Below are 115,343 nucleotides of genomic sequence, written 5' to 3'. Positions count from 1 at the left end.
CATCGCCTAAGAGACGATAAATCATCGAATTAATTGCTTTTACTTCCGCTTGAGCAGAGGGAGTAGCTTCAATCTTTCTACGATAACAAGTAAGCTCCGCAATACATTTAGTGGCTGAAGAGTTTTGGAAAAACTTAGTGTCCACAATAAAAATTTTATGCGATTGATCAGCTGCCTTTGGATCATGTGGTTTGCTATTCAAGTAGACTGCTCCATCTTTAGCTTCAATTCCAACTAAATCAGCAAATCTGTCGCGAACAGCACTATTATCGAATGACAATCCAATCTCACCATTCCGTGCAATATAAGCTCCCTGCTGCCTACTTGGATTTGCATGTCTTAGAATAATCTCCGAGCCCCTCAAGGAACAATAGGCTTTACATGCATCTGGCAGTTTTTTATATCTTGCAGCGGCAACGTCAACACTAGGAAAATGGATAGCCATCCCCTCAGCCTCATAACTATAAGAGCAAACTAATTTGCTTTTCGAATTGGAATCCTTTACCAGGCTATTAGGGAAAAATCCTACAGAACTCATGGTTGTAGTTGTAGTCGTTGTATTTGCCGTTCCTAGGTTTTGCAAGCTAGGTTCAATATAGTCTTTTTCGTTAACTTGAATAGTAAATGCCTGATTCCCAGTCATTTTATAGGCTAATTGATTCATGTTATTGATTAATCGCCCCATATTTAGACGATCCTCAAGTCCTTTTAATTTAGCCAAATCAGCAAAGCTAACGACATCATCATCTTGCATGTTAGCTAAAACCTGCATGGTATCCAAAGATTTGATATAGCGACAGGTCAAAACCTCACCATTCGCTAAGGCAACAGGCTCAGGTAATTTCTGGGTTATTTTTTCAATAAATTTTGCTAAGACCTTCTTAGCATAGGCATATTCTTTAGCAAGGGAGGTGTAATACATATCTCCTCCATCGGTGCCAAGCACAACTGGAACATCTAAAAGTAGCATTAGACCTAAAGGATATTCATGGCGCTTCGCAACAACTCCTGTTTCCTTATTACTGGATAAACAAGATTCAACAAAGAGTTGCTTTTGGGCACATTGGATCATGCTATCGATTCCCATATGCGTGCCATGCCCTATTCTTAAGGTTTTGCCCTGCAAAGCATCCGCATATTGGTCTATTAATCTGAGTAATAGTTCAACAGATTCTTTCCCGTCTATAGGTAACAAGGTTTCTCCCATATGAAAACGGATCGTTTCCATTCCCTTTTTAATCATCAACTCGATATATTTACTTAAATCGCTCTCATTAGTTCGAAATTCATGGCCACAGTAATCTGATGAGTGGTGATGGCTGTCATTATAAATATTCTTAGAGACAAGATTGCCTCCACGGTGATAACCCGAGGTTTCATTGACTACTACATCGCCGGACTGATTTTCTGTAGATTGAGGATGGTTATTAAAATACTGGACATCCCTTATGATCCCGTCATTAAGTAATCTCTTTTCTGGCTCTGCAGATTTCGAAGCATCAGTCAGCAGATTATAAATTTTGTCATAAGCTGGCAGCAGTAACAGAAATTCAGGATGCTCCTGTACGTAGATACTGTTTAGATGGAAATGAGGATCAAAGAATAAACCCGAGTGACTATCAAAAGGAGCTGGTTCTTGGACAGCACCTACCTTTCGTTTAATAAAATGACGGGTTAATGATTCTGCTCTTTCATAGACTAAAGATTCAAATTCAGCTTGAGGGGCATTTTTATCATCATTTCGACGCGAAAAGTCTAATTTATCAACTAATTGCTTATAAAAAGAGAGAAATAATCTCTCATAATAGGGATGGCTGTGACCGAGCTCTTCTTTTCCACTTTCTTTATCTAGGTATGCGGAATGAAATTCTTCTGGAGTAGCTTGTGATCTATTACCAATTTCTTTCTCTAACTCTTGCTTTAGTTGCATTCTTTATTTCCTGTAAATTATGAGAGGTACTTGATTAATTATTTCAAGCAGAAAGGATTTTAAACCATATGACTTATTTATGTACAACTGCATGTATTGATATGACTTATCTAAAATTTTGATAACAGAAATTGTTCTAAAAATTTTGTCCGACTCAAAGCTCTCTTTCATTGATTTGGTGCTGACGGTAATGTATCTTCTTAGGCTTAGTTGCGATGTCTTTGTTAGTTGTAGAAACAGCTTGGGTCGCCACGTCAAAGTGGTATTACAATTATTAGATGGTTGTTTAATGCGAAAACTGGCGTTTTACATATTAGTACAATTTTTCCTAAACTATGCTTTTGCTACCAATGTCGCTATTAAAACTATTAGCAAGGATGGTAAACCCTCTTACATTGTGAGTGTTGGATCTTTCCCCCATGAAAATAATGCCTTGCAACTGAAATTTAAGCTCTCCTCATCCCTTAGCCAGCCAATAACTATTGATCATCCAACAAACCAACAAGAGTACTTTGTCAATATTGGCCCTGTTAGCGATTATGCTGTTGCCCAGGATCTAAAAAAGAAACTTCAGGAAGATACAGAAAATAAATCTGCGCAACCTAGCAGTACAGTTAAACCTCAACCAGCAGCTCAACAGCAAGCTGCACCTGCCCCAGTCAATGAAATTAATGATAATGAGGACGAAGAGGATGAGGATACTAACCACGAGGAACCAGCGAAAACTAAATCAGATAAGAAATTATGGAATTTAAGGAGTGCTGATATCAGAGCAGTAATTGGAGAGGTTTCACGAGTAATAGGGAAAAACTTTCTAATTGACCCTCGTGTACAAGGAAAAATTTCTATTGTTTCCTCCAAGCCTATGTCCAATAAAGAGCTATACCAAGTCTTTCTTTCTATGCTCCAGGTTTCTGGCTATGCAGCAATTCCTAGTGGTGATGTGATTAAGGTTGTTCCGAATATTGACGCCAAAACAATTTCACCTGATCTGCTCAGCCAACTCAGAAACCCGCCGCGTGGTGATGAAATGATGGTTGCAGTAATTCCGGTTCAGTATGTACCCTCAGAACAGCTAGTCCCTGTATTGCGCCCTTTAATGCCACAATGGAGCTCGATTGCAGCCTATCCTCCCTCAAATATGCTTATTCTTTCTGGGCGTGCTTCAAATATTAGACAACTATCAAACATCATCAAACAGGTTGATACCTCGTCCGCGAATGGTATTGATATGGTTCGCTTAAAACATGCGCTAGCCATGGATGTTGCCAGTACCCTGAAAGATTTAGTTAAAACTCAGGGTAACGCAGGTACAGGACACAACCAAACGATGATTGCGGTTGATGATCGTTCTAATGCTATTTTGCTTAGTGGTACTAAAACTGAGCGAATCAAGCTGCGTTTATTAATTCAACGTCTCGATAACCAAGGTGGTGCTGGCTATGACGCTAATACCCAAGTTGTTTATCTTAACTATTTGCGTGCAGAAGACTTGGTTCCTATCTTAGCGGGCATTGCCCAAGCCAATTTCAGTGGCAATGTAGGTACAACGATTGGTACGATCACCAGACCTGAATTAGATAGCACCAACCCTGCTTCGAACCTTGCTCCTAACTCAAGTAGTAGTAATAGCAATAGCCAAGCGCCTGCCCAACCAAACACGCCAACACCCTCATCATCAGTTACTGCAAATACAACCGGAGCTACGACTCAAAATGAGGGTTCAACCAAACCAACCGTACAAATAATCGCTGAACCGAACACAAACTCCATTATTATCAATGCGCCAGTAAGCATTATCCGCATTCTAAAAGCAGTGATCAGACAATTAGATATTCGTCCAGCTCAATTACTCATTGAAGCGCTTGTTGCTGAGGTCAATGAGCGTGATGTTAAAAGTTTGGGTATAGAATGGGGTTCTAATGGGCAAACAGGAAAACCCTTAGATGGCTTTAGACCTGGCTTTGCAATTATTAACTCAAAGACCAACCTTAACGATTATCAGGCGGAAATTTTTGCCTTAGCAACGCAGCAAAAAGCCAATATTTTATCAACCCCCTCCGTGGTTGTACTTGATAACCGCCAAGCTAAAATTCTGGTCGGTAAACAAGTATCGGTTGCCTCAACCAACTATCCTAACAATGCGGGAGGCACAACAACAGCCAGTCCCTATCAAACCTTCGATCGCGTTAATGTGGCACTTCATCTCTATGTCAGACCACAAATTACCCGTGGTAAAGGTATTCAGCTACAAATTGATCAGGGCAATGATACTATCGACCCAGCCAGCGCCGCTAACTCGACAAACCCAATCTTTGATATCAGCGCAATTGTGACCTCCGTTCATATCGAAAGTGGTGATATCGTTGTCCTTGGCGGCCTAATTCAAAATAGCCTGGGTGATGACAATAAAAAAATACCTATTGTCGGCGATATTCCTGGTATTGGTCGTTTATTCCAACACAATATTAATAATCATGAAAAACGAGTATTAATGGTCTTTATTCGACCTGTTATTTTAAGAAATGAGCGCGATGCAGTCGAAATTTCTGGTGGAAAATACAATGACATTCGTGACTATGAGCTCGATTGGCTGCGTCAAGAAGAATATAACAAAGAAAATGAATCGATGATTTTACCGTCATTAAGCCGAGCCAAGTTGCCTAAACCCTTTAGTGCACCACCACCAAACCTAAGGCCAAGGCCTCCTATTACCATGACAAAGTAAGGCTATGGAAAATAACGATAAATCGAAACGCCTACCTTATAGTTTTGCTAAAAGCCAAGGCATCATTGCTGTTCCTGAGGGTGAAAATCTCAAAGTCTATCATTTAGCTAGCCCTTCTTTGTCTGTACTTTCGGAGGTAAAACGTTTATTACAAGGCGAGTTAAAATTTCAAGAAGTCAATGAAGCTGAGTTTCAACAACATTTAGCACAGCTATACCAATCTCAATCGTCAATTCTTGATGCTGCTGAGGGCATGGAAGAAGATATGGATCTCTCTCTCTTAGCTGGGCAGTTACCAACCAGTGAAGACTTACTTGATAACCAGGATGATGCGCCGATTATTCGTCTGCTCAATGCTCTATTTACCCAGGCAATCAAACAGCAAGCCTCTGATATTCACATTGAAACCTATGAAAACCGCGTATTAGTCCGTAACCGCATAGATGGTGTTTTGCATGAGGTTTTGGAAATTCAGCGCGCTATTGCCCCACTAGTTATTTCTCGTGTCAAAGTTATGGCTAAGCTGGATATAGCGGAAAAGCGTATTCCTCAGGATGGGCGTATAGCCCTGCGCATTGGCGGCCACAATATTGATGTACGTGTATCAACCCTTCCCTCAAACCACGGTGAACGGATTGTATTAAGGATTCTTGATAAACAAGCAGCCCAACTTGATTTAAGTCTTCTTGGGATGCCCCAAAGCACCATGGATGCCATGCGCCTGATGATTGCCGAGCCCCATGGCATTATTTTGGTTACCGGACCAACCGGTTCCGGTAAAACTACTTCTCTTTATGCCATGCTCACTGAACTTAATCAGGTCACACGCAATATCCTGACTATTGAGGATCCTATTGAATATGATTTACCAGGAATAGGACAAACTCAGGTCAATACCAAAGTACAAATGACCTTTGCTAAGGGCTTACGCGCTATCCTGCGTCAGGATCCCGATGTGGTGATGATTGGAGAAATCCGTGATCTGGAAACTGCAGATATCGCTGTACAGGCTAGCCTCACAGGTCACTTGGTTTTATCAACCTTACATACAAACTCTGCCTTAGGTGCCCTAAACCGACTACATGACATGGGCGTTGAATCCTTTCTATTATCCTCAAGTATTGTTGGACTAATCGCCCAACGCTTAGTGAGAAAGCTCTGTCCTCATTGTAAAACGCCCCATAACCTGCGTGATGATGAGCGCGAACTCATGGGTATTGATGCCAGTACAGATGTATCCTTAGTTAGAGAACCCAAAGGTTGTGAACATTGTAATCATCATGGTTATCGAGGTAGAACCGGTATTTACGAATTAATTCCGATGGATGAAGCCCTCCGCGGCATGATTCATCGCAATGAAAGCTTACAAGTTATTGATAACCATCTACGCCCCGCAGTACCTACAATTCGCCAAGACGGCTTCAAACGCGTTTTAGCTGGGGATACTTCTCTTGCGGAGATTCTTCGGGTAACTAGTGAGCATTAAAGTTCCGTTCGTCCTGAGCAACTCAGCCCCTTTTGGGCAAATATCGATAAAGGCCCCGTCATCCCGAACATAGTGAGGGATCTCAGTGCTACGCTCAGGAGATGTCTCTCTGTGTTCGACATGACGTACGTGTTTGTGAGCGCAGTGAAGGAGCTCCGGGATTGGCACTGTGCTACATTCAGGGAATCCTTCGCGGCGATCTGGGGGACAAGCTAAATTAAAGTGACGAGGCTGGAGATTTTTAACTACCCCATTTTTAACTGATTATCCCCATCATCCTCCCTGTTTTTAAATTCAGGGCTGTTATAGAACTGAATGAAAAGAGATTTTTCCAATTCAGCTTTGGCAATAGGGTCATTTAGTAATTTTTCAATAGTATGACCTTTGGGGCTTAGTTTCTTATCAAGAAAGGCAATTAACTTTTCAACCTGCTCAAAGGGGTCAAGACTGTCATCGAGCCATGATTTGCCATGATGATGAATAGCCTTAGCAATTTGTTTTTTTTCAAACTTGAAACCAAGCCGGCTTGAAATCAGGCGGATAAAATTCTTTGTAGAAATCATTGCCAAATTCAATAAGAAGTCTGGATTTCTATGCAAATGAACACCCAACTTGACCCGTAACTCCTTCTGCCCTTGCTCAGTCAATAGGATTTGCACCTGTCTTTCACCATCAAGCTTCGTAAAGTTTTGCCCTACTCTTTGTGAAAGCCAAGAAACAAAATCATTGTCTCCCTCGGAGACCAGGCTTGCATAATCAATTGCAGGGGCATTGCTAGGCCTGCTTTGTGTATACCAACTAATGGACTCCCCTTTATTACCAGCCAAAACGTCCATTTTCTGTTTGACTTCATAGGTATCAACATAGTTTTCAATCACAGGATAAGCATTGCTTAAAGCATCTATCAAATCGGACAAATCTCCTGTGTCCTCCCTATAGTTATCAAGGGCCTTATGCAATTCATCAATCAAGGGATTTATATATTTCCCCTGACTTTGTGTTTTCTGCAGCTCAAACATGTAGGCTAAAGAATCTTCTAATTCACCTAATGGGTCCACTGGCTGACTCCTTTCTGGCTCATTTGGTTCATTAAATTAAACTTAGTTCAAATTTTGATATTTAACAAATTTAAACATGCATATTTTATGCTCAATTGTAGGCTTTCGCTTAATTTCAATAAGTTAGATATACGCAGATGTAGGTTGAATTTAGAGAAGAGCTACATTTTAGGTCTGCAACATTTAAGCTGTCTTTAAGCGCAGATTTTGTCAAAATGAAGAACCGAAGCCTGGTGTAGCCAAGCCTCGCGCTGATTAAGCAAGAACAACGATGATCCTGGAGTCTATTTAAATTTCGAAAGAATTTTGCTCCCAATGACCGTTAACTTCCCCACCTGCTTTTCTACGCGATTGAAAAAAAGCGGGATAATTTGTAGCACAATCTTCTAACAACAATTTTGCTTCAGGAAAGATGGCTGTAGCTGCCCAACTCACTCTTAGCCCCCGAATGATTTCCGGATTGTGCTCAAAACATTCTAGTAATGGCAATACAAGATTCTGCTGAATTTCTTCAATCGATAATTTCTTAATATTGTCGCTGCAAACAAGTCTGAAAGTTGTTAAGCCCTCTTGATATAAACAGCAAACCTTGGCTAACTAGTATAAACGGATAAAACTGTGGTGCAGCTAATAACACTCCAATCATATCGCAAGCCAACTTAGCATTTGAATCAGAAAATAAATTGTCTAACTCATCCTCGTCTATTTTTTCTAACTTCGCAGCCCAATTATATGAATCATCGTTTACTATATAAGACATCACTGGTTTAACATCCATTTGTCTGCTCCCCATCTCACCAAAAAGAGCGGCTAACAAGTAGTTTTCTCGAAAAAATACCCTATCTAAGGCAGCAAAGCTCTTCAAGGCATTAATTAATGACTCTGAATCGCTTTTTCTTAACGGTACTAAGATTTTACAGCATAAAAGATCAAGGATTAGCTCAGACTCTAATCTCTCTGCGATTTTCAGTAATGAATCGCCAATAGATCCATCGACATCAGCAGCAACAATCCAGCCAATCAAGGATTCCGATAAATTACTATCAGCTAATCCTGCTGGATCGAAATCAAAACTATCTCTCTCATTCATTATTAAGTAGAGACAATTTGGATCAATATCTGGATGATTTAATAATAAGCTGGCTGTCTCTTTTTTCCGGAAAAGACAGGCTAAATACAAGGCATATTTGTCGGGTTCAATCCGTTGATATTGCTGCAATAAATCAAAACATTGGACTAATGAATTGAATTCTTGGCCCTTTCTTTAGCAGCTAGATAAGCTAAAAATAGTTCTTTATAAGGTCTTAGCTCGTGATGCTCTGGCACTAAATTCTCACAATGCTCTAGTATGTATGCAACTAACTCATAACTTCCCACAGCGCAGGCTTTTTCAAAATAAAGATGCATGACCGCAATGTAGCACTCAGATTGATTTAAGCTATCGGCCAACTTCTTTAGTATTTCTATTGAATAAACTGACAAATTATAGTTATAAAGAAATCCTTCGAGCAGATCTGGCTGAATACGAGCTTCCCTTGTATATGCACTAAGAGCCTCATAATTATTAGATAATAAATCTATAAATTGTCCTATCGTAGTAATTTGTCCTTCTGACTCAATTCTTGCTCTTTTATTATTCTGATTATTTGAGCTATCAATGATAGAGCTGTCTTCTCGTCGTTTCATGCTGTTACCTTTAAACAAAAGGAACAATAATAACAAAAAAGATTGATTTTAGGGCAAATCAATATTCAAAGATTTGATAACTGCTAGCAGAATAGTTGATATCAGCTAAGGGCTTTTAAATGAAACCTTGATGCAGCGCAGCGTAATCAAGGTTTTCCTTAGATAAGAGGTGGGGGGACGTGACCTATTACTTTGTATCCAAGCCACTTTCTACTCAATCCTTTTATTTCCGCCAGGTTGTGCCTGTGGGACCATCTTCTAATTCGATCCCTCGTTCCGCCAATGTTTTTCTAATCTCATCAGCTCTTGCCCAGTTCCGCTCCTCTCGAGCACGTAGTCGCTCTTCTATAAGGCGTTCTATTTCATCTTTTTCATTCTCTTTAAGACCTGATTGTAAAAAGGATTCTGGGTCAATTTGTAGCAAGCCTAAAATTCCAGCTAAATGCTTTAGGGTAAAGGCAAGTTGTATAGAATTCGTTTTATTTACTTCTCGACTCAGCTGAAATAAAACAGACAAAGCAACGGGGGTATTAAAATCATCATTCATTGCGAGATTAAATTGCTCTAACCAAGAATTATCAAGTCCAGCATCAACATGATCAACATCCTTTAAGGACTGATATAAGCGCTCCAAAGCTTTTTTGGCATTATGCAAATTTTCTTCAGAATAATTTAAAGGGCTACGATAATGGCTGCTTAGTAAGAAATAGCGCACCACTTCAGGATGATGATCTTTTAAAACATCTTCTATGGTGAAGAAATTGCCTACCGATTTAGCCATTTTTTCATTATTGACTTGTAACATGCCAACATGTAACCAGTAATTAGCAAAACATTTGTCAGTTGCAGCCTCACTCTGGGCAATTTCGTTTTCATGGTGAGGAAACTGTAAATCCAGACCGCCGCCATGAATGTCAAAATGCTCGCCTAACTCATGCATTGCCATTGCTGAGCACTCAATGTGCCAGCCCGGTCTTCCCTCTCCCCAAGGAGAAGGCCAACTAGGCTCTTCAGGCTTTGCCTTTTTCCATAGAACAAAATCCAAGGGTGAGCGTTTTTCTTTAACGACCTCAACCCGTGCTCCAGCAACTAAGCCCTCGAGATCCTTATGGGATAATTTGCCGTAGCCCTTAAAGTGTTCTACCTGAAAGCAAACATCGCCATTGTCGCTAACATAGGCGTAGTTTTTCTCTATTAAACGACTAATAAGCTCAATAATTGAAGCGATATGGTCTGTTGCGCGTGGCTCGATATCTGGCGGTAAAATATTCAAGGCACTGGTATCATCATGCATCGCTTTAATATATTGCGCGGTTAACTCATGAATTGTTAGACCACGTTCATTCGCGCGAACAATAATTTTATCGTCAATGTCTGTAATGTTACGTACAAATTTAACGTCATAACCTTGGGAACGCAGAAAACGGATTATGACATCAAAGCTAACCATTGAGCGCGCATGGCCCAGATGACAGCGATCATAAACAGTGATGCCACAAACATAAATTCCAATTTTGCCAGGATTGATAGGCTTAAATTCTTCTTTAGTTCTTGTTAATGAATTATAAAGATATAACATGCCTTCCCCTTAGCTTATTTTTTCCCAAGTATCTTTAAGACCAACTACCCGATGAAAGGCACTTACCTTCCCTTGCTCCAGCTGATTTACCGCGTAATAACCTAAGCGTTCAAACTGGAAAACCTCATGCAAGGGCTGTTCAACCAAAGAAGGCTCACAAAAGGCATCTTGGGTTGTCAATGAATTCTTATTAAGGAACTGGAGAAAATCATCTTCACGCGCAGGGTTCGCATCATTAAACAAACGATCGTATTGATAAATTTTAATTGGATGAGCATGTTGACAAGAAACCCAGTGAATAACCCCTTTAACCTTTCTATCTTCAGGGTTTTTACCTAGGGTATTCTCATCATAGGTGCAGCGTAATTCAATAACCTCACCCTTGGAATCCTTAATAACTTCTGTACAACGAATGACATAAGCATGGCGCAGGCGAACCTCAGTCCCTGGTGCAAGACGGAAGTATTTTTTAGGCGGATCTTCCATAAAATCACTACGCTCAATATAAATTTCCCTAGCAAAAGGCAGAGTTCTACTTCCTGCGGTCGGATCCTGTGGATGATATTGTGCAGTTAATTGCTCGACCTTATCATCGGGATAATTTTCAATCACCACTTTTAAGGGTTCGAGCACGCCCATAGCTCGCTTAGCGCTGTTGTTTAATTCAGCACGCACACATTCTTCCAGAATGGACATATCAATCACGGAATCGCTACGTGAAATACCAATTAACTCACAAAATTGTTTAATTGCCGCAGGCGGATAACCTCGCTTACGCATGCCGCGTAAAGTAGGTAGGCGCGGATCATCCCAGCCTTCAACAACCTTTTCTTCAACGAGCAATCGCAATTTGCGCTTGGAGGTTACGGTATGAGAGAGATTTAGTCTGGCAAACTCTGTTTGCTCAGGCTGCGCTGGTAGGGTTAAATTCTCAATACACCAATCATATAAAGGCCTGTGATCTTGGAATTCTAAGGTACAAAGCGAATGGCTAATCATTTCCAAGGCATCAGAGATAGGATGGGCATAATCGTACATGGGATAAATGCACCATTCATCACCTGTTCGTTGGTGATGGGCATGCCTTATGCGATACAAAACAGGATCGCGCATGTTGACATTGCCTGATTGCATATCAATTTTGGCACGCAGCACATGCGTGCCATCAGCAAATTCACCGGCCTTCATTCGGGCAAACAAATCAAGATTTTCTTCAACTGAACGATTGCGGTAAGGGCTTTCTTTGCCTGGCTCTTGTAAGGTCCCACGATAAGCACGGATTTCTTCCATCGATAAGCTATCAACATAGGCCTTGCCCTGTTTGATTAGATCAACAGCAAAATCATAGAGTTCATGGTAATAATCAGAGGAATGGGTCATATCACACCATTCAAAGCCCAACCAACGCACATCTTCAATGATAGCGTTGACATATTCCTCTTCTTCTTTGATAGGATTAGTATCATCAAAGCGCAAAAAGCAACGCCCTTTGAATTCCTCAGCCAAACCAAAATTCAAGCAAATAGACTTGGCATGTCCTACGTGTAAATAGCCATTGGGTTCTGGTGGGAACCGGGTAATCACTTCCTGGTGTTTGCCGCTTGCTAAATCTTCAGTCACTAATTGTCGAATAAAATGTGTTCTTTTTTCACTACTTTCAGTCATGATTTTTTCCGTCTTTATCCATCGCCAACCGCATTTCACCTATAAGAGAAGCACCGGCTGCAATAGGGTCACCAGAGGCACTATAGGCCTCAAAAACTTGATTAACTAAGGCTGCGCCAACGATTACCCCATCAGCAAAGTTGGCAACACTGGCAGCCATTGCTGCTGTTTTAATACCAAAGCCAACCATTAGGGGAAGCCTGGTTTGTGATTTTCTATAGAGATATGACTCCTCAACCTTAGCCAATTCAAAATCACTTGAACCAGTCACTCCTTTAAGTGATACATAGTACAAGTAACCATTACCATAGTTATCAATCATCGCCATACGTTCATCAGTGGTCGTCGGTGAACATAGATAGATAGAGTGCAAGTTTTGTGCTTTCCAGATTGGGGCTACAGATTCGCTTTCCTCTGGGGGTAGATCAACCAAAATAGTTCCATCTACACCGACCTCATTAGCGCGCTTGGCAAATTCTTCATAGCCATATTGCTCAATGGGATTAACATAGCCCATCAATATAACTGGAGTATCCTTATCCTTCTCGCGAAAGGTTTTGATCATTGTTAATACATCGTCACAGCTGACATCATATTTCAACGCCCGCTCCATAGCGGCTTGGATTACCGGCCCTTCTGCCATGGGATCGGAAAAGGGAATACCGATTTCCAAAATATTAGCACCTGCAGCAACTAGTCCATGCATTAAGGCAACCGTCAACTCAGGCTTGGGATCCCCTGCCGTAATATAAGGACTTAACATTTTTTTATTACTAGCCTTCAACTGGGCTAAAGTTTTATCAATTCGATTCATAGCCAACCTCTTTCGCCCTTAGATTGAGATGTTGTCAATACTAGCCACCGTATGCATATCTTTATCGCCTCGCCCGGATAAATTGACAATTATCTGCTGCGAGGATTGCATAGTTTTGGCAAGCTTCATGGCATAAGCCACTGCATGGCTCGACTCCAACGCAGGAATTATTCCTTCTACGCGAGTTAAAGTACGGAACGCAACTAAGGCTTCTATATCAGTAATTGGTACATAACTTACCCGACCAGTATCTTTAAGATAAGCATGTTCAGGACCAACCCCAGGATAATCTAAGCCTGCTGAAACTGAATGGGTATCCTTAATCTGCCCGTGTTCATCACAAAGCAGATAGGTGCGATTACCATGTAAAACACCGGGTTTTCCAGCAATTAATGAAGCAGCGTGTTCGCCTGTTTCAAGACCCTTGCCAGCCGCTTCAACACCATAAATTGCAACCGATTGATCCTTTAAAAAGGGGTAAAACAAACCAATCGCATTAGAGCCGCCACCAACACAGGCAACCAAGGCATCAGGTAATTTTCCGGACTTTTCTAAAATCTGTGCCCGTGCTTCACGGCCAATAATGGCTTGAAAATCCCTGACCATTTGCGGATAAGGATGTGGACCTGCAACAGTACCAATAATGTAGAAGGTATTGTCTATATTAGATACCCAATCGCGCATCGCCTCATTTAAGGCATCTTTTAGCGTTTTTGAGCCAGCTGTAACCGGCACCACTTCGGCACCAAGCAACTTCATACGAAAGACATTGGAGGCTTGTCGTTTGATGTCTTCTGAACCCATATAAACAACACATTCTAAACCTAATTTTGCAGCAACCGTCGCCGAGGCAACACCATGCTGTCCAGCCCCTGTTTCAGCAATTATTCGGGTTTTACCCATGCGTTTTGCTAATAAGGCCTGACCCACAGTATTGTTAATTTTATGGGCCCCAGTGTGGTTAAGGTCTTCGCGTTTTAAATAGATTTTTGCTCCGCCAATTCTTTGCGTGAGTTGCTCGGCATAATACAAAGGTGTTGCGCGGCCAACATAGTCACTTAACTCAGAGGTCAACTCGGTTAAAAACTCTGGATCAAAACGATAACGCTGGTAAGCCTCTTGTAACTCTTTTAAGGCATGCATCAAGGTGTCGGCTACAAAGACACCACCATAAGGGCCAAAATGGCCATGTTCGTCAGGAAGTTCTCTCTCACTCATACTTTTCTGCCCCATACTGCTTCAACAAACTGGTTCATTTTTTCGTGGTCTTTAACGCCATGCGACTCTTCAATACCGCTGGAAACATCGACAGCATAGGGAGAGCATCTTTGCACAGCAGCACTGACGTTGTCCGCATTCAAGCCCCCTGCAAGGATAAACGGCTTGTCTAAATTATTAGGAATCAATCCCCAATCAAAGGTTTGACCTGTACCACCGCGACTTGTCGCGGAAGGTGTATCCAACAAGATAGCAGAAGCTTGATGATAAGCTTCACAACATTTATAAATAGCCGCTGCTGTATCAACTTGCATTGCTTTAATAAAGGGCTTCTTAAATTGCTGGCAGAATTCAGGGGATTCATCACCATGGAATTGCAACCAGACAATTGGCAACTCGCTAATAATCTCATCAACCAACAAGGAAGACGGGTTATCTAAAACTGCAACAACATCGACAAAGAGCGGTAATTTCCGCAGCAATTTTTTCGCCTGGGTAATAGAAACAAACCGCGGGCTTTTGGGCGAGAAGATTAACCCTATCGCGTCAACCCCCAAGGTAGCAGCATGCGCAATATCCTCTTCGCGCATCATTCCACACATTTTGATCCGCACACGGTTTGTTGTTATCACTTAGCGCTCCCAAAGAAAAAGCGGTCCTGGATTTGCCTGTATCACGCCAAATTCTTTCGGATAAGTAACAGCAACAAGATACAAGCCATAGGGAGGTGCTGTCTCAGCACCTAATCGTCGATCTTTAGCCTCTAACACTTCACCAACCCAACTTACTGGCCTTTTTCCTGAGCCTACGGCTATAAGTACACCGGCAATATTTCTAACCATATGATGCAGAAAAGCATTGGCAGTAATATCAATCATCACCAAATCGCCACTGCGTGTAACCTGCAGTTGATGCACATTTCGCATAGGGGTGTTTGACTGACACTCCACAGAGCGGAAGGAGGTGTAATCATTCTCACCGATCAAAAACTGCCCCGCCTGTTGCATAGCTTTATGATCCAACTGCCGATACTGCCAGGTCACATTGCTACGCAAAAGTGCAGGCCGGATAGGTGCATTATAGATAACATAACGATATCGTCGAGATACTGCAGAATAACGAGCATGAAAATTGTCTGGCATCTCACGCCCCCATTTTACACAAACATCCTTAGGTAAATATGAATTGGCGCCATGTATCCAGGAACGAATAGTTCGCTCCTTTTCACAATCAAAATGAATAATCTGGTTTGTTGCGTGGACTCCAGTATCGGTTCTACCCGCACAGACAACACTAACATTATGATCAGCGACCCGGGTTAATGCCTGTTCCAATACTTGTTGAATAGTATGAAGACCTGTCTGCGCTTGCCAGCCATGATACTGACTCCCATCGTATTCAACCCCTAAGGCAATACGCATGAGTATTTCCTGCTGAAAATGGCCAATGTATAACAACCCGCATGGGTTTGTCTAGTGACCCTTACGCCCTTTGTGCACTATTCAACCAGCACATTGCAAACACAAAGCACTTTATATTTAACAATTTACATAAATTATGATTGCAACAATAGTCGGGCTATTTCATAATCCGCACAAACTTCCCTCTATTTCTATCATGACTGCATTACTTCTTGACGGCAAAAAAGCGGCAACCCAGCTAAAAAAAGAAATTAAAGAAACCGTAAGCACAATGATTGCTAATGGCCAGCGCAGACCAGGTTTGGCAGTAATTCTAGTTGGTGATGATCCGGCTTCTAATATCTATGTTGCCAATAAACGTAAGGCCTGTGATGAGGTTGGATTTAACTCCTATGCCTATGATTTGCCGGCAAGTACCTCAGAAGAAGAGCTTCTGCATTTAATCAGTAGGTTGAATAATTCGAATGATGTTGATGGTATCTTGGTGCAACTACCACTGCCAGCCTCTATTGATGCCAACAAAATCATTGAGTGTATCAATCCAGATAAAGATGTTGATGGCTTTCACCCTTACAATATCGGCCGTCTTGCCCAGAGAAATCCTCTACTTAGGCCCTGTACACCCTTTGGAATTATTAACTTATTAAATTTCCATAACATCCCGCTTGCGGGCGCTAATACCCTAGTTATTGGCGCATCGAACATTGTTGGTCGTCCAATGGCCTCTGAGTTTCTATTAGCCGCCGCCACTGTAGCAGTCTGCCATCGCTTTACTAAAGATTTGGAGCGCTATGTTCGTATCGCCGATATTATTGTTGTAGCGACTGGGGTTCAGGATGTACTTGATGTTGAATGGTTAAGCGAGAAACAAATTCTTATCGATGTTGGTATGCACCGTTTACCCAATGGTAAACTGCGTGGCGACATTGATTTTGAGCGCGCTCAGGAGAAGGTAGCCTGGATCACACCAGTACCTGGTGGTGTAGGCCCGATGACTATTGCTACCTTATTGCAAAATACTCTAATAGCAGCCAAACATCGACAACCGCTCCCCTGAGAAACAGTGTATTAACTGTTGTGAATATGCCGGCTAGCGATCAAATTCATCCCAGTCAAATTCACCATCTAGCTCATCGTCTAATTCTTCTTTCAGACGTTTGCGCTCAAGCCTTTCTTCAAGCATTTTCCGTACTTGACGTTTATGACTCATCTTCTCCGTATCTTCTTCCTCTTCATAGGAATAATCTGAAACTGAGTGAAAATCGTCATCATCATATTCTCTTCGCAAGCCCATAGTTGTCTCCCTCGTAGCTTACAGGTGTACTTGTGAAAAATTTTCAGCAAGTACAACCTAAGTATAGTGCAAATATAATTTTTGTTTGGGGTTTTTAAAATTTTTCAAATTGGCTTAAAAACAGACATTTAGCACTATTTAGACAAAAGAATAAGACTTTCGTATACTAAAAAATTCATAGCAACTATTGGAACTTCGATGCCAAAGCCAGTGATTAAACATAAAGTATTTTTGGGTGATAGCCTTTCAGATAGAGGAATACTTGCGTTAAATAACTTGCTTGCGCTCGCAGGCGGGTTAACCGGAAACTCACCCCGTGGCCGCTTTGCAAATGGTTTTGGTTGGGTCGATTTGCTTGCTTCATTTGGTATGGCTGATCTCACTATTGATGAGATGAGAGCGAAGAGAAAGGCACTTGTCGAGGAGCTAGACAATGAACTTGATGAGGAATTCATAAGGATAAAACGCATTCTTACAAGTATCGATGAAAATGACTTGCCTGCTCTTTTTAAGCAGTTCAGAGGCTCATTCAATCTTGATAATCCCAATGAAATCCTATTCAAAGGTGAACGTTATATTCGTTCTTACGCTATTGGTGGTGCAACTGCAGCTGATTGGGATTTTAGCTGGGCTGAAATAGTCGAAGAACCTACAGATGATTTTGCCAGACTCGTATTATCTAACCTCGACAAGCAAAGAGAAGAGCTTTTCAAGGATGACTTAAAATATGGAGTTACAGCAGAAGAGAAAGCAACAACTTTAGTAACTGATTGGGCTGGTGCCAATGATTTAATCACTGTACATGATAATCCTACTAATGACATTGCAGATACAGCGGTAGACGCTCGGATCGCTAATATTGAAAAACTGATTGCAGCAGGTTACAGAAATTTTGTGCTTATAAACCTTCCTGACCTCTCTCTGACACCTAGATTTCAAAACTCTGGCAATCAGAGCGACATTGATAATGCTCATAATGTAACACTTCATTTTAATGAGCGATTAGCTGCAAAAATGCTAGAGCTTAAAGAGCGATACCCAGAATGCTTTTTTGATGTATTTGATACTAACGCAATTTTCACTGATGCCTACCACAATCCCGAAAACTATGGCTTTAGTCAGGAGCTTTTAACTGATTACTTCACTGAGTCAGAAAAATTTGAAGCAGATAAAAAGAATGTAGACTATCAAAATAAAAAAATTACTCCTGATAACAGAGGTAAGGAACATTATATGTTCTGGAATAATGTACATCCTTCAGCCTATGTTCAAGCTGTACTTGGAGCCAAATATGCTGATAAATATGATGAAATATTTGATTATCAAGCACCCAAGAAGCCAATCTATAAAATGGATGATGAAGTACAGGAGCAATTTTTAGATTATAAGGAAAGATTAAATCGGTTCAGCGATCATAAAGTGTCTGATAAACAAGCCTGGTCAATGTTTCAAGAGATGCAAAGACTTGAACAAGTCAAACAAAGCCAAGGTGAGGATGCGTTCAGAGAAAGATTCAAGAGAAATAGAACTATTCTTCCACTCCCTGCTCATGTGCGAGCCTCTATTGATGCAATACAGGAGCATGCAAATCAATTAGAAAGACAATTAGTTAATACAACAATTGCCAAGCAAAAAGCAGCCGTTTTGAATAAGCTATTGGCTGATATAAATCAGATCAGCACTAATTTATATTTCACCCCTAAAGAAAAGTTACAAGAGATTTTAAGGCTATTAAATGAGACTAGTAATAACGGAATTATTAATACCCATCAAAATCCAAAACTTGATACTTTTTTTAAGGAAAAAGAATATATAACAACTTCCTACGAATTATTAAATGGATTGATCGAGACCATCGAAAAGTCTATTCAACACGCTAGCTATAGAATAAGCATTCTAATTCAACAAGTTGAAGATCATGCTGAAGAACTGAGTAAAAGCAATAATAGTATAGCCAAAGACAAGGCAGTCGTGCTCAATAATTTAGCTATCGAACTCGGTGAAGCTGAAACTGACCTGCAAAAAATTCATTCTATCCTTGAAAAATATGAAGATGGGGAGAATTACCGCAAATTGGCAACTCATCAAAATCCAACCTGGGATAAGTTTTGTAAAAAGGAATCAACTCGCTCACAAGATTTATTAAAAGAGTTGCGTGATGCGGCCTATGATGCAAGGAATCTTCATATACAAGAAGAAGCTGATTCATCAATTCAGTTACACTGAGAAAATAGATAATAGGACACCCCCGTCACCCAAACATCGCCCGTCATCCCGAACATAGTGAGGGATCTCCGGGATTAGCACAGTGCCACACTCAGGAGATGTCTCTCTACGTTCGACATGACGTACGTATTTGTAATAGGGCCGGGCCTATTGCAAATATAGAGGCTAAATTTTAAAAAAGATCTTCTTACGATAAAGAATAGTTAGAACAAACAACCAGAAAAGCGTATAAGACAGGGCATACAATAAAGCCGCGTTTTCAGGCGAAGCCCAGCCAAATAAAGAATCGCAAATAAATACCTTTAAACTGAGGCTTGAGCCATCTGGTTCAGAAACACGAATGACTGCCTGTATTTTTAGGAATAGGACGTGGAGAATATAAGCCGCCATCGCATTTGAGCCAAAGATCTCAAAGGGCTTAAACCATTTGCTTATTTTCTTTATTTCAATTAGCCAATAGCAAAGCGCCAAAACCAATAGCGCCCACCCCCCAGTCCAGAGAACATAAGAGCTCGTCCAAAGCGTTTTGTTAATTGGAAACCATAAGCTCCATAGTCCCCCTGCTATCAAGGCCAAGAAACCCGAAGCGATTATTCCTTTCAACTTTTGTTTAGGACTAGAGCCTGTAAGAAGCCAGTAACCGGTTAAATTTCCAAGCAGCGCCGTTGCTATCGATGGTAAAGTACTTAGAAATCCTTCGGGGTCGTAAAATTTTCCATACAAATGGCCTGGCGCTAAAAACATACGATCAACATAGGCGGCTATATTCCCTTCTAGGGTTAAATTATTTGCCCCGTAGCCTGGAACAGTAACCCAGGTCATTAATAGCCAATAACCAAAGAGCAACCCCAACAGTATCAAAATTTGTGTACGAATACCTGTTGTTAAAAATAAAATTGAGCTGAAAAAATAACAAATAGCAATGCGTTGCAGAACCCCTAAGATACGCAGTGATGTCAAATCAAAATGGTTGGGAAGCACATTGAGCAAGAGACCCAGTAGAAAAATAATGAGGCTACGCTTGAAAATTTTGTTGGCTAATTGCTGCATAGTCAAATGACCTAGCTCTCGAGCTTTGGCAAGACTAAAGACAGACGACAAGCCAACAATAAAAACAAAAAAGGGAAAAACCAGGTCAGCCAGCGTACAGCCATTCCACGGCGAATGCTCAAGCCAGGCATAGGGGGTTTGATTGCCGGGGCTATTCACCAAGATCATCAAGGCAATTGTCAGGCCGCGAAACACATCGAGGGATAGTAATCGAGAATATTTAACGGTAGCACTCATGGATTTGCCACATACCATTTATGCGTTTCTGAGCGCGGTAAGGCAGTCACACCATGGGCATCAATAAAGGCAACAATTGCCCAGCGCGCAAAGGGTTTCCCGATATAAGCCTCATCAAGTTGAATTACATCATGCCAACCAGGTGAAAACTCATCAGAGTTAATAACTTGTTTAAAATTCGAAGAAAACATAAAAATTGCATTCCCCTCAGAATGCTCAACCAAGGTTAAATCCTCAGGACAGGAGCCAATCCTTAAGCCAGGACAACTTTCCGTAACGGCTAGGGTAAAAGAGCCTGCATCAAAATGAGGTTTGGCCAAATACTTACCCGATTCTTGCCAATCATATTTTAAAAACCGCAGTAAAATATGCACGTTCTCTGTGGCAAAAACTTTCTTTGTCGTTCCAGCAAATTCTTTGTCAAGAACAGACAAAATGTTAAAAACAGTTTGCGAAACAAAATCCCAAATAGGTTTTGCTTTAAACATAAAGTCTGCAACGACAGGATTATTAGCAAGGAAGTCTTCATAGCGCTTTAATATAGCAGGATGAAAATGAAAAAAATCCTTGCTGTCATTATAGATATGATCACCAGCATCCCGATGTTTATAGCCTACATCCCCTCTTCTATGCTGAGGGGCAATACTAAAATCGATATGATCTTTAACTTCTGCAGGCTCTTCAAGAAACTTAAAAAAAGCATTAACAGCCTGTTCAAGAATTTCTGGCTCTATGGGAAAGGGAACTTGAATATAATTCTGCGATTTTAAAAGATTTAAGACCATTTCTTCAGTTAAAATCATCTTGACTCTTAGTAACAGATCTTGAATGAAGGATAGTTTACTGAATATGAAATAAAGGTGTAAAGCTTTGAATTTTACAAAACGAAAGCTTCTACGCCTGCGCACTAGTTGAAGTGAGGCGCAAAAAAGATACAAGCCAATGAAAAGTCTACCCTAAAACCTAGGTTTTATACTTAACTAACTCATCTGTCCCTTAATGCTTTTTAAACCCCGTACTGGTATATCAATATGATAAATATAATGTTGGATAATTTGTTTGGCTTGTTCACTAGTCAAAGGTTTAGTGAGAGCCCCTTCCATGGTGTAATCATCACAGTCATATTTGACAATATCAGCTTCATAGCTAGTAAGAGCAATAATAGGCACATGGTGTTCTGTCCCATTTTCCATCTGACGAATTTTTTTAGATACCACATAGCCAGAAGTATCTTCTAAACCAATATCCATAAATACCAAATCGTATTTACCTGGTTCAAATAATAAGATTGCTCTATCCCCTGATTCAGCGACATCAACATGACAATCAAGTTGCATTAATAAAGATTGTGCTGCTTTTTGAGCAACTGAGTTATCCTCAACCATCAATACTTTTGCAGGTCTTCTAAGCTCATCATCTTCTTTTTTTGACTCTATAACTGAAAGATGCCTTTTGGGCTGAGCGTTATAGGCTTGCAACTGCTCTTTAACCTTGGTGAGTTGCTCTTTCAGGTTTTTAGTTTCAGTAATATCTATATAGATCCCTAGCAAACCAACTACCTCTTTGCTTTTATCGAACAAAGGAATACGCGTAGACTTGTAATAGACAATTTCATTATTTACGTTAACGACAGGGGCCTCTTCAACCTCATAAGTAGGTTCGCCCGAAACAATGACGTTAATGTCATCGCGTTTGAACATTTCCACTCTTTCTTGAGACCAATGTGCCATGGAGCGTAGGAGTTTATAGGGTGGATTATCTAGAATATCGTCTCGTTTTTGGATATCGAAAAGATCACGAAAATTTTTGTTGCATCCTGTTAATGTGCAATTTTTATCGAGTAGATAAACAATATTGGGCATGCAGTCTATGATATTTATATAGTATTCTTGCATATCAACAGCAGCCTTTTGGCTGGCAGACTTCTTTGCGCGAACCATATCTAATCTCCCTTATATTTAGTTTGCACCTCAAGTATAGTACATCTAATCAATACACATGCGCTGTAGAGCCCTCCTTAGGCTAAATTATTTCCTACTTTAAAGTTATGCTGATTTTTTAAAATTGAGCCTATTCAAACTTAAATTCTAACTATTGATTATTATCATAGATACGATATACATTTTTGGCAAATTTAAGCGCTATACCCTTCTACAAATAAGATGCCATTTTATCTTCAACAATTACTGTGTTTTCCCTTTAACTCAGCCAACAAACACCTTTTTTTCTATTTCAATTATTAGCTTACTAACTTCACTTTTTACGATAACCCCTTCAATTCTGTTGAAAATGCTTAAACACCTCAGTATGATGGATGACGCTCTAAATGACGATTATTCCGTCTTAGGGGTAATTGTATTAATAACATGACAAAAGCTCTTATCGCTTTGTTAGTTACTTCAATACCGATAGTTGTTTTGAGTCGGGCGCAATATATCTAAGCATGGAATGCTTGTTTTGATGGATTTCCAGTGATTCAGGATAAGAATCAAGGACTAGTGCTTGATTGGGTAGGTTTTGCTTTTTTGCAAACCTAAAAATATACATACTGATCAAATATAGATCTTGCAAATCCCATTGACTTTGCGATAACATGAACAGAATGCTTGCAAAATAGTCATGTTATAGGGAAGTTATGGCTTGGGAAGTAGGTCGTAATTTATTGCTGAAATGGAGATGTATTTATGTCACATGAAGGAATCTCTGTATTATCGTCAGATGAAGCTAATGAGGCTTCGGTTGCAATTTCGAGCTGGCGTAAACAAGACACTGTATGGATGTTGAGCCTTTATGGCACAGCAATCGGCGCAGGCACCCTTTTTCTCCCTATAAATGCAGGATTGCACGGCATCTGGCCCCTGATTATCATGACAATCCTTGCGTTTCCGATGACTTATTATTCACATCAGGCTTTATGCCGCTTTGTGCTTTCCAGTTCATCAGCAAACAATGGTATTACTGAAGTTGTCGAAGAACATTTTGGCAAGTTTGCCGGCAAGTTGCTCACGCTGCTTTATTTTTTCGCCATCTATCCAATTTTGCTGATGTATAGCGTTGCCATTACCAATACTACAGAGAGTTTCCTTGTTAACCAGATAGGGGTTAGTGCTCCGCCACGCGCCCTATTAGCTATTATTTTAATTATGGCTTTAATGGCGATTGTCCGTTTTGGACAAGAGATCATTGTTAAATCAATGAGTGTACTGGTTTATCCCTTTGTTAGTATTTTGATTATTTTGTCGCTCTACCTTGTTCCACACTGGAATGATGCAATTTTCCAGACCAAGGCCTTAACTCAATCTGGAACTAGCAATGGCTTTTTAATGACCCTATGGCTAACCATTCCAGTTATGGTTTTTTCTTTTAACCATTCCCCAATTATTTCTTCCTTTGCTGTAAATCAAAAGCAGACCTATGGCAAAGATGCAGAACTAAGAAGCTCAGGGATCCTGAAATATAGCCATATTATGATGGTCGTAACTGTGATGCTTTTCGTATTTAGTTGCGTGCTTAGTTTATCACCGCAGGATTTGGCCTTAGCTAAAAAGCAAAATATTTCTATCCTGTCTTATTTGGCTAACCACTTTCATACACCAACTATCGCCTATATCGCTCCAATTATCGCCTTTATCGCCATAGCGAAATCATTTTTAGGCCATTATCTTGGTGCAAGTGAAGGCTTGCATGGATTGGTTGTTAAATCACTTCGTTCTCGCGGTAAAACAATTAGCAGTCGGAAACTTTACACAATCATTGAGATATTCATGGTTATTAGCTGCTGGGCAGTAGCAACCATTAATCCTAATATCTTAACTATGATTGAAACCTTAGGTGGTCCTGTAATCGCTTTAATTTTGTTCCTAATGCCAATGTATGCCATTTTAAAAGTACCTGCTATGAGAAAGTATCGCCAGCTCTGGGCAAATATTTTTATCACCTCAATTGGTATTGTTGCTATCTCTGCAATTCTCTACAGTCTGATATCTTAAGGCTTGGCACGGGATAAAAAATAGAAATTTTCTAATCCGTTCCGAATCCCCGCGGCTTGACCGTGGGGCCTATGTGGCTTTCGCCACTGCCAGATCCCGCGGTCAAGCCGCGGGAATTCGAGTTTTTCCTGGAATTACACATTTTTGTCCCATACACAGGGCTTGAGAGGAGATTACTCTCCTACTAATGTATCTGCTATATTGATAACTTAAAGATTTATAAAAGGGACGTTTATAAAATGAAGCAGAATTATATCCTCAGCGCCTCGAAAGAAGGCTATCACAAGGTTGCCTATACTGAATGGGGCGAAGCAAGCCCAACCGCATCTACCGTTATCTGTGTCCATGGTTTAACCCGTAATAGCCGTGATTTTGATGCCCTTGCTGGCCATTTAAGTTCAGTGGGCTATCATGTCTTTTGTCCTGATGTTGTCGGTCGCGGATTAAGTAGTTGGCTTAAAAATCCTCAGTTATATAATTTTGAACGCTATACCACAGATATGAATGTTCTCATTGGCAGAACAGGCGCAAGTCAGGTCGATTGGATTGGCACCTCTATGGGAGGAATTATAGGAATGATGCTCGCTTCCCTTCCTAATACCCCCATTCGCCGTCTTATTCTTAATGATGTTGGCCCGCAAATACCCGTGCAATCTTTATGGCACATGGCTAAATATGTTGGTAAAGATCCTCAGTTTGTCTCTAAGGAGGACGCTAAAAAACATTTCAAGGTCATTTATGCTGAATTTGGCAAACTAACAGAAGAGCAATGGGATTATTTTACGGAACATAGTATTACAGAGCGGTCCCCAGGTGTCTTTAGATCTTGCTATGACCCAGGCATTCACGAAGTAAGATTAAAATGGCAATCCCTCAAGGAGCTTTTTTACAGTCCACACAAAGCACTAGAAGGTATCATTTTCGATATTGACCTATGGCCTTTTTGGCGACAAATTAAGTGCCCTGTATTAGTGATCCGAGGACAACAATCAAAACTGTTGCTACCTGAACATCTAAGAAAGATGCAACGACTTCATTCTAAAACGGAGGTCTATGAGATCGCAGATGCTGGGCATGCCCCTGCTTTACTTGAACCAGCACAGCATGAAAAAATTACAGCCTGGTTAGATGCAAGCAATGCCGAGCATAAATAAATAATTTTTACAAAAACCGCTGTCTTTTTATTGAATGTTTTTAACCCATAGTGTATATTTATGGGCTTTTTTGAGATCATGTAGAGCATTGCAAAAGTGTTAACTTCTAAAGCCGTTTTTCCTTTTTTTTCCTCGTCTAAAAAATTGGCTAATAGTAAAGGGATAAATCTTGCTAAATGGAAATTTACGACCTTTACACGATACGGAATGGAAACCACCTTATCAGAATATAGGCTAGCAGCCTCTTCTAGTCTTAACGGAAATATTATAAGAATCATTTTCCCCAAAGCTTATGATCATCATGCCGCTCAGACACATATTAAAAGCATCATAAAACCTTTTAAAGATTGCTTGGTGATCGGCACAACCCCCAGCAAACGTCTTAAAAAGGATTATTTAATCAGCATAGAACCTGGCCATAATTTTTGTTTCGCAATTGACAAGGATGGTTTGATAAAAGATTTAATCAGCAAAAGACCTAACACAGATAAGAAGCCTCTAGCAACACGAGCTCGTGTCCCTGATCCACGATATGGGGATTATGCGGCCAGAATAAGGATCTTTGCGCCACGTTTTTCTCAATCAATCGACGAAGACATTAATAAAGCATCTCAGGCAAGCTCACCTCTGTTTTTACATATCATTCCCTTTCAGCATGAATTAGGGATCAATCAATCAACTTATAGCAGCAATGCAAAACTTATTATTGAGCAAAATTCCCCCTATTCCTTGATGAGTACTATCCATCCTGAGTATGGATATTATCTAAGATCCAGTAATTGCAATCATGCCGTTGAGGGTGCAGTTTTTGGTATGGAAAGTGTTAACGACTCAGAAAACGCCAACTATGATTTATCCTGCCAGGAAGTAGCCATTAAAATTGGGGCAAAATTTGCCCTGTCTAAAAATGAATATATGGAATTAATTGAATTCTTAGGACTTAGTTCAGGCATAGAACCTGGAAAAGCGAACCAAGAAGAATACTTACCACTTTTTACCTGCTAAAAGCACTTACTTGCTAATCCAAAAATTATGAACGAATATGAATATATAAAACGAGTATTCAAGGATTGAGTTGTGAAATTATTATTTCTAGGCGTTTCAGCGGCTTACTGTCTTAATGATGGATCCTTTCAATCCAATATGTTGCTTGAAAGCAGTTCTGGACAAAAATTACTTATCGATTGTGGCTCGGATGCCCGACGCTCACTTCATGCCCAAGGTTTTAATCATAGCGATATCCATGCAGTGTATATCAGCCACTTACACAGTGATCATACAGGGGGACTTGAATGGCTGGGTTTCTCTCGCCGTTTTATTGATGGTAAAAAATCAGCTCTCTTCATTAGTCCAGATCAGGTTGAGCAACTGTGGCAAAACGTACTTCGCGGCGGGATGTCTTCTGTAGAGGATGAGGAAGCAACTTTATCAAGTTTCTTTGATCTTATACCTATCGAGAATAACTCTTTTATTTGGGAAAACTACCAATTCAAATTAATTAAAACCAATCACATGATCTCTAACGGCAAAATAATGCCAAGCTATGGCTTATTAATTTCCTCCAAGACTGAGAATATATTTATCACTACAGATACCCGCTTTTCACCTGAGTTGAACACAGTTTATGAGCAGGCAACGCTTATTTTCCAGGATTGCGAAACCTCTTCCCGCTCAAGTAATCAACATGCACGTTATGATGATTTGAGAAACCTTAGCCCAGATCTAAAGAAAAAAATGTGGCTCTATGACTATAATGAGGGCGAATTACCCAATGCCCAGCAAGATGGTTTTCTTGGATTTGTTGTACGTGGACAGCACTTTGTTTTTTAGAAAAAATTCCTTATATTATAAATAGTTATAGCATGCCCTTATAAAAAATCATTGCTTTTTATGTCATATCGTGTAAAATTTGCCCAGTTATGAAAAGAAAATTACTATATACCCTTATATTCGTCCTGCTTAGTCTAGGAATTTTTGCCTGGTGGAATCGCCCTCAGCCTCAGCCCCAAATTCAGCCTGAAGTGAAGGTAGAACCGCAACCGACAATCTATCTAAAGCAGAGAACCTTTAATGAACTACCTGGTTGGGATAATGCCAAGGTCAAAAAATCCTTACTCGCTTTTCAGGTTTCCTGTAAAACCTTTATTCGTCAGGATCCCGAAGAATTCGTAGGCAGTGAGTATATCGATTTAAAGGCTAAAGACTGGCAACCGGCCTGTCATGAGGCTCTAGCAATTCATCCTATTAGCGAGAAATCGGCAAGAAAATTCTTTCAGCAATGGTTTACCCCCGTTGAATTTAACGACAAAGAACCTGTTAGAGGCTTATTTACTGGTTACTACATGGCCTTTTTACATGGCAGTAAAACCAAAACAAAAGAGTTTAATGTCCCTATCTATGGCTTACCATCGAATCTCATTTCCATAAATTTGGAGCTCTTTGACCCTAGCCTTAAAAATCGTCGCTTCATTGGGCGCGTCGCTGGTGGCCAAGTTGTGCCTTATTATACTCGCGCTGAAATCAATAAAGGTGCTATTGCTAAAAAGGCAGAGGTGCTGGTATGGGTTAACAGTCATGTTGATAGATTATTTTTGGAGATACAGGGCTCAGGCACTGTAGAGCTTGAAGACGGCTCACGAATCTATGTGGGTTATGCCGGCCAAAATGGTGCCCCCTATACTGCTATTGCCAAGGTACTCATTGATAAGGGAGTAATGACCAGGGACAATGCCTCCATGCAGCATATTAAAAGCTATCTTGAAGCTCATCCCGAGGAAATGGATAAGGTGTTAAACCAAAACAAATCCTTTGTGTTCTTCCGTGAGCTCAAAGAAGATGCTGCCTTAGGCGCTCAAGGTGTTGCCTTAACACCAGGCTATTCCTTAGCAGTGGATCGCAAATGGATTCCCCTAGGCGCACCATTATGGCTAAAGACGACTCGCCCTGGTATTAAAGATCCTGACGATGCACAAGAATTGCAACGTCTAATGATTGCGCAGGATACTGGCGGAGCAATTCGTGGGTTAGTCCGTGGTGATGTTTACTGGGGTTCTGGTGATAGAGCAACCTATATCGCTGGACATATGAAGAATAAGGGTCATTATTGGTTGTTATTACCACGCCATAGAGTCACCTGGTTAGAAAAGGAATTTGCTTAGGCTGGGCTGACAAAAGCCCTTCTTTCAGGCCACCTAGTAGGTTACACGTCCCAACCCCGTCATCCAGAGCGCAGCGAAGGCTCTCCGGGATTAGCACCGCGCTTCGTTGAGGAGATCCTTCGCTACGCTCCCAAAGACGTACGTCATGTCGAACGTAGAGAGACATCTCCTGAGTGTAGCACTGTGCTAATCCCGGAGATCCCTCACTATGTTCGGGATGACGAGGTCTTTATCGATGTTTGCCCCAAAGGGGCTGGGGCGCTCTGGATGACAGGCTGCGTTAGGAGGTACAGGACTTACCTATTAACGCACAGGCTGTTCATCAGTTTGATCAAACATCCAAGTTCCAGGTTTTTCATTGCTATCATTGATATCTTTAACAACATCAACCATAGGCGCAGATTGATTAAGCGCCTCTGCCAAGCTAATGAAACGATAGCCGTTCTTCTTATACATTTCGATAATATCTCGCATACAATAGCTATTTAGCAAATTGGCGTGGATTAACAGAATTTGCTTAGCAGGCTGGTTTCTATTTTGAGCTATCCGCTCAGCCCTAAGTGTTTGACTCCAGATATAAGCCAAATATTTAGGCTTGATCCGTTGTAGAAGCTGCATTCTTAGTCGAGATGAAACAGAATATAATTTCGAATTAAAGAGAAAATCCTTAGAATCAACCGTTACTGGTGCGATGATATAGTTATTAGCAGCCAGATAATCCTGTACCTGCTGTTTCTTTTCTCCACGCCCTTCAGCTAAAAAAGGATAACGAAAATATTTTGGTGATGACATCAAGGGAGCAAGGATTTGATCCGCCTGTTCAATATTTTTTATATATTTTTCAGCGCCCGTTGTGTTCAAATTGATATGCGAATAAGTATGGTTGCCTACAACAAAACCGGCTTGCTGAAACCGCTCCAACCATTCCCATTGCCCCTTCTCGATGATCCCTGCTATCACAAAGCCGGTTGCTGGCACATTGTTATCGATGAGGGCCTGCATAATACTCGAGAATCGCTCCTCTTCGCGCTTTAACAGGGCTGCATTGTTGTTAGCAAAACCGACAAAGGGTAAGTCATCGATAGTGATTGCGATTTCGCGTTCAAAGGCAAAGCTTGAACCGGATAATAGCCATCCTAAAAAGCTAAGGCTCAAGAGATATTTTTTTAACATTGAGCGCCCCTTATTAATCCATTCTATTGGATTAATAAAGGTGCAATATTTATACCAGATGTCTAAGCAAATTAGTCATCAAACTCAAGCCATTGCAAAGACCATAATTCAAATAAAAAGGACTGATCCTGCTGTTTGCTAAGAAAGGGAGCGAGCATTTCCCTAGTTAACATCCTTGAGTTAGCCAGCATTTGCACTAATTCCCTAGAAACCTGCTCCACGTCCCACTGACAGCCATTTATAAAAAGAGCCAGCGAATTATCATTCTGTATTTGATAGGCAAAACGACAGAGGTTATTACGAATCAGACCAGAACCCTTAGCAAGCTCCTTACTAAAAGATTGCTGATCAAGGCTGTCCTCCTCGGAAGGATGGGGTAATAGGACTTCAGCCTGCTGATCTAAACGGGTAACAAAGCAACCAAACCAAGCTTGTAATTGTTGTTCATCGTCTAAAATATCTGACAGCAATTTTTTTGCATTTAACCAGGCTTGCTTTGGTACTTCCGTACTGCCCTCTGTTGCAAACCAATTTGGATCTTTATACAAAAGTGTTGATTGCTTATTCTCTGCGAGATATTCGGCAAAACTGTCCAACAATTCTTGCCCCTGGTAACTGCGATAACCAAAGGAATAAGTCATGCAATCTTCAGAAAGTGAAATACCATAATGGCCAACATGAGGAGGAAGATAGAGCATATCGCCTTCTTCAAGGATATATTCTTCTTCGACGAGGAATTCTTTCATTATCCTGAGTTCAACCTCTTTCAGATAATTCGATTCATCACAGTTTTTAGTGGTCAAGGACCATTTGCGCCGGCCTTGTGCCTGATAGAGAAATACGTCGTAATTATCATAGTGAGGCCCAACACTGCCCTGCTCGACTGCATAGCTAATCATGACATCGTCAAAACGCCATTGCGGTATAAAATCAAAATGCTCACAAAGTGCCGCAACCTCAGGAACAAAGCGATCAACACCCTGAACCAACAAAGTCCAGTGTGTTTTAGCTAAGCGCGCAAAATCCCTTTCCACAAAAGGGCCTCGTTTTAACTGCCAGTATGGTGCTTTTTGTGGGGTTTCCATTACCAGACGACTTTCAATTTCTTCTTCCATAGCTAAACCAGCTAGCTCGTCTGCTGTCAGGGCAGGTCTAAAATTGGGAAGTGCATTGCGAATCACTATAGGCTTTTTCTGCCAATATTCGCTTAAAAACTCTTGTTTAGTTATCTCTTGAAAATGAACCATTTGTTAAATTACCTAGCAAAAATCCGCGATTATTTCATGAGGGCTTTGTTAGTTACAACTTATCTTTTTCGGAATAAACCCCTTTTCACCTTTGATATTTTGATCATAGCTAACCGTACATTGCTTAATTTCAGTTGGTAAAGCCTGAGCCAATTGAATTAAAGTCTGGCTATATTCACAAACTAGATAAGTCGGATGCTCCGGACTAAAAGTCCACTTTGCTTCCTTATTATTCATCAGGTCTGGTTTAAGATTCGCCATTTCTTTGGGATGCCCTGAGTAGAAAGCGACACTATTAAGAAAATGATGCGGCTCAGCAACGATTATTTCCCAATTTGCCTGAGGGCTAGTCAGCTTTTGTGAGGTTTGAATTTCATTCGGGCATGTTGGGAATATGGAAGCAGCGGCAAATATTGATGGGGCAATTATAAAATTGATACCTGTAAAAAAAAATTTTAAACCTTTTGTTATCATTTAAGCACTCCTAGAATAATTTGTAACTTCATAGGTTCCCCTTAGAGGCACCGCCATTAAATTAAGGGCATTTGTCATTCCCGCGAAGACGGGAAACTATTTCTAGCTAAGCACAGTGCCAATGTAGAGATGGTTTCCCGCCTTCGCGGGAATGACAGAGCCTTCCTTAACTTAATGGCAGTTCCCCTTAGATGGTATTGTTGTGTAGCCTAATTTTAGAAACCCTCATCCGCCCTTCGGGCACCTTCTAGCAACAACCAAACTGGATAATTTTCAACCAAAAACCTATAATTCTTAAAGACCTGGATAAAACAAGGACAGTATAATGAGTATTCAAGGTATTGATAAACTGATCCTAAAAATAATTGTTTGTCTTGCGGTATTGCTAGCCTCGCTAGCACAAGCTAATTCAATACCGCAGCATACTGGAGCGACTAGCAAGACAATTGATCTCGCCTACTTTCGAGTCTACCGGGTTCAACCAGGTTGGTGGTATGGGCCTTACCTCTTTCCAGGCCGAGTTTATAACCATTCTTGCTCCAAAAGCTGCGTTTATAATCGCTATGGAGCTGTTATTCGCTGTACCCGTACTTGTTACTATTAACGCCCGTTATTAAGCAAAATAATCAATCAATCCTGTAGAAATTTTTGTTCTTTCTTCTACAGGTGAAGGATTGTCACCCTCGCTTTCCTTTATTGACCTTGGAGTATATTCTTGCTGGGATGAGTGTCGCTGATTTGCATTGGATTCGATATTAACCTCTAAAAGATTTAATCCCTGTAGTGTCATCATTTCACGTAAGCGTGGTATTGCCTGCTCAATCAAGTTGCCAACCTCAGGGGTATCAGTTCTGATATTTAACTTGGTTTCATCTTTGACGAGATCGATCTTAACTTCTATGGGACCGAGATCCTCGGGGTTTAATTTGATAATTGCCGTTTTAATTTTTTGTTGCCCTAGCCAGATGATTTGCTGATTAAACTGCTCGCTCCAATCAGAGCTTGTAATATTAGTTTTTAATGCAATATTGTTTGTCTCAGTCTCTTTTACCACATGCTGCCGCTGATTGAGTTCAGCAAAAGGGAGATTCTTTATTGTCGAATCCAAGCTACTGCTTTCATCTAAAGCCTCTGCTCTCTCTATATTGACCAGTTCAGGTGCAAGCTCAGGTTCAAGATAAGAACTAATTTCCAGCGCCGCCTCATTCTCAACAACGTTGAGATCTTCCCTGGGGCTCAGGTCATGCCGAAGATTGTGAGACATCTCCTTAGTCTCAAGAGCTCCCTCAATACGTTCAGGATGACTGAGGTTTTTATCGATATTTGTCTCAAGAACACTGGCTCTCTCGGGAACCTCTTTAGTTTGAATAGAAGGCTTGGAATTCAACTGAGTTTCTTGCTGCTCTAGTGCAATAGAATATTCGCTTTGTGCCAAATCTTGCGAAATAGCAGGAATAAATTGTGCAAGGGGTTGAGGTATTGACTCTTCACTAAGCTCATTATCGACCAGCTCAGTATTATCAACTTCCTCTTGTTGTTCTTCCTGCCTTAGAGCTTCACTCCTTGGTTGCAGTGAGGCGAAGTCTTCCTCAGGTTCTATTTCTACTATTTCCCGCGATCTAGTGGGAGGGACAAAGGATTCTGAGTCGAACCAGACTAAAGGCGTCCTGTAATCGTGTTCGTTATTATCTATTGCATTTACAACGGTTTTTTGAACTTGTTGGCTAGCCATAGAGTCAAGAGGCTCAGGTACTGAATCATTCTCTGTTCGAGATTCAATTTCTGTTGTCTCAGCCAATTGTTGCGAGTTAATTTTGCTTAACTGTTTATCAACAACCGGATTATCTGCAACAGAAAGAGTTGGTTGTTCTTCAGAAAGGAGGTCGCTAATTAGATCGGTAAAACTAGCTATATCTTCTTGAGCCACAGCCCCTTCGATTGTCTGCACGTCATTAGTGCTATCAATAGCAGTTGCTGCCTGTTGGGGTGCTAATAATTGGATTAAATCCATCATCCGAAAACTCCCTGCTGCTTTAAAATTCGCTCAAAGAGTTTTAATGCAAAATATATGCCATTTTGATTTCGACCTTTCGAACCGATACCTCCAAAAAGCAGTACAATTTGGGGGGAATAAGGGAAATTAGCAGTCTATACGTTCTTAGAAACGCGCAGAGTTCCTTTGCTAGTTAGGTAAATTCCAAGTCTCATTGCAGCGTAGGCTTGGTTAGTATGTGTAGTTGTGCTGAATTTAGTTTCAACACCTAGTGCACAAGGCCAGCCTTGAGCATGTTCAATCGAAATACGAGTATTATGATTTTCGTTGACTTGTTTAGCGACGTAGCTTTCCCAAGAGTTTCTAGGATAGATTGTACCATTAATTTTCACATTAGCACCATTTTGGGCAACATCTACAACATCGGTTCCATCTGGATCAGCAAGTACGCTCCTAAGAGGAAAGTTACTAGAACTAACCTTTGGATCAGCGATTGCTCGAAGAAAGATATCTAGGTTAGGATACTGAGTATGACTACTTCCATCTTATTCTATGGGATTCGCCCTCAACGAGCTGCTTAGTAGGCTTATCAATTTTCTTGGAAATTTCCTGGTTATTGATTAAAACCCTCAGATTTTGATTAAACGAATCAGACTTTTCTTGGAGTTCCCCTCTGCTAGCCCCGTAATGGCTATCTAGGACGTTATGTAGCTTACTATCATAAAGCCTCTTTAAAACTGTTAAAACGCTGTCATGTGCTTTTTGATCTGCTGATTTTCCTTTAAAAAAGGAACGATTATCTGGCATAAATCCAGTTGGAGTTCTAATCGCATTGGCTCTTATTTTTATATATAAATCATTAAGTTGCCCCATGGCAATTAAAGGATTTTGATCTAGCTTTCCATTTAATTCATCTTGGAATGCTTGTAAGTGCTCTAAAATATCATTCGCATCAGCATGTTTAAGGAATCTCGTAGGCAAGGAAATATTAGTTTGAGCCCCAGCTTGCATTAGCTTTACGCCCAAATGGCAATACTGCCTAGATAGAGCTATATCAAGTATTGTCTTTCCAGTTCTATCTTTTGTATTTAAATCGACGCCTTCATCTAAAAGATAATTTGCTAATTGAACAAATTGATTTTCTTCTGCTCGTGATGGATAAGTACTGATCGCTCTATTATAAAGTCCTTGATGAAAGGGGTTTCTACCCTCAATGTTCAACTGACTAAGCATGCCACTATCTATTTCTATAATCTTTTCTAGCATGGGCATATCACACCAGGCATCCATTGCCCGATGTAAGAGATTATTTTCTTCATAGTTATTATAAGTCACTCGTGATCCCATCTCTAACAGCATTGACGCAACCCCGTAATCTTTGAGGGTAATTGCAACAAATATTGGAGGAGGCACATCCTTTGCAAAGCGGTTAACTAAGGTTCTATCTTTATCTAGCAACATTTTAGCCATGGCTACTCTATGTTTTGGAGCTGCATAAAGAACAGAGTGTAAGCATGTGGAACCATGTACATCAGTTAAGGTTGTGTCAGCCCCCTTTTTCAATAAATAACGTGCTAGACGCACATCTCCGCCATTAACAGCGACCATTAGAGCTGTTGCATTATCCTCGTTTAACGGAGTATCTATGTGCATTCCAGCCTGCAAAAACGCCCTAACAAGCCCTATAGACCCCAGCCTGACGGCAACTTCAAAGGCATCTCGGCTTGCAAGAATTTTCGGATTGCGCTCAACAATTTTCTTGAAGGAATCTATATCTTTGCGGTTAACTATTTCCATTAAAAGCTCATTAGAGATATCAACTTCAGGATTTAGTAAGGTATCAAAGGTAGTTAATTTGTTACTTTTATAGGCTATCGTTACCGCAGAACTACCTTGATTATCTAATTCATTGACCCGAACTAAATTTGTAATCGTTAAACTTGCCACCACCTCTGGACTACCAAATTCAGCGGCATAATGGAAGGCTGTCTTCCCCTGATTGTCTTTTATATTCAATATTTCAATAGCATCTTTATGACTCATTAGAGCACTTAATACCTTTCCCATTATTTTCATATTTCCATACTCAGCAGCATAGTGCAGTGCTGTTTTACCGTTGTAGTCTCGAATTGATAAGTCTGCACCTGCCTCAAGTAGCTGATCGATCATTGCACTATTGTGCATCATAATAGCTAAATGGATAGGCGTTCTACCAACATAAAGAGGAGGCGCGCCCTGCTCTATACGCTTATTAATTTGATCTGGATTTTTGGCTATCATCACAGCTATTAAGTCCTCTTCAGCAAGATAAACAGCCGCGCTGTGAAGAGGATATTTCTTACTTAGAGAAGAAATACTCTCTTGCAGGTTATCTTCAGCTGATCCAATAACTTGCTCTGGAAAACTAGTTCCTCGAATCTCACCATAGGCAGGACTATCCAACATTGCTGTGAATTGCGCTCTATCCTCGAAGGTCGAATGATAGCCGTATAAAGAAATCGCTTTTTCATGGCTTTCAATAATGGTCATCGTATTAAGCATTGCTTCTTTGATGACATCGACCAATTCCTCAGCACTATATAAGTCAAAAACATTGGGCTCATAAAAAGTGGCAGGTGGCAAACCATGTTGCATAAGAAGAATATTTAATAAATTATTTGCGAAGGTTCTACCATTAGCATCTTTAAAGGGGTGCAGTACTTCATATTGTCGAATATGTTTCGCAATCACCAGAAGCTTTTGATCGATTGTTTGAGCCTCTTTGATTTCACTGTTATAGGATTGCGTAATCGCTTCCAGATAGACCTCAACATTTTGTCTCACCGCGACAAAAAAATGACTTGCCTCACTGAAACCTTTTTCGCACATATCGTCATAGATCTGTTTAGCAAGTTCAGGAATCTGCTCGGGTTTTAAGTCTTTGAAATAATCATGCTCAAATTTGGGCGCAAAGATCCCTGCTGTTCCAGGTCCAAAACCTGCACCGCTTTCAATAAGGAAATGGAGACGCAAGAATTCTTCAATACCTTTTATTGAGGCACGACTAGCGGGAATTCCAAAGGATACGGGCTCGCTAGTCCTTGGTTCACCGGGGCTTTTATCCTCTAACTCTTCTACTTTCCGGCCACACTTTCTATGAATAGACTTTATGAAATCAACGCTTAATTCAAAGTCATCTTCAACCTCTAAAGCGCTTGAACATAAACTCTCCAAGGCCGCATTCAGCGAGCCAGGTTCTCTTGACTCATAACCATGCCAGCCATTTTCTTTTACCCAAAAACGACCATCAACAAAGAGTCTCCAAATTTCTTCTTGTGGATAAGCTTTAAGGAATGCAAGACCTGGTAATTTTGCCATGACATCACCATTCGCGGTGTAATTTTATTACAATTATAGCTCGTCATGGACAATATTTTATCATTATGTGTTTGTTTTGACTTATTCGGTTGCAGAGGGCCTCACATAGCCCCCCTTCCGCCCTGCGGCACTTTAGAAGAAACTCTGCTGGAAGATTAAAAAGCAAAGTCTAATATTTTGTTAAAAAATATTTCTTAGTTGTAAAAATAAGCATCAAGTCTTTTGTGCATTCATTGAACATGCTAGCCTCTGCAAAATTTTTACTTTGTGAGATTAAATTATGCCCCATTTTTTCAGAGCGATTCGACGCCCGCCTATAAAACAGATTTCTGAGGGTGATTTACTCATTCAAGAAGCAAGAAGAAAACTAGAAGGCCATGAGAATGCAGCGCATCTTCTCTACTTAATCAGTCAAAGACAACAAGCCTTTTATAATCAAATCGGTGCACTCAAAAAGGAAAGCGACAAGCAAACCTACATTTATGCCTATATCCACTTCGCCAGGAATTTAAAGGAATACATTGATAATCCTAGAGATGTTGATGAACGCATAAGCCAATATCATTGCTCTCCTATTTATTATAATGTTGGCGGCAAAAACAATGAGTTTTCCTATACCTTTGGCGATGAGATGGCCAGCCTCATTTTAACACTATCTATCTGTTTCTTGCTTGCCAGCCTGCTGACTCTACCCATCAATCTTGCTGGAGGATTGATTATTTTATCCGTTTGCGTGGCGCTTTTGGGACCAAGCCTCTATTACAACCTAGCAGTTACCCGACCCAATACTCTCTCAGTTCAAAAAGAGGAAACTGAGTTATTCCTCGCAACACAGGATTTATTAGATCCGCAGGTTAGAGTTGATGAAGAGGAACAAATAGATCCGGACTCCCTCGAGACAGCGACCATGAAATAATAGAAATCCTCGAATCCCCGCGGCTTGACCCATAGGTCTCAACACTACGTCATCCTGAGCGCAGCGAAGGATCTCCTGAATGTGGCACCGTGCTAATCCCGGAGATCCTTCGCTGCGCTCAGGAGGACGTGGCGTTGGGGGGACAGGGCGTTCAATTACAGACACTTGTGTAGATACCTATGGGCTTGACCGCGGGGTCTGTGTCGCTTAGATCCCGAGGTCAAGCCGCGGGAATTCGGATCTTTTTAGGGACTGCATATTTTGCCCAGTACAAAGAGATCTAAAAAAGGATTCGCTTGCCCCATGAAAAGCTGATTAATTTCAGCTATCATTACCATTTTTGAACTCAACGGAGTCGGAATATGAAAGTGGGCCAAGACAGTCTATCAACTGAAAGCCAATTAAAGGTAGAAGGTAAAACTTACCACTACTACAGTCTCAAGGAAGCAGAAAAGAATCATTTCAATGGCATCAATCGATTGCCCTACTCTCTTAAAGTCCTGTTTGAAAACCTATTACGCTTTGAAGATGGCAGCACAGTAACAACTGATGATATTAAGGCTTTAGCCAGCTGGTTAGACACCAAAACCTCGCAGCATGAGATTGCTTATCGCCCCTCCCGTGTATTAATGCAGGATTTTACTGGTGTGCCTGCTGTGGTTGATCTGGCTGCAATGCGTACAGCCCTTGAAAAATTGGGCGGCAATGCTGAAAAAATTTCTCCGCTATCACCTGTTGATTTGGTCATCGATCACTCTGTCATGGTTGATAAATTTGGCAGCAAAGATGCCCTTGAGCAAAATACTGAAATTGAGCTGGAACGCAATATTGAGCGTTATGAATTCTTACGCTGGGGACAAAAAGCTTTTGCGAATTTTCAAGTCGTTCCTCCAGGCACCGGGATCTGCCATCAAGTTAACCTGGAATATCTGGGGAAAACAGTCTGGTCAAGCGAAGACAAGGGTAAGCTCTACGCCTATCCAGATACCCTAGTCGGTACTGACTCTCATACCACTATGATCAATGGCTTAGGGGTCTTAGGTTGGGGCGTTGGTGGTATTGAGGCCGAGGCAGCCATGTTAGGCCAGCCTGTTTCAATGCTAATTCCCGAGGTTATTGGTTTTAAATTATCAGGAAAATTGCGTGAAGGAATTACCGCAACCGATTTGGTTTTGACTGTAACCCAGATGCTGCGTAAAAAAGGGGTGGTTGGTAAATTTGTAGAATTCTATGGTCCAGGCCTAAGCGCCCTACCTCTTGCTGACCGTGCAACTATTTCTAATATGGCTCCAGAATACGGCGCAACCTGTGGCTTTTTCCCTGTTGATAAAGAAACTCTGCGTTATTTAGAGTTAACAGGTCGCGATCCGCATACCGTTGCTCTGGTGGAAGCTTATTGTAAAGCTCAAGGCTTGTGGTATGACGAAAACACTGAAGACCCAATTTTTACCGATAGCCTGAGCCTTGATTTATCAACTGTTGAGCCTTCGCTTGCCGGTCCTAAACGCCCACAGGATAAGGTTAATCTAACAACCTTAGCCAAAGAATTTGATGCCTTTATGCAAGAAGTTGGCAAAAGCGATGAGAAAGACCAAGCCTTTGCTGTTAAAGGTGAATCCTTTGATATGCATCATGGTGATGTGGTAATTGCAGCAATCACCAGCTGTACCAACACTTCTAACCCCAGTGTATTAATGGCTGCAGGCCTGGTCGCCAAAAAAGCTGTTGAAAAAGGGTTAACCAGAAAGCCCTGGGTGAAATCATCACTTGCTCCTGGTTCTAAGGTTGTTACTGATTATTTGCATCATGCTGGCTTACACACCTATTTGGATAAACTTGGTTTTAACCTGGTTGGCTATGGTTGTACAACCTGTATCGGTAACTCAGGTCCCCTGCCTGATGCAATCGCGCAAACTGTCACCGACAATGATATGGTTGTTTGCTCAGTGCTCTCTGGTAACCGTAACTTTGAAGGACGAGTTCATCCCCAGGTTCGCGCTAACTGGCTAGCCTCACCGCCTCTTGTTGTCGCCTATGCACTAAGTGGCACCACCTGCACAGATTTAACTAAGGACCCACTAGGTAAAGATACTCAGGGCAAGGATGTCTTCCTGAAAGATATTTGGCCAAGCAATGAGGAAGTTGCTGCCGAAGTTGCTAAGGTAACCGGCGCAATGTTTCGTAAGGAGTATTCTGAGGTTTTCCGTGGTGATGCACACTGGCAAGGAATCAAAACGAGTTCTAGCTCAACCTACAGCTGGAATAAAGATTCTACCTATATCCAACATCCGCCTTTCTTTGACAATCTGCCCAAGAAACCAGAAGCTATCAAACCAGTCAATAAAGCCTATGTCTTAGCTTTACTGGGTGATTCGATCACAACTGACCATATTTCACCTGCAGGCTCGATTAAAGCCAATTCACCAGCAGGCTTGTATCTGAAATCCAAAGGGGTTTCCGAAGCAGATTTTAACTCCTATGGCTCAAGACGCGGTAACCACGAAGTCATGATGCGCGGAACCTTTGCCAATATTCGTATTCGCAATGAAATGACTCCAGGTATTGAAGGTGGTATAACCCGACACGTCCCCACCGACAAGGTCATGCCTATTTATGATGCCTCAATGCTTTATCAACAAGACCATCAACAATTAGTGATTATTGCTGGTAAGGAATATGGTACTGGTTCTTCACGCGACTGGGCAGCTAAGGGCACGAACCTCTTGGGCGTTAAGGCTGTAATTACGGAAAGTTTTGAGCGTATTCACCGTTCCAACTTGATTGGCATGGGCGTTTTACCTCTGCAATTCCAGGAAGGCACAACAAGAAAAACACTAAAACTGGATGGTTCAGAGCGCATCTCAATTGCTGCTGATGATTCTTTAAAACCAGGTGCTAAGGTCAATCTGACTATTAGTCGTCAAAATGGTAGTGATGAGATTATTCAAGTAGTTTGCCGTATTGATACTGCGAATGAATTGGAATACTACCGTAATGGCGGAATTTTGCAGTATGTTCTGCGTAATTTGACCTAGCAAATGAAACCTTGATTACGCTGCGCAGCGTAATCAAGGTTTTCCTTAGATAAAAGGTGTTGGGAACGTGGCCTATTACCTAGATAGTTACCTCTGTGCTAGCAGTAACCGGCTGTATGCAATCCTTGAGCTCTTGGATCAAGGTTTGAGTAGACGTGAGTACTCCTGGGCGATGACTTGAGAAAAAGATATTACGATGAACACCCATCAACATTTTATTATCTGTGACTAAAGCCTGAGTTTCCTCATCCGCATTGTTATCAACAAAAGGTGCGGTTTCCCAATCCTCAATGATTGTCAATAATTGTTGGTTAGAACAACCTTTTGCAGCCATTAACTGATCCCTTAGCTCAGTTAGTCGTTCTACCTTTGCAGGTACATCTCTAAAATACCAATGGGATTCTGAGAGTCGCTCAATTTGCTTATTTATCTTATCTGCAAAATAGAGTCTTGGGGCATAGGGCAGCAAGGCATTATGCAATAATTCAACCTTCTCGATGGGTACAAAAACACAGCGGTAGGGAACTCCCTCACCTAGAGTACGAAATTGAACACCTTCCTCTTCCTCTAAAGCTTCATGAACAGCAGTATAAACTGGGGAATGTAAAGAAAATCGAATTGCTACAGCTTTATTATTGAAACTATCCGCAGCCATTCTTACCAATAGTGAAGGATCATTCAGATCTGCTTTCAGTTCTTCCTCATATTCGAAAACTGAAAAACCATCAATTGCTTTATGCTCTAAATAAGAATCATCCAAACACATTATCATTCTATACTCAGGCCAAAGTTCTATCTCTTCTGCCGAACGTTCATCAACCACTACCTCGCCAGTAACAAAGTCCAAAACCTGAGTTTCTAATTGCTTGATAACGCCTGTTGCCGCATCACGATAAAAACCACCATCAGGATAGTCACTCCTTTGTAAATCGAGTGCCAGTCCATCAAGCTCATTACCAACCGGCGGAATAATACCTGTAGTGATATTCCTTTTTCGATTGTCAAGCGGCGCAATTCTTGAATTAGTATCCCCAACCAGCACAGAGATCTCGCTTTCCGTTTGAGTTAGAGTATCTCTAACCAGCTGCTCCATGTAATCTGGAAAGGGTCGAAAAAACCCCCAAATATTATGTACATCAACTGTCTTACCTGACTGCAGCATTTGAAAGGTCATTGAGCGAACTCTGGTATCTGGATGAGCCCTAGTCGCTTGCAGATTCATGCGATCTCTTTTATAGAGACTGATAAGGCGAGTATCCTCATCATAAATAACCTGCCAAAGATCTGGATCTAAAGCCCCTTCTAAGGAAGGTAACATCCGTGATGAAGCCTCTTGTAGAAGAATAACAGAGGCATCCTGTCTTATAGCTCCTGCAGCTAAACCAGCCGCAATACGATCATAACGCTCCTTGCTAACCTCCTCTGTTTCATCAAAGAACTTATCATGTACACCAGAATGTTTGTTACCCAAAATATTAAGAGAAATAATATTTAAGGGCTCAATCCCTTCCCCTAGTGATACAGAGGTCAAAATCGGTAAATGGTCTGAATAGGCTAATAAAGGATTTAGAGCTGTTTCATGATGTTGCGGAAAAAGGGGATGTTTTCTTGGCATTGCTAAGGTCCTTTAATGATTAAATCGACGTTAGTATACATTAAAATAGATACGTTGTGTCCAATTAATGCTCACCATTGAATTTCTATATGTAGGCCAGGAAACAACACCTCCTCACAAGGCATTATTGCATCGATAAACTGAGCAGCCGTCATTGCGAACTGATGTATCCCCACGAATTTGAGAATCAAAAGTGTAACTGAAAAAATGTTTATATATTACGTATGTTGGTCTGTTTTTGTGTCATTCCTGCGCAGCCAGAAATCCATCCCTCAAGCATGGTGACGGGCTTCGCTTGATAAATGGATTCCCGCCTTCGCGGGAACGACATAATAAAGAGCATGACAAGGCGATTCTTAGTACACTAAACTCACACCAGTAGTATTCGGCTGTAAGTGATCTTTAAGTTCTTGAATCAAGGTTTGAGTAGACGTAAGCACTGCTGGACTATGGCTTGAGAAAAAGATATTACGATGAACACCCATCAACCTTCTATTATCTGAGACTAAAGCATTGGTTTCCTCATCAGCATTGTTATCAACAAAGGGCGCGTTTTCCCAATCATCAATGATTGCTAATAATTGCGCATTAGAACTACCCTTTGCAGCTATTAGCTGATCCCTTAGTTCAGTTAGTCGTTCCACCTTCGCGGGCAGCTCTCTAAAATACCAATGCGATTCTGAGAGTCGTTCAATCTGCTGATTTATCCTATCTACAAAATAGAGTCTTGGAAAATAGGGCAACAAGGCATTATGCAATAATTGAGCCTTGTTGATGGGGGCAAAAACACAGCCATAGGACAAACCCCAGCGATCAGCTCTACGAAATTGAAACCATTCCTCTTCCCCTAAGGTTTCGCGAACAGCGTTATAGACCTGTGAATCTAAAGGGAATCGGATTGCTACCGCTTTATTATTGAAACTATCCGCAGCCATTCTTACCAACAGAGAGGGGTCATTCAGATCCGCTTTCAGTTCTTCTTCATATTCGAAAAGAGTAAAACCATCAATTACTTTAAGCTCGGAATAGGAGTCATCCAAGCACATGACCATCCTATACTCAGGCCAAAGATCTATCTCTGCGGCTGAGCGCTCATCAACGACTACCTCACCAGTGACAAAATCAAGTGCATAGGTTTCAAGCTGCTTGATAACGCCTGAGGCATCACGATAAAAGCCACCATCACGATAATCACTCCTTTGTAAGTTAGTTGGTAAGCCATCATAAACATTAAAAACCGGCTGAATAATAGCTGTTGTGATATTTCTTTTCCTATCGTCAAATGGTGCAATTCTTGTGTTGCTATCACCTACTATCACCGAGATATCACTCTTAGTATCAGTTAGCGTATCGCTGAACAATCGCTCCATGTAATTTGGATAGGGGTCATGACTACCCCAAATATTATGTACATCAACAGTCTTGTTAGACGAAGGCAGTTCGAAGGTCATTGAGCGGATTCTGGTTTGCTCATCTGCCTTAGTCTTTTGAAGAATCAAACGATCTCTTCTATAGAGACTGATAATACCAGCACGATCAACAAAGATTTTCCAATAGTTTTCATCTAGAGCCCTTTCTAAGAATGCTTGCATCCTGTATGAGGTTTCTTGCAAAAGAATAACGGAAGCATTCTGTGTTGCAGCTGCTGCGGCTAAACCGGCAGCAATACGCTCAAAGCGAGCATTAGACTCAGGCTCTGATTCACTAAAGTTTCTAGCATGAACACCAGAACTATTCAGACCAGAACTATTCAAACCAGCAATATTAAGAGAAATAATATTTAAGGGCTCAATCCCTTCCCCTAGTGGTACAGAAACTAAAATCGGCAAATGATCGGAATAGGCTAATGAAGAATCCAGAGCTGTTTCATAATGTTCCGGAAAAAGGGGATGCTTTCTTGGCATTGCTAACGTCCTTTTATGATTAAATGGGCGGCGCTACTGTACGTTAAAATAGATGCGAAATGTGCGACTAATAGTCACTATTGGGTTTCTATATGTAGACCAGCAAGGTGTGCTATGGAACAGAAATAAAAAGTCTCTTAGCTATTTCGAATTCCCGCGGTCAAGCCCATAGGTATCTACACAAGTGACGTAATGTTGAGACAAGGAGGGACATTTGTGTAGATACCTATGGGTCAAGCCGCGGGAATTCGTGTCCCTTTGGGATAGGCTATTTTTGTTTTATATAAAACCAAGAACATTCTAACTTAATTGATTTTATAAGGTTAAACTGCTAAATTTTGGCGTTTGTAAATTTGCTTAACGAATCAGCATAATTGATCACTAAGCTAGAGATTGTCTTAGATGCAATAGGCACCCTACATTCCGTCCTCCTGAGCATAGCGAAGGATAACGCGCCAAGGGGCATACCTATTAGGTTTTAGATTTCTTAGTCAGTGCGAGTAAGGGCTTAGCATGCATTCTTCTAAAAAGGTTTTGTCAGTCTTTTCACTGGTGATGATCAACGTCATTGCTGTAGATAGCCTGCGTACTCTTCCTATGAGCGCGAAATTAGGCTTACCGCTGGTTTCTTACTATTTAGTTGCTGCCATCGCTTTTTTCATTCCTGTTGCTCTTGTAGCTGCAGAGCTTGCCACAGCTTATCCGAATACCGGTGGACTTTACGTTTGGGTGCGCGAAGCCTTCGGTCGCCGGGCTGGTTTTATAACGATTTGGTTGCAATGGATTTATAATGTTGTCTGGTATCCAACCATTCTCGCCTTTATTGCCGCTACAGTGTCTTATCTCTTTGCCCCGCAACTTGCTAATAATAAATTTTATTTACTGACTACAGCTCTCTCATTGTTCTGGCTTTTTACCTTACTTAATTGTTTTGGTATGAAGATATCCAGCATTGTAAGCATTCTTGGCGCTAGTCTGGGTACTATCCTTCCCATGGTAGGTATAAGCATCTTGGGCGCAATCTGGCTTTTCCAAGGTAAGCCCATCTCAGTTGATATGCCATCAACCTGGCTTCCAGATTTTAGTTCTTTGGGTAATTTATCTCTATTTTCAGCCATTTTATTCGGTCTGATTGGGGTCGAAATGTCAGCTGTTCACGCTGAAGAAGTCAAGAATCCTCAGCGAGATTATCCACGCGCGATTCTCTATTCAACATTGATTATTCTGGCCACCCTAGTCTGTGGTTCACTGGCTATTGTTATTGTTGTTCCTAGCGCTCACCTGAGTGTTGTCTCAGGCCTCATCGATGCCTATGCCATTTTCTTCAATAATTACCACATGGCCTGGATGACAAAAGTTCTCGCCATCCTGATTGTTCTTGGCGGTGTTAGCGGAGTTTCTGCCTGGATTATTGGCCCAACTAAAGGGTTACTGGTTTCAGCAAGAGATGGCTCCTTGCCTGAAATATTTTCCAAAGTGAACAAACACGGGGCACCTGTTGCAATTCTGATTGCCCAAGGAGTGATATTCACCCTTCTAAGCTCAGTGTTTATCTTGTTCGATTCAATTAATGCAGCCTATTGGCTATTAAGCGACTTAAGCGCTCAAATGGCTCTCCTGGTTTATCTTTTTATGTTTTCTGCCGCTATTAAATTGCGTTATAGCCAGCCCAACAAACCAAGAGCTTATCGCGTTCCTGGTGGCAACCTGTTCATGTGGATTATTTCAGGCACTGGCATGCTCTGTTGTATTGCTGCAATGCTAATCGGCTTCGTCCCGCCAACGCAGATTCCAATTGGCAATCTCTTCTTTTTTGAAGCCTTTTTGATAGGCGGCCTGGTTCTGTTCGTCGTCTTACCTTGGATTTTCGCTAAAAGGCATGAGGAAATTTTCGACAAAGAACATGGTATTGATTCAAAAGAATTTGATCTTCACGGTAGCTCGGAAAGTTAGTTAGTAATAGGTCACATCCCCCACCTCTTATCTAAGGAAAACCTTGATTACGCTCTGCTCGCTCGGGATAAGTCAAGCCACAGGATTTCGGGAGAAGGTGCCCTTTCCATTCATTACCACCGAATCCCCGCGGCTTCGACCACGGGGTCCAGCTAACGGATGGAAAAGAGCAATTACTTAGAAGATAACATCCGACGCAAAATATTATCCTTCTCAATAAAGTGATGCTTTAGCGCAGCAGCTGTATGGAGCAGAATAATAGCAATCAGGGCATAGCCTAACCATTCATGAATTTTTTGAAAGAGTAGTCTTGATTCCTCATTCGGTGCTATCAGGTTGGGTAAGGTAAAGAGACCAAAGAAAGACGCAGGTAAACCCGCAGCAGAGGTGATAAGCCAGCCTGTGATTGGCAAAGCAAACATAAAACCATAAAAGATCCAATGTACCATTCTAGCAATCACTTCTTCCCAAGCAAGAATATCTAATTTTGGAGTGATGTTACTAAGTCGCCAGATCAGTCTGATTATTACCAGAGCCAACACTAGAAAACCATATTCTTTATGCCAACCATAGAACTTCAGTTTTTCAAGGCTAATTGGTAGAGCAACCATGTAAAGCCCCATAATCAGGAGCCCTATCATTAAGGCTGCGATTACCCAATGCAGGGTAATCGCAATAACACCAAACCTATCTTCCGTGTTTTTAATAAGCATACTAATCCTCACTAATTAACTTTTAAACGCCTCTGCTTCAATGTCGAGTTTCACATTATCACCAAGATCAGGTAGTAGAGCCTTTAAACCAAAATCAGAGCGTTTAATTTCTCCCGTAGCACTAAAACCGACAGCATCTTTATCAGTAATTGGATTTTTCCCCGCTTTATTAAAGGTTACATCGAGTACAACCGGTTTAGAAACTCCCCTTAAAGTCAGAGTACCATGTACCTTTGCCTTGGTTTTCGATAGCACCTCAACTTTGTCAGAAACAAAGGTTGCTGTTGGATATTTGGCAGAATCGAAGAAAAGTGGTCCTTGTAAATGCTTATCTAATTCAGGTATCCCAGTCACTACATTGACGATGTTGATCGTGGAGCTAACCTTAGAGTTCTCAGGTTTCTCCTGATCAAAAACCAATTCGCCACTTGCATACCATTTTCCAGCCTGAGTAGAAAAACCTAAATGCTCGATACGCCATAATAAATAACTGTGGCTTGGATCAAGAGTATATTTTACCGGTTCAGCATAGAGTGAGCCTGACAAAAGTAAAAATGAGGCGATTAACAACTTTGTTGCCTTTACAATCATGGAAATACTCCTTTATTAATTAAGACTTTTTATCAGTACCAGCAGTGAGGCTACCACCACTAATTTTTTCACAGACCCCTTTGGGAACAAACAAAAAAGCATCAGCTTGCTTATCTTTAGTTGAGGAACCAGCACAAGAAGCAGTCGCCGTAGCGCAGTCATTCATTCCAGCTTTGACAATACCGTAGCATTTTTCTGAATTTTGCGATGAAGAATCAGCCGATGCGGCTAGACTTGGGTGAGTAGCGGCCATAGCAAGAAATGCAGTGATCGCGGCTTTAATGACTTTATTCTTATTTTTCATAATAAAATTCCTTTTTATTTTCTCTTTAGACTAACAAAGAGCTTCAAATAATAGTACAGCTTCTTTAAATGAAGTAAATAGCCTTGTGAAGGTCTGTGTCTTATTTACCTGCCCACTCATAAACCTTTTGCTCATCGATCACATCAGAGGTTTCGTTGAATCCACTACGGACTTTAAGCGGTTCTATGGCGGAGGCTGCAATATTTATGCAATCTGGCTTCGCATATTTTTGCATATGTCCAGCAATATCGATAACTCGATCACTAACCTGCTCGAGGGGAGTCTCATCATCCAAATAAACAAAACCAGCGTTAATTCCACAACGAATGTGGAAGTCTCGTTTAATTTTTTTCTCTTCTGCATTAAATGTTTTTAACTTATCAAGAAGGCATTGAGCAGCAGTTACGGCATTATCAACTGTCCTAAAACAACTCATAATACCATCAGGTGTCATCGCAAATTTAACTACCCCATTTTCTCTGAGGCATTCATTAACAATTTCGTTATAGCGGTCAAAATCATAGGCAGCGAGATATTTATCTTCATCTTTTTTCATGCCTGTGGAATCAGCAACATCAATTGCCAGGAATGCCAACTGCTGTCCCATATTGTCAAGCTGAGTTTTTAGCATGGCGAATTCTCTAAGTATTCGTTTTCTGTCATTAGGTTTTATTTCATCAGTACTAAGCGCAGCAAACTTAGAATCCATTTCAGCGACCTTTTCTTTTGATAAAACCTGTGTTGCTTGAGTACGCCAATTCTCATAATCCTTTTTATTATGCAAAGAACGAATTGCTACCATTAACTTAGATTTGCAGCGATATAAAAGGCTGGATATAAACATAGAAACGATAATCAATATTATCGAACTTAAATCAATATTCTTGTATTTATAAGGCATCAAAAGTTTTAACAGATCAACAAAGGGCTGAATCAGCATTTGCGCGAATTTATTAATTTGAAGCAAGATAGGATATTTGCTGACGTCAGCTACAAACTGAGAGAGAAAAACGATTAGCATAAGTAGAATGAATAATTGAACTAATAACCTAATAAAATTAGTTAGATGCAACAATAACTTAAGGATTGCATACCTCATTTTCTTTGCCCTTGTGTTTGTTCAACCTTGTCATTTACAACAAAGAACAGCCCGCAACTAGCAATAGTATTAGTATAGCAACGATTAATTACTTTGATTTGGGAGAGGCTTTGAACTGGCAGCCTCTCATTCGCTCCACTGCCATTAAGTTAAGCCCTACACCATTGCCTACATCCCGCGGCTTGTTCGCGGGATCCAGTGGTTTAGCTAGATCTCTGGATCCCGCGGACAAGCCGCGGGACGTAGGGATTTTCTTAACTTAACGGCAGTTATTAATACCCCTCAGGCAAGGACATCAAACTGGCATTGCCTCCTGCAGCAGTCGTATCGACGGTATACGCCCGTTCATGGCATAAGCGCAGCAGGTAATGAGGCCCGCCAGCCTTAGGTCCGGTACCGGACAAGCCCTCTCCACCAAAGGGTTGTAATCCTACTACGGCACCAATCATGTTGCGGTTAACGTAGCAATTACCCGCGTGAATTCGATTTTTAATGTATTCAACCGTATTGTTTATCCGGCTATGAATACCCAGGGTAAGTCCGTAACCAGTGCTATTGATCTGCTCAATAACCTCATCCAGATTCTTCCGCTTATAACTGATAACATGCAGAATTGGGCCAAAGACCTCCTTCTCAAGGGCTGCCATACTATCAATAGCAATTGCAGTTGGCGGCATAAAATACCCTGATTCACATTCATCATTGAGCTTGCTTTGATAAATAATTTCATACTTCTGCTGCATTGCGGTAACATGCGCTTTTAATCCGCTTAAAGCCTCACTATCAATTACAGGCCCAACATCAGTACTAAGCCAACGTGGATCTCCAACCACTAACTCAGCCATAGCTCCTTTCAATAAATGAATCATGCGTGGGTAAACTTCTTCTTGCACAAACAGTACACGCAGGGCAGAACAACGTTGGCCAGCACTACCAAAGGCTGAAGTCAGGGCATCAATCGCCACTTGCTCAAGAAGTGCAGAGGAATCGACAATCATCGCATTTTGTCCGCCTGTCTCTGCGATTAGAGGGATAATTTCGCCACCTCGTGTTGCCAAGGTCTTATTAATAAGAGCAGCTGTCTGGGTTGAACCTGTGAAGATAACTGCTTTTATCCGTTGATCAGCAACCAAGGCAGCCCCAACTGATTCGCCCTGGCCAGGCAATAACTGTACAACCTCTGTCGGGATACCTGCCTTATGCATTAATTGCACAGCAAAGGTCGCTATAATTGAGGTTTGTTCAGCAGGCTTGGCAACAACACAATTACCAGTTACCAATGCTGCAATAACCTGCCCGGTGAAAATAGCAAGTGGGAAATTCCAAGGGCTAATACAAAGAACAACACCCCTTCCATGTAGGCTCAATTCATTTAATTCCCCAGTATAGCCATGAAAGCTTTGCGGTTTAGCCATTAATTTTTCTGCCATCATTGCATAGTAGCGGCAGAAATCGACAGCCTCACGAACCTCAGCAACGCCGTCACTCCAGGTCTTACCTGCTTCCAAACAGGCCATAGCTAACAACTCTGGCATATTTTCTTCTAAAAGATTGGCAAAGCGTTCGACACAGGCTGCCCGCTCATTGACAGGTTTACGACACCATTTAGGAAAGGCCTGCCCGGCTTGAGAGAGAGCCCAATCAATATCCTGTAGAGTTGCTTCACTAACCCTACCAATGGGGCGTTCGGGTTTCTGTGGGGAACTGACTGAACGATCAACCTCGCCACCCTGCTTGCCACCAGCTAAAAGCGGTTTAGCCTGCCAATGGCTGAGATCCATTGCCGCATAAAGTTGTTGCAATTTCGCAACAGCTTCTCGATCTGAAAAATCAAAGCCGCTGGAATTTTTTCTTTCTGGTAAAAATATTGAAGCAGGTAAGGGAATGTTCTGATTAATTTTTCCAAGTAAATGGTTCGCTTTGCTTACAGGATCTTCAACCAAGGTACTTATCGGTGCATTTTCATCCACAATCCGATTAACAAAAGAGGAGTTAGCACCGTTTTCTAATAAACGACGGACTAAGTAGGGTAAAAGATCTTCATGACTCCCAACTGGAGCATAGATACGGCAAGGGATGCCTAAGCGATTTGCCGGTACAATTTGCTCATAGAGCTCATTGCCCATACCATGCAAACATTGAAACTCAAAGTCACGATAGTCACCAACCAAGCTTATAATCATCGCTACTGAATAAGCATTGTGCGTGGCAAACTGTGGGTAAATCGCATCAGTCATCGTCAGTAATTTTTTCGCACAGGCTTGGAAAGACACATCAGTAAACACTTTTCGCGTAAATACAGGATACTCCGGTAAGCCCTGCATCTGAGTCTTTTTGATTTCACTATCCCAATAAGCTCCTTTAATCAGCCGAACCATCATCCGCCGCTGTTTAGAGCGGGCTAAGTCTGCTACCCAATCCAGAAGGTAAAAGGCCCTCTTCTGATAGGATTGCACAGCCATCCCAAATCCATGCCAACCATGTAAGCTATCATCACAGAAAACACGCTCAATGACATCAAGGGATAAATCAAGTCGCTCGGATTCTTCTGCATCGATGGTCAGGGCAATATCATAGTGCTTTGCTAACTGGGCAAGAGCCAGCAACTTTGGTGGCAATTCCTCCATAACACGGCTGCGCTGTGCCTCCTGGTAGCGCGGGTGCAGAGCTGATAACTTAATCGAGATACCGGGACGCTGATAAATATTAGCGTTTGGACTAACACTAGCGCCTATTGCTTCAATTGCATCTTTATAGGCATTAAAATAACGCTCTGCGTCTACTCCAGTTAGAGCAGCTTCGCCTAACATATCATAAGAATAGCGGTAGCCTCGCGCTTCTTTTTTCTTAGCTCGAGACAGAGCTTCATTAATGGTACGTCCAGTAACAAATTGCTTAGACATAATGCGCATCGCCTTATCAACCGCTTTACGCACTACTGACTCACCACTACGATTGAGCAACTTGAATAAGGCTTTGGAGAGAGTTGACTCAGCATTTTCTGGGGTTAGTACCTTACCTGTTAACATCAATGCCCAGGTTGTTGCATTCACAAAGAAGGAATCGCTTTGCCCGCGGTGGGACTTCCAATCAGCTGCTGTTAGTTTATCTTTAATCAGACTATCAATAGTTGCATTATCCGGTACCCGCAATAAGGCCTCAGCTAAACACATTAGGGCAATCCCCTCATCACTAGCCAAGGAGTATTCAGTAAGGAATGAATCAATTCCTGTGCTTTTTCTACGCTCAGAGCGAACTTGCTCAACGAGCTCTGTTGCCTTCGCACGAATAGCGCTAATTTGATTGCTCTCTACGGCCGCCTTTTCAATAAGCATGGTCATTAAAGTTAATTCATCAATTCGATATGCATTATTTATTTGTGCACGCACACCTTGCGGCAATTGTGCTGAGTATCGCTCAAGCATAGTAGTCTCCAGACCAATCAAAAGGATTAGAAAATATCAAGGGATAATAATTCAGAATAGTGCTAAATGATATCATTTCTCCCCTTAGCCTGACTGCAAAATAGGTCCTCAGAGACCAAGCAAATGATCAATAAATAGACAGTTCAGATCTATTTATGCTAATATTGGCTGCTTTTGGTACTGTTAAAAAGGCGGAAAACAAGCTAATTAGGATTAAATTCAAACATTTTGTGTTTTTTTATAACTGCTTAGATACGATTGCTCCTCTCTAACATTCTGAATTGAATAATATTTCACCCTGATGACCAATCATTCCTCTTGTAATTTTACATATGTCTTAGTTGTAAATATAATCACCATCCGTTTGTAAATCCTATTTCCGAGGTTTTAACAAGAAATAAAGGAGAGTTATGAGTACAATACTAAGCTTAATTTCGGCAGCGTTTTTTTCATCAGGACTGACAACTACTGCAGCTCCTACCGCTAAATCAGGCTTCGATATTAATCATCATGTGCAGCACTTAAGCCAGAAAGCACCGCAGTTAAACAAGAAAGTACTTAAATTAGCGTTAACTGCTTACAAAAAAGCCGCCGCCAAAGGCGCCGTTAAAAAACCTGTTCTTACAGTAATTGACTATTCACTACCATCAAACAAACAACGTATGTGGGTGTTTGATCTGGGTAAAGAAAAACTTTTATACAACACCTATGTTGCTCATGGCAGAAATTCTGGAGACGATAAGCCAACCCATTTTTCCAATGCCGTTTCCAGCAAGCAAACCAGCCTTGGTACCTTTGTGACCCGCGATACCTACATAGGTTCAAAAGGTTATTCATTAAACTTACAAGGTCTAGAGCGTGGATTTAACGATAACGCCTATAACCGACGTGTGGTAATTCATGGTGCCTGGTATGTTGAACCTGATTTCATTAAAAAGTCTGGTCGTGCCGGTCGTAGCTGGGGATGTCCATCAATTGCACAAACCTTAGCTAAGCCGGTGATTAACACCATCAAAGGCGGCTCTGTTCTCTTTGCTTATTATCCCGATCGGAATTACCTTTCTCACACTGGTTTTGCAACAGCTTAACTGAGTCTATTAGTTTTGTAGTCGCTAAGCGACAGCATTTAATCTCCCAAACCCTATCCTCTCCCCCACGCTGCGCGCGGGGGAGAGGGATAAAACGGGTACCTCCCACATAGGGAGAAATAATGAATCCCTTCTCCCCTATGGAAAGATGGCGCCCGTCGGATAAAGGGTTGCTGGCTCGAAGTTCTTCCCTAATATTTGCCCAAAGCTCTGGGTGCAATACAGAATCTTGGCGAAAGTTTGGATTTGAGCGCAGGTAACAAGAAATAAAGTCTATAAAAAATAAAAGCCAGGGTTTTATCCCCGGCTTTTTCGCAGTCTTCCGTCAGAACTTCCTGTTCTGACGTCGTCCATGACTATCATGTCCCTATGAGCGCGTGTCCATTCGCCTCAAGGTCTCAATTCCCTTGAAACCATGTGTAAAATTTAGCAAGAGAGCTGTTAGATTGCAAGACAGTTTGTCATAACTCAGACGATATGTGCTTTTTTGATCTTAGTGACTAAATTTATAATATTCAAAAGGTTAGCCTTAAAAAAAGAATAATTAAAGATGAATTTTCACCTATTTCTCACTGCAAATTGAGAGATTTCTTGGGTCAAAGCAAGATAAGGATTTAAATAAATTTGATGAAAAACACTTAAAAAATACCTAATAAAAGTACTCAAAATCGAATTAAAATTAAATTTTCATAACCAAATAAGAAAATCTCGCTTGATAAAGCTATTAATTATGGTAGTTTAGTCAAGATTTAATTGCTTCTGAGTACTAAAATGATCCAGCAAAATGAAAGTGCCAAAAAAGATAAATTACAAATAATTGATTGGTTAGTGGAACATTTTCCTAGCGCATTTTTTAAAAAAGGTAATCAGGTTAAACCTCTACAAATTGGAATTTTTGACGAAATTATCGATTTTTATGAGCGTTTAGACACGCCTCCATTTAGCAAAAAAGCATTAAGAGAAGCACTCAGTTATTACAGTTCTTCACCTGCTTATTTAATCTGTCAAAAACCGAATACAGCTCGAATAGACTTATTCGGCAATGAAGTTGATATTGTTACTGAAGAGCAAGCAAAATACGCTCACCAACGCTATCAACAACGCTATGCTGATAAAAAAAGTCAAACCACTAAATAGTTCACGCCTATTCACAGAGTAGCCTGTATTTGATGCCTGAATGGATACAAATAAATTATTTTGGTTTATAGCAAGCAAGCAGATAATTAACCTCAACTGACTCTACAAGTTTTGCAGTCCGACTTATGGGATTGTAGGACATACCCACCATTCCGCAGAATTCAAGCCCAGCATTCCGAACCATCGACGCCAGCTCGCTTGGCTTGATAAATTTTGCAAAATCATGGGTCTGTCTTGGCAATAAACCCAGAATATATTCCGCAGCAACAACAGCAGTAGCATAAGCTTTCAAGGTTCTGTTTATTGTTGATAGAAATAAATAGCCCTCTGGTTTTAACAGCCGCGCGCAATGCTCGATAACTAATTGCGGCTCTTGGACATGCTCTAGCATTTCCATACAAGTCACTATATCAAAGGCTTTAGCCTCATAGTCTTCAATCGGGGAGCAGACGTAGTTTATAGCTAAGCGACTTTTTTTCGCGTGCTCTTCTGCCACGGCTAAAGCATCACTTGCTACATCTAAGCCATTAACCTGAGCTCCGGCTGCCGCCATTGCCTCGGATAAAATACCGCCGCCGCATCCGACATCCAGCACTGTTTTTTTAGCAAGATCCTGATAACTTAAAATGTATTCAATACGTGCAGGATTTATATCGTGCAGGGTTTTTAGGGGGCCATTCTTATCCCACCAATGTGCTGCGTGTTGGGCAAATTTTGCAATTTCCTGAGAATCAACAGTTGATTTGTTAGTCATGGCAGTTAAGTAGGTCCAAAGGTTTAAAAAAGGCCAACACCTGAGAGTTGGTGATAAAGCTTAAATTGTAAGGATGCTCGGCAATTAAGCAAGAGAAAAGATTAATTTCAGGTACCTGCTCTGCAATTCGGCCAAATAAAATTAACTGTAGAGAGGGATTTTGCTCTGCTAATTGCAAAAGAATACTGTGCATAAACGGCTGCCATTGGCGCGCATGGAACCGTACCTTATCTTCACTAAAGACCAAAGAGGCATTAAGTAATAAAAAACCTTTATTAATGAGTGAGTTGAAAAATTGCTCTCCAGTTTGCCAATACTGTGTCTTATCGAGTGCGGCAATCGCCGGTTGCGAGCAATCACTCTGCAGATCACCGCGAGCAGTCAACAGCATTTTGATCCAGTTTCGCAAAGAAGTGGCGCGATTAACTTCCTTACTGAGTCCTGATATTGACCATAAATTATCTACGGCTTGATCCCAAAAAGCATAGCCATTAGCAGACTGTTGACGTGGATAAGGTGATTCGCCGAGTAAAATATATTTTGTTTCATTTAAAGGAATGCTGAATGCTGCAAGCAGATTAGAAATCCCTGGTAGCCAATCCTGACTATTTCTTAATTGCTGCAAATACTGCGGATCAACCAGTTGTAGCGCCTTAGTAAGTATTTTATGCCACTGAGGATGAGTTGATTCGATTAAGTCCTGCACAGCATCTCCTGAAAAGCTGTCATTATAACCACTTAACGTCAGTTAGGAATAAGAATCATTAAAATCGAGAGAATTGGATTTTTTGTAAGGGATCTGTTGGTAACTCAAATTACATGGCCCCACAGAAGTGAGCTTTGTACGGGACAAAAAATGTGTAATCTCAGGGAAAACTCGAATTCCTGCGGCTTGACCGCGGGATCTGCTGTGGCTAAAGCTACATAGCCCCCGCGGTCGAGCTCATAGGTATCTACACAAGTGACAGTAATAGACGCACGTCATCCAGAGCGTAGCGAAGGATCTCCGGAATTAGCACGGTGCCACATTCAAGAGGTCCTTCGCTACGCTCTGGATGACCTAATGTTGAGACAAGGAGGGACATTTGTGTAGATACCTATGGGTCAAGCCGCGGGGATTCAGAGCTAGTTAGGTTTTGTCCCGTACAAAGAGAAGTGAGAAATGGGTTTGCAGACATCATATTCCCTTAAGAATTGATCATTACAATAACCGCATTTAATTGCATTAAATAAAACTATGCATTTTTATCCTACTAAAGAAAAAGAGAAAGCAATGGAGCAAATCAATTCCCTATCTAACCTAGGTCACGATAAGTTTGAGTTACCCACATCACTTATGCAAAACCTAAAACTAGTATCACCTCCTCTTGCGCTAGCAATTAATGATTTTTATCAAGAAAAAAACCTAGTTGATTTATGTTGCATCGAACTCTATACCCAACTTGTTTCTACCATCGAGGACGGTTTTGCGACAATCTTTGATATAAAAAAAGCTGAGCTTCTTAAAGAACTGATCAGCATTGATGGGCGAAAAAATTTTATTAAAAATTTTCAGAATGAGAAAAATTATTCATTACTTGTTAGTGATGCTATTGCTCATTCGAAGCCAGAGTATGAAGAGGAAATAAAGCTTAAACTTCAGGAACTTGATCAACTAATTGCTTCTATGAAAAGAAAATAGAGTCATAGGCCCCCCTCATCACTGCCGTTAAGTTAAGTGCATTTGTCATTCCCGCGAAGGCGGGAAACCATCTTTACATTAGCACTGTTCTTAGCTAGAAATAGTTTCCCGCCTTCGCGGGAATGACAAAATCTTCCTTAACTTAACGGCAGTGATACCCCTCACTTCCCCTACATTTCGTCATCCTTCGCTGCACTCAGGGTGGCGGGGTAACCTATTAGAGATAAACAAAATTCCAAAATGGAGTTGCCTACGACAGCCTCTCATTACTAATTCATCCCACCATAATCTTGGTTTTATAAACTGTAAAAAGTTAAATAACTAGAGATTATATTATGAAACCATTTCTATCTAACCTAGCATCGAATATTGCTGATGGATTATCTGCTAAAAAACAATTATGGTAACTAGCTGATAAGTCAGCTGCTCTTGCTGCAGGTACAGGCACAGGTGCCCTGATTGGTGCCACAGTGGGGGCCTTTGGTGCTGCTGCTCTTGGCACTATGGATATTTCCCTTTTTCACATAGGACAAAAGAGACAACCGTCCCAAAGTTCTATCCCAAAACCTAAGACCAGTTCATTAAAAGAAGATTTATTGGAAGTAAATGGATTAAGAGCTATAGGGGATTATCTGGAGTGCTCAACCGAGTACGCAGCCTCAACGCGGAACAACGATTGGGGCGCGCAATTCTCTACACGATCCTTATATTGCGCATATAACTAATTTCCGCTAATGTCATTACTTTGTCTAAGAGTTAAAACAAATGGACGGCATGGCAAAAGAACTTCTTCATAGCTTAGGCACCCGCCAAGAGTTCATGGTAGAGCAGTTACACAATCTCTGTGAAATCAATTCAGGGACTGAAAACCTTTTAGGTCTATCTAAAATGTGTCAGGCTCTAAAAGCCGTTTTCACACCAATAGCAGATACCATTGAAGAAATTCAGCTCCCTGCTGTTAAAACTATCGATATGACCGGCGAAGCAGCAACGCAACTATGTGGTAATGCTCTTTTTATTCGCAAACGCCCGGATTTGCAGCGCCGAGTCCTGCTAAGCGGGCATATGGATACCGTTTATGGTGCCTGTCACTCCTTTCAAAACCTAACCTATATCAATGATAACCAGATTAATGGACCTGGTGTTGCTGATATGAAAGGCGGTTTAATAGTTATAGGGCAGGCCTTAGCTTGTTTTGAGAAAACAGCGATTGCAAGAGATCTTGGTTGGGACGTTTTAATCAATGCCGATGAAGAAATTGGCTCCCCTGCTTCAAGCGCCTTATTCGATAAGCTTGCCAAAGACTATCAAGCTGCCCTAGTTTATGAACCAGCAATGACAGCGTCCGGCACCTTTGCTAAAAATCGTAGGGGTAGTGGTAAATTGACTTTGATAGCAACGGGTAAATCAGCCCATGTTGGCCGAGCCTTTTATGAGGGACGCAACGCGATTTGTTATCTTGCTGAAGTAATCACCGAAATTAATGCACTAAATAAGCCAGAGAGCGGAATTACAATAAACGTAGGGAGAATTGCAGGTGGAGGGGCACTCAACGTTGTTCCTGACAGAGCTGTTGCCAAATTGGATGTGCGGATTTCTAGGCCTGAAGATGAGCACTGGGTTAGAGCTGAGTTAGATAAAATTAGCCGTAGAATGGAGCGAGATGGTTATTCATTAGCCATTCATGGCAGCTTTGGTAGACCAGTTAAGCGTGTTTGCCCTTCAACAGAGCGTTTGTTTGCTCGTATCCAAAAAGCAGGTCAAGAGCTTGGCCTGGCAATTGATTGGCAAGATAGTGGTGGTTGCTGTGACGGTAACAATTTAGCGCGCCATGGCTTGCCTGTCATCGATACCCTTGGTGTTCGTGGTGGTAATATTCACAGTTCCAATGAATTCATTATGCTCGACAGTCTTGTAGAAAGAACTGCCTTGAGCGCCCTCCTTCTCCATGACTTAGCAAGTGGGGGACTGGAGGAACTTAGAGAATGATGCTCTTTCGTAGCGCTCGCGCGACTGATCTGAATGCGATATACCACCTTGCTGAGCATTGCGGGATTGGGATGACAACCCTGCCAAAGGATAAAGCGCTGCTTAAAAAACGACTTTCCTGGTCTTGCGCTTCCTTCCAAAAAGCAGTTAGCTCTCCTGCACATGAATACTATTTATTTGTCCTCGAAGATCCTGCAACTTCGCAAGTCGTTGGTACTTCAGCAATTGAAGCAGCAATAGGTTATGAGCTGCCCTTTTATTCTTATAAATTATCTAAACGCACCAGAATCTGCCATTCCCTTAATATTCGAAGCGACTATGAGGTCTTGAGCCTGGTTAATGATTATCAGGGCCGTAGTGAAATCTGTACTCTCTTTTTAGAACCTTCATTCCGCCATAACTCAAATGGCTTATTACTTTCTCGGGCTCGTTTCTTGTTTATGGCGCATTACCCAAACCGCTTTGCTTCAACGGTTATCGCAGAAATGCGCGGGATTTCTGATGAATGGGGACATTCACCCTTTTGGGATAATGTTAGCCGGCATTTTTTCCATATGCCCTTTGCTGAGGCCGATCGTTTAACAATATCGACAAACAAGCAATTCATTGCTGATCTAATGCCCAGAAATCCGCTTTATGTCAAATTACTTGCACCTGCAGCACAGGCAGTGATTGGCAAACCGCATCAGTCTACGGTACCCGCTATGAATATTTTATTGAATGAAGGTTTTCGTTATAACGCCTATGTGGATATTTTTGACGGCGGCCCAACTATCGAAGCGCCGAAAAGTCAAATACGCACAATTGCAGCAAGCCGTATTATGACCGTAAAAAGTATCAGCGATGAAGTCAGTTCCAAACGCTTTCTCCTAGCGAATACCAAGCTTGACTTCCGCGCTACCATCAGCAAAGCGATTTTTAATCAACAACAAGGGTCTTGCATCATTGGCAAGAAAACTGCTGAACTTTTAGGTATCAAACTCGGTGACTGTCTGCGTATAGCGCCTTTGCAGATAGAAGAATCAACTATTTTCAGTGAGTAAAATCATGTTTCAATCTGATAATGCGGCTAATCATTATATCGATGGGCATTGGATTCATGGTCAAGGGGATCTTTTTGTTTCGAAAAATCCTGCCGACGGTTCTATTGTCTGGCAAGGGCATAGCGCAACAGCTGCCGAAGTCTCTGCAGCCTGTGCAGCTGCGCATTGCGCATTGCCCTACTGGTCTTCACTAGACATTACTTCACGGGCAAATTACCTGCTGCATTTTGCCAAAGAAGTGGAGTTGAAGGGACAGCAACTTGCTTATTTAATCGCCTTGGAAACGGGTAAGCCCTTATGGGAGGCCCAGACTGAAGTAAGTGCTGTAGTGGGAAAAATCAACTTATCGATTCAAGCTTACCAAGAGCGTAATGCCGAAAAGCGAACAACCATGGCTGAGGCAGATGCCTGTTTACGTTATAAGCCTCACGGTGTTGCAGCTGTTCTTGGCGCCTTTAACTTTCCCGCGCACCTAAGCAATGGCCATATCGTTCCTGCGCTTTTAGCAGGAAATACCGTGGTTTATAAACCCAGTGAATTTGCCCCAGCAGTTGCGCAATTTATCATTCAGTGCTGGCATGAAAGTGGCTTGCCGCCTGGAGTGATTAATTGTGTTCAAGGTGACGCCAGTTGCGGTAAAAATTTGCTGCGCGCTGACATTCAGGCGGTATATTTCACCGGTAGTTATTTGACCGGTAAATATATCCATCAACAGTTTAGTGATAAACCGGAGGTTATCCTTGCCTTGGAAATGGGTGGTTCTAACCCACTGATCATCGATGAGGTGCAAGATGTTTCTGCTGCCGTTTATCAAACTATTCTTTCCTCAATGATTACTGCAGGCCAACGCTGCACCTGTGCAAGACGTCTTTTTATTCCAGATAATCCTGCGGGCGATAGGTTCCTCAAGCAATTTATAAAGGGTTGCCAAAGCCTGCGAATAGGTAAATTTACTGACAGTCCTGAGCCCTTCATGGGACCTGTAATCAGTTATATTCACGCCCAGGCTCATTTAAAAGCGCAAAAAGCGCTTATTGAAACAGGTGGCGAGCCCCTGCTGACTATGACGCTTAAAACCGAAAATACAGGCTTACTAACCCCAGGGATCATCGACATGACCCAGGCATCTCAGGTGCCTGATGAGGAAATCTTTGCCCCCTTAGTTCAGGTTTTTCGCTATCAGGATTTTGAGGACGCCCTCGCACTGGCAAATAGGACACGTTATGGCCTGGTTGCTGGTTTGCTATCTGATAGTTTGGAGAATTACCAGCATTTCTATAAAACTATTCGAGCTGGACTTATCAATTGGAATAGACCCACAACTGGTGCAGTCAGCAGCCTACCTTTTGGTGGTGTTGGTTGTAGCGGCAACCATCGTCCAAGCGCTTATTTTGCTGCTGATTATTGTTCATATCCGATAGCCAGCTTAGAACAACCCCATTTGAGTAAACCTGCGCAACTGCTAACGGGTATCACTCTGGAATAATATTATGGAATTCTTTGAATTAAATCTTGATGGTTTAGTTGGGCCAACACACAATTATGCAGGTCTCGCCTCTGGCAACCTGGCTTCAACAACGAACGCACTTTCAACCTCAAACCCGCAGGCCGCAGCCCTTCAAGGCCTCGCTAAAATGCGCTTGCTCCATCAATTAGGTTTAAAACAGGCCGTGCTACCCCCGCATCAAAGACCTAATTTAGCTTTATTAGATCAATTAGGATTTAGCGGCTCTCCGGCTCAGCAAATCGAAAGAGCAAGCCTCGAAGCCCCTGAACTTTTATCTGCAAGTTATTCCGCCTCTTATATGTGGGCAGCTAATGCAGCGACAGTTTCCTCCAGTCTGGATACAGCTGATCATCGTGTTCATTTCACTGCCGCCAATCTCGTTTCTAATTTGCATCGCCATCAGGAGGCTAATTTTTCACGGCAGTTACTGGAAAAACTATTTGATAATGATAGGTTTTTTGCTCACCATCCCTTGCTTCCCAAAAGCCTCATAACCGGCGATGAAGGAGCAGCAAATCATAGCCGTCTTTGCTCGGCACATGGGAAACCCGCGATTAATCTCTTTGTCTATGGCAAGCAAGGTTTGAGAAATACTGCACAGCATCCTGTGAAGTTTCCTGCTCGGCAGACGCTGGAGGCCTCTCAGGCCATTGCGCGAGCACATGGCTTAGATCCGCAAAGGGTTATCTTTGCCTGCCAAAATCCTAAAGCGATCGACCAAGGCGTCTTTCATAATGATGTAATCGCTGTTGCCAATGAATCACTGTTACTTCTCCATGAAGAAGCCTTTGCTCAGCAAACAGAAATCCTAAAAACGCTACAAGACCGTGCAGACTTCCCTATTCAGATTATTGAAGTTAATAGCCAGCGGGTAAGTGTTGCTGAGGCTGTCAGTACCTATCTCTTTAACTCTCAGCTCATTAGCCTGCCTAATAACGCTGGCATGACTTTAATTGCGCCAACTGAATGCAGGGATAGTCCCGCTGTAAAACAATGTATTGATGAATTAGTTGCTGATAAAAACACCCCTATTGCTAGCGTCAATTACCTCGATCTTAAGCAAAGCATGTGTAATGGCGGCGGCCCAGCCTGTTTGCGTTTGCGTGTACCACTCAGCGAACAAGAATTGCGAGCTATGCACCAGGGTATTGTCGTTACCGACAGGTTATTAGACCAACTTGAAACTTGGGTGAAGCGTCATTACCGTGATCAGCTGCATGCAAACGATTTGGCTGATCCCTTATTGATTGATGAATGTTTAGTAACTTTGGATGAACTAAGCCAACTTTTACAGTTAGGTTCGATTTATCCTTTCCAACGTGAGCAAAAATGATTTGTAATAGCTCAGGTGGGATGTAAAAATCTTGGAGAAAGTTCAATTTTGAGTCCAGGTCGAAAGTGGACTTTCCTGAGTACGGAGTGATCTATTACGATGATTTGGAAAACGTTTGCCGGCCGTTGTATCTACCAATCTACTGAGGGTACACGTGTATTACAGAATCCCCTTTTCCGCTGGTTACAATTTAATAGTAAGGCCTTACAAACTGTATTATGCCGCTTTGCTCCACACAGACCGCAATTAAACTACCTTAGATACCTCATTCAATCTGTACAACAAAAACCGCAAAACTGCTGTATGCTAGGGCTTGGCGGCGGTGGAGCCGCTCATGCGCTTTCACCTATTATTGCCGATAGGTTAGTTATTGTTGAATATAGTGCTGAAGTCATTGATTTGGCTAAGCGCTTTTTCATGGTTGATAAGCTAAAGAATATTGATATTATTCATGATGAAGCCAGCAACTATCTGAATAACTGTAGGAGGAAATTTGACCATCTTTTAATTGATTTATATACCGCGCATAGCTTCCCAGAACAATGTGCGAATCCTGATTTTTTTGCACGATCTAAAGAGCTATTAGCACCAGATGGAATCCTTGCTGTAAATCTAGCAAACAGCCGAGAGCACTTAAGTATTTTTCAGCTTATACAAGAACAGTTCTTGCGTTCGACAGTTGTCCTGCCTGTTCCAGACTCTGCAAATATCATCGTCTTTGCGCGGAACTCGGAGACAATTAATCCTTTTTTGGATGTATTAAAGAAATCTAGAAAGCTCAAACAGTTAACCTGGTCAAGTCAGTGGGGATATGTTGCAAGGGTTAAGCGCTAGAACCAGAACCTGTGATCTTCTTATTAGGTCACCCCCATCCCGAATTCCTGCGGCTTGAACGTGGCGTCTATAGCAAAGCGTAATCAAGGTTTTCCTTAGATAAGAGGTGGAGGGGGACGTGACCTATTACACCTCACTCTGACTTATTAGAAATGCAGCCCTATAGCACTAGATAAGTTTTCTGAGTCATATTCACTTATTAAATCTGCTATTTTCTCACTTAAAACCTTAGCTTTTTTAGAACCCGCAGATGATGTTCATGTGCGGCAAAAGAATAAGGGTCTTGATTCATCTCTTCACAGACACATTTGTAGCTTAAAAAGATTTTTTTGCTTATTTCAGCAAGCTCCAACTCTCTGACTTTTTTAATAGCACGTGGTAAGGTTTGCAATAAATAACTTTCTCTCAGTGGCATTCCCTCTAAGTCATTTTTTTCAAATTTATAGCATGCACCGGAGCCCACTTCACTTCTGCAATATCGCTTCCTGCCTTGGTGCTAGGCGCCTCTTCTAAACTACCTAGATGAAAGAGGTAGTGTGTTACTTTGGTATGCAGTCGTTGTTGATTAGTAACACCAAAATCATCAGAGGTATACAACTCATGAGCTTTATAATTTTCTAACTTTAAGCCAGTCTCTTCCCATGTTTCACGTAAAGCAGTTTCCCAGACATTGTAGTCGTTGGCATAACTAATGCCGGATTCTTCCAAGAATTTTTTCATGACTAAAGGATTAATTTTTTCCCTAATTTTTCCTTAAAAATTTCAATTAACCGATAGCTGCATTATCATTTTTTATATCATTGCAAGGTAGAAAGAGCTTCACACAAAAAATAGAGATAAGAACTGATTTATCCTAATTTTAAAAAAAAGCCTACGTACTGCGCATAAAGCGCGGTACGTAGGCAGAATAATTTTGTGAGGATCTCTCAGAGTCAAGCCGTGGGAATTCGAAGAGACAGTTGAAATTTCTGTATTACAGATTAAATTTCCATTAAATCTTTTTCTTTTTCGACAAGTGAAGCATCGACTTCTGCGATGTATTTATCGGTGAGTTTTTGAATCACTTCGTTTGCACGCCTTTCATCATCTTCAGAGATTTCCTTCCCTTTCACTAAATCTTTCAGATGGCTATTAGCGTCACGACGAACATTACGTATGGCAACTCGACTCTGCTCGCCCTCGTTGCGAACAACCTTGATAAGCTCTTTACGACGCTCTTCAGTTAAAGGAGGCATTGGTACACGAATAGCTGAGCCTGCTGTTGCTGGGTTTAAACCTAAATCAGAAGTTAAAATTGCTTTCTCGACAGCAGCAACCATTGCTTTCTCCCAGGGAGTTACCATGATGGTTCGAGAATCACTGCTTGTGATATTTGCTATCTGGTTTATTGGGGTCATATTGCCATAATAGTCCACTTGAACATGGTCCAATAGGCCTACGTTAGCACGTCCAGTACGAACCTTTGTCAGGTCTATACGCAAAGATTCAACCGCTTTTTTCATACGCTTTTCAGCATCCTGCTTAATATCATTGATCATGGTTTGCTCCTACTATGGTTCCAACACGTTCACCGAGAACAATTTTCTTTAAAGCACCTGGCGCCTCCATGTCAAACACTTGTAAAGGCATACCATGGTCTTGGCACAGGCAAATAGCGGTTAAATCCATTACTTGTAATCCCTGTTGCAGCACTTGCTTATACGTAAGATAGTCATAACGTGTTGCATCAGGATTTTTAACTGGATCTGCTGAATAAATACCGTCTACTTTCGTTGCTTTCAAAACAACATCAGCACCTACTTCAATAGCACGCAGGCAGGCAGCAGTATCCGTAGTAAAAAAGGGATTTCCAGTACCCGCTGCAAAAATTACGACATGCTCATTGCGTAAATGAGTAATTGCTTTACGTCTATGGTAGGGATCAACTACACCAAGCATTGGGATTGCTGACATGATTCGTGCGGGCAAATCAATGCGCTCTAAAGCATCACGCATAGCCAAAGCATTCATCACGGTGGCCAGCATTCCCATATGATCACCCGTCACGCGGCCCAGCCCAACTTCTGACAGGGCTTTGCCACGAAACAAATTCCCACCACCAATAACAATACCAACCTCAACTCCCATCCTTATGAGCTCAGCAACGTCCTTGGCAATACGATCGAGAACTGAAGGGTCAATCCCAAATTGGGCTTTCCCCATAAGTGCTTCGCCGCTGCATTTTAATAAAATGCGCTTGTATTTTAACTGTGGGTGATTACCATTCATCATTGATCACGAACCTGCGCCATTACTTCTTCAACAAAATTATCTTCTTTCTTCTCAATACCTTCACCTACCTCGAAGCGAATGAATGAGAGTACTTCCGCATTTTTCTCTTTTAATAACTGGCTAACTTTCTTATTTGGATCCTTAACAAAGGGTTGTCCTAATAAGCTCACTTCGTCAATAAACTTGTTAATACGGCCTTCAATCATCTTATCAATGATTTCTTGTGGCTTACCGCTCTCGCGAGCTTGTGCTGTAAAGATATCTCGCTCGTTCTCAATAGCTTCAGCAGGTACCTGGTCGCGATTGACAACGATTGGGCGGCTAGCAGCAATATGCATTGCAATATCTTTTGCCAACGCTTCGTCACCATTCTTAAGAGCTACCATAACACCAATTCGGCTGCCATGTAGATAAGAACCAATCACACCATCGCAGCTCATTCTTACCAAACGTCTTAGCTTGATGTTTTCACCGATCTTGGCAACTAATTCTTGTCTTGCTTGTTCAATAGTCGTTGTTGCACCAATTAAGTTCTCGTTAGCTAATGCTTCAACATCGTTGGCCGCGCTTCTAAGAGCCGTTTCAGCCACTTTGCTAGCAAAGCCAGTAAAGTTTTCATCACGAGCAACGAAGTCAGTTTCGCTGTTAATTTCAAGCATAACAGCTGAACGACCATCAGCAGCACGTGCGATTACGATGACACCTTCGGCAGCAATTCTATCTGCCTTCTTATCAGCCTTAGCCTGTCCTGCCTTACGCATTTCAGAAATTGCCAGTTCAATATCGCCGTTTGTAGCTATCAGGAATTTTTTACATTCCATCATACCGGCACCTGTACGTTCACGTAGTTGCATTACCAATGCAGCACTAATTGACATCTTCAATCCTCCACATAGCAAAAAGGGGTTGGGGTTACCGCCTTCGTTAGCAATAAACCCAAACACCCTTTAAAAATTTACTCACCAGTTTTTTCTGATTCTTTATCAGCAGCAACTTCTACAAACTCAGCGTCAGAAGGAACACCACCAACAGTATTTCCACGCTTAGCATCCAGGATTGCATCTGCAACACAGCGAACATAAATATCAACCGCACGCATAGAGTCGTCATTACCAGGAATAATGTAATCAATGTTATCTGGGCTATTGTTTGTATCAACAACACCAATAACAGGTATCTTCAGGCGTCGTGCTTCTTCAACTGCGATGTGTTCAAAACCAACATCAACAACGAATAAAGCGTCAGGCAAACCACCCATGTCTTCGATACCGCCTAAGCCACGCTCTAACTTTTCGAGCTCTCTGGTTAGCATTAAGGCTTCTTTCTTAATCATTCCAGCAAAGGCGCCTTTATCACGTAATTCCTTCAATTCTTTCAAACGGAAAATTGACTGACGAACTGTTTTGTAGTTGGTCAACATACCACCTAACCAACGGTGATCAACATAGGGCATACCACAACGCTTAGCATGCTCACGGATACTTTCCTGAGCGGCTCGTTTTGTGCCAACAAATAGGATTTTTGCCTTGTTAGAAGCTAAACGACCAACGTAGTTAACTACATCGCTCAGCATTGGCATTGTTTTTTCCAGATTGATGATATGGATTTTGTTTCTTGAGCCGAAGATGTATTGAGCCATCTTGGGATTCCAAAAACGGGTTCTGTGCCCGAAATGAGCACCTGCTTCAAGCAGTTCACGCATACTTACATTCATTGTTATACTCCAGGGTTATGCCTCCACGCTTCCCATACAGCACCCTTATTGGGACCCTACCGTATGTGTCGAAGCGTGTGTGTCGTTAAAAGCGCGGTATTTATACCACAACCGACCTAAATCGGCAATTAAATTATATACCTAAGCGCCTGCAAAATGCGATTTTTAGTTTTTTCCTATTTTACTCAGGTTGTTTCTTAAAACCCGTATTTTGTAGGCGCATGCATATAAATTACATGAGGGTCTGATTTTTTCCCTATAATTCAGTTATGCTACTATAAAATTTTTTTTATGGACCCAAGAATGGCAGTAACTATCAAAACTCCTGACGAAATTGAGAAAATGCGCGTTGCTGGCAAGCTAGCAGCTGAAGTGCTAGAAATGATTGGCCCCCACGTGAATGAAGGCGTCACTACCGATGAATTAAACACTATTTGCCATGATTATATCGTCAATATTCAGGATGCGATTCCTGCACCGCTTAATTATAATGGCTTCCCCAAGTCAATATGTACATCGATTAACCATGTGGTCTGCCATGGAATTCCTGGCAAAAAAGCCTTAAAAAATGGCGATATCATTAATATCGATATTACCGTCATTAAAGATGGCTACCATGGCGATACTTCAAAAATGTTTTTTGTTGGTGAGCCTATAGTAAAGGCCAAACATGTAGTTAAAATCGCACATGAGTGCCTATTTATTGGGATAGAAATGGTAAAACCCGGTGTGCGTTTGGGTGATATTGGTCACGCGATTCAAAGCCATGCGGAAAAAAACCGCTGCTCAGTAGTCCGTGAATACTGTGGCCATGGTATTGGCCGTATCTTTCATGAAGATCCCCAAGTCTTACATTATGGCACGCCCGGAACAGGAGAAGTCTTACGTGCGGGGATGACCTTTACTATCGAACCTATGGTTAATGTCGGCAAACATCACACTCGCCTTTTACCTGATAATTGGACTGTTGTTACCAAAGACCACAGTTTATCTGCACAATGGGAGCATACGCTGCTGGTAACGGATGATGGCGTGGAAATTCTTACACTGCGAAATGAAGAACGATAATTTTACTTTAAAATCATCTATTAAACAGTTCAAGGACGAACTGTGTGAAGAGTTTTGCCAAAAAGGAAATATCACTTCCCTAACCCACAAGCTTGTTCTATTTATCGACGAGATTCTCTATAAGCTTTTTCATAAAAATAAATTGGATGAAAACAATTGCTTTTGCCTATTAGCTTTAGGCAGCTATGGCAGGCGTGAATTACAGCTCTATTCTGATGTCGATTTACTACTGCTCCGCACAGAAAAGATCTCAAAAACAGATTCTCAAAGAGCACAGGCCTTTATTCAGGATTGCTGGGACATTGGATTAGAGGTAAGTCACCAAATTACTACTGTAAGCGCCTGTGCAGAGCTTGCGGCCAAAGATTTGACCGTAATTTCCAGCATTTTGGATATGCATCTGCTCTGTGGCCGAGGCAACTTGATGGAAGAGTTAGCCTATCAAACGCATCCTCTGCATATGTGGCCTAGTCATGAATATTTTTTTGCCAAACAACAAGAGCAGAACCAGCGCTATGCTAAATACGGTGAAACAGCCTATAACCTGGAGCCTAATGTCAAAAATGGGCCTGGCGGTTTGCGTGATTTACAAATTTTGTTGTCTATTAGCAAGCGTCACTTCGGTGTTAAAAAACTGGCAGATGGGATTAATTGTGGCTTTATTACCGACAAAGAATATGAAGAACTAATAGCCTGCCAACATTATCTATGGAAGGTACGTTTTGCCTTGCATATCTTGGCTGAAAAACAAGAAGAGCGGCTGCTTTTTGATTATCAGATTAAATTGGCAACCCTCTTTGGCTTTAGTGATAACGAGCAATCTTTAGCTATTGAGCAATTTATGAAGGCCTATTTCAAAGTTATTAAACGTAGCAGGGAATTAAATGAAATGCTTTTGCAATGGTTTGCCGAAGCCATTGTCCATCACCAAAAACAACGCATCACTCCTTTAGACAATTTTTTTCAACTATCAAACGATTACATAGAAGTTAGAAACCCAAGAGTTTTTAGTCATAAACCACAGGCTTTACTTGAGTTATTTCTGTGGATTGCCAGAAGGCCTGATATTAGAGGCGTTCGTGCCAGTACAATTCGCTTAATACGTCAGCATCTTTACCTGATTGGCAACCGTTTTCGTCAAGCAAAATTTGCTCATCAGGCTTTTCTTGCCCTTTTTAAAACAGAGGATCCCTATGAAGCGTTGCATCATATGAATCGTTATGGTGTCCTGAGTCATTATCTAGATTGTTTTGCTGCAGTAACAGGCCAAATGCAATATGATTTATTTCATGTTTATACGGTTGATCAGCATACCCTCTTTGTAATTCGCAATCTTGCACGTTTTTTGAAGGCGGATTATGCCAAACAGTTTCCCCTGGCCGCTAAGTTAATGCCACAGATTGAAAACCGCGCTATTTTGTATTTATCAGCCCTTTTCCATGATATCGCCAAAGGACGTGGAGGCGATCACTCTGAATTAGGTGCAGAAGAAGCACGGCAATTTGCAAATCGTCATAAGCTTGAGGCAAAAGAAACTGATTTATTGGTTTGGTTAGTACTGAATCATCTGCTAATGTCGCAAACTGCGCAACGACAAGATATTTACGACCCTAAAACTGTCCAGCATTTCTGTAGCCTACTGCCACAGGCCGATTATCTTGAATATCTCTATCTGCTTACCGTTGCAGATATCTGTGCAACAAACCACAATTTATGGAATGCATGGAAGGATTCTTTACTCAAAGAACTCTATCGCGCTGCTAAGCAATTTATGCAGCAGGAACAAGCCTTATTAGACGAAACAACTTTAATAAATACCCGTAAGAAAGAAGCCCTGGCTATCCTTATTAAGGAAAATCTTTTAGCTGAAACCATATTAAATTTATGGGCAACTTTTAAGGATAAATACTTTCTCCACCAACCTTCTACAGTAATCGCTCGTCATAGCAAAGCAATCATTGAATGCAAGCAATATCCCTTAGTCCAAATTATGCCTCATCATAGTCAAGGTGGGACTGAAGTTTTTATCTACATGCCGCATCGAGATGAGCGTTTTACCATTAGCACTACTGTTTTATCTAACCATGATACAACCATTCAGGAAGCAGCAATTTTAACCTGTGATAATAACTTTGATTTGGATACTTATATTATTCTCGATGAGCAGCATCAAGCCTTTTTTGATGAGCAAAGAACTGTCGAAATTCAACAGGCACTTGTCAAGCAACTTTCAGATATGACTCATATTCCAACTATATCCAGACGCCGACTTTCACGTACACAGGCTCATTTCAGATTAGAACCGCAGATCAATTTTAGCGAAGAAATGGATAAGCTTCAGCTTAGCAGTTTTTTCCTAATTACGCCGGACCGCCCAGGCTTATTAGCGGCAATTAGCCGCGTTTTTTTAAGCCTCGGAATTCATCTTCATCACGCTAAAATTGCCACTGCCGGAGAGCGTGCGGAAGATATGTTTTTTATCTCCTCTAAAGAAGGACAAGCCCTAAATAAGGAAGAAAAAGATAGATTAAAACAAGCTTTAATCAAAGAATTAACAGAACTTAGTGCGTGAACTACTAATAACTAAAATATTAATAAATTTATTGCGAATTGATTTCATTGTTCGATATATTTTGCTACTATTTTTCTTCGATAAATCTATAAGAGGAACAAAAAATGGCCATTATTAATGGTAATAGCTCAACTAAAAAAGAAAAAATCAAAGCTGAAATCAATTCTGATGTTCTGAGACAAATTGAACAGTATTGCACTTGGGCAAACATCGATAACATTGGTTTTTTCTTGGAAGAAGCAGCTTATTTTATTTTTGCTAAAGATAAAGACTGGAAACAACATCAAAAATCTTTGAAAAAAGCAGCTAAAGAATCCGCGTAGTTTCTTACCTACCCTAGATAAGCTCTGAGATTCGTACAAACTTCAATGTAATAAGTCACATTTCCCATCTCCACATTCCGAGGATCTCCAGAATGAGCACTTTGTGCCTCATTCTGGAGATCCTTCGCTGCGTTCACGATTACGGGCTGCGTGTAATAGTCACTTGGGATGTAAAAATCTTGGAGGAAGTTCAATTTTGAGTCCAAGTCGAGAGAAAAACGTAATTAAAAAGCACAGAATAGCCATCTATTTGAGCATTTTTAATTACGTTTTTCTCTCGAGATGGGTCAAAAGTGGACTTTCCTGGGTACGGAGTGACCAATTACATTACATCTTTCTAAAAAAGCCAGACAATAACTGTGCACAATCTTGTTGCATTATGCCTTCGTCAATTTGCACTTGATGATTTAAGGGATAACCTTGTAAAAGATTGTAAACTGAGCCAGCTGCGCCTGATTTAAAATCTCTTGTAGCAAAGACTAATCTGGCTATGCGTGCATGTACCAAAGCTCCAGCACACATTGCACAGGGTTCTAAAGTTACGTAAAGAGTGGTGTCTAATAGACGATAGTTTCCAAGATTTTTTGCAGCCTTTCTGATAGCCATAAGCTCTGCGTGAGCACTGGGATCATGAGTTGCAATCACTTGATTCCAGCCTTGACCAAGTAAGCTATTATCGGCTCCAATCAGTACAGCGCCTACAGGAACTTCACCCTCTTCTTTTGCTTTTAGCGCGAGCTTATAAGCCTGCGCCATCCAAAAAGAATCGTTCATTCCCATTCAATAGTTGCAGGCGGTTTACCGGAAATATCGTAGGTTACACGCGAAACTCCACCAACCTCATTGATTATTCGATTTGAGACCTCCGCTAAGAAATCCCAGGGTAGTTGTGCCCAATGAGCCGTCATAAAATCAATAGTTTCAACGGCACGCAGGCAGATCACATAGTCATAACGTCGACCATCCCCCATCACACCAACAGTTTTTACAGGTAGGAAAACAGCGAATGCTTGGCTAACTTTATGATATAAATTGGCCGCCATTAACTCTTCGATAAAAATAGCGTCAGCAGCGCGCAGGATCTCCGCATACTCCTTCTTAACTTTCCCGAGAATACGCACGCCAAGTCCTGGTCCTGGAAAAGGATGACGATAAACCATGTCATAGGGTAAACCCAGCTCTAAACCAATTTTACGTACTTCATCCTTGAATAGTTCTCGAATTGGTTCAAGCAATTTTAAATTCAAAGTTTCTGGTAAACCACCAACGTTATGATGAGACTTAATGACCACAGCAGCACCATTTGTCTTAGTTGCGGCCGACTCAATCACATCAGGATAAATAGTTCCCTGTGCCAACCATTTCACATTTGGAAGATGCTGGGCTTGCTCATCAAAGACTTCAATAAAAGTTCGGCCAATGATTTTTCGCTTAGTCTCCGGGCAGTCTACGCCCTCTAAGGCCTGTAAAAATTTTTCTTCGGCATTGACAGCAATAATCCGAATCCCCATATGTTGGCCAAACATCGCCATAACTTGCTCTGCTTCATTAAGCCTTAACAAGCCAGTATCAACAAAGACGCAAACTAATTGGTCGCCAATGGCTCGATGCAATAAAGCTGCTACTACCGATGAATCAACGCCACCCGACAAACCCAGTAAAACCTGCTGATCACCGACCTGCTTGCGGATAGCAACAATTGATTGCTCGATAATATTCTCTGAGGTCCAGTTGGTTTTTGCCTTGCAAATATCGACTACAAAACGCTGAAGAATTCGTAACCCTTGAAAGGTATGCGTCACTTCCGGATGGAATTGCAGACCGTACCAATGACGAGCCTCATTTGCCATACCTGCGATAGGTGCATTACGCGTTTCACAAATCACTTTAAAATCGGGCGGAAGCTTGGTGACCTTATCACCATGGCTCATCCACACATCAAGCAAAGCCACACCATCATCTGTTGCTCGATCTTCAATGTTATCAAGAAGTAAGCTGTGTCCATGTAAACGTAACTCGGCATAACCAAATTCACGTATATTTGACGATTGCACCTCACCACCAAGCTGAGCCGCCATAGTTTGCATGCCATAGCAGATTCCCAAGATTGGTAAATTCGATGCAAATAACCACGCTGGTGCACTTGGATTACTATGCTCAGTCACTGTGGCAGGCCCGCCGGATAGGATAATCCCACATGGTGCTAAGGCTTTTAACTCAGGCTCTGCAATATTATGGTGATGAATTTCACAATAGACCCCCATCTCACGGACACGCCGGGCAATTAATTGCGAATATTGAGAACCAAAATCAAGAATAACAATGGGTTTTTGAGTAATATCTCTCATCTTAATTATCAACCTGATAATTGGGTGCTTGCTTGGTAATGCTGACATCATGAACATGTGATTCGCGCATGCCTGCATTTGTTACTTGTACAAATTCTGCATGCTCGTGAAGATTAGCAATCGTTTTACATCCAGTGTAGCCCATGCAGGATCGCAAACCGCCCATCATCTGATGGATAATGGTTTGTACTGGCCCCTTATAAGGGACTCGCCCTTCAATACCTTCCGGCACAAGTTTCTCAGCACCTTGGCTTGTATCCTGAAAATAACGATCGCTTGAGCCCTGTGCTTGTGACATAGCTCCAATTGACCCCATACCACGATAACCTTTGTAAGTACGTCCCTGATAGAGCTCAATTTCACCAGGAGACTCTTCAGTTCCAGCAAACATACCACCTAACATTACTGCGTTAGCGCCAGCAGCCAGAGCTTTACAAACATCACCGGAGAAACGAATCCCACCATCGGCAATAAGCGGTATTCTCCCCTTCAGCCCTTCAGCAACATTGGCAATAGCAGAAATTTGCGGAACACCAACACCGGTAACAATTCTTGTCGTACAGATAGAACCAGGTCCAATGCCTACTTTTACTGCATCAGCCCCTGCTTCTGCAAGATCCACAGCTGCCGCTGCGGTTGCAATATTACCGCCAATGACCTGGATATCAGGATAATGCTTTTTGATCCACTTCACGCGATTCAAAACACCCTGTGAGTGGCCATGGGCTGTATCAACAACTAGCACATCAACCCCTGCTTCAACCAGTGCAGCAACACGCTCATCTGTACTATCTCCTACACCCACAGCAGCACCAACACGTAATTGCTCAGAACTATCTTTACAGGCAAAGGGATTCTCTTTTGCTTTCTGAATATCTTTAACAGTTATAAGTCCGCGCAGATTAAACTCATTATTAACCACTAACAATTTTTCTATGCGATGTCGATGTAATAAAGAGCGAACCTCTTCTCGACTAGCTCCTTCTTTAACTGTGACCAGGCGCTCTTTCGGGGTCATAACTGCCGAAATAGGGAGAGAAAGATTTGTTTCAAAACGAATATCACGGCTCGTAACAATACCGACTAAAAAATCACCTTCCACTACAGGAACACCTGAGAAATTATGTTTGGCCATAACTTCAAGCAACTCTCTTACAGTAACGCTAGGTGTAACCGAAATTGGATCTTTAACCATTCCACTTTCAAATTTCTTTACCTTACGAACCTCATTAGCCTGAGCACTAATACTCATATTCTTATGAATAATTCCAATACCACCTTCCTGAGCCATTGCAATAGCTAAACGCGCCTCAGTAACTGTATCCATCGCTGCCGACATTAGAGGGATGTTTAATTCAATATTACGAGTTAGCTGGGTTTTTAACGAAACTTCTTTAGGTAGGACAGTTGAGTGGGCGGGAATTAACAACACATCATCGAAAGTCAGTGCAAGCTGCACAATAGAAAGTGACATACCACACTCCTGCAAATTAATTAACCGAACATTATACAACTATTATAGAAAATGAGGAAGCCTATTAGCCTTAATTGTTTTATAAATATCCTTGCTAGAGAGATAGGCTTTGTGATCATTTTGCTTGGATTTTAGTGAAAAGCAGGAAAAACATAGCAAGGCATTAAGAAAAATTGAATTAATTCCTCCTACCCTTAAGAAAATAACAAGCAACAAGACGAAAGGTTATATTTTTGTCAATTTGTTTATTTTTAGATAAGTGCATATAATTATTGATAATAACTAAAGCAAGGACGGCGTCATGAAAAAAATACTAATACTTGTCGTGATTGTTACTGCCACTAGCCTAGCGACTGGCTGCGCTAATTGTGGTTATTCTTCTTGTACTGTTTGCAGTGGTTCATATTCAACAACAAGTTGCTGTGGTTCAAATGGCTGGTATTAATTAATCATGGCCTTCTAAGGCCATGATTAAAATTAGGCTCAACCTTTGCTGATCTTAAAGCCATGATGAGCGCCATGAAAACGCGGGTTGTGCATAGGAATTAAAACGCCTAATTTCTGAAATGTAGTGAGCTGGGTACGTGCAATTAGTGCAGTGATTTTTGCATTGTTTTCATTTATTTGCTCAACCAGCTTACTAATATCGGACCATTGGGTTTGTGGTGTTGCTATTTTACCCTTTAACTGCATTTTTAGAGCTATTTTTTCCTTTATTAAAGGTGCCATTTGTTCACGCAAACCCTTCATAATTTCGCGCAATTCATTATTTTGTTGAGCAGTTAGTAATTTATTATATCCATGATTTTTATGGATCTTCTGTACTTGACTAAGGTTGCCCCCAGTATTTTCTGTTTGCTCTGCCATAACAACAGAAGCAGTTAATACAGAAGCCCCCAAAATGCTAGTAATCAATAATTTTTTAAACATGTGAATCTCCTCTTAGTTTGTCACATTACAAGCTTAACTAATCCATGTAATAGGCATATGACAATGGCGGAGGATAATGTAACAGCGGTGTTACATTAGCGCGTTTAAAAAAGTTGTCTGAATACGTGTAAAAATCTTAGTTAAGCTACTATCAAAATTAACGATTAAATTTCAAAAATTTAATCACCACCAAGTAGTAATTACGCTTGAATTAGGTAAACATAAACGTGTAAACTGAGCGAATTGTTTAATCTGTCGACTTAAAGGAAGGGCTCTACGTTGGCTAAAATTATTGTCATAACCTCCGGTAAAGGAGGAGTTGGAAAAACCACCACTTCTGCAGCTATCTCTTCTGGTCTCGCTTTACAAGGCTACAAAACTGTAGTGATTGATTTTGATATTGGCCTTCGAAACCTCGATATTATCATGGGCTGTGAACGCCGTGTTGTTTATGACTTTGTCAATGTAATTAATGAGGAAGCGAGTTTAAATCAAGCTTTAATCAAGGATAAGCGGATATCAAACCTTTTCATTTTGCCTGCATCACAAACTCGTGATAAGGATGCCTTGACACTTGCTGGTGTTGAGAAAGTGTTAAATGATTTAGCCAATGAATTTGATTACATTATTTGCGACTCCCCTGCTGGAATTGAAACAGGTGCACACATGGCTATGTATTTTGCGGATTACGCCATAGTCGTTACTAATCCCGAGGTTTCTTCAGTAAGAGACTCAGATAGAATTCTGGGAATTTTGGCCAGTAAAACTAAACGTGCCGTTGAAAATCTTGCCCCCATACAAGAACATCTTTTATTAACCCGCTATGACCCAGAGCGTGTAGAAAAAGGTGAAATGCTATCTGTTGAAGATGTTAAAGAAATACTCGCTATACCACTACTTGGTGTTATTCCCGAATCTAAGGCTGTTCTAAGAGCCTCTAACACAGGAACCCCTGTCATCCTTGATGAAACGAGCGATGCAGGACAAGCTTATCAAGATGCTATTGCCCGTTTCCTTGGTGAAACTAAACCTATGCGATTTATTAATAGCGAGAAAAAAGGGATACTTCGCCGATTATTCGGTAAAAACAAGGAGGACCAGCCAGCATGAGCTTATTTAGCTATTTAAGAAAGCGTAATAACACCGCTTCTGTTGCAAAGGAGCGTTTGCAGATTATTATTTCGCATGAGCGCTCGCAACGGAATACCCCAGATTATTTACCAAAGTTGCAAGAAGAGATTTTGGCGGTCATTGCCAAATATGTTCGCATTAATAGAGATCAGGTTAGTGTAAATCTTGAGCGTATGGGTGATAACGCGGTGCTAGAACTCAATGTTACGATGCCTGATGAGGCATTAGAAGAAGCTTAATTATTTCATTTATGTCTGCCCTGGACGCGGGTGGGAATGAGAGATTTCTCATACTGAGTTGATCTATTGCTGGTTCTTTGTAAAATGAAACCTTGATTAGATAAGTGGTGGGGAGACGTGACCTATTACGATTCTTTTAGATTCAAGGGATTAGTCCCCCTATAAATTTTCAACGAAAATTTATAGGGGGACTGACTTATTACAACTAATCCTCATGACAATTTTTGAATTGCTTAACTATTTTTTCTTCGTTTTTCTTTATTTTGTTTTGAAAATCAGTCTGTTGTTGAGGGCTAAGCACTGCTGATATTTGTATTCTGGCATTTACTTTTGCTTTGATTATTTCGCCGTTAAGTTTTGCTTGTTGATCAATCAGACTATTTACTGCTGCCTGATCGATATTCGTTGATTCTAACTTCTGTTTCTCTTGCTGAAACAAGGCTTCCATTTGATTACTGTCATTTTTTACTGTTGATGCTAACTGCTCTAAGACGGGCTTAATTTTAGCTTTTTGGCTGTCATCCAGTTTTAAAGATTCAACTATAGGCTTCAACCCTTCAGGACAATAACAGGAATTTGCCAAAATAACGGGACTAAATATCGTTGTAAATGCTAATGCAAAGGTTTGAAAGATTTTCTTATACACAATGCTTTTCCTTTTCTCTATTTATTAGTGCGCCTGGATTTCGCTGCTCAGCATCCAGGCTCCTTCTATCCGACCTTTTTTGATGTCCTCAAATAACCTACTTTATACATTTTCGTGAGGATTTATTTGAGTATTACCTGTTTTCAGGACAATTTCTGTTACTAACTCAGCTTCCTCTTTAACTTTCTTGTTTGTAGTTTTGTTGAAGAATTTTTCAGTGGGCTGTCTACGTAATTCCTCATCAAGGAAATCATCTACTGCAATGATTGCCTGTCTCGCTTGCTCTGCGTCTTTTAATTGTTGGGCCTGTTCAGCCTCCAAGATACCAGCCTGCTCAGCCTCATCAATTTGTTCCATTAAAGTCAGGGAGTGGATCGTCCCCTCTTTGACAGCACGGCTCACTTTTTTCTCAAGATCTTCAGCAGCGCAAAGCTTATGGAAGGCTTCTTCCAAACGACCTAAGGGGCAATTTGGCAGAGCTTCAGTAAATACGAAGCGAGTGAGGCGTGAGCGTGATTCGTTTGGCTCAGTAAGCATATGAGCTAATTTCTGACTCAAACGATCAGAGGGCTTAAGTCGCTGACTACCGAAGGGTTGTAAGCAAATTTTTAAGACTATACGCGCCCACCGATTAGGGAAGTTAGCAATAACACCACGAATTGCGAGCTCACATTCATGTAGCATCTGCTGGCAGCACCATTCGACAATGGGTAGGTCAGCCTGTGGTTCTCCATCATCATGGAAACGCTTGAGTACTGCAGAAATCAGATAGAGATTAGATAGCACATCCCCTAATCGTGCAGAGATCATTTCCTTCCGTTTTAACTCGCCCCCCATAACCATCATAGAAAAATCGGCGAGAAAGGCTAAGTTTGCACTGTAACGATTCACCAGTTGATAATAGCGTTTCGCGCTAGATTGTGGTGTCTTGGTAAGACGGCCATCTGTCAAAGCAAAGATTATCGATTTTGTGAAATTAGCTAACACAAAACCCGCATGCCCCCATATTGCCGTGTCAAAATTCTTAAGATTATTTTCTCTGACACTCTCAATTTCCGGGAAAACATAAGGATGGCAACGAATTGCTCCCTGCCCAAATATAATCAAATTACGTGTCAAAATGTTCGCGCCCTCGACAGTGATGCCAATGGGTGTATTTTGATAACCGCGCCCCAGATAATTGTTTGGTCCCAGACAGATCCCCTTTCCGCCATGAATATCCATAGCATCCATCACAACCTGCCTTGCTCGTTCAGTAGTGTTGTATTTCAAAATAGCACCAGCTACTGAGGGTTTGGCTCCATGATCAATTGCTGCGGCAGTCATCGTTAAGCCTGCATCAATCAGATAGGTATTGGCTGCAATTCGCGCAAGAGGCTCTTCAATCCCTTCAAACTTGGAAATAGGCTGATTAAATTGTTTACGAACCCTAGCGTAGGCTCCACTTGCTAGCGCTCCGGCTTGAGTACCGCCCGCTGAGCTTGAGGGCAAAGAAATTGCTCGTCCAGCACTTAAACACTCCATTAACATTCGCCAGCCAGCTCCGGCCATTGCAGCGCCGCCAATAATACAATCCATAGGAACAAAAACATCTTTTCCTTGGGTTGGGCCGTTCAGAAATCCAGTATTTAGTGGGAAATGGCGTCGGCCTTTGATAACGCCTGGTGTGTTAGCGGGGATTAAAGCGCAGGTTATTCCTACATCAGTTCCCTTCCCTAAGATATTTTCAGGATCAAACATACGGAATGCTAAGCCAATTACTGTAGCGACTGGGCAAAGGGTAATATAGCGCTTATTCCAAGTCAGGCTTACACCCAATACTTTTTGGCCATTAATTTCCTGATAGCAGACAATCCCCTTATCAGGAATGGATGCAGCATCGGAGCCCGCATTGGGGCCTGTTAATGCGAAGCAAGGAATTTCTCTTCCGTCAGCCAGGCGTGGCAAATAAAAGTCTTTTTGTGCCTTGGTTCCATATTTTAGTAATAGCTCAGCAGGCCCGAGTGAATTGGGCACAGAAACGGTGGAACCCACGGTTACGGAGCGCCCATAGATCCTTCCTAGAATTGTCATTTGTGCTGAGGCTGAAAAATCGTGCCCCCCATATTCTTTGGGGATGATCATGCCAAAAAAGCCATTTTCTTTGATGAATTGCCACATTTCAGGCGGCATATCGGTGCGAACATGGGTGATGTCCCAATCGTCAATCATTCGGCAGAGCTGATTAACCGGACCATCAAGAAAGGCTTGCTCCTCAGCGGTTAATTTAACAACAGGCGCATTTAATAAGAGATTAAAATCAGGGGCACCGCTGAATAAATCGCCCTCCCAACTTACTGTGCCAGCTTCCAACGCATCACGCTCTGTAGAAGACATTGCCGGCATTGCCTTACTCACAACTGCAAAAAGACGGCGGGATAATAAATTTCTACGCAGTGGCTTTATTGCTCCTAAAACTAAGCCTGCAAATATTGCCCAGAGAATAATCTCAGATCCCAAGCCAGGGGTTCCATAGCGCTCGACTAATAGGGCAAATATACCGTAACTAATAACCCATACTAATATCGAGGCTTGTTTAGTTACTAGTAGAAGTACTCCGGATATGACTGCCAGAACAACCAGACTGTGCAACACTATTATCTCCTTTGTCTTAATAAATCCTTTAAGGGCTAGTTAGATATAGCCTTCCAGCCCCATTAATATCATATAACCAATCATTTTAGTATAGCATCCAATGCGGTAAATATATGTTCCGCAACCTCTTTTGGATGCTCCATCGGCAGCATATGACTGCCTTTAATTTTATAGCCTTTAATATTGTGATGCTTTTTCATGTAACGAACATCTAACCTGTCCACAACGGCACTCTGGTCGCCATAGAGTAATGCAGCAGGAACTGTTAAACGGCCTTCATAGGTTTGCAATCCATGGGGAATTGTGCGGTAAATCATGTATTCTGTGTGGCGATCAAACCGGAGTTGGTAGCCATTAGCAGTTTTGTTCAAACCATAATCAATATAATCCTGAAGACACTCAGGCGTGAAGGTTTTGAATAAATCCCTGGTCTTAAGATAGTCAAGCAATTGCTCCCTGTTTTGCCAAAACTCTCTTCGACCGCGCGTGCGGTAAGCGGGAGTAATGCGGTCGATCACTCCAAGCGCCTTCGCTAAGCGAACAACGCTCGATTTAAATCGCCCTAACAGAGGTGAGTCAAGCATAATGACCGCCTTGAATAAGGCCGGTTCTTTTAGCGCAGCAAGCAAACTTAAGACACCACCAAGAGAATGGCCAATTGCGATAACTGGTTGCTCTGCCTGCTGCTTAACACTATTGATGACTTCATCGATTAGAAATGACCAATTTTCCGTTACAGGAAATTGCTGATCATGGCCAATTTTATCGATATAGCAACAATCGTAACGCGCTTCTAGATTATTCAATAATTGCCTATAGCATGGAGAAGGAAAACCATTGCCATGAGCAAAATGAATCAATTCCCTCATGCATGCACCACTTTTTGGCTTTCGCGTTTAAGTGAGATTACTGCATAGCAAAAGTAGAAAATAACGAAGATCGGCAAGATGAAACCATAAATGCTTGAAAAATAACCGAGTGCTAGCACCGACCAAAATACCACCATAAAGGGCGTCATACTAACAACTAACAGTCTGCAGGATTGGGCATAACGCAGTGAAACTTTGAAAAATAACTTAGCAATAAATTGCCCCATCAATGCAATGGTTAGTATAAGAACAAGAAAGGAACCAAAAGCAACGATAGCCATTGTTGGATAAAGCAAGATAGAAAAAAAATACTTTAGCTTCATAATCCCTGATTGCTTAACCCATTCCTTGCCATCAAAGGCAGAATTACTATTTCCAGTAAAGGGATAAACATAAATATTAGATGCTTGGTCTTTTTGAGCCGCGGGAGTAAAGAAAAAATGCGCTGTTGGGTACCTATAAAAAAACTTCTCTTTGGTGATTAAAATAGTCAAATCAGGATATTTATCATCCATAGCAGTTATTGTTCCGGTCGTATCAACGATGGCAACAACCTGATTCCTCTTGTTTTTCACAAAATAAGGCATCTCTACATTCGTGGAAATTTTGCCATCTTGTATATATAAGGTTGGAAGATCTTTGATTGGCTGAATGATTGCCTCATCGAAGAATGGCAGGAACTCGCTGATAAGACGAGTAGTAAAGGGCAAAGACATTATGAAGATCACGAAGAGTAAATAGCCAAGACACAGCCCCTTCCAACGTTTCCCTACATCAACATAAAGCTCATTATCATAAAATGAGTGATACAGCGCTTTCCAGTAGTTAAAAAAAGGTTTGTCTACATCACGTAATGTTTTGCCTTCTTCAATCATGCCATCCCCCCAAACGTAATCCAGTCTTTTGATGAAACAAGTTAGCTTTAGATACAAGCAACTTTAAAGCCAATTGATTATCTACTATTTCAATATCAGCAGGAACTCTTATTGTTAGCTTTGCATTAGCGGATAAACTACGAACCTGAATTAATTTATCAGCCCCCATATCTTCAATAAATTCAACTTTAACAGCAATATAGCCTTTCTGTTTTGTTGATGAAACCTGGAAGTGCTCGGGTCTAATCGCCAAAATAACCTCTTCATCGCGGCTTACAGAATCGGCCATTACAGGTAAGGGTAGCTCAATTCCAAACCCAGTGCCTACTACCTGACGCTCAAAATCAATTTTAGCTGCTAAAAAATTAATTGGATAATGACCAGTAAATCCCGCCACAAACAGTGAAGCAGGTTGTTGATATAAATTTTGTGGTGTCCCTATTTGCTCTACCTGTCCTTCATTTAATACCAAAACTCTTGAAGCCATGGTCATTGCTTCGGTCTGATCATGGGTAACATATAAGGAGGTGGTATTGAGTTGCTGATGCAATTTTTTAATTTCTTGCCGCATTTCACTACGCAATTTTGCATCCAGATTAGATAAGGGCTCATCAAACAAAAACACGGCTGGAGAACGCACAATAGCCCGTCCCATTGCAACCCGCTGCCGCTGTCCGCCTGAGAGCGCCAAGGGTTTACGTGCCAAATAATCGGTTAACTGCAGCAAGCTAGCGACCTCGTTAACCTTTTGCCGTATTAGATTAGTCTTCATGCCACGCATTTTTAAGCCATAGGCCATATTCTCAAAGACAGTCATATGTGGATAAAGCGCATAGCTTTGAAAAACCATCGCCATATCACGCTTAGCTGCTGGAATCTTATTAACACATTGATTGTTAATTAGAATAGAACCGTCGCTCACCGAGTCCAGCCCTGCAACCAAACGCAAAAGCGTTGACTTTCCACAACCCGAGGGACCAACTACAGCGACAAACTCACCTGGTTCAATAGTTAAATTGATATTATTAAGAATGAGATGTTGGCCATAGTATTTGTTAACCTCTATTAAATTTACAGTCGCCATTAATGAGTTAACCCCTTTTCAAACCAACGTTGCATAGTCATCACCACCAAACAAGGCGGCAGCAAGGCAATCAACGCTATAGTCATAATGTAATGCCATTGAGGAATCTGATCAGCAACGCCAGCTAAATAACGAATTCCCATTACAATGGTTGCCATCGAACTATCCGTTGTGATTACCAGCGGCCAGAGGTATTGATTCCAGCCATAGACAAACAGAATAATAAAAAGCGCCGCAATTTGTGTTTTAGATAAGGGTAGAAGAATATCAATAAAAAACCTTAGAGGTCCTGCCCCATCAAGCTTTGCAGCGTCAACAATCTCATGAGGCACAGTTTTAAAAAATTGTCTGAACAAAAAAGTCGCTGTTGCCGAAGCCATTAACGGCAAACTTAAGCCCGCATAACTATTTAGCCAGGCAAAGGAAGCTATGACCTGAAAGGTAGGAACTATCCTCACTTCAACTGGTAACATCATTGTCGAAAAAATGAGGGCGAATAACAGTTTTTTATAGGGAAATTCAAAATAAACCAGCGCAAAGGCCGAGAGCAATGCGAATATAATTTTACCTGCAGCGATTGAAACAGCCATAAACAAACTGTTCAACAACATTTGCCAAATTGGCTGCCCATCAGTAGCTGATAATCCTGTAAACAGTACTGTTTTAAGGTTATGTAGAAAAGCAGTTCCAGGCCAATGTGGCAAGGGAGCCTGCATCATAGCAGTCCCTTCATTAGAGGCAGCAACCAGAGCTAAGTAAAGCGGCACAAAGAGCAAGGTAATGAAACTAATCAAGGCAATATGGGCGAATAAACTGTTTAAAGCTTTCATTCGTAATGCACCTTTTTCTCAAGGTAACGAAACTGAATTAGAGTAAGACCGCTAACGATTAGCATCAGCATGACTGATTGTGCGGATGAGCTACCAGGGTCCATCCCTACAAAGCCATCTTTATAAACCTTATAAATTAAACTTGTCGTGCTATTCCCCGGACCACCGCTGGTCATCACATCAATAATGCCAAAGGTATCAAAAAAGGAATAAATCATATTCATTACTAATAGGAAAAAGGTCGTTGGTGATAGCAAAGGAAAAATGATTTGCCAAAAACGCTGCCAGGCAGATGCACCATCGAGTATTGCTGCATCAATAATTGTATGGGGAATTGCCTTTAGCGCTGCAAAAAAGAAAAGAAAATTATAACTAAACTGCTGCCAGCTGGCAGTCAGTATGATAACTAGTAAAGCCTGTTTAGGATGAACAAGATAATCAAACTCAATTCCCCAAGGTTGTAAGCCCTGCGCTAGCCAACCAATTGTCGGTTGACATAGAAAACGCCATAAGATTGCAGCAACAGCAGGGGCAACAGCATAAGGCCACAATAATAAGGACTTATAAACTTTCTGACTTTTATGCCGCCGTTGAACAAGTACAGCAAGCAATAAGCCTAAACTCATTGTAATCAAGGTCACAAAAAAAGCCAGGATGACCGTCACTAGCACAGCCCTGCCATAACCAGGATCTTTTAATAAATCAATAAAATTAGTCAGGCCAGCAAAGCGGTTGTATAAACCAAAAGAATCACTGAAAAAAAGTGACTGAATGAGAGCTGAAACAGCAGGCCAGATGAAAAACAGCAACGTAATCACTAATTGAGGGAAAATCAAAATTAACGCTAACTTTTTATTCTTGGTATATTTTGCCATCAAACTACCGGATTACTCATATAGGGCAAAAGTATATACCCAAGCCCCTTCAAAATGCGAGTTTTGCTTTATGCTTATTAGCTCAGTATGATAAATCGCTATCAGCAAGTGTCGACAAAGTGAGTATTTTTATGCGCTGTATATTGATAGACAACCCAGGCCCGCAAAGCCGCTTGCTTGTTCAGGAGCAGGAAACACCAGTTTGTGATAAAGATGAAATTCTTGTGCGAGTAAGAGCAACAGCCCTAAATCGTGCTGATTTGATGCAACGACAAGGTAAGTATCCGCCTCCTCCTGGTGAATCAATCATTCCAGGTCTGGAGGTTGCTGGTGAAGTTGTTGCGATTGGTTCGCGAGTTAACAAATTTAAGCCCGGCGATCGCGCGTATGGTTTAGTTGGCAGCGGCGCCTATGCTGATTACTGTTGCGTTAACCAACATTTAGCAGAACTTATTCCAGATAACTGGGACTTTGCCTATGCAGCAGCCATTCCTGAAGCCTTGATCACCGCACATGCGACCCTCTTTTCCCTTGGAAAATTAAAGAAAAATCAAAGGCTTTTAGTACATGCTGCCGGCAGCGGAGTTTCTTGCTTTGCCATTCAAATGGCAAGAATCACAGGGGCAGAGGTATTTACTACCGCCTCTAATCAAGAAAAAATCACTAAGGCAGAGAAACTTGGGGTAACTAAGGTAATTAACTATCGCTCCCAGGATTTTGAAACAATTATTGGCGACAAAGTCATTGATCTAATCCTTGATTATATTGGCGGCGGTTATTTCCCTAAACATTTGAAACTGTTAAAACCCAAGGGGCGACTAGTTCAAATAGCTTGCATGCAAGGCCATCGAGTAGAACTTGATCTCGCCGCCCTGATGCGAAAGCGCTTAGAAATTATCGGTTTTGTTCTACGCGCCCAGTCAATAAAAGAGAAAGCAGCGCTTTGGAAATCGGCTCAACAGCATTGGGCAACTTCTTTGCTGAATAAACAACTTGCTCCGGTGATTGACGCTGAATTTAAATTTTTAGATCTTGAGCTTGCGCATTCCCATATGCTTAGTGGTGCGCATTTTGGCAAGATTGTTATTCGGATTGATTAATTTCCCAAGGATTATAAAGTTCTGCTCCGGTGTCTTCAAAATTCTTGGTATTCCTTGTCACTACTACCAATCCATGAACTAAAGCTGTAGCTGCAATTAAGCCGTCTCTTTCAGAGCGCCGATCAGGGATAATGTCTATAATTAAAACAATTTTAACTTGCTTTATTTCAGTCTTCTGGATCCATGGTATAATTATGCAATTTTTCCTCATAGAGGCTATTAATGATCCTAAAAGATTTCCTTCTAATCACATCTCTGTCAGTCTTAGCCACTTGTTCCTCCTGGGCAACCGAAGTACCTATTGAAGACTTTTCACTGAAACCCTATAGCCAAAACGTCAATGATTATCTCTCAACTAAGGCGGATGACTATTCAACTTCATTAGTCACTGAAGCTTATCAAAAACAACAGCTAGCCAGATTCTATAACCACTATTATGCAAGTGACTCACAGGGTCTTTCTCCCTGGAGCCAAGAAATGGTTCGCGCAACCTTGCCCTTGGTGAAGAGAATTGAATTAGCGCAATTAGAGTCCTTTAGCAATCAAAATAAAGCGCCTTTGGACCGACACTATTCAGAAAATTTTAAAGAACAAAGTCAGTCTTGGTGGAATAAAATCAAGCAAAACATGAATTTGTCTTCACTTGATACTAATTATTATCAGGAAGCAAACCGAGCAATCGCTATAAGAAATACTCATGCACGAACCCTGCCTGATGAGGCACCAGATTTTTTCCATTTTAGCCTGCCAGGCCAAGGTTATCCCTTTGACAATTTGCAGGATTCCTCAGTTTGGGTAGGAACGCCACTCTATGTGATAACGACTTCGCAAGATCGAGCATGGTCCTTAGTTTTAACGCCTGATTCCTATTTTTCCTGGGTAAAAAGCAGTGATATTGCCTATGCTTCTGGCGATTTTGTTAATCAATGGCAACATGCTGCCCAACAGAAGCTTGTGGCAATTACCAAGACAGAAACAATAATTAGCAATACCCAAGAGAATTTTCAATTTAAGGCCTATATTGGTGCCGTCTTTCCTTTAGCTCAACGTAATGACGCACAGACCAAAATATTGATTCCAGTAAAAGACAGACACAATCAAGCAGCAATTAGAACAGCTTTAGTTAGTGTAAGCGATTCAGAGCTCATGCCTTTACAGGCTTCACCTAAAAATCTAGCCAGGATACTCAGGGAATTGCAGAATAGACCCTATGGTTGGGGCGGCCTATACTTTTTCAATGATTGCTCACAGGAAATGAAAAGCCTCTTTGCCCCTTTTGCGATCTGGTTACCAAGAAACTCAGGGGCTCAGGGTAATTTGAACAGCGCCCTAGATCTTACTAAGGAGGGACTGGATGAGCGATTGGCAACACTTAAAGAGAAAGGCCATCCTCTGATGACCCTTATCTACCTTGGCGGCCATGTCATGCTTTATCTTGGTAATAAAACTATTGATAACCAGCAGGAAGCAATAAGCTATCAGAATGTTTGGGGGCTTTCACCCCAAAATAGAGATAAGCGCTACGTGATTGGTCAATCAGCCTTCTTACCGATACTTAAATATTTCCCTGAGAATCCTGATATTAATTCACAAGGCAATGCTAGATATTTTAGGCTGATCTATCTTGATCAATTAGACAGTAGTACTGAGTCTGCGAAGACAATTGCTAAACAGTTTCTTGTTAGGACTAAGCAGACTCCTTAATGGCGAAATAGATCACGTCTCCTACCCCGTCATCCTGAGCGCCCCAACCCTTTGGGGCAAACATCGAGAAAGACCTCGTCATCCCGAACATAGTGAGGGATCTCCGGGATTAGCACAGTGCTACACTCAGGAGATGTCTCTCTACGTTCGGCATGACGTACGTCTTTGGGTGAGCGGCGAAAGGACTAAGGAGAATATCATCTCACCAATTGGCGTTCCTTTTTTAATGTTCTCCGTAATAACTGAGTATAAATCGGCTGATCAGCCGCGAGCTGCATTATAGTAGTTGATGTCAGACAACTGACCATCAATGGCAAAATTAGAGAATAGTTTTGTGTCATTTCCACGACCAAAATAATCCCTGTTATTGGTGCCCTCACAGCTGCAGAAAATAAGGCGCCCATGCCTGCAACAGCAAACATCCCCGGATGAACGGTCAAATCTTCGATAAGATAATTTAAAACGTAAAATGCTGCGGTGCCCAATAATGAGCCTAAGGCAAGCATCGGCGCAAAAAAACCACCGGGTGCACCAGTTGAATAGGATATCATCGTTGTAAAAAATCGAACGACAATAAGTGTTATTAGTACAGAAAAACCTGGCGTTAAAGTCACTGCCTGATGAATGATGCTATAACCCCCACCTACGACGTTGGGCTGGTAATAAGCAAAATAACCCGCTAGGGCACCAACAAGAAGTACATAGCCAACTCGCGTCCTCTTTTTAGTTATTTTATCCATCAAAGCCAAGGTCAGCATCATCCCCTTATTGAATAACAGACCAACAAAACCGACCATGATACCGAAGAGGAAAAATAGCCATAATGATTGCAGGTTAGGCTGTTCAAAAACGTCCATGGAGATAGCAGGGCCAGAGCCGATAATACAATGCATAGCAATTGTGGCCATCATGCAGGCAATGGCAACTAACTTGAAGTTTGTAAAGGTAAAATTGAATTCATAACGCAGCTCTTCCATCACAAATAACACACCAGCCAAGGGAGCATTAAAGGCCGAAGCAAGTCCAGCAGCAGCACCAGCCATAATCAAGATATCACGTCTTGCTTGGGTAAGCTTGAAAAACTCACCTAACATATCGCCTAAATTCCCACCCATTTGAATGGTAGGTCCTTCCCTTCCAAACACTAACTTAGAAGATATAGAAATAACGCCAGCAACAAACTTTACTGGTAGCAGGCGACGCCAAAATATCGGCCTAACATGGGCTAAGGCTCCCTCAATTTCAGGAATACCACTCCCTGCTGCCTCGGGAGCAATATCTCTTACCATAAGCCAGGCAATATAAACCATCACCATCGAAAGCAAGGTTGAAAATAGCCCTACTGGTCCGCCATGATCTTTGATATATGAAAAAGATTGCGACATGTAGGTATCCAAGTACTGAATTGCTAGTTGAAAACATGAACTAACAATCCCTGTGATTACACCCAACAAAACCGCAATTGCATAAACTTTTAACAACCTATTACTCATTCTTTTAAAGCATCCCCATCAAATTAGAAATAATTTTTATGCCTGCCTGATTAGGTAGGGAAAGGATCGTTTCAGGATGAAATTGCACAGCATAAACAGGCAGTGATTTATGAGCGATTGCCATCACAATACCATCCTGACTTAAGGCAGTAACCTCTAACTCGTCCGGAACTGCGGCTAGTCGAGCATAGAGCGAATGATAACGACCGGCTGTAATCTTGCTCCCCAAGTCTGCAAAGATACCAGCCTCTTTCTTTATTTGAATCTCGGAAGCCTTACCATGCATTGGATAGCTTAGTACATCAAGAACACCACCATAATATTCAACAATTCCCTGTAATCCCAAACAGACACCAAAGAGAGGTGTGTTCTGCTTAAGCACAGCATCGATTGTTTGTGACAGGTTAAAATCAGCGGGTTTACCTGGCCCTGGGGAAAGAAGAACCAAATCAAAGTGTTGCTGCTGTAAATAATCAAGGGCATATTCGCTGCGCACCGTCATCACCTCAGCGCCTGTTTGACGAACATAGTTTGCCAGGGTATGCACAAAGGAATCTTGATGGTCAACAAGCAGTACCTTTTTCCCCAAACCATTCTGAGGGATTGAGGACGCAAGACCAGGCTTATAATCAGGTCGTTGTAAAATATCTATAAATGCCGAGGCTTTCAGGCGAGTTTCTTGTTCCTCTGCCTCTGGCTCTGAATCATAAAGCAGGGTTGCACCTACCCGTATTTCGGCAATCCCCTCTTCAATCCTCATGGTTCTTAATACGAGTCCGGTATTTAAATTGCCATTAAAACCAAACCAGCCTACTGCACCGGCATACCATTTACGGGGTGATTTTTCATGTTTCTCTATAAAATTCATCGCCCATAATTTGGGAGCTCCAGTTACTGTAACTACCCACATATGTGTCAAAAAAGCATCAACAGCATCAAAGCCTTTGCGCAAAATGCCTTCGACGTGATCAACAGTATGAATCAGACGGGAATACATTTCGATTTGTCGACGACCTAAGACTCGTACCGAGCCGGCTTCACAGATCCGCGATTTATCGTTTCTATCAACATCAGTGCACATCGTTAATTCCGAAGCTTCTTTTTCTGAATCCAAAAGAATCTGGATATTGTGAGCATCTTCTATGGCATCCGCGCCACGCTTAATGGTCCCTGAAATAGGGCAGGTTTCAACGCGCCGATCATTCACGCGCGTATACATTTCCGGAGAAGCTCCAACCAAATATTCATTGGCACCTAAATTAATAAAGAAGCCATAGGGAGAGGGATTTACCCGACGCATGCGCCTGAAAACCGCTGAGGGTTGTTCGGGACAGTGCGCATAAAAAGTTTGACTGGGCACTACTTCAAAAAGATCACCACAAGCAAAACGCTCTTTGGCAAGCTCAACTAAGGCGGCATATTCCCCTGGTTGGTGATCACAATTTTTGCTTGGCTTATTCTTCGGCTCATAGGGCTTATACTCCCCTTCACGAGGCAAGGCTTGGGTTGATTTGCCATTGTATTGGAAATTATAGCGACGGATAAAAGCAATCTCTTTGCGATGGTTCACAACATAGATTTCATCAGGCAAATACAACACCATTTCGCGTTGATGTAAATCACGCTCCTTATGCTGTTGTAATTTTTCAAACTGAAAAATCAAATCATAGCCCAAAGCCCCATAAAAGCCTAAATAGTCCTCATCGGATTTAAAAAATCCAATCAATTCTCGCAGAATGCTAAAGACAGAAGGCTGCTGGCTACGCTCTTCTTCGCTAAAAATCTTTTCCGGGGGTCTTATTTTGATTTCAAGTTTTTGGGCGGACTGTTGTTGAATTATCAAGGCCTGACTAGCGCTTAATACTGGCAAAATAATCGCAAGCAGTATTTCCCCACGTTTATTTAAAGCCTCCATACGAATTTCTTTTGCCGTGCAGACAAGTGCTAAAGGCGGATTATAAAAACCAATATCCCAACAGGTGTAACGCCCAGGATATTCAAAGCTCGAAGCAAATAAGGCGCCTCGGTGAGTATCGAGTCGCTCAAGAAGCGGCTCAATTGCATTTTCATATACTAAATCGTGCTGTTCATACTCGATATGCACCCCACCCGCTGTTTTAATTTGCTGTAGCATCTGAGCCCTACTCTAAAAAACCGATTATTGCCATCCATTCTACTTTAAAACCCAGGCACTGCAAGATTGTGCTGATCGATTGAATTAGCCAGTCCCGACATCCTATTTTCAATCAATGTCAGGGCCCTCCTTGTCTCAACATTTCGTCATCCAGAGTGCAGCTAAGGATCTCCGGGATTAGCACTGTGCCACATTCAGGAGATCCTTCGCTACGCTCTGGATGACGTGCGTTAGGGGACACTTGTGTAAATACCTATGGATCATGTCGCGGGAACTCCTGTCTCCTTATAGAATTACGTTTTTTTGTCCCACCCAAGAATTTTTGATAATAAATATACATTTTGCCAATAGTTAATTAACAATGCCTTAATAATGGCCTGCTAAGATCTTTAACAATATAATCTGTGGAAGCTCTCATGACCATCGCAAATCTTAGTCGAAAAATATATAAGCACCTCGACCAACTAAAAAGCGAACATAATTTTTGGAACGTTGCTGAACTACAGGCTGAAGCCTTGATCCTCAATCATTGCTTAGAGCAACTTGAAACCTATCCTGATACCACTGAAAAAAGGAATCTTAGCAAACGCGTTAACGCCGGATTAGAACTAATTAAAAGAAGAGCACCAGAAAACCTTGGTGATTTTTCCCCTATTCTCTTATTACAAGCAATTGAAAATAGTGATACAGAATTACTAATAGCGCTGATAGCCCTTCGCCCAGAAGTTGTTAGCCAACCAATAGTTGACCAAGAAAGCGTATTGAAAACAAAAACCAACGCGCTGATTCTGGCCGCTACAAAGGGACGTATTGAAGTGGCGAAGTTATTGCTTAAAGTTAAGGGGCTGGATATTAACTTCGGTATGAGAAGGACTGCCCTTGATGAAGCTACAGCAGCAGGCAACCTCGAAATGGTGCAATTATTAGTTGAGGCTGGAGCAAAACCTACGCAAGCCTCTTTCCAAATTGCCTGTTCCAAAGGTTATTTACAAATTGCTCGGGAACTGGTTGAAGCCAATAAACAATCTGAAGCTCCCTTTGATTACAATCAAGCCTTAATGCTAACTATTACCCAAGGGAAAATGGAGACAATCCGCTATCTTGTTAATGAACTGGGGGCTGACGTTAACTTCGTTGAACCGCCTATTTTCAGTACAAATTCAGGCGATTTAACACCTCTCATTATAGCTATTCAGTATAAGCAATCTGAAGCAGCTTCTTTTCTTATTGGCGCGGGAGCAAATGTTGATGACGCAAAAGCTCATTTCGCTATGACTGCCTTGGGTTTTGCTGCCTTTATAGGTGATGCAATCAGCGTGGAAAACATTCTTGCGGAGAGCCTTGATGAGATTAATGCCCGAGATAAGGAAGGCTGCACCCCATTAATGCGGGCTGTACAAAATGATAATCCAGGCCTGGTCAAACAACTTCTTGATGCTGGCGCCAATGTTAATCTCAGACAGAAAAATGGTAATACAGCACTAATTGATGCAGTGCGTATGCGCTCTAGGGCTGTTGTTGATATCTTGCTAACTCAAGACAATCTTGAGTTAGAGGCTACAGATAAAGAAAAATACTATACAGCAAGAGAAATTGCATTTGCTAATAATGACAAAGCCATTGTCCAAGCCATCGATCAGTTCACTTCAAAACGTGAAGAACGCGAAATAAAACAACAGATGAAAAGCGAATTAGACGATATTATTGAGCAATACCTCGACCATAGAACGAATCAAGTCGATGATCAGGGCAAAACCAAAGAATATCTACGTTATTACATCTCTGGATTTTTCCAGAAAAGTTTTAGCCAGAAAAAGGACGCAGTTAATATTTTGCAGCAGGCGCTAAAAGGCGAAAAAGTTGATTTAGCAGCTCATCTTGCAACACTTAGAAATGGCAATTTAGGCAAACAACTTAGAGCATTTATCCGCTCAGGAAAGGCAGATTGTTTGGTAGGCTGTAAAGTAGAAACCGTTAGCTCTTTCGTTGCTATCTTGCACGCTAAGGTTAATATGGCGGGTGTGGCTAGACCTGTTGGCCCCTAAAAAGATTGTTTCTTGTTCCACTCAAGGTATACTTCTCTCTCGACTTTTAGTGGAACAAATCATGTCCTTAACAGAAAACGATTTGGATAAAATAGCCCAGCTAGCCTATCTTGATTGTAAATCAGAGAGCAATCCTCATCTTGCTGCTGAGGTGAATTCCATCATGGACTTTGTTGAAGAGCTACGCCAGGTAGACACTAGCGATATCGCCCCTTTATTCCATCCCCTTGATTTACATCAGCGACTTCGCAACGATGAGATCAGCGAACAAGATTGCAGTGATGCCTTGGCAAGAATCGCGCCTTCCTTTGAAGATGGCTACTATCAGGTTCCTAAAGTAATCGATTCAGGACAATAAATTTATGCATAAGCTTTCCTTACATGAGTTGACCCAAGGCTTACACCGAGGTGAGTTTTCCAGTCTGGAATTAACCTCGCATTACCTCAAGCGGATTGAGCAACATAAAAACCTTAATGCCTTTATTTCTATTGACGAAAATAGCGCCTTAAGTGCTGCAGCAGAAGCAGATAAACAGATTAAAGCCGGGCAGGCCAAGCTATTAACTGGCATCCCCATGGCGCATAAAGATATCTTTTGTACCTCCTCGATGCCCACTACCTGCGGCTCGAAAATGCTGGAAAATTTTCACGCACCCTATCAAGCTACTGTGGTTAATAAAATCGCTGAACAAGGGGCGATTTTGCTGGGGAAAACCAACATGGATGAATTTGCCATGGGGTCTGCGAATGAAAATAGTTATTTTGGCTCGGTTAAAAATCCCTGGAATATCAAGCACGTACCAGGAGGCTCATCCGGTGGCTCAGCTGCGGCTATTGCAGCAGGCCTGATACCCTTTGCTACAGGTACAGATACAGGTGGCTCTATCCGGCAACCTGCTGCCTTCTGCGGCATCTCTGGAATAAAACCCACCTATGGTTTGGTTTCACGCTTTGGCATGGTTGCCTTTGCTTCAAGTTTGGATCAGGCAGGTCCCATGGCCTCAAGTGCTGAAGATCTGGCTTTAATTCTTCAGGCCATGTCAGGTTTTGATGACAGGGATTCCACCTCCGCCAATCGCGCAATTCCTGACTATTCAGCAAGCTTAGCTCAGCCAATCAAAGGTCGGCGTATCGGTTTACCCTCTTGTTTTTTTCAAAAAGAAGTAGAACCTGATATTCAGCAGGCAATTCATGAAGCGGTAAAGATTTTCGAACAAGCTGGTGCTGAAATTATCCCGCTCGACTTAAAATTACAACCGCTATGGGTACCCTGCTATTACGTGATTGCCTGTGCTGAAGCCTCATCCAATTTGTCACGCTACGATGGGGTGCGTTTTGGTTATCGCTCTAATGAGGGAAATAGTTTACAAGAACAAATTATAAATACCCGTACAGAAGGTTTTGGTATCGAAGTGAAACGCCGTATTTTAACAGGTACCCATGTTTTATCATCCGGCTATTTTGATGCTTATTTTCTACAAGCGCTTAAAATCAGACGCATGATCCAAAATGAACTGCAAAGCTGCCTCCAACAGGTCGATCTGATTTTGGGTCCAACCACCCCAACTGTGGCCTTCAAACTTGGCGAAAAAATTGCTGATCCGGTGCAAAATTATTTAGCCGACGTTTTTACCGTAGCTGCTAATCTGGCAGGCATACCAGCCCTTTCAATTCCAGCAGGCTTTAGCGAAGGTTTACCAATCGGTATGCAATTAATTTCCAACCACTTTAATGAAACGCTGCTACTTAATTGCGCTCACTTTTTCCAACAATGTACTAACTGGCATCAAGCCAGAACAACCTATAAAGGGTGATTTATGGCATGGGATACAGTAATTGGACTTGAGGTTCACGCCCAGTTAAAAAGCAAATCAAAATTATTCTCAGGTTCAGCGACAAATTTTGGCGCCAAACCCAATTCACAAACCAGCTTTATCGATGCCGGACTTCCCGGAACCTTGCCAGTTTTGAATAAGGAAGCAGTCTCAATGGCGATCCAATTTGGCTTGGCAATTAATGCAGGTATCAATAATTACTCCTATTTTGAACGCAAAAATTATTTTTACCCTGACTTACCCAAGGGTTACCAAATTAGCCAATTTCAACGCCCTATCGTCGCAAACGGCTCGTTAAAAATAGAGCTAGCTGATGGTAGTGAAAAAGAAATTACTATTGTCAGAGCTCATCTGGAAGAGGACGCAGGAAAGTCCATACATGAGGCTCATGCGCAATACACTGGGATTGACCTTAATCGTGCTGGCACACCCCTATTGGAAATTGTCACTGCTCCCTGTCTTTTCTCTGCTGAGGAAGCTGTTAACTACCTGAAAGCCTTGCATACCTTGGTACGATTCCTCGGAATTTGCGATGGCAATATGCAAGAAGGTTCCTTTCGCTGTGACGTTAATATTTCATTAAAACCCAAAGGCTCAGAGCAGTTAGGCACACGCACAGAAATTAAGAATTTAAACTCTTTTCGCTTTATTGAAAAAGCCATCGCTTACGAACAAGCCAGACATCAGGATTTATTAGAATCAGGTCAGAAAATTGCGCAAGAAACCAGACTTTATAACCCTGATAGCAATACAACGCACCTCATGCGATCTAAAGAAAATGAAAATGACTATCGCTATTTTCCTGATCCTGATTTATTACCAATCCAAATTACCCCAGAAGACTTGCAAGAAATCAAACAGAAGCAGCCGATTCTACCTGAGGCGATTAAACAAAATCTTAGGCAAAATGCGAGCTTGAATAATGAAGACATCCAATTTCTACTTTCCAGCCCGGCAACCTATCACTATTTCAGTGAACTAAAAAAAGCCTGTCGCGCTGATGAAAAAACGATAGTTAATTGGCTTAAAGGCAGCTTCGCAGCAGCCTTGAATGAAGCGAATCTCAGCTTTGATAATTCACCAGTTTCCGTCGCTGATTTTGCTCCCCTATTAAACTATCTTAGCGAGCAAAAAATATCAGGGAATATTGCCAAACAAATCTTTGCTAAACTTTGGGCCGGACAAGGCAGTGTTGATGAAATTATCGAGCAAGAAGGCTACTCGCAAGTCAATGACCAGGCGATGCTTGATCAGCTAATCAAAACCATCGTCGAACGCCATCCCCAACAAGCAGCAGAGTTTCGCGCTGGAAAGGATAAATTATTAGGTTTTTTTGTCGGCCAAATTATGAAAGAAACTAAGGGCCAGGCGAACCCTGAGCAGGTTAATCTTTTATTAAAGAAATATCTTGCAATGAAAACATAGCATTTTGAAATAAAGAGGCTTTTGCATAGGTTTAATATGAGAGAAAAATACAGAAAAGGTTTTTTCCAAAAACAACCTATTGGGATATCTGAAATTTTTATTGGTTTTTTGTTGTTGATTTTCTCTTCATGGACAATAGCCTACCATATTGTTTTAGTAAGCAGAATTCCTGTATATTATTTAACATATATTTTTTTTTGCTCTTTCCTTTGTATTTTACTATTACTACATAGTCTAAGTAATGTTCAAATTAATAAAATAAATATCAAAGTGTTATTTTTCTTATTAATCACTGCACTTATAATCGCATCATATTCTATTTTATCATTAAGGCCAGATAACGATGATATCGAGTTTTACCATCGAGCATTTTTACAATCGATTCATATAGATTTACCTATTTATTTAAATGAAACGCTTTTAAATAAAGAAGATCTCCCTCCAATCTCCATCTTACACCTGGCAACATCCTATGAATATTTCACTGTCTTTATTGCCCATTTGTTAAAAACTAATTCTGTTGTCATTGCATATCAAAATTTAATGTCTTTTTTTGTGGCATTCCTCTTCCCCTTTATATATTTTTCCATATATAGATATTTAGGCTTCAGTAATAAAAAAGCATTTGTAGCGGTACTTCTTGTTATTTCTTTTTTGTTAATTGATGGGAATGTACATCGGTCTTTTGGAAATGTATCGTTTGCTCGATTGTGGCAGGGAAAGACCATTCTTTGGAACTTATTAGTTCCTATTTCTTTTATTATTCTACGTAATTTTTTGATATTTAGATCTAAATTTTTCTTTGTCTGTTTATTATTAATAGGAGTCTGTGCTGTTGGCTTAAGTAACTCAGGTGTCTATTTATTTCCGATTTTAATAGCCAGTGTAGCGATAGCAAAATTTATTTCAATGAACAAAAAAAAATTGGAAGAATATAGATTTCTAATTTATCTAGGTATCACGAGTATATACTGCGTTATATTTGGAGTCGGAATCTGTTCAAATTTACTTCCTATGCCTCACGACAAATCAGTGTGGGCTATCGGCTGGCCCTCTCTTTGGTACAAAAATATCATGCTTGTTTTTGATAATTTTGAGATCATAATAAGAGATTTTATTTTCTTATTTGCCCTTCCTTTAGTCACGTTGGAAAATAAGACGGGCAAATTTATTTGTTTATACTCAATTTCATTAATTCTCCTTTGCATTAATCCAATTACAGGACCTATTTGGCTTAGCATAATTGAACCAGCATCTTACTGGAGAATAGTTTATCTTTTCCCAATTCCTTTGTGTGCTGGATTACTAGCAAAGAGTGTATGCTTTTCAAAGCCCCTACATAAGAAAAATTTTGTGGCCGCCGCAGCAGTTATATCGTGTATTGTCGCATTTAAGCATGCGGCAATAAGCTTTAAAACATCAGCTTATAAAACACCTTTTGAATATAAATTTGATAAAAAAGCGTTAAAATCAAGTGAAGGGATGAATGCGTTTTTATTGAATAGAAATGTGTTAGCAGTTGATGAAATAATCAATATACTCCCTTTAATTAATCCAACGATTAAATTCGAAGCAGGCAGAGGATCATCAGTCATATATTACTTTAATGAATATGGCAATTCTGAAGAGGGTCATCGAAGAGCTAACGCTAAATATTATGTAGAAACAGGGGCTATATTTGCGCAAGAGGATTTTATAACGTCTATCCTAAATGGCGTAAACGCAGTTATTATGAGAAATAAACTGGCTATGAATATTGTTAACACAATTCAGTCTCTTAAATCTGAGGAAAACAGATGGAAAATTGTTTACGCTGATGAGGATTACTCATTAGTATTGAAAGAGTTACCCAATGAAAACCTAGCTTCTCAATAAATCAGGATAAGCCCCAATCTTTGCCAAACGCTCAAGGATTTTAATATTTCTTGCAGCAAGGTTGTATATTTCCGTAATGGTTTCATCTTTTTTCATATCAAATTTTTCCTGAATTAAGTTAATTTCATTCTCATCAGGAGTAATGTAATCAATCTCTTCAATAATTGATTTTATCTTATCAATTTCCATGTTTTGGTAATTAAAATAATGATTGCGCTCATAAAGTTCTTTATCAAATACCAAATTAGGAAATTCTCTAAAAAGCTCCAGATTATTAATACCGATAACCGTTGGATCCTGCACAAAACAAATATTATTAAGCAAGAAAAAATCGTTAGAAATACCAGATAAAGGTCGATTTATTATTGAGCAATTAATAATAGGAAAACCCAAGCCAATATAGTTTAAAAAAATCAGATTAAATACTCGATCAATATAATGTTCAAAATCCGATTCATGGTTGCTTTTAATACAATCTACAATATAACTAAAATCAAGTCCCTGACAGCTGCTTTTGTTTAGACCCTCACAATACCAAATCACAAAAAGATATTTGTTCATTGGATGAGCAAGATACTTTTCTGCAATTGAATCCTGAAAATTTCTTATATCCTCAACAAGTTTAGGCGTGATCAACGCCGGTGTTTTAGGCTTTAAACAAACAAACATTCCATTGTTTTCTTCCTCCCTGGTAATTAATAGTTCAAGATTTTGCATTTCCACATCCAAACCTAGATCAAATTTCAACTAATACAGTTCCCCAAGTGAAACCGGCACCAAAGCCAGTTAGCAGCAAGATATTGCCCTCACTAAGCCCTTCTCTCTTACAAAAATTATCAAGCGCTAAAGGGATTGAGGCAGCACTCGTATTACCGTGATTTGTCAGACAGATTTCACATAAATCAGTAGAAATTTTTAGATTATTACAAACTGAATTGATGATTCTAATATTCGCTTGATGAGTGATAATTTTCTTAAGATCACTTGGTTGAAGTTTATTCTTGTCTAAGGCCAGATTAATTTCATCAGAAAAATGATTAACAGCGGCTTTAAAAACTTCTTTGCCATTCATAGATATAGAGGGGGCGATCTGATTCAGTGCTTCAAAACCCTTGCCAATACCCCAGGGATTTAATAAAAGCTCACTACCATCACAGTCATTATCCCAATGCGTATAACAAATCCCTCTGGATGAGCAATTCGTTTTATTTTTAAGTACTACAGCACCAAAACCATCGCCAAATAAGACGCCTGTTGTTGAATCGCTCTGCTCAGTAATTTTAGAAAAGGCATCACAACCCATTACCAGACCATAACTTAGTTTATTTGCCCGCATAAATGATTCAGCAAGAATCAAGGCATGAATAAATCCTGTACATGCTGCCTGTATATCAAAGGCCATAGCTTTTTCTATACCCAAGCCTTTTTGAATCAAGGTGGCTGTACTAGGCATGATTTGATAAGGTGTCGTTGTCGCAGTAACGATTAATTGGATTGATTGCTCATTAATATCAGCATGCTTAATAGCATTGGTTGCAGCTTTAATGCTTGCGTCAAGAAAATCTTCTCCGTCAAGAACATGTCGCTGCAGAATTCCTGACCGTTGGAATATCCATCCTGGTTCAAGGTTAAGCTTTTGTTCTAATTCAAGGCTTGTTATGATTTTTTTGGGTAAATAACTTCCACAACCTATTATATTGATGCTCATTAAAATCGCCTTCAATGCTTCTACGCAGAATCCTTTTGCGATTTTGTGCCTAATCCGTAGATATCCAAGTTTTTAACTAAGTACTGAACAGTATAGAACAGCTTGTTCGCATTAGCACAAATTTTGTTCAATTTTTTGATATCTGTTTGATGACTGTTTCCCGCGGCATCGCCGCGGGAAAATTCAGATTAGTAAGGTTTGACAATAACAGTTGTACCAATATCGATAAAGTCCTGGTTCAACCATTTGGCGGCACTAGGTAATACCCTTACACAACCATGGCTAGCATTATAGTTAGGCACTTCATAGGCGGCGTGGATAGAATAGCCACCATTAAAGTGCATACAATAAGGCATACGTGCTCCACCATGTGTTTCTACTGGATAAAGGCTAGAGGTACACTCTTCACCTTTCTTAGAGTAAACGTGGAAAGTACCAGTAACTGTTCGACAACCTCTTCCGGTATCTTCACAATAATCCTTTCCTCCTGAAGCACTTCCCGTTTTAACCCGGTTTCCTTGAGCATCATAAGCTGCCCATGCGGTGGCTTTCGGGTCAAAAATAAAGACTTTCCGACCGGTAGCCTCGCGTTTTTCTGGGAAATAACCAGCCCCTTTGTGATCCGATTCCATACTCATTGTGTAATGCGTATAACCCGCATCATCCACAATGCCTACTCTATCGGATGAACATGAAGCTGCCAAAACAGATAACGAACATATAACTAGTTGCTTTTTCATTGGTGATCCCTCCCTCTTTTTTTATGTTATCGGGAGCGACTTGAATAAATTTAGTGTTTTTTAAACATTTTTTTATCTATTTGATTTATTTATGATCTTTTTGCTTATTTAGTATCACATGCTTTAGTGATTCTGGCAGCATCGCCAAGATAGCCAAATCCAGTTGTTCATCACTACACTCAAAACAACCACCCCGTGCTGGCATTGCATTAACCCCCTCCTCCGTATGCTGCAACAAAACCTTAATACCCTGCTTTACTCGAGGGCCCCACTCATTTTCATCATTAACTTTAGGTGCACCTAACTGAATCAGAGGCTTAACCCCATGACAGCTTATACAGAAATGATTCACGATCTGCATACCCTCATCCTTGCTTCCTTTTATAGATCGCAGAAACTCCTGCGGATGATGGCTTTCTGCCTGTAATGTGGCTAGATGAAAACAGAACAAAAATGCAAAAACGAACTTTAAAGAGCGGTGCATCTTACCCCCCTAGGATTTTCTGATATAAACCTCAGCTAAAACTGGCACATAACTTGCTTTGTCTCTGCGATTGAAGAAATGAGGTTATCTAATGTTAAGACAGACGATCCTAGGTATTTTACTTATTTTTGCAAGCTCTTTCTTGCAAGCCGAGCAAAAACAATCCCTCGATTTAATTAAACAAAAAATTGAAAGTTATGTAGTAAATGAATTGGCAAATCAACATAGTGACGATATCCAGGTTTCTGCTGAAAAAATAGATCCCCGTCTTAATTTAAAAGCTTGCGAAGATGCTGAGCTTGAAGTATTCAATCCCTACAAAACCCCCATGATATATACAAGCACAGTGGGTATTCGTTGTAAAGAACAAAACACACATTGGACTTTATATGTACCAATAAGAATTACTCTAAACAAAAAAGTGATTGTTGCGAAACGAGCATTACCTAAGGACACACCAATTACTGTCGCTGATATAGCTAAGGTTAAAATGGATGTTAGTCATCTAAAACAAGGTTATTTCATCCAAGAGCAGGATGTAATTGGGCGAGTGAGTAAACATAACATTCCTGAAGGTACTGCGCTTAACGCATTTAATTTACAATCCGCTGTAGTCATCCACAAAGGTGAGCAAGTTAGTATTCAAGCAATCAATGAAATGATTAATGTCAGCATGCACGGCATTGCCTTAAATGATGGTGCTCTAGGCGACCTGATTAAAGTACAAAACCAGTCTTCTAAACGAGTGATTGAAGCACAGGTCAGTGGCACAAAATTAGTTAGAGTTACGCTTTAAAATGATGAAAACTCCTTCTTCTTTTTAGCGAATTTTCGCGAGCTTGTTTGCAAAAATTGGAGCTGATAAAAAAAATTATTTTTAAAATTTATTTAAAATCATAGTGACTTTTAGTTTTAAATGTGATATTCGTTGCAGATTGGACGAAATTTCTAAAGATTTCAGGATAGGAGCCGATAACAATCATGAGTGTAATCGAGAGTAATGTTATGGTAAATCCACTAAATGATTCGAGCAATTTTAAGCGGATTGACGTTGATAACCGAACCCAGCGTCAGCAAACTGTTGCTCCAGGTCAAAGTACTGATGAATCTAATCAAGTCAGTCTGAGTGATACCTCAAAACAAATGAATGCCTTAAAGGAATTTATTCAGAATATCCCTGATGTTAATAAAGCCCGCATTGAGTTTCTTAAAGAAGAATTGGCAAGTGGACGTTATCGTATCCTTAGCGATCAGGTTGCCGCAAAGATGTTTGCTGACATTGAGATAGCTTAGCTCTCAGCTTATTTTCTAATATAGCTGGATAGTTTTATTCTATCCGGCATATTTGCTACTTTCTTAGAAATTACGTTTTAAGGACTAAAATGACGAATCCCAAAGCAGAACAATTAATTAATTTGCTACAAGGAGAAATACTCTTGATTAGCAAATTAATTGACCACTTATCTGAAGAAAAAATAGCCTTGATGGAGCGTCAATTCGAAGAGCTGGAAGCCTTAGCCCAGAAAAAAGAAGAGCTTTCCCAACAACTTGAGAATAGTGCGAAACAACGAGTTGAAATCCTTGAAATTTCAAACTATGACAATAACGCCAAACAAAGCTTACAGATCTTTTTAAAACAATGTGATAGCGAGCAAGCAACAAAAATTGAGCAGTTAAATAAGCAACTTGCGGAAAAATTAGCTACCTGCCGCGAACAAAATTCAGTGAATGGCCAAGTCATCGCCACTAATCTTAATACTCGCCAGGAAATCATTAGCATTCTAACCGGTCAAGTGAATAACGATGCTATCAATACTTATACCGCAACTGGAAGTGTCTCCTCGAGTAATGAGTCGAGCAGACATCAAGAAGCTTGAATATCTAGCAGAAGCTGATATTTATTTCACTTATTGCACAGCATGGTTTTTAATTATATAATTCGCGCCATTTTTACCAATACAGACTAAAATGGCGCAAAATAATCTATTTAATTTTATTGCTACTAATTTCGCCTCTCTAAAAGCCATTTTTCTAGCCCAAGACATTAATCTCAAAGAGGATGAAAATCTGCAAGGTAAATCATATTATCGCTTTGACTTACCTTTTCAGCATCTAACACTCAGTACCGAAGAACAAGCATATAGACTAAAAGGCCATCATATTAGTATTTATCAAACTGAGAATGGTGCTAATCCAGCCCTTAGCCAATATCATTACACTGCCTATTTTAATGATAAAGCAGGTAATTCATATCAGCTTCATGTCTATTTTAACGCTGAAGACAAATTAACCATGCAGCCACTACTATCGATAAGAGATAGCCAATCTGGCCGGTTTACTCCTATTAGCAGCGAAGATTTTGATGAACAATTTATCAGCCTAGCAGTCTCATCAATGAGGCCAACAATAGGACTATTACGAAAACAACTTAGTGATAAAGTGTCCTCTCTCAAGACCAGCTTCCAGCAATTTGAAGCAAATGCTAGGCAATTATCTGAAACCTTAGACAGCAACCCCAATCTATACATTAAAGCACTTACTAAGGTTGAGAATGCCCTGGCTCTCCTCATTCCACTGGTACCCCATAGCGACTATGAGTCAAGAAAAAGTTTTATTGGTCAAATGAGAGTTAATGTTCAACGACTTTATTGTGATGATACAAAAGTAGATGAACCCTCTAAGGGGAAAGAGAAGGAAAAAGTGAAGCTAAGGAAAGTTCAACCTCAAACTACTAAGCTTTCTCAAAATCATCACACTCTATTCAGAAGCAGCAGAAAAGCAGATACACTTTTTGTTCAAGAGCTTGATGCCTTGATCCTAAGTCTATCCCAATTGCCAGAGGTAGCTGACCAACCAGCTCATTTAAAACAAATTTTCCCTCGAGTTTATCAACTAGCGTTATTGCTAGAGCTTGAAGCAGAACAGCCATCTGCGGACTGTTTAAGGAAACTGAAAAAGTTGCACAGCGCCCTTCATTCCGAGGGAGAAAATTTACTGCTTAGCTTATTAAAAGAAAGGAAATTTGAGCAAGCAAGAGAACTTTCGCCCTTCTTCTATATCTTTGACATCAAAAACCTAAATTTGGCCTTGCAGAGCAGAAACCATGAGTTGTTAGACTTTTTGTTGGCAACAAACAATTTTATGATTAATACGCAACCAGTAATTATCAAAGGCGTCACTTATCCTTCTGCTGTACATTACTGCTTTAATCGCCACAGCCAAAATACACCCATGCAGGATTGCTTGGCTGTGTTAATTAAACATGGCGCTTCACTCCTGGTTAAAGGTGATAATGGTTTACCAATAGGCCACACTATCCTTACAACCCCAGAGCATCCATTAAAAAGGGCTTTGGAGTCTAATAAAGACAATCTTAGTTTTTATAAACAACTTATCGTTGAATTAAATCGCTATCTTAAGGAAACCGAGGTTGAAGAAGCCCAGCAACACGAGCTAAATCAATCAATACGGTACTATCAACATTGTGTTGAGCGACTGAATGCACTGAATCAGGTCACTAAGTCAAGAACTGAAAAGAATTTCCTCTTGGATAAATTTTCAAGTCTACGATCAAAATATAGTGAGGGGCCTGTTCATAATCTTATTAACAAGTTAGAAAATGATAAGGAATTCCTTGAGGTCTCTAATACGTTAACTAGGGAAACTTTGGCAGTTATAAAACGATTGCCGGCTTTTCAGCGCAAGCAGCAGATTGAGGCAATAAACAAATCTTATGATGAGTTTGATATTTACTTTTCAAACAACGATCAAACGGACCAAGATTTTGAGGAGCTTAAGAACTCTGTTCTACCACAAGCTAGAGCAGCCCTAGAGACCATAAGAAAATTTGATGAGTATCTTGATATCACTAAAGAACTCAAGAAACCAACCTACACTAAAGGCGCTGTAAATAAAGCTAATCATCTAATAGCAAAGCAAAAGCAATTACATAAAGAACTTATAGAAACTCATTTTCAATATTGCTTACCTGAGCTACCAGTATCTCTTAAGACACTCGAAAATAATTTGCACGATATAAGCGCTTCTATGCAGAGTTTCTCCGACTTACTTGGCTCTTTATTTCCAGAACAAATGGAAGTTACAGAAAACGAGGAGGATGAAAAATCATCTGAACAAGCCTCTCAAGTTGAGGATGAGAAGGCAGTTGAGACATTGAAGAACCTTATTCAGTCATTGGACTCTTTTAATATATTCTCAAAGCAGCAGCCCAAAAAGTCTGATGATGAGCCTAAACCTGGTTTTTATAAGAGTGCGCCACAGTAGCATGCACGCTCCTCTCTAACTCTCACTGCCTTTAAGTTAACGTCAGTTATGGATAAGAGGTTTTATAACCGCTCGCGCTGAGGTCTGTGCGCAAGCACTGATCTCAACGCGTCACAGAGTACAAGGCTTCGAGACCCGAGGTATCCCCACGAATTTGTAACTCAAAAAATAGTTATTTATTAAATCATTATGCTCTTTCTTATGTCGCTCCCACGTAGGCGGGAATCAATTTCTCAAGCAAAGTGAAGTTTCCGCAAGCCAGCAGAAACTTCACAAAAAAGCGGGGTGTAATTCAATTAATTAGTCGTTCTTTGAATTTCTCCGAGACATACTCGCATGACAAATCATTTCCCCTTCAGCGAGCACAGGCTCAGAATTGCTATTATCAAAAAATGTCGTGATAAATTGCTGTTTAGTGATAATAGCTACCTTAGTAAAACCTAGATTATTCATTTTCATTGTCAGTTCATCTTTTCCTATACCCCAAAGAAAGTTCTCTTTTTTCTTATTTAACCACCATTTAATGAGGGGGCTAGCAGATTTAAATTGAATATCATTATTTGCTCGTTTATCCAAAAAAGTAAAAATTACATCTAGATTATTTGAAAAGAGGTCGATTAAGTCACTGAAACATTTATTGACATCATCTTCATTTAAATACATCAATACGCCTTCAATTATAACCAGTGTTTTTTTATTAAGGTCAATGATGGTTTGATCTTTTAGTACTTGTCTAATACCAATTTTAGAAAGATCTGCCGATAAAAAATATAAATTAGAGGGAGCATAACTCTTTAATAAAGCAGCTTGTTTTTGCTTTTGGGTGTTAGGATGATCAACTTCCATACATCTAACCTCGCTGTACCTTGAAGCCATTATTGCACACAAAGTGTCATATCCTGCTCCAATATTAAGGAGCTGTGTACAGCCATTTTCTATAATGCCTATAGTGAGTTCTTCAATATATTTCTTTCTAGTTGCAACATGTAAAATAAAACCCTTATTTAATAGGCTCTCAATAAATAGGAGTAATCCTCGAGTCAATTTATTTTTGATCAGGAATGAAAAAATTTTTGGATATTTGAATATTTCATTCGCTATAGCTTGGCTTAATTGAGCAGATTCTGGCGATACTATTAATGGCCCTGCATCGCTTTTTGATTCAAATAAAACTACTTTTAAAATAAGTGCTGCTGTAGCACTTGGTTTTTCCTTATTCATTTCCACTTAGCTCATGACTAAACATTTTTTTATAATGACGATACCAAGTCGATTGAAAAACCTCATGATTATCGTATTTCAATTTGAGTTTCAAAAAGTTAACAAATTGGGGATATGCATTTAATAATTCACTCTTGCTAGCCCATCTGTGATAAGTCAAATAAAAACTCCCGCCCAGTGCCTCTGCTCTATCAATAATTAACCTAAAATCACGTTTAGACTTTTCTAGCCCTTGAGGAGAATGAACAACATGAAAATTAAATACAATACAGGCATAATTTTGTTTAGCCCATGCTAAATAACTTCCATCATCTTTATTTATCAATCGCACTGTTCCATAGATAACATTGATTTGATCCTTACGGAAATCTTCTCTTAATTGAGCAAATAAGAAGGCTAATTTATCGCGAGGAACATAAATTTCGCTAATTACCTCAGACGAGTCTTTATTGATTTTTTCGTGATAATTATTAACGTATACACCCAGTTGATTTGTATCTGAGCGATAAAGTTGTCCATTGGTTTTAAGATAAAACTGAGAATAGATATCAAAGGCTTTGGATTTGTTTGTATGTGCAAGCAGAAGTAACTCGGTCCAATTTTCTTCTGATAATTCAAGACGTTTTGCTGGTATTTCATTAAGTTTTTTATTGACTGGCTTATAAAAAGAGTAAATTCCTCTTCGCATAAATCCATCTGATTTAGGATCGATATCGAATTGAAAATCACCGTATAAATAGTGATTTCTGGTTTTTTGAGTTGCTAAGGGAATAAACTGGTCAATATTCATTATTTCTACTTCACGTTGCAAAACTGTGACGGGCATTAATCGTAATTTAACTGTCGCAATGACACCAAACAATCCATAACCACCAATTACCAATTTGAATAACTCAGGATTTTTTGTGCGGCTGCAAAAAATTAATTTGCCTTCTGCGTTAATTAAGGTAAATGATTCGACATCATCGATCATTGGCTTCATATTGAGACCGCGCCCATGAATATTCGACGAAAGTGCTCCGCCAATGCTTAAATTATCAGCCCCAGTTTGTTTTTGTCTTATTCCCCATAAGGTTTTATTGTTTTTCTGATTTTTTAATAACCAGTCCACTATTTTAGTCCACTCAATACCAGACTCTACTTCTAAGATCCCTTTCTTATCATCTAAGCCGATTACTTTATTGTAATCGGTCATACTCAGGTTAATGGTACCCGTGCCAAACTGTTGCCCACCCATGGAATGTTTTCCACCACTAATACTGATAGACAAACCATCCGTTTTAGCTTGTTTGATTATCTGAATTATTTCCTCAATAGTCTTTGGATGTTCTACTCTAAGATGTAGGGTTTTATTGAGTTTAGAGTGAATATCATTGAGTTCCGTCTTCGAGTTTTCTGCTAGAGAATAGTCGCATAGAGAAATTATGAGCAGAATTAACAGTAAGTATTTGAATTTGATTATCATTATTATTTAATCTCACTTGAATTTAACGACTGTATTAAGCCCTTATAAAGTATAGACAAAGCGAGGATTTGTACTAAGTGATAAGTTGCATTGTAATTAAAATAAACTAAATGTATCGAAATTGCTGCATGCTGAATATAAGCTGCCAATAGGCTGAGCAAAATACCCATTAATATCCATATGCAATAAGTTGATTTAGTTTTTAGAAAGCTAACAAGGTTTGCTATGAATAAAAAAACTATTGCAGGAACATAGTTATAAATTGCAAAAGCAAAGTTTTGAGAATAAAAAATAATAAAGATGGAATAAACCAGAGATATAAAAATTATAAATACAATCCATTTAGACAGAGCGCGGTTATTGAAAATATAGCAACCTCCTAAAATCCAGCAAGAAGAGGCAGTTATCCCAATGCTAAGCATAACGACAGTCCAAAATCCTTTACAGCTAACTGTCATATTTGCACAAAATTCATGGATAATCCCGCCAAATAAAGAAGAGAGCGAAATAGTTAAAAATAATATTAACCAAAGGGATTTAATAAATTTTTTATTAGTTTGAAATTGATAAATTTTAAATGAAAACCAAAGGGTTATAAGAGTAAGAAGGTAGTCCGTTATTGCAACAATAGGTTCTGTCATTTTGTTTGGCTAGTACTTAATGTCAGATTATCATATTTAATATCAATATATTATTCAATGAGTTATTCCTGACCTTTCTGCAAGATTGCAGAAAGGCTTGTCCGAAAATAGATACAACGTACACGGCCAAAAGAGTAGATTAAGCCAGAACTCGATAAAAATTAGCAAATTGTGCACGAACCAGGTGATTGCTGGTTATGGTTATTATCAGCAGTAGCTTGCTTTTGTGTTTCTGTCTGGAACTTATTGCCATTCTGGCCAATTTTGTTTGAACTAGTTCCAGATAGAGAATTAGAGTACTGAACAGTCTGATTGCTTGGAATAGTTGGTGAACGAGCTGCCAACAACCCTATTTTACCTATTGCTCGAGCAGCGCTAGCAGCGTTGGCGCTTAAGTTTTCTACTCCTGATAATTGTTCAGTCTGTATTTTAGCAGCTCCGTTCTCCCCATTATTATTAGAAGTTATTTGAGCAGAAGATGTAAGGCTATCAGTTAAATGAGGTGATTGATTTGGACAATCCCCCATAAGAGTATCCTGTTGAGTGGCTGATTCGAGAAGAGTTAGATTTGTTTCAGTAAACCATGCAGGGTTTTTAATTAAATTTAGAGCCTTAAAGAACTCTATCGATGGATGCTTATCCGCTAAAAATGAGAATAAAATCTGTGAAGACGAATCGTCTTTTCTCATTCTATGCAAAAGATTTTGGTACTCACTGAGAGGACGCAAAGAAGCAATAATTCGAAGATTTTCTTTCTTTAGCAAGGGTGAATGAGGATTTTCTTTGTTTACATCGCTTACAAACTGAATGCTTGTGATTTTTTTATACGTTTAAAAGCTCAGGATCTTGCAATGGTTCAATAGTTAATAATTTTTCATCGATTTCAATCAGCTGATTCATATAATATTTTTGTAAGGCTAACATGGCTTTGAAGCTTGGATGATATTTTTCTTTACAGACCTGTTTGGGGATAGTCGCAGAGAATACTTCATTGCATAGTGCACAGCGCAATTTCTCAATCCAATACTTATTTATTGAAGCTAGATTTTGGCCTTTGATATTAACAAGAATACCCGGGGGAATGCGATAGAGCTTGCCTCCACAAGCCGATGGGCAGGACTCGCCAGGGCATAGAGAAGACTCAAGGGGTATTGTGTGTTCATTAGCATGGGGATACACAGTGTGGGGCATTCGTCCATGTCCTTTGGACTTTTTATCCTCCTGAGGGGCTTGATTAGAGGCCTCTGGCTTTTCAGAGTCTGTAACAACCTCAGGTTTTTCTATCGCAGGCGATTGCTTTTGAGTGGTTTTAGCACCCTTGCCAAAAATAAGGCGTTTTAAATTTGATATCGTTACTTTGTGCTCGACCAACGCTTTGGGTATCCATGAGGCAAGGTTAATACAGCCAATCACAAAAGGCTTTATTTCTTCAGGAAGATTCGATGATTGAACTAAGCTAATGGTTTCTTCTATCTCTTCATTGAGACTTTTCAATCACTTTTGGTAAGTCTTTGCCTAGTATCATTGAGAAATAGGTTGTTCTAAAAAACGGCAAGAATAAATAACTAACAACATAATATCAATAGGTTAATTGTTCAACCCCCACCCCCAATCTTTGATGCTTTGCTGAGAATTCACGAAAGCTCTCATACTATTCTCATTTGGAATATATCAAGCCAATTTTTCATTGGAGGTTAATAACGATTTAATTATCGCATGATTAAATTACCTCATATGGAGTAGTTAAAATTAATCCATAAGAGTTATTCAATGAAATGAAGGAGAACATCATGATCGTGATTAAACTAAATAGGGATAGTGATAAGGCATTATTAAAAGAATTCTTTGAAGCTGAACCCCGAGATACCCTATTAGCGAACGATTACATGGTGAGCACATTAGATGGGGACCATCCTATAAAGGTAGGTAATGATTTTCATGTTGGAATAGCCTCTCTGATTGAATTGGCAGCTGCCTGGGGAAAACTGGAGCACTTCCAATTTCTCTTAAACCTTCGAGAGGGAAATTTAAGTCGAGCAGATGCCCACAAAGCATTTTGCTGCGCGGCAGTGTGTGGACAGCAAGCAGTGGTAGAATATCTACAAAAGAATTGGGCTACTATTGCAGGTGATAAATTCCCTCCGTTTAATCCTTTGCTTTGGGCTGTAAGAGGTGGTCACTTAAATATAGTAGAATTTCTTCTGGGAAAAGGTTGGCCTGCAAATGGAGACAGCAATGCAGCACTTAAGCTGGCGATAGAGTTGGGTCACACGGATATAATCATGCATCTTGCAACTCAAGAATCCGTTCAAAAAAGTGTAGATCCAAATATAATTTCGAGTTTGCAGATTAAAAACAAGTTCGCAGCCAATATACAGATTCCAAATGAGAAAGAAGTACCGAAGAAAAATCCAGCGAAATCTCTGACGTTGCAAATGTTGCATATCGAAGTGATGAACTTTGTAAAAAACCATCTTATTGAAAGCATTGCTGCTCTTGACCCGCAAGACAGAAAAGAAATTCATGAGGATTTTATGAGTAATCACTGTCTGGATAAACATGCTTTAATTATTTTGAGTATACCTTCCGAAATAAAAAGGGAATTTCTTTTTAGTTTAAGTGACAAATATGGTGATAATTTTACACCAGAGTTTATAAACTTTGCTTTGCAAGGGCTCGATTTAGAAAAATTAGAGCGTAATGGTGATTTGTACTTTGATTTAAATATAGGAGCTCTGTTGCCCCCTGAGTCCGAGAAGATTTCGGAAACCTCCTTAAGCCTAGTTCCTCTTCCAGCTCCAGTAGTTATAAAAATACAATGGCTAGATGAGCTACAGCATCGTATTGAAACAATGTCATTTGCTGAGGATAAATTTTTCCAAAGTACAGTCAATCTAAAGCTGGAAAATGGAGGATTCAAACGGGTACCGCACTATGTAGTACCAGTTTATCAAGAGTTAATTAATCCACATTCAGAACCTACTGATAAATCAAAAAAGATTGAACAATGGACCAGGAACGCTCTAAAAAATCATAATAGCAAAATTCAAACTTCAGCAGAAAAAGCTTTTTATAGCAAAATTTTACAAAGCATACCTCTTAGTGCAAATAACAACGAGCATACAGCCCGTACTATAGGACCAAAATAGTAAGATTATAAGGGGGAGCCCTGTGAGGAGATGGGAACCAAACATGACCTTCCTACAAGATTGCAGAAAGGTCACCTCTGTTTGGAAGATAGATTCCTGCCTGCGCAGGAATGACATAAAAATAGATCAACTTATGCAATTAAAATACATTTTTTTAGTCATACATCTGAATTTCAAATTCGTCGGGATACCTCAGGTCGCGACTGCCTAAAGTCCTCCTCAGCCCGAACGGTTTGAGGTAGCATCCTTAACGTACTGCGCTTTATGCGCGGTACGTAGGCGAAGGTATAGCTTAACGTCAGTGTCTCTAACTTTATCCGCAAAGGGATAGAGAATATTTCGTCTTCGAAAGACTATTTATTTTATGAAGTCCCAAAGTCCGTATGCAACATGCATTTTTTTTGTTTTTCTTACGATAAGTTGAATAAGAAATATCATCGAATTGATAACATTATAAAAATAGGATGATTCACGAATAACATCGATATAGATGTTATAGCGTATTTGATCTGAATTATTAAATGATTGATGAATATAAGTATCATCAAAAATAAATAATGGATTTTCATACCAAAAATGCTTTTTGTTATTTACTTCAATATATATTTCATCATTTTGCACAGGATTAATATTATAAAGAACACGCAAGGTCATGCGTAAAGGGCCAAAATGTCTTGATGTAGAAGTTTGTTTATTAAATGCAGATATGCCTATTGTTTTAATGAATTTAAAGGGTTTATGAAAAGCGTCTATTTGAATAGAGTTGTTAATGTTTTTTCCATACCATTTAAAGAGCATCATGTTTTTTCCGTCTATCTTCTCATCTAAACTTTTTACTAAAAAATCTTTATTAATGTTGTTTAAAACATATTTGATTTCATTTTGGCATTCCATTGACAGATCGTTAAGTTCATAAACAGATTTTCTACTAAATGTTAATAAATCTATAAACAAATTAATGGGTGATAAAAGCCAGGTTATGTAATTAGAGAAAAAATACTGCTTAATTAAATAGCTATTGAGTGGCCTGTTAGCAGAAACATCAATTAACCCGCAGATCAGCAACCAAATGATTACTTTAGGAAAAAAATACAAGGAGGCGCCTACAATGAGCAAGAAACTTAAGCGGCTTGACATTTAATTTCCCCCTTTTTAAAACCCAACCCCAAGAAATAATGCCCCAGGTTAAAAATCTCAAATAGACATAAGGCAAAAAAAACATTTTTTCCTTATCTTCGCAATGAAATCAACGCTAGCGAGCCTGCATTCTTAATGCACCATCCAGTCTAATTACCTCACCATTAATCATCGCATTTTCAATAACATGCTTGACCAAACTGGCAAACTCTTCCGGTTTACCCAATCGTTTTGGGAAGGTTACGGTAGCAGCCAAACTATCTTGAACCTCTTGCGGCATATTCAAAAGCATGGGGGTTGCAATAAGCCCTGGAGCAATTGTATTTACACGAATTGCATGCTGGGCTAATTCACGAGCAGCTGGTAAGGTCATCGCCACAACCCCGCCTTTAGAGGCACTATAAGCCATCTGACCAATTTGTCCCTCAAAAGCAGCGATTGAAGCCGTATTAATGATAACGCCTCTTTCCTGCGACAGTTTATCGAGCTCAAGGCTCGCCATCGCGTTTGCTACAACACGCATAACATTAAAAGTTCCCACTAGATTAATATCAATAACCTGCTTAAAGGCTTCTAAAGGCATTGGCCCTTCTTTACCTACCATTCGTTTGGCTGGAGCAATTCCAGCACAGTTGATACAAATCCGCGGGATGCCGATTTGAGCAATAGTCTGAGCCATCGCTCGTTCAACATCTTCGGCAGAGCTAACATCACAGGCAAGCGCTAAGGCAACTTGCTCTGGGCTGTTTTCAATCTGTTTATCCCATACAACGACTTTTACACCTTGTTCACCTAAGGTCTTTACACAAGCCCTACCCATACCTGAAGAGCCGCCTGTAATTACAGCAGTCTGATTATCCAAATTCATTGCAAACTCCTTCTTAGATCTCTATTGTAAATAAGCTTTACTTAGCGCCTTAAACTCAGGTGTACCAGCCTGACCAACCCACTCAAAAAAGACCATTTCCGAGGTTACTAAATGCACGCCCTCTTGCTTCATCCGCTTAAGTCCATATTTATAATCAAGCTCGGAACGACTAGCTACTGCATCGACAACTGCAAAGACTTCATAACCCGCTTGAACTAAATCCAGCGCTGTTTGCAAAACACAAACATGGGTTTCAATCCCAATTAATACCATCTGCTTTTTCTGTAAAGGTTG

At 40.7% G+C, this 115,343-nt stretch carries 99 protein-coding genes (2 of these 99 only partly in view); 39 read left to right on the top strand and 60 right to left on the bottom strand.

Annotated features, from left to right (window positions below; translation table 11 throughout):
* A protein-coding gene (locus tag BN1094_RS16755) for an amidohydrolase family protein (RefSeq protein WP_044012292.1) crosses the window boundary here: on the bottom strand, positions 1-1,930 show its 5' portion. 137 nt of this gene lie to the left of the window's left edge; only the first 1,930 of its 2,067 coding nucleotides appear in the window; the start codon lies at positions 1,928-1,930; its stop codon lies off the left edge, out of view.
* A 289-nt stretch (positions 1,931-2,219) separates the two neighbouring features.
* On the opposite strand from BN1094_RS16755, the gene lspD reads away from it, so the two are divergent.
* A complete protein-coding gene (lspD, locus tag BN1094_RS16750; RefSeq protein ID WP_044012593.1) occupies positions 2,220-4,658 on the top strand; it encodes a GspD family T2SS secretin variant LspD in 2,439 nt (812 codons plus the stop codon).
* A 4-nt stretch (positions 4,659-4,662) separates the two neighbouring features.
* Positions 4,663-6,144: a GspE family T2SS ATPase variant LspE gene (gene lspE / locus BN1094_RS16745; protein WP_044012291.1), complete on the top strand. Its 1,482-nt coding sequence runs from the start codon at positions 4,663-4,665 to the stop codon at positions 6,142-6,144.
* A 245-nt stretch (positions 6,145-6,389) separates the two neighbouring features.
* Here the strand turns inward: lspE and BN1094_RS16740 are convergent, their stop codons facing one another.
* From BN1094_RS16740 to truA, 9 genes are all read right to left on the bottom strand, one after another.
* Positions 6,390-7,202 (bottom strand): hypothetical protein, encoded by an 813-nt coding sequence (locus BN1094_RS16740; RefSeq protein ID WP_044012290.1) that lies wholly within the window; start codon positions 7,200-7,202, stop codon positions 6,390-6,392.
* Between the two features lie 526 nt (positions 7,203-7,728).
* Entirely contained in the window at positions 7,729-8,421 is a 693-nt protein-coding gene (locus BN1094_RS16735; protein ID WP_044012288.1) for a hypothetical protein, read from the bottom strand.
* A 17-nt stretch (positions 8,422-8,438) separates the two neighbouring features.
* Complete coding sequence (locus tag BN1094_RS16730) at positions 8,439-8,888, bottom strand: hypothetical protein (protein WP_044012287.1); 450 nt, start codon at positions 8,886-8,888, stop codon at positions 8,439-8,441.
* 223 nt (positions 8,889-9,111) lie between these two features.
* The gene (gene cysS / locus BN1094_RS16725) at positions 9,112-10,467 is read right to left on the bottom strand and encodes a cysteine--tRNA ligase (protein ID WP_044012286.1); all 1,356 of its coding nucleotides are present in this window, start codon (positions 10,465-10,467) and stop codon (positions 9,112-9,114) included.
* Between the two features lie 9 nt (positions 10,468-10,476).
* Entirely contained in the window at positions 10,477-12,132 is a 1,656-nt protein-coding gene (locus BN1094_RS16720; protein ID WP_044012285.1) for a glutamine--tRNA ligase/YqeY domain fusion protein, read from the bottom strand.
* On the bottom strand, positions 12,125-12,946 hold the full coding sequence (gene trpA / locus BN1094_RS16715; RefSeq protein ID WP_044012284.1) for a tryptophan synthase subunit alpha: 822 nt from the start codon (positions 12,944-12,946) through the stop codon (positions 12,125-12,127). Before trpA ends, BN1094_RS16720 begins: the two co-directional genes overlap by 8 nt.
* 18 nt (positions 12,947-12,964) lie before the next feature.
* The gene (gene trpB, locus BN1094_RS16710; RefSeq protein ID WP_044012283.1) at positions 12,965-14,164 is read right to left on the bottom strand and encodes a tryptophan synthase subunit beta; all 1,200 of its coding nucleotides are present in this window, start codon (positions 14,162-14,164) and stop codon (positions 12,965-12,967) included.
* On the bottom strand, positions 14,161-14,793 hold the full coding sequence (locus tag BN1094_RS16705; protein ID WP_044012592.1) for a phosphoribosylanthranilate isomerase: 633 nt from the start codon (positions 14,791-14,793) through the stop codon (positions 14,161-14,163). The genes trpB and BN1094_RS16705 overlap by 4 nt, the downstream gene beginning before the upstream one ends.
* A 3-nt stretch (positions 14,794-14,796) precedes the next feature.
* A complete protein-coding gene (gene truA, locus BN1094_RS16700) occupies positions 14,797-15,585 on the bottom strand; it encodes a tRNA pseudouridine(38-40) synthase TruA (protein WP_044012282.1) in 789 nt (262 codons plus the stop codon).
* Positions 15,586-15,781: 196 nt separating this feature from the next.
* Between truA and folD the strand changes: the two genes are divergently transcribed.
* Positions 15,782-16,642: a bifunctional methylenetetrahydrofolate dehydrogenase/methenyltetrahydrofolate cyclohydrolase FolD gene (gene folD / locus BN1094_RS16695; protein ID WP_044012591.1), complete on the top strand. Its 861-nt coding sequence runs from the start codon at positions 15,782-15,784 to the stop codon at positions 16,640-16,642.
* Positions 16,643-16,675: 33 nt separating this feature from the next.
* Here folD and BN1094_RS16690 read toward each other — a convergent pair whose 3' ends face one another.
* The gene (locus tag BN1094_RS16690; protein ID WP_044012281.1) at positions 16,676-16,879 is read right to left on the bottom strand and encodes a PA3496 family putative envelope integrity protein; all 204 of its coding nucleotides are present in this window, start codon (positions 16,877-16,879) and stop codon (positions 16,676-16,678) included.
* Between the two features lie 198 nt (positions 16,880-17,077).
* Here BN1094_RS16690 and BN1094_RS16685 point away from each other — a divergent pair, with 198 nt between their 5' ends.
* Entirely contained in the window at positions 17,078-19,105 is a 2,028-nt protein-coding gene (locus BN1094_RS16685) for an SGNH/GDSL hydrolase family protein (RefSeq protein WP_044012280.1), read from the top strand.
* Positions 19,106-19,270: 165 nt separating this feature from the next.
* Here BN1094_RS16685 and BN1094_RS16680 read toward each other — a convergent pair whose 3' ends face one another.
* The 3 genes from BN1094_RS16680 to BN1094_RS16670 form a co-directional block, all read right to left on the bottom strand.
* Positions 19,271-20,392 (bottom strand): acyltransferase family protein, encoded by a 1,122-nt coding sequence (locus BN1094_RS16680; protein ID WP_044012279.1) that lies wholly within the window; start codon positions 20,390-20,392, stop codon positions 19,271-19,273.
* Complete coding sequence (locus tag BN1094_RS16675) at positions 20,389-21,195, bottom strand: hypothetical protein (RefSeq protein WP_044012278.1); 807 nt, start codon at positions 21,193-21,195, stop codon at positions 20,389-20,391. Before BN1094_RS16675 ends, BN1094_RS16680 begins: the two co-directional genes overlap by 4 nt.
* Positions 21,196-21,372: 177 nt before the next feature.
* Entirely contained in the window at positions 21,373-22,332 is a 960-nt protein-coding gene (locus BN1094_RS16670) for a response regulator (protein ID WP_044012277.1), read from the bottom strand.
* Between the two features lie 744 nt (positions 22,333-23,076).
* Between BN1094_RS16670 and BN1094_RS16660 the strand changes: the two genes are divergently transcribed.
* The 5 genes from BN1094_RS16660 to mltA all read left to right on the top strand — a co-directional run bounded on the left by BN1094_RS16660 (position 23,077) and on the right by mltA (position 28,693).
* On the top strand, positions 23,077-24,381 hold the full coding sequence (locus BN1094_RS16660; protein ID WP_044012275.1) for a serine/threonine transporter: 1,305 nt from the start codon (positions 23,077-23,079) through the stop codon (positions 24,379-24,381).
* A 239-nt stretch (positions 24,382-24,620) separates the two neighbouring features.
* Positions 24,621-25,535, top strand: coding sequence for an alpha/beta fold hydrolase (locus tag BN1094_RS16655; protein ID WP_044012274.1), 915 nt, complete (start codon positions 24,621-24,623; stop codon positions 25,533-25,535).
* 96 nt (positions 25,536-25,631) lie between these two features.
* Positions 25,632-26,540, top strand: coding sequence for a hypothetical protein (locus BN1094_RS16650; protein WP_141650505.1), 909 nt, complete (start codon positions 25,632-25,634; stop codon positions 26,538-26,540).
* A gap of 72 nt (positions 26,541-26,612) precedes the next feature.
* A complete protein-coding gene (locus BN1094_RS16645; RefSeq protein ID WP_044012272.1) occupies positions 26,613-27,365 on the top strand; it encodes an MBL fold metallo-hydrolase in 753 nt (250 codons plus the stop codon).
* 89 nt (positions 27,366-27,454) lie between these two features.
* Positions 27,455-28,693: a murein transglycosylase A gene (mltA, locus tag BN1094_RS16640; RefSeq protein ID WP_044012271.1), complete on the top strand. Its 1,239-nt coding sequence runs from the start codon at positions 27,455-27,457 to the stop codon at positions 28,691-28,693.
* 303 nt (positions 28,694-28,996) lie between these two features.
* Here mltA and BN1094_RS16635 read toward each other — a convergent pair whose 3' ends face one another.
* The 3 genes from BN1094_RS16635 to BN1094_RS16625 all read right to left on the bottom strand — a co-directional run bounded on the left by BN1094_RS16635 (position 28,997) and on the right by BN1094_RS16625 (position 31,587).
* The gene (locus tag BN1094_RS16635) at positions 28,997-29,866 is read right to left on the bottom strand and encodes a polysaccharide deacetylase family protein (RefSeq protein ID WP_044012270.1); all 870 of its coding nucleotides are present in this window, start codon (positions 29,864-29,866) and stop codon (positions 28,997-28,999) included.
* A 71-nt stretch (positions 29,867-29,937) separates the two neighbouring features.
* Positions 29,938-31,113: a JmjC domain-containing protein gene (locus tag BN1094_RS16630; protein WP_044012268.1), complete on the bottom strand. Its 1,176-nt coding sequence runs from the start codon at positions 31,111-31,113 to the stop codon at positions 29,938-29,940.
* Between the two features lie 48 nt (positions 31,114-31,161).
* A complete protein-coding gene (locus BN1094_RS16625; RefSeq protein ID WP_044012267.1) occupies positions 31,162-31,587 on the bottom strand; it encodes an STY0301 family protein in 426 nt (141 codons plus the stop codon).
* Between the two features lie 325 nt (positions 31,588-31,912).
* Here BN1094_RS16625 and BN1094_RS16620 point away from each other — a divergent pair, with 325 nt between their 5' ends.
* Entirely contained in the window at positions 31,913-32,191 is a 279-nt protein-coding gene (locus tag BN1094_RS16620; RefSeq protein ID WP_044012266.1) for a hypothetical protein, read from the top strand.
* 9 nt (positions 32,192-32,200) lie between these two features.
* On the opposite strand, the gene BN1094_RS16615 is transcribed toward BN1094_RS16620, so the two are convergent.
* The 3 genes from BN1094_RS16615 to ankX form a co-directional block, all read right to left on the bottom strand.
* Entirely contained in the window at positions 32,201-33,601 is a 1,401-nt protein-coding gene (locus BN1094_RS16615; protein ID WP_044012265.1) for a flagellar hook-length control protein FliK, read from the bottom strand.
* Between the two features lie 134 nt (positions 33,602-33,735).
* Complete coding sequence (locus BN1094_RS16610) at positions 33,736-33,972, bottom strand: hypothetical protein (RefSeq protein WP_044012264.1); 237 nt, start codon at positions 33,970-33,972, stop codon at positions 33,736-33,738.
* A gap of 142 nt (positions 33,973-34,114) precedes the next feature.
* Complete coding sequence (gene ankX, locus BN1094_RS16605; RefSeq protein WP_044012263.1) at positions 34,115-36,937, bottom strand: Dot/Icm T4SS effector AnkN/AnkX/LegA8; 2,823 nt, start codon at positions 36,935-36,937, stop codon at positions 34,115-34,117.
* 280 nt (positions 36,938-37,217) lie between these two features.
* Between ankX and BN1094_RS16600 the strand changes: the two genes are divergently transcribed.
* On the top strand, positions 37,218-37,853 hold the full coding sequence (locus BN1094_RS16600; RefSeq protein WP_044012262.1) for a lpg1689 family Dot/Icm T4SS effector: 636 nt from the start codon (positions 37,218-37,220) through the stop codon (positions 37,851-37,853).
* A gap of 362 nt (positions 37,854-38,215) precedes the next feature.
* Positions 38,216-40,888: an aconitate hydratase AcnA gene (gene acnA, locus BN1094_RS16595; RefSeq protein WP_044012261.1), complete on the top strand. Its 2,673-nt coding sequence runs from the start codon at positions 38,216-38,218 to the stop codon at positions 40,886-40,888.
* A gap of 79 nt (positions 40,889-40,967) precedes the next feature.
* On the opposite strand, the gene BN1094_RS16590 is transcribed toward acnA, so the two are convergent.
* Both BN1094_RS16590 and BN1094_RS16585 read right to left on the bottom strand, forming a co-directional pair.
* Complete coding sequence (locus BN1094_RS16590; protein ID WP_044012260.1) at positions 40,968-42,503, bottom strand: hypothetical protein; 1,536 nt, start codon at positions 42,501-42,503, stop codon at positions 40,968-40,970.
* Between the two features lie 356 nt (positions 42,504-42,859).
* The gene (locus tag BN1094_RS16585) at positions 42,860-44,407 is read right to left on the bottom strand and encodes a hypothetical protein (protein WP_044012259.1); all 1,548 of its coding nucleotides are present in this window, start codon (positions 44,405-44,407) and stop codon (positions 42,860-42,862) included.
* 513 nt (positions 44,408-44,920) lie between these two features.
* On the opposite strand from BN1094_RS16585, the gene BN1094_RS16580 reads away from it, so the two are divergent.
* On the top strand, positions 44,921-46,360 hold the full coding sequence (locus BN1094_RS16580; RefSeq protein ID WP_081935193.1) for an APC family permease: 1,440 nt from the start codon (positions 44,921-44,923) through the stop codon (positions 46,358-46,360).
* A 173-nt stretch (positions 46,361-46,533) separates the two neighbouring features.
* Here the strand turns inward: BN1094_RS16580 and BN1094_RS16575 are convergent, their stop codons facing one another.
* The 5 genes from BN1094_RS16575 to putA form a co-directional block, all read right to left on the bottom strand.
* Positions 46,534-47,073, bottom strand: a complete 540-nt coding sequence (locus BN1094_RS16575) for a cytochrome b (RefSeq protein WP_044012258.1) — start codon at positions 47,071-47,073, stop codon at positions 46,534-46,536.
* 15 nt (positions 47,074-47,088) lie between these two features.
* Positions 47,089-47,661 (bottom strand): YceI family protein, encoded by a 573-nt coding sequence (locus tag BN1094_RS16570; RefSeq protein ID WP_425411924.1) that lies wholly within the window; start codon positions 47,659-47,661, stop codon positions 47,089-47,091.
* A gap of 22 nt (positions 47,662-47,683) precedes the next feature.
* The gene (locus BN1094_RS16565; protein WP_044012256.1) at positions 47,684-47,968 is read right to left on the bottom strand and encodes a BufA1 family periplasmic bufferin-type metallophore; all 285 of its coding nucleotides are present in this window, start codon (positions 47,966-47,968) and stop codon (positions 47,684-47,686) included.
* Positions 47,969-48,068: 100 nt separating this feature from the next.
* Positions 48,069-49,067, bottom strand: a complete 999-nt coding sequence (locus tag BN1094_RS16560; protein ID WP_044012255.1) for a nucleotidyl cyclase domain-containing protein — start codon at positions 49,065-49,067, stop codon at positions 48,069-48,071.
* Positions 49,068-49,339: 272 nt separating this feature from the next.
* Positions 49,340-52,492: a bifunctional proline dehydrogenase/L-glutamate gamma-semialdehyde dehydrogenase PutA gene (gene putA, locus BN1094_RS16555; RefSeq protein WP_044012254.1), complete on the bottom strand. Its 3,153-nt coding sequence runs from the start codon at positions 52,490-52,492 to the stop codon at positions 49,340-49,342.
* Positions 52,493-52,902: 410 nt separating this feature from the next.
* On the opposite strand from putA, the gene BN1094_RS16550 reads away from it, so the two are divergent.
* Positions 52,903-53,580 (top strand): murein L,D-transpeptidase catalytic domain family protein, encoded by a 678-nt coding sequence (locus tag BN1094_RS16550; protein ID WP_044012253.1) that lies wholly within the window; start codon positions 52,903-52,905, stop codon positions 53,578-53,580.
* A 771-nt stretch (positions 53,581-54,351) separates the two neighbouring features.
* The gene (locus BN1094_RS16545) at positions 54,352-54,717 is read left to right on the top strand and encodes a ProQ/FINO family protein (protein ID WP_044012252.1); all 366 of its coding nucleotides are present in this window, start codon (positions 54,352-54,354) and stop codon (positions 54,715-54,717) included.
* Between the two features lie 55 nt (positions 54,718-54,772).
* On the opposite strand, the gene ubiG is transcribed toward BN1094_RS16545, so the two are convergent.
* Positions 54,773-55,471, bottom strand: a complete 699-nt coding sequence (gene ubiG, locus BN1094_RS16540) for a bifunctional 2-polyprenyl-6-hydroxyphenol methylase/3-demethylubiquinol 3-O-methyltransferase UbiG (protein ID WP_044012251.1) — start codon at positions 55,469-55,471, stop codon at positions 54,773-54,775.
* Positions 55,464-56,177 carry a uracil-DNA glycosylase family protein gene (locus BN1094_RS16535; protein ID WP_099909038.1) on the bottom strand — a complete coding sequence of 238 codons (714 nt, stop codon included), beginning with the start codon at positions 56,175-56,177 and terminating at the stop codon, positions 55,464-55,466. The genes ubiG and BN1094_RS16535 overlap by 8 nt, the downstream gene beginning before the upstream one ends.
* Before the next feature lie 567 nt (positions 56,178-56,744).
* Between BN1094_RS16535 and BN1094_RS16530 the strand changes: the two genes are divergently transcribed.
* The 6 genes from BN1094_RS16530 to BN1094_RS16505 all read left to right on the top strand — a co-directional run bounded on the left by BN1094_RS16530 (position 56,745) and on the right by BN1094_RS16505 (position 63,858).
* Positions 56,745-57,152, top strand: coding sequence for a hypothetical protein (locus BN1094_RS16530; RefSeq protein WP_044012249.1), 408 nt, complete (start codon positions 56,745-56,747; stop codon positions 57,150-57,152).
* A 765-nt stretch (positions 57,153-57,917) separates the two neighbouring features.
* Positions 57,918-59,141, top strand: coding sequence for a hydrolase (locus BN1094_RS16525; RefSeq protein ID WP_081935192.1), 1,224 nt, complete (start codon positions 57,918-57,920; stop codon positions 59,139-59,141).
* Positions 59,138-60,184: an arginine N-succinyltransferase gene (locus BN1094_RS16520; protein WP_044012248.1), complete on the top strand. Its 1,047-nt coding sequence runs from the start codon at positions 59,138-59,140 to the stop codon at positions 60,182-60,184. Before BN1094_RS16525 ends, BN1094_RS16520 begins: the two co-directional genes overlap by 4 nt.
* On the top strand, positions 60,177-61,670 hold the full coding sequence (gene astD, locus BN1094_RS16515; protein ID WP_425411921.1) for a succinylglutamate-semialdehyde dehydrogenase: 1,494 nt from the start codon (positions 60,177-60,179) through the stop codon (positions 61,668-61,670). The genes BN1094_RS16520 and astD overlap by 8 nt, the downstream gene beginning before the upstream one ends.
* A 4-nt stretch (positions 61,671-61,674) precedes the next feature.
* Positions 61,675-63,024, top strand: coding sequence for an N-succinylarginine dihydrolase (astB, locus tag BN1094_RS16510; protein ID WP_044012246.1), 1,350 nt, complete (start codon positions 61,675-61,677; stop codon positions 63,022-63,024).
* Positions 63,025-63,123: 99 nt separating this feature from the next.
* Entirely contained in the window at positions 63,124-63,858 is a 735-nt protein-coding gene (locus tag BN1094_RS16505; RefSeq protein WP_081935191.1) for a spermidine synthase, read from the top strand.
* 220 nt (positions 63,859-64,078) lie between these two features.
* Here the strand turns inward: BN1094_RS16505 and BN1094_RS16500 are convergent, their stop codons facing one another.
* From BN1094_RS16500 to rpsB, 6 genes are all read right to left on the bottom strand, one after another.
* The gene (locus tag BN1094_RS16500; RefSeq protein ID WP_044012245.1) at positions 64,079-64,273 is read right to left on the bottom strand and encodes a hypothetical protein; all 195 of its coding nucleotides are present in this window, start codon (positions 64,271-64,273) and stop codon (positions 64,079-64,081) included.
* Positions 64,274-64,278: 5 nt separating this feature from the next.
* Positions 64,279-64,578, bottom strand: coding sequence for an NUDIX hydrolase (locus tag BN1094_RS16495; protein WP_044012244.1), 300 nt, complete (start codon positions 64,576-64,578; stop codon positions 64,279-64,281).
* 260 nt (positions 64,579-64,838) lie between these two features.
* Positions 64,839-65,396 (bottom strand): ribosome recycling factor, encoded by a 558-nt coding sequence (gene frr, locus BN1094_RS16490; RefSeq protein WP_044012243.1) that lies wholly within the window; start codon positions 65,394-65,396, stop codon positions 64,839-64,841.
* Positions 65,386-66,129: a UMP kinase gene (gene pyrH, locus BN1094_RS16485; protein ID WP_044012242.1), complete on the bottom strand. Its 744-nt coding sequence runs from the start codon at positions 66,127-66,129 to the stop codon at positions 65,386-65,388. Before pyrH ends, frr begins: the two co-directional genes overlap by 11 nt.
* Entirely contained in the window at positions 66,126-67,007 is an 882-nt protein-coding gene (gene tsf / locus BN1094_RS16480) for a translation elongation factor Ts (protein ID WP_044012241.1), read from the bottom strand. The genes pyrH and tsf overlap by 4 nt, the downstream gene beginning before the upstream one ends.
* A gap of 77 nt (positions 67,008-67,084) precedes the next feature.
* Complete coding sequence (rpsB, locus tag BN1094_RS16475) at positions 67,085-67,843, bottom strand: 30S ribosomal protein S2 (RefSeq protein WP_044012239.1); 759 nt, start codon at positions 67,841-67,843, stop codon at positions 67,085-67,087.
* A gap of 303 nt (positions 67,844-68,146) precedes the next feature.
* Here rpsB and map point away from each other — a divergent pair, with 303 nt between their 5' ends.
* From map to BN1094_RS16460, 3 genes are all read left to right on the top strand, one after another.
* Entirely contained in the window at positions 68,147-68,911 is a 765-nt protein-coding gene (gene map, locus BN1094_RS16470) for a type I methionyl aminopeptidase (protein WP_044012238.1), read from the top strand.
* Positions 68,898-71,483 carry a [protein-PII] uridylyltransferase gene (gene glnD, locus BN1094_RS16465; protein ID WP_052403350.1) on the top strand — a complete coding sequence of 862 codons (2,586 nt, stop codon included), beginning with the start codon at positions 68,898-68,900 and terminating at the stop codon, positions 71,481-71,483. The genes map and glnD overlap by 14 nt, the downstream gene beginning before the upstream one ends.
* Before the next feature lie 104 nt (positions 71,484-71,587).
* Complete coding sequence (locus BN1094_RS16460; RefSeq protein ID WP_044012236.1) at positions 71,588-71,806, top strand: hypothetical protein; 219 nt, start codon at positions 71,588-71,590, stop codon at positions 71,804-71,806.
* 327 nt (positions 71,807-72,133) lie between these two features.
* Here the strand turns inward: BN1094_RS16460 and tadA are convergent, their stop codons facing one another.
* The 3 genes from tadA to guaB are packed head-to-tail and all read right to left on the bottom strand — an operon-like array spanning position 72,134 to position 75,628.
* Entirely contained in the window at positions 72,134-72,580 is a 447-nt protein-coding gene (gene tadA, locus BN1094_RS16455) for a tRNA adenosine(34) deaminase TadA (protein WP_044012234.1), read from the bottom strand.
* Entirely contained in the window at positions 72,577-74,154 is a 1,578-nt protein-coding gene (gene guaA / locus BN1094_RS16450; protein ID WP_044012233.1) for a glutamine-hydrolyzing GMP synthase, read from the bottom strand. Before guaA ends, tadA begins: the two co-directional genes overlap by 4 nt.
* A gap of 1 nt (position 74,155) precedes the next feature.
* Positions 74,156-75,628: an IMP dehydrogenase gene (guaB, locus tag BN1094_RS16445; protein ID WP_044012232.1), complete on the bottom strand. Its 1,473-nt coding sequence runs from the start codon at positions 75,626-75,628 to the stop codon at positions 74,156-74,158.
* A gap of 301 nt (positions 75,629-75,929) precedes the next feature.
* Between guaB and BN1094_RS19930 the strand changes: the two genes are divergently transcribed.
* Positions 75,930-76,073 carry a hypothetical protein gene (locus tag BN1094_RS19930; protein ID WP_176695319.1) on the top strand — a complete coding sequence of 48 codons (144 nt, stop codon included), beginning with the start codon at positions 75,930-75,932 and terminating at the stop codon, positions 76,071-76,073.
* Between the two features lie 38 nt (positions 76,074-76,111).
* On the opposite strand, the gene BN1094_RS16440 is transcribed toward BN1094_RS19930, so the two are convergent.
* Positions 76,112-76,558 carry a hypothetical protein gene (locus tag BN1094_RS16440; RefSeq protein WP_044012231.1) on the bottom strand — a complete coding sequence of 149 codons (447 nt, stop codon included), beginning with the start codon at positions 76,556-76,558 and terminating at the stop codon, positions 76,112-76,114.
* A gap of 279 nt (positions 76,559-76,837) precedes the next feature.
* On the opposite strand from BN1094_RS16440, the gene minD reads away from it, so the two are divergent.
* Both minD and minE read left to right on the top strand, forming a co-directional pair.
* Complete coding sequence (minD, locus tag BN1094_RS16435) at positions 76,838-77,668, top strand: septum site-determining protein MinD (RefSeq protein ID WP_044012230.1); 831 nt, start codon at positions 76,838-76,840, stop codon at positions 77,666-77,668.
* The gene (gene minE / locus BN1094_RS16430; RefSeq protein WP_044012229.1) at positions 77,665-77,928 is read left to right on the top strand and encodes a cell division topological specificity factor MinE; all 264 of its coding nucleotides are present in this window, start codon (positions 77,665-77,667) and stop codon (positions 77,926-77,928) included. The genes minD and minE overlap by 4 nt, the downstream gene beginning before the upstream one ends.
* Before the next feature lie 205 nt (positions 77,929-78,133).
* On the opposite strand, the gene BN1094_RS16425 is transcribed toward minE, so the two are convergent.
* From BN1094_RS16425 to BN1094_RS16395, 7 genes are all read right to left on the bottom strand, one after another.
* The gene (locus BN1094_RS16425) at positions 78,134-78,574 is read right to left on the bottom strand and encodes a Spy/CpxP family protein refolding chaperone (RefSeq protein WP_044012228.1); all 441 of its coding nucleotides are present in this window, start codon (positions 78,572-78,574) and stop codon (positions 78,134-78,136) included.
* Between the two features lie 102 nt (positions 78,575-78,676).
* Positions 78,677-81,208, bottom strand: coding sequence for an acyl-CoA dehydrogenase (locus BN1094_RS16420; protein ID WP_044012227.1), 2,532 nt, complete (start codon positions 81,206-81,208; stop codon positions 78,677-78,679).
* 80 nt (positions 81,209-81,288) lie between these two features.
* Positions 81,289-82,077, bottom strand: a complete 789-nt coding sequence (locus BN1094_RS16415) for an alpha/beta fold hydrolase (protein ID WP_044012226.1) — start codon at positions 82,075-82,077, stop codon at positions 81,289-81,291.
* Complete coding sequence (locus BN1094_RS16410; RefSeq protein ID WP_044012225.1) at positions 82,074-82,952, bottom strand: DUF1189 family protein; 879 nt, start codon at positions 82,950-82,952, stop codon at positions 82,074-82,076. Before BN1094_RS16410 ends, BN1094_RS16415 begins: the two co-directional genes overlap by 4 nt.
* Positions 82,945-84,036 (bottom strand): ABC transporter ATP-binding protein, encoded by a 1,092-nt coding sequence (locus BN1094_RS16405; RefSeq protein WP_044012224.1) that lies wholly within the window; start codon positions 84,034-84,036, stop codon positions 82,945-82,947. Before BN1094_RS16405 ends, BN1094_RS16410 begins: the two co-directional genes overlap by 8 nt.
* Positions 84,036-84,866: a sn-glycerol-3-phosphate ABC transporter permease UgpE gene (gene ugpE / locus BN1094_RS16400; protein WP_044012223.1), complete on the bottom strand. Its 831-nt coding sequence runs from the start codon at positions 84,864-84,866 to the stop codon at positions 84,036-84,038. The genes BN1094_RS16405 and ugpE overlap by 1 nt, the downstream gene beginning before the upstream one ends.
* Positions 84,863-85,741 carry an ABC transporter permease subunit gene (locus BN1094_RS16395; protein ID WP_044012222.1) on the bottom strand — a complete coding sequence of 293 codons (879 nt, stop codon included), beginning with the start codon at positions 85,739-85,741 and terminating at the stop codon, positions 84,863-84,865. Before BN1094_RS16395 ends, ugpE begins: the two co-directional genes overlap by 4 nt.
* A 131-nt stretch (positions 85,742-85,872) precedes the next feature.
* Between BN1094_RS16395 and BN1094_RS16390 the strand changes: the two genes are divergently transcribed.
* Both BN1094_RS16390 and BN1094_RS16380 read left to right on the top strand, forming a co-directional pair.
* Positions 85,873-86,841 carry an NAD(P)H-quinone oxidoreductase gene (locus tag BN1094_RS16390; protein WP_044012221.1) on the top strand — a complete coding sequence of 323 codons (969 nt, stop codon included), beginning with the start codon at positions 85,873-85,875 and terminating at the stop codon, positions 86,839-86,841.
* Between the two features lie 222 nt (positions 86,842-87,063).
* Positions 87,064-88,545: an SH3 domain-containing C40 family peptidase gene (locus BN1094_RS16380; protein WP_081935189.1), complete on the top strand. Its 1,482-nt coding sequence runs from the start codon at positions 87,064-87,066 to the stop codon at positions 88,543-88,545.
* Between the two features lie 197 nt (positions 88,546-88,742).
* Here BN1094_RS16380 and clcA read toward each other — a convergent pair whose 3' ends face one another.
* Both clcA and BN1094_RS16370 read right to left on the bottom strand, forming a co-directional pair.
* Entirely contained in the window at positions 88,743-90,038 is a 1,296-nt protein-coding gene (gene clcA / locus BN1094_RS16375; RefSeq protein ID WP_044012220.1) for a H(+)/Cl(-) exchange transporter ClcA, read from the bottom strand.
* A 4-nt stretch (positions 90,039-90,042) separates the two neighbouring features.
* Positions 90,043-92,172 carry an anthranilate synthase component I gene (locus BN1094_RS16370; protein WP_044012219.1) on the bottom strand — a complete coding sequence of 710 codons (2,130 nt, stop codon included), beginning with the start codon at positions 92,170-92,172 and terminating at the stop codon, positions 90,043-90,045.
* 416 nt (positions 92,173-92,588) lie between these two features.
* Here BN1094_RS16370 and BN1094_RS16365 point away from each other — a divergent pair, with 416 nt between their 5' ends.
* The 5 genes from BN1094_RS16365 to BN1094_RS16345 all read left to right on the top strand — a co-directional run bounded on the left by BN1094_RS16365 (position 92,589) and on the right by BN1094_RS16345 (position 99,352).
* Positions 92,589-94,217 carry an ankyrin repeat domain-containing protein gene (locus BN1094_RS16365; protein WP_044012218.1) on the top strand — a complete coding sequence of 543 codons (1,629 nt, stop codon included), beginning with the start codon at positions 92,589-92,591 and terminating at the stop codon, positions 94,215-94,217.
* Between the two features lie 61 nt (positions 94,218-94,278).
* On the top strand, positions 94,279-94,575 hold the full coding sequence (gene gatC / locus BN1094_RS16360; RefSeq protein ID WP_044012216.1) for an Asp-tRNA(Asn)/Glu-tRNA(Gln) amidotransferase subunit GatC: 297 nt from the start codon (positions 94,279-94,281) through the stop codon (positions 94,573-94,575).
* A gap of 4 nt (positions 94,576-94,579) precedes the next feature.
* Positions 94,580-96,031, top strand: a complete 1,452-nt coding sequence (gene gatA / locus BN1094_RS16355) for an Asp-tRNA(Asn)/Glu-tRNA(Gln) amidotransferase subunit GatA (protein WP_044012215.1) — start codon at positions 94,580-94,582, stop codon at positions 96,029-96,031.
* A 3-nt stretch (positions 96,032-96,034) separates the two neighbouring features.
* Positions 96,035-97,477: an Asp-tRNA(Asn)/Glu-tRNA(Gln) amidotransferase subunit GatB gene (gene gatB, locus BN1094_RS16350; protein WP_044012213.1), complete on the top strand. Its 1,443-nt coding sequence runs from the start codon at positions 96,035-96,037 to the stop codon at positions 97,475-97,477.
* Between the two features lie 36 nt (positions 97,478-97,513).
* On the top strand, positions 97,514-99,352 hold the full coding sequence (locus tag BN1094_RS16345; RefSeq protein WP_044012212.1) for a DUF6077 domain-containing protein: 1,839 nt from the start codon (positions 97,514-97,516) through the stop codon (positions 99,350-99,352).
* Here the strand turns inward: BN1094_RS16345 and BN1094_RS16340 are convergent.
* From BN1094_RS16340 to BN1094_RS16325, 4 genes are all read right to left on the bottom strand, one after another.
* On the bottom strand, positions 99,338-100,069 hold the full coding sequence (locus tag BN1094_RS16340) for a hypothetical protein (RefSeq protein WP_141650504.1): 732 nt from the start codon (positions 100,067-100,069) through the stop codon (positions 99,338-99,340). The genes BN1094_RS16345 and BN1094_RS16340 overlap by 15 nt on opposite strands.
* Before the next feature lie 19 nt (positions 100,070-100,088).
* The gene (locus BN1094_RS16335) at positions 100,089-101,060 is read right to left on the bottom strand and encodes a 3-oxoacyl-ACP synthase III family protein (protein WP_044012210.1); all 972 of its coding nucleotides are present in this window, start codon (positions 101,058-101,060) and stop codon (positions 100,089-100,091) included.
* A gap of 188 nt (positions 101,061-101,248) precedes the next feature.
* Entirely contained in the window at positions 101,249-101,800 is a 552-nt protein-coding gene (locus tag BN1094_RS16330; RefSeq protein WP_044012209.1) for a L,D-transpeptidase, read from the bottom strand.
* A gap of 85 nt (positions 101,801-101,885) precedes the next feature.
* Positions 101,886-102,284: a c-type cytochrome gene (locus BN1094_RS16325; protein WP_044012207.1), complete on the bottom strand. Its 399-nt coding sequence runs from the start codon at positions 102,282-102,284 to the stop codon at positions 101,886-101,888.
* A 91-nt stretch (positions 102,285-102,375) separates the two neighbouring features.
* On the opposite strand from BN1094_RS16325, the gene flgA reads away from it, so the two are divergent.
* From flgA to BN1094_RS16305, 4 genes are all read left to right on the top strand, one after another.
* Complete coding sequence (flgA, locus tag BN1094_RS16320; RefSeq protein ID WP_044012206.1) at positions 102,376-103,080, top strand: flagellar basal body P-ring formation chaperone FlgA; 705 nt, start codon at positions 102,376-102,378, stop codon at positions 103,078-103,080.
* Positions 103,081-103,265: 185 nt separating this feature from the next.
* Positions 103,266-103,577: a flagellar biosynthesis anti-sigma factor FlgM gene (flgM, locus tag BN1094_RS16315; protein WP_044012205.1), complete on the top strand. Its 312-nt coding sequence runs from the start codon at positions 103,266-103,268 to the stop codon at positions 103,575-103,577.
* 89 nt (positions 103,578-103,666) lie between these two features.
* Positions 103,667-104,161, top strand: coding sequence for a flagella synthesis protein FlgN (locus BN1094_RS16310; RefSeq protein ID WP_044012204.1), 495 nt, complete (start codon positions 103,667-103,669; stop codon positions 104,159-104,161).
* Positions 104,162-104,252: 91 nt separating this feature from the next.
* The gene (locus BN1094_RS16305; RefSeq protein ID WP_044012203.1) at positions 104,253-106,568 is read left to right on the top strand and encodes a hypothetical protein; all 2,316 of its coding nucleotides are present in this window, start codon (positions 104,253-104,255) and stop codon (positions 106,566-106,568) included.
* A gap of 300 nt (positions 106,569-106,868) precedes the next feature.
* Here BN1094_RS16305 and BN1094_RS16300 read toward each other — a convergent pair whose 3' ends face one another.
* The 5 genes from BN1094_RS16300 to BN1094_RS20150 all read right to left on the bottom strand — a co-directional run bounded on the left by BN1094_RS16300 (position 106,869) and on the right by BN1094_RS20150 (position 111,389).
* Positions 106,869-107,789, bottom strand: coding sequence for a class I SAM-dependent methyltransferase (locus BN1094_RS16300; protein WP_044012202.1), 921 nt, complete (start codon positions 107,787-107,789; stop codon positions 106,869-106,871).
* Entirely contained in the window at positions 107,782-109,254 is a 1,473-nt protein-coding gene (locus BN1094_RS16295) for an FAD-binding oxidoreductase (protein WP_044012201.1), read from the bottom strand. Before BN1094_RS16295 ends, BN1094_RS16300 begins: the two co-directional genes overlap by 8 nt.
* A gap of 2 nt (positions 109,255-109,256) precedes the next feature.
* Positions 109,257-109,895 carry a DUF6962 family protein gene (locus BN1094_RS16290; protein ID WP_044012200.1) on the bottom strand — a complete coding sequence of 213 codons (639 nt, stop codon included), beginning with the start codon at positions 109,893-109,895 and terminating at the stop codon, positions 109,257-109,259.
* Between the two features lie 161 nt (positions 109,896-110,056).
* On the bottom strand, positions 110,057-110,584 hold the full coding sequence (locus BN1094_RS16285) for a hypothetical protein (RefSeq protein WP_044012199.1): 528 nt from the start codon (positions 110,582-110,584) through the stop codon (positions 110,057-110,059).
* 133 nt (positions 110,585-110,717) lie between these two features.
* Positions 110,718-111,389, bottom strand: a complete 672-nt coding sequence (locus BN1094_RS20150) for a hypothetical protein (protein ID WP_245614381.1) — start codon at positions 111,387-111,389, stop codon at positions 110,718-110,720.
* Between the two features lie 296 nt (positions 111,390-111,685).
* On the opposite strand from BN1094_RS20150, the gene BN1094_RS16275 reads away from it, so the two are divergent.
* Positions 111,686-113,044: an ankyrin repeat domain-containing protein gene (locus BN1094_RS16275; RefSeq protein WP_044012197.1), complete on the top strand. Its 1,359-nt coding sequence runs from the start codon at positions 111,686-111,688 to the stop codon at positions 113,042-113,044.
* Between the two features lie 357 nt (positions 113,045-113,401).
* On the opposite strand, the gene BN1094_RS16265 is transcribed toward BN1094_RS16275, so the two are convergent.
* The 3 genes from BN1094_RS16265 to BN1094_RS16255 form a co-directional block, all read right to left on the bottom strand.
* On the bottom strand, positions 113,402-114,181 hold the full coding sequence (locus BN1094_RS16265) for an aspartyl/asparaginyl beta-hydroxylase domain-containing protein (protein ID WP_044012195.1): 780 nt from the start codon (positions 114,179-114,181) through the stop codon (positions 113,402-113,404).
* 115 nt (positions 114,182-114,296) lie between these two features.
* Positions 114,297-115,049: an SDR family NAD(P)-dependent oxidoreductase gene (locus tag BN1094_RS16260; protein WP_044012194.1), complete on the bottom strand. Its 753-nt coding sequence runs from the start codon at positions 115,047-115,049 to the stop codon at positions 114,297-114,299.
* 21 nt (positions 115,050-115,070) lie between these two features.
* Positions 115,071-115,343: the end of a hydrolase gene (locus BN1094_RS16255; RefSeq protein WP_044012193.1), read on the bottom strand. It continues 273 nt past the right edge of the window; the window shows 273 of its 546 coding nt (coding positions 274-546); its start codon lies beyond the right edge, outside the window — the gene reads right to left on this strand; it ends in the stop codon at positions 115,071-115,073.

Origin of the sequence: Legionella massiliensis, from assembly GCF_000756815.1 — a bacterium.
Taxonomy (GTDB): Bacteria; Pseudomonadota; Gammaproteobacteria; order Legionellales; family Legionellaceae; genus Tatlockia; species Tatlockia massiliensis.
The sequence above is the reverse complement of the archived record's forward strand: the minus strand, read 5'-3'. Positions and strand labels throughout refer to the sequence as shown.

Excerpts from the sequence above, each read along its gene's own strand:
- BN1094_RS16405 (WP_044012224.1), bottom strand. The coding sequence starts at position 84,036 with ATGGCGACTGTAAATTTAATAGAGGTTAACAAATACTATGGCCAACAT.
- BN1094_RS16660 (WP_044012275.1), top strand. The coding sequence starts at position 23,077 with ATGTCACATGAAGGAATCTCTGTATTATCGTCAGATGAAGCTAATGAG.
- BN1094_RS16290 (WP_044012200.1), bottom strand. The coding sequence starts at position 109,895 with ATGACAGAACCTATTGTTGCAATAACGGACTACCTTCTTACTCTTATA.
- BN1094_RS16265 (WP_044012195.1), bottom strand. The coding sequence starts at position 114,181 with ATGTCAAGCCGCTTAAGTTTCTTGCTCATTGTAGGCGCCTCCTTGTAT.
- BN1094_RS16345 (WP_044012212.1), top strand. The coding sequence starts at position 97,514 with ATGAGAGAAAAATACAGAAAAGGTTTTTTCCAAAAACAACCTATTGGG.
- BN1094_RS16730 (WP_044012287.1), bottom strand. The coding sequence starts at position 8,888 with ATGAAACGACGAGAAGACAGCTCTATCATTGATAGCTCAAATAATCAG.
- BN1094_RS16340 (WP_141650504.1), bottom strand. The coding sequence starts at position 100,069 with ATGCAAAATCTTGAACTATTAATTACCAGGGAGGAAGAAAACAATGGA.
- BN1094_RS16285 (WP_044012199.1), bottom strand. The coding sequence starts at position 110,584 with ATGAGAAAAGACGATTCGTCTTCACAGATTTTATTCTCATTTTTAGCG.
- flgM (WP_044012205.1), top strand. The coding sequence starts at position 103,266 with ATGAGTGTAATCGAGAGTAATGTTATGGTAAATCCACTAAATGATTCG.
- BN1094_RS16590 (WP_044012260.1), bottom strand. The coding sequence starts at position 42,503 with ATGCCAAGAAAACATCCCCTTTTTCCGCAACATCATGAAACAGCTCTA.
- tsf (WP_044012241.1), bottom strand. The coding sequence starts at position 67,007 with ATGTCAATTAGTGCTGCATTGGTAATGCAACTACGTGAACGTACAGGT.
- BN1094_RS16690 (WP_044012281.1), bottom strand. The coding sequence starts at position 16,879 with ATGGGCTTGCGAAGAGAATATGATGATGACGATTTTCACTCAGTTTCA.
- BN1094_RS19930 (WP_176695319.1), top strand. The coding sequence starts at position 75,930 with ATGAAAAAAATACTAATACTTGTCGTGATTGTTACTGCCACTAGCCTA.
- frr (WP_044012243.1), bottom strand. The coding sequence starts at position 65,396 with ATGATCAATGATATTAAGCAGGATGCTGAAAAGCGTATGAAAAAAGCG.
- BN1094_RS16585 (WP_044012259.1), bottom strand. The coding sequence starts at position 44,407 with ATGCCAAGAAAGCATCCCCTTTTTCCGGAACATTATGAAACAGCTCTG.
- BN1094_RS16330 (WP_044012209.1), bottom strand. The coding sequence starts at position 101,800 with ATGAAAAAGCAACTAGTTATATGTTCGTTATCTGTTTTGGCAGCTTCA.
- pyrH (WP_044012242.1), bottom strand. The coding sequence starts at position 66,129 with ATGATGAATGGTAATCACCCACAGTTAAAATACAAGCGCATTTTATTA.
- BN1094_RS16520 (WP_044012248.1), top strand. The coding sequence starts at position 59,138 with ATGATGCTCTTTCGTAGCGCTCGCGCGACTGATCTGAATGCGATATAC.
- BN1094_RS16560 (WP_044012255.1), bottom strand. The coding sequence starts at position 49,067 with ATGAGGTATGCAATCCTTAAGTTATTGTTGCATCTAACTAATTTTATT.
- BN1094_RS16305 (WP_044012203.1), top strand. The coding sequence starts at position 104,253 with ATGGCGCAAAATAATCTATTTAATTTTATTGCTACTAATTTCGCCTCT.
- BN1094_RS16680 (WP_044012279.1), bottom strand. The coding sequence starts at position 20,392 with ATGAGTGCTACCGTTAAATATTCTCGATTACTATCCCTCGATGTGTTT.
- BN1094_RS16260 (WP_044012194.1), bottom strand. The coding sequence starts at position 115,049 with ATGAATTTGGATAATCAGACTGCTGTAATTACAGGCGGCTCTTCAGGT.
- BN1094_RS16685 (WP_044012280.1), top strand. The coding sequence starts at position 17,078 with ATGCCAAAGCCAGTGATTAAACATAAAGTATTTTTGGGTGATAGCCTT.
- BN1094_RS16325 (WP_044012207.1), bottom strand. The coding sequence starts at position 102,284 with ATGCACCGCTCTTTAAAGTTCGTTTTTGCATTTTTGTTCTGTTTTCAT.
- BN1094_RS16530 (WP_044012249.1), top strand. The coding sequence starts at position 56,745 with ATGGAGCAAATCAATTCCCTATCTAACCTAGGTCACGATAAGTTTGAG.
- guaB (WP_044012232.1), bottom strand. The coding sequence starts at position 75,628 with ATGTCACTTTCTATTGTGCAGCTTGCACTGACTTTCGATGATGTGTTG.
- BN1094_RS16415 (WP_044012226.1), bottom strand. The coding sequence starts at position 82,077 with ATGAGGGAATTGATTCATTTTGCTCATGGCAATGGTTTTCCTTCTCCA.
- gatA (WP_044012215.1), top strand. The coding sequence starts at position 94,580 with ATGCATAAGCTTTCCTTACATGAGTTGACCCAAGGCTTACACCGAGGT.
- BN1094_RS16720 (WP_044012285.1), bottom strand. The coding sequence starts at position 12,132 with ATGACTGAAAGTAGTGAAAAAAGAACACATTTTATTCGACAATTAGTG.
- glnD (WP_052403350.1), top strand. The coding sequence starts at position 68,898 with ATGAAGAACGATAATTTTACTTTAAAATCATCTATTAAACAGTTCAAG.
- ugpE (WP_044012223.1), bottom strand. The coding sequence starts at position 84,866 with ATGAAAGCTTTAAACAGTTTATTCGCCCATATTGCCTTGATTAGTTTC.
- BN1094_RS16670 (WP_044012277.1), bottom strand. The coding sequence starts at position 22,332 with ATGGTTCGCGCAAAGAAGTCTGCCAGCCAAAAGGCTGCTGTTGATATG.
- BN1094_RS16580 (WP_081935193.1), top strand. The coding sequence starts at position 44,921 with ATGCATTCTTCTAAAAAGGTTTTGTCAGTCTTTTCACTGGTGATGATC.
- BN1094_RS16275 (WP_044012197.1), top strand. The coding sequence starts at position 111,686 with ATGATCGTGATTAAACTAAATAGGGATAGTGATAAGGCATTATTAAAA.
- BN1094_RS16545 (WP_044012252.1), top strand. The coding sequence starts at position 54,352 with ATGATCCAGCAAAATGAAAGTGCCAAAAAAGATAAATTACAAATAATT.
- BN1094_RS16495 (WP_044012244.1), bottom strand. The coding sequence starts at position 64,578 with ATGAAAAAATTCTTGGAAGAATCCGGCATTAGTTATGCCAACGACTAC.
- minE (WP_044012229.1), top strand. The coding sequence starts at position 77,665 with ATGAGCTTATTTAGCTATTTAAGAAAGCGTAATAACACCGCTTCTGTT.
- BN1094_RS16370 (WP_044012219.1), bottom strand. The coding sequence starts at position 92,172 with ATGCTACAGCAAATTAAAACAGCGGGTGGGGTGCATATCGAGTATGAA.
- BN1094_RS16550 (WP_044012253.1), top strand. The coding sequence starts at position 52,903 with ATGAGTACAATACTAAGCTTAATTTCGGCAGCGTTTTTTTCATCAGGA.
- rpsB (WP_044012239.1), bottom strand. The coding sequence starts at position 67,843 with ATGAATGTAAGTATGCGTGAACTGCTTGAAGCAGGTGCTCATTTCGGG.
- ubiG (WP_044012251.1), bottom strand. The coding sequence starts at position 55,471 with ATGACTAACAAATCAACTGTTGATTCTCAGGAAATTGCAAAATTTGCC.
- mltA (WP_044012271.1), top strand. The coding sequence starts at position 27,455 with ATGAAAAGAAAATTACTATATACCCTTATATTCGTCCTGCTTAGTCTA.
- BN1094_RS16615 (WP_044012265.1), bottom strand. The coding sequence starts at position 33,601 with ATGATGGATTTAATCCAATTATTAGCACCCCAACAGGCAGCAACTGCT.
- putA (WP_044012254.1), bottom strand. The coding sequence starts at position 52,492 with ATGCTTGAGCGATACTCAGCACAATTGCCGCAAGGTGTGCGTGCACAA.
- lspD (WP_044012593.1), top strand. The coding sequence starts at position 2,220 with ATGCGAAAACTGGCGTTTTACATATTAGTACAATTTTTCCTAAACTAT.
- BN1094_RS16525 (WP_081935192.1), top strand. The coding sequence starts at position 57,918 with ATGGACGGCATGGCAAAAGAACTTCTTCATAGCTTAGGCACCCGCCAA.
- BN1094_RS16300 (WP_044012202.1), bottom strand. The coding sequence starts at position 107,789 with ATGAATAAGGAAAAACCAAGTGCTACAGCAGCACTTATTTTAAAAGTA.
- BN1094_RS16630 (WP_044012268.1), bottom strand. The coding sequence starts at position 31,113 with ATGGTTCATTTTCAAGAGATAACTAAACAAGAGTTTTTAAGCGAATAT.
- clcA (WP_044012220.1), bottom strand. The coding sequence starts at position 90,038 with ATGAGTAATAGGTTGTTAAAAGTTTATGCAATTGCGGTTTTGTTGGGT.
- trpB (WP_044012283.1), bottom strand. The coding sequence starts at position 14,164 with ATGAGTGAGAGAGAACTTCCTGACGAACATGGCCATTTTGGCCCTTAT.
- gatC (WP_044012216.1), top strand. The coding sequence starts at position 94,279 with ATGTCCTTAACAGAAAACGATTTGGATAAAATAGCCCAGCTAGCCTAT.
- tadA (WP_044012234.1), bottom strand. The coding sequence starts at position 72,580 with ATGAACGATTCTTTTTGGATGGCGCAGGCTTATAAGCTCGCGCTAAAA.
- BN1094_RS16295 (WP_044012201.1), bottom strand. The coding sequence starts at position 109,254 with ATGATAATCAAATTCAAATACTTACTGTTAATTCTGCTCATAATTTCT.
- BN1094_RS16655 (WP_044012274.1), top strand. The coding sequence starts at position 24,621 with ATGAAGCAGAATTATATCCTCAGCGCCTCGAAAGAAGGCTATCACAAG.
- trpA (WP_044012284.1), bottom strand. The coding sequence starts at position 12,946 with ATGAATCGAATTGATAAAACTTTAGCCCAGTTGAAGGCTAGTAATAAA.
- lspE (WP_044012291.1), top strand. The coding sequence starts at position 4,663 with ATGGAAAATAACGATAAATCGAAACGCCTACCTTATAGTTTTGCTAAA.
- gatB (WP_044012213.1), top strand. The coding sequence starts at position 96,035 with ATGGCATGGGATACAGTAATTGGACTTGAGGTTCACGCCCAGTTAAAA.
- BN1094_RS16440 (WP_044012231.1), bottom strand. The coding sequence starts at position 76,558 with ATGTTTAAAAAATTATTGATTACTAGCATTTTGGGGGCTTCTGTATTA.
- flgA (WP_044012206.1), top strand. The coding sequence starts at position 102,376 with ATGTTAAGACAGACGATCCTAGGTATTTTACTTATTTTTGCAAGCTCT.
- BN1094_RS16505 (WP_081935191.1), top strand. The coding sequence starts at position 63,124 with ATGATTTGGAAAACGTTTGCCGGCCGTTGTATCTACCAATCTACTGAG.
- BN1094_RS16635 (WP_044012270.1), bottom strand. The coding sequence starts at position 29,866 with ATGTTAAAAAAATATCTCTTGAGCCTTAGCTTTTTAGGATGGCTATTA.
- guaA (WP_044012233.1), bottom strand. The coding sequence starts at position 74,154 with ATGAGAGATATTACTCAAAAACCCATTGTTATTCTTGATTTTGGTTCT.
- BN1094_RS16335 (WP_044012210.1), bottom strand. The coding sequence starts at position 101,060 with ATGAGCATCAATATAATAGGTTGTGGAAGTTATTTACCCAAAAAAATC.
- BN1094_RS16500 (WP_044012245.1), bottom strand. The coding sequence starts at position 64,273 with ATGCCACTGAGAGAAAGTTATTTATTGCAAACCTTACCACGTGCTATT.
- BN1094_RS16620 (WP_044012266.1), top strand. The coding sequence starts at position 31,913 with ATGAGTATTCAAGGTATTGATAAACTGATCCTAAAAATAATTGTTTGT.
- BN1094_RS16575 (WP_044012258.1), bottom strand. The coding sequence starts at position 47,073 with ATGCTTATTAAAAACACGGAAGATAGGTTTGGTGTTATTGCGATTACC.
- BN1094_RS16365 (WP_044012218.1), top strand. The coding sequence starts at position 92,589 with ATGACCATCGCAAATCTTAGTCGAAAAATATATAAGCACCTCGACCAA.
- BN1094_RS16410 (WP_044012225.1), bottom strand. The coding sequence starts at position 82,952 with ATGATTGAAGAAGGCAAAACATTACGTGATGTAGACAAACCTTTTTTT.
- BN1094_RS16310 (WP_044012204.1), top strand. The coding sequence starts at position 103,667 with ATGACGAATCCCAAAGCAGAACAATTAATTAATTTGCTACAAGGAGAA.
- BN1094_RS16390 (WP_044012221.1), top strand. The coding sequence starts at position 85,873 with ATGCGCTGTATATTGATAGACAACCCAGGCCCGCAAAGCCGCTTGCTT.
- BN1094_RS16395 (WP_044012222.1), bottom strand. The coding sequence starts at position 85,741 with ATGGCAAAATATACCAAGAATAAAAAGTTAGCGTTAATTTTGATTTTC.
- ankX (WP_044012263.1), bottom strand. The coding sequence starts at position 36,937 with ATGGCAAAATTACCAGGTCTTGCATTCCTTAAAGCTTATCCACAAGAA.
- BN1094_RS16460 (WP_044012236.1), top strand. The coding sequence starts at position 71,588 with ATGGCCATTATTAATGGTAATAGCTCAACTAAAAAAGAAAAAATCAAA.
- acnA (WP_044012261.1), top strand. The coding sequence starts at position 38,216 with ATGAAAGTGGGCCAAGACAGTCTATCAACTGAAAGCCAATTAAAGGTA.
- BN1094_RS16380 (WP_081935189.1), top strand. The coding sequence starts at position 87,064 with ATGATCCTAAAAGATTTCCTTCTAATCACATCTCTGTCAGTCTTAGCC.
- truA (WP_044012282.1), bottom strand. The coding sequence starts at position 15,585 with ATGCGTATTGCCTTAGGGGTTGAATACGATGGGAGTCAGTATCATGGC.
- map (WP_044012238.1), top strand. The coding sequence starts at position 68,147 with ATGGCAGTAACTATCAAAACTCCTGACGAAATTGAGAAAATGCGCGTT.
- astB (WP_044012246.1), top strand. The coding sequence starts at position 61,675 with ATGGAATTCTTTGAATTAAATCTTGATGGTTTAGTTGGGCCAACACAC.
- BN1094_RS16625 (WP_044012267.1), bottom strand. The coding sequence starts at position 31,587 with ATGATAACAAAAGGTTTAAAATTTTTTTTTACAGGTATCAATTTTATA.
- BN1094_RS16675 (WP_044012278.1), bottom strand. The coding sequence starts at position 21,195 with ATGATTTTAACTGAAGAAATGGTCTTAAATCTTTTAAAATCGCAGAAT.
- BN1094_RS16565 (WP_044012256.1), bottom strand. The coding sequence starts at position 47,968 with ATGAAAAATAAGAATAAAGTCATTAAAGCCGCGATCACTGCATTTCTT.
- BN1094_RS16600 (WP_044012262.1), top strand. The coding sequence starts at position 37,218 with ATGCCCCATTTTTTCAGAGCGATTCGACGCCCGCCTATAAAACAGATT.
- cysS (WP_044012286.1), bottom strand. The coding sequence starts at position 10,467 with ATGTTATATCTTTATAATTCATTAACAAGAACTAAAGAAGAATTTAAG.
- folD (WP_044012591.1), top strand. The coding sequence starts at position 15,782 with ATGACTGCATTACTTCTTGACGGCAAAAAAGCGGCAACCCAGCTAAAA.